A 115,343-nucleotide genomic window follows, 5' to 3' on the forward strand; every position below is an offset into this window, starting at 1 on the left:
CATCCGTAGCTCAGCTGGATAGAGTACTCGGCTACGAACCGAGCGGTCGGAGGTTCGAATCCTCCCGGATGCACCATCTTCTTTGCCGTATCAGTAGTAATCAGTAATTCCCGATGCATCCGTAGCTCAGCTGGATAGAGTACTCGGCTACGAACCGAGCGGTCGGAGGTTCGAATCCTCCCGGATGCACCATCTTCTTTGTAGTATAAGTAGTAATCAGCAATTCCCGATGCATCCGTAGCTCAGCTGGATAGAGTACTCGGCTACGAACCGAGCGGTCGGAGGTTCGAATCCTCCCGGATGCACCATCTTCTCCGAGATAACACCTAAATTGTTGTTTCACGGTCGGCGAGATAATCGCCAGCACCAGGGAGGATAACGTTGCTTCAGCAACGGCCCGCAGGGCGAACACTAGTGAGTAATCCTCCCGGATGCACCATCTTCTCCTAAATAACAGCGAAACTGTTGTTTCATGGTCTGCGAGATAATCGCCAGCACTTTTCCCCCTTGAATCATTTCCACATACTCTCTGAACATCCCTCAATTCGCTGTCAGCGACAAAATCAATCAATTACGATAAAATAACGTCTGGTCATTCGGCTTGTGAGAAGACGATGTACGAACGTTATGCGGGTTTGATTTTTGATATGGATGGCACCATCCTGGATACCGAACCTACGCACCGTAAGGCGTGGCATGAGGTATTAGGCCATTATGGGCTACGGTTTGATGAACAAGCCATGGTCGCCCTCAACGGTTCCCCTACGTGGCGTATTGCCCAGTCGGTGATTGAATTGAATCATGCCGATCTTGACCCCCATGCTTTGGCACGAGAAAAAACGGACAAGGTAAAAAGCATGCTGCTGGATAGCGTCCAGCCTTTACCGTTAGTTGAAGTGGTGAAAGCCTGGCATGGTCGTCGTCCTATGTCGGTAGGGACGGGGAGTGAAAGCGCAATTGCAGAGGCTCTGCTCGCTCACCTTGGTCTGCGTCGTTATTTTGATGCTGTGGTTGCTGCCGATCACGTACAACGCCATAAGCCTGCTCCTGATACGTTTTTGCTGTGCGCTGAGCGAATGGGGGTTGTTCCGGCGCGCTGCGTCGTGTTTGAAGATGCCGATTTTGGACTGCAGGCGGCACACGCCGCAGGAATGGACGCCGTGGATGTTCGGTTATTGTGAGTGATGGACTATCGCTCCTGTCACTGTTTGCCAGCAGTTTTCTCAGCGCCACGCTATTACCCGGCAATTCTGAAGTTGTTCTGGTTGCCTTGCTGGTTTCTGGGGTAAGTCATCCCTGGGTCTTAGTCTTAACAGCAACAATGGGTAATAGCCTTGGAGGGTTAACTAACGTTATCCTTGGGCGTTTCTTTCCATTGCGTAAAACATCGCGCTGGCAAGAAAAAGCCACTGGCTGGCTGCGGCGTTATGGCGCTGTCACACTATTATTAAGCTGGATGCCGGTTGTGGGTGATTTACTGTGCCTGTTAGCTGGATGGATGCGCATCTCGTGGGGTCCAGTTCTCTTTTTCTTATGCCTTGGCAAGGCGTTGCGCTATGTTGTTGTCGCAGCGGTTACGACGCAAGGCATTATGTGGTGGCACTAATTGTGTTGTGAGATAGCCTTCAGGGTAACCAATACCATTATGCTAATTAAAACGATTTTGACAGGCGGGAGGTCAATTTGATCCCGGACGTATCACAGGCGCTGGCCTGGCTGGAAAACCATCCTCAGGCGTTAAAGGGGATTCAACGTGGTCTGGAGCGCGAAACGCTGCGCGTTAATGCTGATGGGTCATTGGCAACGACAGGCCATCCTGAGGTGTTAGGCTCAGCGCTAACACATAAGTGGATAACCACGGACTTTGCCGAAGCGCTGCTGGAGTTTATTACTCCACCTGGCGACGATATTCATAAAATGCTGACGTTCATGCGCGACCTGCATCGTTATACCGCCAGAAACCTGGGCGACGAGCGTATGTGGCCGTTGAGCATGCCTTGCTATATTGCCGAAGGGCAGGATATTGAGCTGGCTCAGTACGGTACGTCGAATACCGGTCGTTTGAAAACGCTTTATCGTGAAGGCCTCAAAAATCGTTACGGCGCGTTGATGCAGACCATCTCCGGCGTACACTACAACTTTTCGCTGCCGATGGCCTTCTGGCAGGCGAAATGCGGCGTAACGGACGACGAAGATGCTAAAGAGAAGATCTCTGCGGGCTACTTCCGTCTGATCCGCAACTACTATCGTTTTGGCTGGGTGATCCCGTATCTGTTTGGTGCCTCTCCGGCTATTTGTTCTTCCTTCCTGCAAGGAAAACCGACCACCCTGCCGTTTGAAAAAACCGACTGTGGGATGTATTACCTACCGTACGCGACGTCGCTACGTTTGAGCGATTTGGGCTATACCAATAAGTCGCAAAGCAATCTCGGAATTACGTTTAACGATTTGCATGAGTATGTGGCAGGATTAAAGCGCGCGATTAAAACCCCTTCCGAGGAGTACGCGGCGATCGGTCTGGAGAAGGACGGTAAGCGTCTGCAAATTAACAGCAACGTTTTGCAGATTGAAAATGAACTGTATGCGCCTATTCGTCCGAAACGCGTCACTCGTCGTGGTGAAACGCCTTCTGACGCGCTTCTGCGTGGCGGTATTGAATACATCGAAGTTCGTTCGCTGGATATTAACCCGTTCTCACCGATCGGCGTAGACGAGCAACAGGTGCGCTTCCTCGATCTGTTTATGGTGTGGTGTGCATTGGCCGATGCGCCGGAAATGAGTAGCGATGAGCTGTTATGTACGCGTACTAACTGGAATCGCGTTATTCTGGAAGGGCGTAAGCCGGGCCTGACGTTAGGCATAGGTTGTGAAACCGCGCAGTTCCCATTGCCTAAAGTGGGTAAAGATTTGTTCCGCGACCTGAAACGCGTGGCACAAACGCTGGACAGCATCCACGGGGGAGAGGAGTATCAAAAGGTGTGCGACGAGTTGGTCGCCTGCTTTGATAATCCTGAACTGACATTCTCCGCCCGGATCCTACGGTCTATGATTGATGAAGGTATTGGCGGCACGGGTAAAGCATTGGGTGAGGCTTACCGAAACCTGCTGCGCGAAGAGCCGTTGGAAATATTGCAGGAAGAAGAGTTTATTGCTGAAACCGAAGCGTCAAAGCGTCGTCAGCAGGAGATTGAAGCGGCTGACACCGAGCCGTTTAGCGTGTGGTTGGAAAAGCACGCTTGATACAAAAGAAAAAGGCCACTCGGGAGTGGCCAAAATTTCATCTCTGAAAACAGGGATGATGATAACAAATGCGCGTCTTTCATATACTCAGACTCGCCCCGGAACAAAGAGTTCAGATTATTTTTAAAAAATTTATCGGAGGTGGCTAAATGCCGTTGTTAGATAGTTTTACTGTCGATCACACCCGGATGGAAGCTCCCGCGGTCCGGGTTGCAAAAACGATGAACACCCCGCATGGCGACGCAATCACCGTGTTTGATCTGCGTTTCTGCATTCCGAACAAAGAAGTGATGCCTGAGAAAGGTATCCATACGCTGGAACACCTGTTTGCAGGTTTTATGCGTAACCACCTCAACGGTAACGGCGTTGAGATTATCGATATCTCTCCGATGGGATGCCGCACCGGCTTTTACATGAGCCTGATTGGTACTCCGGACGAGCAGCGTGTTGCCGACGCGTGGAAAGCGGCGATGGCGGACGTACTGAAAGTGCAGGATCAAAACCAGATCCCAGAGCTGAACGTTTACCAGTGCGGTACGTATCAGATGCACTCGCTCAGTGAAGCGCAGGACATTGCCCGTCATATCCTTGAGCACGATGTTCGTGTGAATAGCAATGAAGAGCTGGCGCTGCCGAAAGAGAAGCTGCAGGAACTGCATATTTAGCAGCGTCACCCGGCATAAAAAAAGCCAGTTCATTTGAACTGGCTTTTTTGATCAATGCGCGCCACCGCCGCCGCCGCCCGCACCAAACGGTGGTTTAGCGAACCAGACAAGACCAAGCAGTACCAGGAAGATCCCCGCCGACATCCAGAAGATTTCGTTGGCGGAAATGATCAGCCCTTGATTGGTTATCTGCTGGGCCAGCCAGCCAGAGGCTTGTTCCTTGCTCATTCCCAATCCCTGCAGTTGGTCATACATAGCCTGCGCATTGGGGTTGTAGGGGTTAACGGACTCCGTTAGCTGTGCATGGTGTAGCGACTCACGGTTAGTCCACATTGTCGTGGTAATGGAGGTTCCGATAGAACCTGCCAACGTTCGCGTAAAGTTAGACAAGCTGGACGCCGCCGCCAGACGCTCAGGCGGTAAACCGGACAGCGTAATGGTTGTCAGCGGCATAAAGAAGCAGGCTACCGCGAACCCTTGAATAAACTGCGGCCAGGCCGATGCGCCAAAGTCCATACCCGGTTCGAACGTCCACGCACGCCAGTAGAAACAGACGGCGTACATAATAAAACTGAACGTGACCAGCCGACGCATATCCAGCTTGTGCGCGAAGCGACCGATTATCGGCGACAGGATCACCGGAATTATCCCTACCGGCGCGGATGCCAGACCAGCCCAGGTTGCCGTGTATCCGTAAACTTCCTGCAATAGCTGCGGCAGCAGGACGATTGCGCCGAAGTAGAGCATATAGGCCAGACTGATACACAGGCAGCCGATGGTAAAGTTTCGCGACTTAAACAGCGAGAGATCGACAATCGGGTGCTCGTCGGTAAGCTCCCAGACGATCAGGAAGCTGATTGCGACTACAGCGACCACCGTCAGGATGATAATCTCCTGTGAGGCGAACCAGTCCAGCTCTTTGCCGCGGTCGAGCATAATCTGCAAACTGCCGATACCAATCACCAGCAGAGCCAGACCAATGGCGTCAATGCGCCGCTGCTCGGTTTTGGTCTCTCGCCCGCGTAGGGTTTGCAGCGTCATCAATACCACCGCGGCGCCGATTGGCACGTTAATGAAAAATATCCAGCCCCAGTGATAGTTGTCGCTGATGTAGCCCCCAAGAATCGGGCCACATATTGGGGCAACAATCACCGTCATCGACCACAGCGCCAGGGCGATGGAACGCTTGGCGGGAGGATAGTTATTCAGTAACAGGCTTTGCGAAAGCGGAATTAACGGACCGGCGACAATCCCTTGCACCACGCGGAAGAAAATCAGCATGTTCAGGCTGGTGGACATCCCGCATGCCCATGATGCAATGACGAAGGCAGTCGTTGACCACATGAATAGCCTTACTTCGCCAAAGCGCTTTGCCAGCCAACCGGTGATTGGAATTGAGATAGCGTTCGCCACCCCAAAAGAGGTGATCACCCAGGTCCCCTGGCTCAGCGAAGAGCCGAGGTTCCCGGCGATAGTAGGGATCGCCACGTTAGCAATGGTGGAGTCCAGCACCTGCATGAATGTCGCCAGAGACAACGCGATCGTCATAATGACGAGCTGCGCACCTTCCAGCGGTTTTTGCTGTTGCATCACACGCACCTTTGAATTAGCCCGCGTTGGCCCGCACGATCTCTTCGATCATCTTATTGACCGGAGCAAGGTTGATTTCACGTGCATTACTTTCTGATACCGGCGTGGTGCGGACCTGGCTTGCCAGAATTTGTCCGTCACGATTGGAGGTATCTACCGTAACCAGCGTAGACAAACCGATCCGCAGCGGATGCTGTGCCAGCTGCTGCGCATCCAGTTCGATACGTACCGGCAGACGCTGGACGACTTTGATCCAGTTACCGGTCGCGTTTTGTGCTGGCAGCAGGGAAAAGGCGCTGCCCGTCCCCATATCCAGGCCGACAACTTTACCGGTATATTTCACGTCATCGCCATAAATATCGGTAACGACCGTCGCGGGTTGACCAATACGAATATGGGCCAGCTGTGTTTCTTTGAAGTTGGCATCGACCCACAGATTCGTGGCCGGAACAACCGCCATCAACGGCGTGGTCGGGCTAATCTGCGCCCCTGGCTGGACGGCACGACGCGAGACATAACCGGTCATTGGGCTGACGATTCTGGTACGTTCCAGCGCCAGCCAGGCATCGCGCACTTCGGTGGCGGCTTGTTGGACGGCGGGTTGATCTTCCAGCTTGCTACCGAGAATCATCGCCTGGTTAGCATTATATTGTTGGATTGCGACATCAAGCTGCGCCTGAGCGCTGGCAACGGCATCACGCGCATGCTGCAGCTCTTCGCGGCCAATCAGGTTGGCGTTGCCCAGCGGGACGCGGCGATTAAAGTCGCTTTGTGCCTGCGCCAGCGCGGTTTTCTGCACTTCAATGCTTGCCTGTAACTGCTTGCTGTTAATCATCAACTGGTGCGTTTGACGCACGCTGGAGGCCAACGCAGTTTTGGCTTTTTCAAATGCCTGTTTGGCGTCTGTCTGGTCGAGGGTGACCAGCACATCGCCTTGTTTAACAAAGTCAGTGTTATCAGCCCAGACTTTCGTCACGCTGCCTGATACCTGCGCCATGATCTGAACCTGGTTCCCTGCCACGTACGCATCGTCAGTATCTTCGTAATGACGTAGTACTAAAAACCAATAAATCCCATATGCCACGGCAATGATAATAAAGAGCAAGGTCAGAAGTAGCAGCATACTTTTACGTTTGCCATTCTTCTTAATCGGTTGCTGCGGGGTTTGAGTCTCCGCATTTGCGCTCATGTTGTTCTCCACGATCTTATTTTTTTCACATCGGCTGAGCCGACCTGTTCATCAGAAAGGCCAGCAGTATGCGTGCTGGCCTGTCGGTTTTCATTTATTAATCTGGATTTCTGAGCGAGTCGGCGCGTTAGCGCAGCGCTTCTAATACCGCGCCATCCTGCTCCATCTGATCAAGACGGGTCAGAAGTTTACGGGTGATCTGCTCAAGCTGATCTTTTTCGGTGGTGCTGAGAGATGACCAGAGTTGATGCAGGCAGTTGTGCTGAGGCGGTAATACCTCTTGCAAAAAAGCATGGCCTTTTTCGGTCAATTGCAGATGCAGACAGCGGCGATCGTTATCGCTTTCGCGACGTTCAATCCAGCCACGTTTTTCTAACTCATCCGCAATGCGGGTAGCGTTAGTCCGTGACGAGCCAAGCGCGCAACTCAGTTCAGAAGGCTGAATACTGTGGTTTTCCTGAGACTCCAGCGTAATCAACGCCATAAACAATGTCTCGTTAATCCCTTGAGCTTTCAGCATCTTATTGCGATTTTCCAGCAGCTTGCCCTGCATGTGCATGCAAAGACGAGTCAGAAGCACTTCCTGATAAGGGAACTCTTCGTAGCGGCTGGCGCGAAATTTTAGCATTTGTTCAATGGGCGTAAACGAACTATCCATTTGGGTATAACCTCATTAATTTCAGCCGATATAGTAACGACAGTGACAAATAAAGTAAATGTATTATTTATTTAAAATGATTGTTTTTATCTATAAGCCAACCAGCATTTTCCAGGCTAATCCGTAGCCCAGAGCACTCAGTAAGGTCGGAATGATGATGCTGCGGGTCTTATAGAAGCTTGCGCCCAGTATGACAAACCCCACCAGCGTAGGCACGAACCGACGAGCATCGTGCATCACTTCTGGCGCGGTAGACACCACCAACAGGGCGCAAATTGATGCAATGCCAATGGTGTCGAGTAATATGCCCGTCGCGCCGCGTCTTGTCGGGCGAACATTCCCCACCCCAAGACGGAGCGGTAAATAGCGAAAGCAGTAATTCACGCAGCCGACCAGCAGGCCGAGCAGTAAAACGTCATAGCTCATCCGGTCCTCCCTGCCAAAATGACTGGAGCAGCGCGGTCAGGCATCCGCAGACGATGCCCATAAGGATGGCGGCAGGGATAGAAAAGAGTATTACCCCGGCCAGCGCGCCAGCCAGTGCGGCAGTCACGCAGAGCGCCTGTTGACGCTGGAAAGAGGCGAGCAGGAAACTCATAAATAGCGCCGGAAGCATGAAGCCCAGTGCCGCTTCAACCGCGGGATAATCTTTGAGTAAACCACTACCGGAAAACGCGCCGATCACCGTGCCGAATACCCAGGAAGCCCAGGAACATAGCGCAATGCCAATCATCCAATTTTCACTCCAGCGCCGATTATCCCGTACCAGTTTAGCCGTTGCGGCGGCAAAGACTTCATCGGTGAGGCCAAAGGCCCACAGCGCGCTTTTGGGTTTGTTCAGTCGCTGTGTGATACGGCTGCGCAGGGAGGGACCGTATAAAACATGGCGGACATCCATAGCCATAACGGTCAGTGCGGCGACCCACAGAGAACTGCCTGCGGCAAGCATGGTGGTAATGACAAACTGGCTGGCCCCCGCATAAATAATGCAGGAGAAAAAGACGCTTTCGACCGGCGTAAAGCCAAGACGAGTAGCATTGAGACCAAATGCAAAAGCGACCGGAATATAGCTGATAACTATCGGCAGACTGTCTTTGAATCCTTCCGTTAACGTCGCCGAACGGGATGCGGACTGGGGTATAGGGCTTTCCATAGGGTTATAGGTTTCATTACCGAAATTAATATAACTTGGTTCAATGAGTTATAACCTTAGCAGACTGATGGGCTCCTTAACACCCTGTGGAGCCCAATCAGCGGTAAACAAGCGCTATACGCTTAATTTACGGCTTCCTGACGGTGAAAACCTCGCCACCAGACCAACAGGTTGAGTACGGCAACGGTCGTACCCGCCAGACAAACGCCAGCCCAACCGGCATGCTGCCAGGCGGAAGCGGAAATCAACGAACCTGCGGCCCCGCCAATAAAATAACTGGTCATGTAGCCTGCGGTCAGACGGTTACGTGCATCCGGATGAATGCGATAAATAACCGTCTGGTTAGTGATATGCACCCCCTGAACGGTGAGATCCAGAATCAGGATGCCGATAATCAGCATTGGCACCGAAGTATGCCCGAGCCAGATAGCCAGCCACGAGAGCAACAGTAACAACAGGCCGACGGTTGTGGTGAGATGTGATTTTCCTTTATCGGCAAAGCCACCCGCCGGGCGCGCGCCTAACGCACCAGCCGCCCCCGCCAGACCGAACAGACCGATCATCCCCTCTGAATAGTTAAACGGCGGCGCGGCGAGCAAAAATGCCATTGAGGTCCACAGAATGCTGAAGTTGGCAAAAGTCAGGCAACCCAGCATTGCGCGGGTACGCAGCAATTTATCATGGATAAACAAGCTGAATACGGAACCTAACAGTTGCGGATAGTTAAGCTGGGTATCTGATTTCATCTTCGGCAGACCGCGCCACAGCGCAATCGCCATCAACGCCATCAGTATCGATGCCACCCAAAATACGGTGCGCCAACCGCCAAGGTTCGCTAGTAATCCCGCTACGGTCCGCGCCAGCAGAATCCCCAGCAACAGACCGCTCATAATTGTCCCGACGACTTTTCCGCGCTTGTCCGGGGTGGCAAGCGTTGCCGCCAGGGGAACCAGGATCTGCGCCACTACCGAGAACAGTCCGGTCAGAGCGGTGCCGAGGATCAGCATGCCCAACGACTGGCTACTGGCGGTAATCAGCATGCCGCCAGCCGCCAGTAGCGTCATGGAGACAATCAGCATCCGGCGTTCAAACATGTCGCCAAGCGGTACCAGGAATAGCAGACCTGCGGCATAGCCGAGCTGGGCCGCGGTGACGATAAATCCCGCGGTACTGGCTGACAGTGAGAAGTTGCGGGCGATGGTGTCGAGCAGTGGTTGCGCGTAATAGTTACTGGCGACGGCAAGGCCGGTGGCGATAGACATTAACAGGATCAGCGAAGGGCTAAGTCCCTGAGTGGTTTTCGTCATGGTTTTCAACTGAATAATGGGTTGCAGAAAACAATCATAACGGAAGTGATTAACTGTTGCTGATTTGTTGGGTGATGGATTGTGCGGTTTAGGTGGGATAGAGGGAAGCAGGCCGGATAAGCGTTAGCGTATCCGGCATTCAGTCGAGGTTATTTCTGCGCAGCCAGCGCTTCGTTCACCCAACCGTCGAACTGCTGCTGGTGGGCTTTGATCCAGCCGTCTACGTGCCCCTGAACATCGGCTTCAGACGCTTTACCATCATGCATCATCGCGTTCTGTGCGTTGATATCCGCCAACGGTAATTTCATGATAGCGAACAGCTTCGCTGCCGCCGGGTTTTTCTCCGCCCAGGCTTTGTTGGCGACGATGTGCATGGTGTTCACCGGGAAGCCGTAGTTTGCACCGTTTGGCAGTTTGGTATCGATATCCTTCTGCTCACCCGGCAGGGAAGAGAACGGTACCTGCAACCAGACCACATCTTTGCCCGGCTTCATCACGTCACTGACCCAGTACGGAGTCCAGGTGTAGTAGAGGATCGGTTTGCCTTCTTTAAAGCGGGTGATGGTGTCTGCCATCATCGCCGCATAATTACCGTGGCTGACCTCGACCGTTTTTTCCAGATCGAAGGCTTTGTTCTGGTGGTTGATCACCGCTTCACAACCCCAGCCTGGTGAACAGCCCATCATATCGGCTTTTCCGTCACCGTTGGTGTCAAAAATTTTGGCGATCTTGGGATCTTTTAACTGGGCAATGTTGGTGATTTTGTACTGCTCAGCGGTTTTTTTGTCGATCAGATAACCCTGTGCGGCACCCGTAACGAATACCCCCTCGCGATAAAACTTTTTGTCTCCGCCCGCCGCGGCGTACATATCATCATGCAGCGGCTGCCAGTTCACGGCGGTAAAAGTTGCATCGCCAGAGGCAATGGAGGTATAGCCGACGTTATAGTCAACTTCGCTGGTTTTGTTAACGGTGTAACCCAGTTTCTCCAGCGCGCGGGCGACCAGCTGCGTCTGGAAGGATTCTTCAGAAATTGTGCTCTGGATTGGCTGTACGGTAATGCCTTTGCCCGGCAGGTCGGCAGCGAAAGTGCTGGTGGAGACAAGGGTGGCAAACGCTGTGGCAATGATAACTTTCTGTCGCATCGTTGTTCCTTAATTATTGGAGGGACGTATAGGCCCGGTAAGCGCAGCGCCACCGGGCAACGGGTGTATTACTTCGTGAAAGGGCGAGTGATAAGCCCAACGGGACCGGTGGTGTACCAGCGACGGTTACCGCGGCTACGCGAATCGCGACCAACGGCCTGCGTCAGGCGGTCCAGGATGATGGCGAGGATCACAATCCCTACGCCACCAACCGTGGCTAATCCCATATCCAGACGACCAATTCCGCGCAGAACCATCTGACCCAATCCGCCAACGGCAATCATCGAGGCGATGACCACCATCGAGAGCGCCAGCATCAGCGTTTGGTTAACCCCGGCCATAATGGTCGGCATCGCCAACGGGAGCTGAACTTTAAACAACATCTGACGCGGGCTGGCGCCAAACGAGCGCGAGGCTTCAATCAGGTCGGCCGGCACTTGGTTAATCCCCAGAATGGTCAGACGGACGATTGGCGGCAGGGCGAAGATAATCGTCACCACTACGCCCGGGACGTTACCAATACCGAACAGCATGACAATCGGCACCAGATACACGAAGGCGGGGGTGGTTTGCATCGCATCCAGCAGCGGACGAACAATCTTTGCCGCCCGAGGGCTGCGCGCCAACCAGATGCCCATCGGCAGACCGATCACCACACAGAACAGTAATGCGGTCAGCACCAGTGCCAGCGTGATCATCGCTTGCGACCACGCGCCAATGGCGCCGATAGCGATCAATGAAATCAGCGTCGCGACGCCCATTCCAGCTCCGGAAATCTGCCAGGCGATCAAGGCGAACAGGATAATCGCCACGGGGGCAGGCATACCCAATAGCATCTGCTGGAAGCCGTTGAGAATGTAATCCACCGGCACACGAATGCCCTGGAAGACCGGACGGAAATGGGTAACCACCCAGTCGATCCCCTCGGTGACCCAACTGTCCAACGGGATCAGCGTCTTATGGAACGGATCCATAATGTTGAAATGCTCTGGTGCCGGCGCGGGCGCGCTGGTCAGCCAGTCTGCGCTACCGCCGTCAGTAGGTGCGCCAGAGGGCGTGCTCCAGGCATCGGCGGTTTGTGCGGCGCTATCGGCCGCTGGTGTGGTATCCCACGGATTAGTTTGATCAGCCATTGTTTGCCCCCTCACGATCTAAAGCCTGTAACAGCATGCGTTTTGAAATGACGCCCACATACTGCTGTTCCTCGTCAACTACCGGTACCGCGCACGGTGCCTGGCCGACATGAGAAAGCAACTCGCTGAGAGGAGTTTGTGCATCGACAGCCAGCGGTTCATTGATCAACGCCGCTTCAATACCTTGCGCCTGGCTTAGCGCGGTTTTTAGTGAGTCGATAGAGACGACGCCGACGAATTTATTGCCACGTTCGATCACGTAACCATATTCGCGATCTTTGTCCTGCAATAATTGCAGCGCCGAACGAGGGCCTACGCCGGGGGTTTTACGAATTAAACCTTCGGGGCTACGGCGGGAAATATCTTTCGCGCTGAACACCTGGCTAATATCAACGCCGCGGAAGAAGGTGCGTACATAATCATTAGCCGGATTATTCAGGATTTCATCCGGTGTACCGACCTGTACCACTTCACCGTTTTGCATAATGGCAATTCTGTCGCCAATACGCATAGCTTCGTCGAGATCATGGGAAATAAAGACCACGGTACGTTGATGCTTCGCCTGGAGTTTTACCAGTTCATCCTGCATCTCGGTGCGAATTAATGGGTCGAGGGCTGAGAAGGCCTCATCCATTAATAAGATGTCAGGGTTAATGGCTAATGCGCGGGCGAGACCGACACGCTGACGCATCCCCCCGGAAAGTTCATCCGGGTAACCGTGCGCGTAATTCTCCAGACCAACCTGACGTAGCGCATCCAGCGCCTTTTCGCGGCGTTCATCCGCGGCGACGCCGGCTAATTCCATGCCGAATGCCGTATTGTCCAGCACCGTCATATGCGGCATCAGGGCAAAGGACTGAAAGACCATCGCAATCTTTTTTCTGCGCACCTCGCGGAGTTCGGCATCGGAGATCCGGGCGATATCTACGCCGTCGATCAGTACCTGTCCGCGGGTGGGTTCAATCAGGCGATTGAGAAGGCGTACCATTGTGGATTTACCCGAGCCGGATAATCCCATGATGACAAATATCTCGCCTTCTTCAATGGCCAGACTGGCGTCTTTAACGCCAAGCGATAGCCCTGTTTTATCCAGAATTTGCTCTTTGGTAAGTCCTTTTTCAATATATTTGAACGCTCTCTGAGGATGCTCGCCAAATATCTTATAGAGGTTCTTCACTTCTAATTTAATTGCCATGCAATAGAATGGTTCCTGTTATTTGTTTATATCGATATATTACCTGATGGAAATAGTGACCTTTTTCTACCCTAACATACTGAGAATCTGAGACAACCCTGAATTTAGTTGTGGCATGAATATTGCCGAAGCTGAGATGGCGGGACTTCCCGTGATATAAGGGCTGAGCGCGAATACGAGTTAACTGATATTTTTTGTAAATCCCAATGAAAAGGCGCCTGAATTGATGGAATGCAGGCGAATAATGCGGCTGATATTGAGTGTAGATCACACAATTATATTTGCACGATAAAAGTGTGATCCTGTTAAAATATTTCCGCGAAAAATGTACGGTATTTCCCGTGAAAATGAGAGTTAAAAATTCCAGTCGTCATCTTCAGTTTCGACCGCTTTGCCCATCACATAAGATGAGCCAGAACCCGAGAAGAAATCGTGGTTTTCGTCTGCGTTGGGCGACAGCGCGGCAAGGATTGCCGGATTAACCTCCGCCATTTCTGGCGGGAATAGCGCCTCATAACCCAAATTCATTAATGCCTTATTGGCGTTGTAACAAAGGAAGGCTTTGACGTCATCCACCCAACCGGTTTCTGCATACAATTCTTCCGTGTAACACGCTTCGTTATCATACAGCTCCATGAGCAGGTCGAGGGCAAAATTCTTTAACTCCTCGCGTGCGGATGCGGAAATATGCTCCAGGCCTTTTTGAAATTTATAACCGATGTAATACCCATGGACCGCTTCATCACGAATGATCAGACGAATGAGATCGGCGGTATTAGTCAGTTTGCCGCGGCTGGAGAAATACATCGGCAACCAGAAGCCGGAATAGAACAGGAAGGATTCCAGAAACACGCTGGCAATCTTCTTCTTCAATGGATTATCGCTGGCGTAATGAGCCAGAATAATCTGTGCCTTACGTTGGAGTGGGTTATTTTCCTCACTCCAGGCGTAGGCTGCATCTACATCTTTGGTCTGGCAAAGCGTGGAGAAAATAGAACTGTAAGAGCGGGCGTGCACCGCTTCCATAAAGCTGATATTCGACAGCACCGCTTCTTCGTGGGGTGTTAATGAATCCGCCATTAGCGCTGGCGCACCAGCAACATTCTGAATGGTGTCGAGTAGCGTTAGCCCGGTAAAAACGCGGATAGTTAACTGTTGCTCGGCAGCGTTCAATGTTTGCCAGGACGGGACGTCGTTAGAAAGCGGGACTTTTTCCGGTAGCCAGAAGTTACTGGTCAGGCGATTCCATACCTCAAGGTCTTTATCATCTTCAATCTTGTTCCAGTTGATGGCGCTCACGCGGGATAATGTCATGATCTCCTCCTTACAGCGCGCATGACACGCAACCTTCGATTTCGGTCCCTTCCAGCGCCAGCTGACGCAGTCGGATGTAGTACAGCGATTTGATGCCCTTACGCCAGGCGTAGATCTGCGCTTTGTTGATATCGCGGGTTGTGGCGGTATCGGGGAAAAAGAGCGTCAGCGACAGTCCCTGATCGACATGTCGCGTCGCTTCTGCATAGGTATCAATGATCTTTTGCGGACCAATCTCGTAGGCATCCTGATACAAGGCCAGATTGTCATTGGTCATAAATGGAGCAGGGTAGTAAACGCGCCCGGTTTTGCCCTCTTTGCGAATTTCCACTTTTGACACGATCGGGTGAATGCTTGACGTAGCATGGTTGATGTAGGAAATAGAGCCGGTTGGCGGGACTGCCTGTAAATTCTGGTTATAAATGCCGTAGCGCATGACATCTTCACGCAGTTGCAACCACATCGCGCGCGTGGGTAGCGTAATGCCGCTGGCGGCAAACAGCGCGCGAACTTTGTCGGTTTTTGGCTGCCAGTCGCCCTGCAGATACTGGCTAAAATACTCGCCGCTGGCGTAGCGGGACTGCCTGAATCCGGCAAAGGCTTTACCACGCTCGCGGGCGAGCTTCATCGATGTATTCAGCGCATGCCAGGTGATGGTGTAAAAGTAGATATTGGTGAAATCCAGCCCTTCCGGTGAGCCGTAGGCGATGCCTTCCCGCGCCAGATATCCGTGCAGGTTCATCTGACCCAGACCAATCGCGTGCGATGCGCTGTTTCCGGCGGCAATCGAGGGCACGCTGCGAATATGACTCATGTCCGAAACGGCGGTTAAGCCGCGAACCGCCGTTTCCACGGTACGACCAAAATCCGGGGAATCCATGGTATGGGCGATGTTCAGCGAGCCGAGGTTGCAGGAGATATCGTGCCCGGTCTGCGCGTAGTTGAGATTTTCATCGTAGGTGGAGGCGCTGTTAACCTGCAAAATTTCGGAGCACAGGTTGCTCATGTTAATACGACCGGCAATCGGATTGGCGCGATTCACCGTATCTTCAAACATGATGTAAGGGTAGCCGGACTCAAACTGGATCTCAGCCAGCCGCTGGAAGAAATCGCGCGCGTTAATGTATTTTTTGCGCACGCGCTTATCGGCAAGCAGTTCGTCATAGCGTTCACTGACGGCGATATCGCCAAACGCTTTGCCGTAGAGTCGTTCAATGTCATACGGCGAGAACAGCGCCATGTCGGCATTCTCTTTTGCCAGTTTAAAAGTGATGTCCGGGATCACCACGCCAAGCGAGAGCGTTTTGATACGGATTTTCTCGTCGGCGTTTTCACGTTTGGTATCGAGAAAACGTAAAATATCCGGGTGGTGCGCGTGCAGATACACCGCCCCCGCGCCCTGACGCGCGCCGAGTTGATTGGCATACGAAAACGCATCTTCCAGCATTTTCATTACCGGGATCACGCCGGAGGACTGGTTCTCAATGCGTTTAATCGGCGCACCTGCCTCGCGCAGGTTAGAGAGCAAAAACGCCACGCCGCCACCGCGCTTGGAAAGTTGCAGCGCAGAGTTAACTGCCCGGCCAATGGACTCCATGTTGTCTTCTATACGTAGCAGGAAGCAGGAGACCAGTTCGCCGCGCTGCTGTTTGCCGCAGTTTAAGAAGGTTGGTGTGGCGGGTTGAAAGCGCCCGGTGAGCATTTCATCGGTAAGCTGCATGGCGAGCGTTTCATCGCCTTGCGCCAGCGTGAGCGCCACCATCGTTACCCGATCCGCAAAATCTTCGAGATAATGCTTACCATCGTACGTTTTCAGCGTATAGCTGGTGTAGAACTTCCATGCGCCGAGGAACGTCTGGAACCGGAATCCGCTGGCGTGGGCGTGGGCAAAGAGCTTTATCACAAATGCGCGATCGTAACGGTTCAATACGCTTTCATCGTAGTAGCCTTCACCAACCAGCGTTTCCAGGCGCTCCTGTTGGCTGGCAAATGTCACCGAGTTGGGGCGGACATGCGTGGCCAAAAAAACCTCTACCGCCTGGTGGTCTTTGTCGAATTGAATACGCCCGGCTTGATCGTACAGATTTAGCATGGCGTTCAGGGCGTGATAATCCAGCGTTGGCTGGGTTATGCGTTCTGCGGTTGTCGTTGCCAAAATTCACTCACTCCTTGTCGAACGTTGTCGATATCGCTTTGGGTGCCCATCAGCTCAAAGCGATAGAGCCACGGCACGCCGCATTTTTGTGAGATGACCTCACCCGCGCGACCATAGGCTTCACCGAAATTGCGATTGCCGGAAGCAATCACCCCACGGATTAACGCCCGGTTGTGCGTATCGTTTAAAAAGCGGATCACCTGTCTCGGGACCGCGCCAGCCGTTCCGCCGCCACCGTAGGACGGCACGATTAAGATGTAAGGTTCGTCTACCCGGATCCGCTCGCGTTCGTTAAGCGGAATGCGGATGGCAGGCAGCCCCAGACGCTGGATAAAGCGATGCGTATTTTCGGAGCTGCTGGAGAAGTAGACGAGCTGACTCATACGCTGGCCATAGGGGGTTGTGGGCGCAGACGGTTGATCATGTCCGGGCGAAAACCGGACCAACGGGTTTCCCCGGCGATGACGACCGGTAACTGACGAAAGCCCTGATCGCGCAGGCTGTCAGCCATATCGGGCTGCAAATCAATATTTACCATCTCAAAGTCAAACCCACGACTTTCCATTGCCCGCTTAGTGGCGTGGCACTGAACACAGTTATTACGAGTGTAAATAATAATACTCATGATTCGTATTTCCATTTATAGATAAAGGTACGACGCGATTGATAGCGTCGGATTGTAGGTGTCTTAATAGGAGTGATACTAGATGTAGTTTTAAAAAGATTCAACCATACAAGATATGGGAATTTTAGATTGATGAAGGGCAGGGTGATGAGCGTGACGGAGGAAGGGATATGTAGCATGACGGGTTGCCGGATGGCGACGCGTCGGGCCTTATCCGGCCTACATGAGAACACATCCCAGGCCGGATAAGGTATTTATACCGCCATCCGGCCGTGCAGAATTACATGCGCATCCCAACCGCCAGACGGTTGAAGCAATTCATCAGGCTGATGGCAAACGTCAGATCGCTGATCTCTTTCGCGCTAAAATGGTCAAGCAACGGCAGATAAACATTATCTTCCGCGTGGGTGCTGGCGATATGAGTGACGGATTCGGCCCACGCCAGCGCCGCACGTTCCTGCTCGCTGAAATGGTGGCTCACTCGCCAACCTGCCAGCGCGTCAAGTTTGGCCTGCGCAACGCCTGCTTTGCGCAGCGCCTTACTGTGCATTTCCAGGCAAAATGCGCAGCCGTTGATTTGCGAGACCCGCAGGTAAACCAGTTCCGTCAGCATAGGTTCCAGCGCGCAATTTTCCAGCGCTTTGCTGGCCTGAACCAGAGCGTTATAGATTTCAGGACTGAGTTCATAATAGGGCTGGCGTAACATTGTCATGGTATTTCTCCTCGTTTGGATAACCCGCAATGTAGCACTATAATGGACTGCTACAGAGAGCCATATTGTTGCAAAAAAAGCAGACCATACATGCCGCGCTATCAACAAATCGCCCGCCAGTTAAAAAATGCCATTGAGACAGGTGAACTAAAACCTGGCGCAAGATTGCCCTCCAGCCGGACGTGGTCCCAGGAACTGGGGGTTTCGCGTTCGACGGTGGAACATGCCTATGCCGAGCTGGTGGCGCAGGGCTGGCTGGCTCGACGCGGGCAGGCGGGAACTTTTGTCAGTGAGCAATTGCGACCAGAGACCGCGCCTGCAGCTCCCGCAATCTTCGCAGGAGAAAATCCCAGACCACAACCTTTTCAGATGGGGCTACCCGCACTCGATCTCTTCCCGCGTGAAGTTTGGGCGCGGGTGATGGGCCGACGTTTACGCACCCAAACGCGTTTTGATCTGGCGGTGGGAGATGTTTGCGGCGAAAGGGGGCTGCGTCAGGCGATTGTTGATTACCTGCGCGTTTCGCGCAGCATTGAGTGCCAGCCGGAGCAGGTTTTTATCACCTCTGGCTATGCGGCATCGATGACGTTAATCCTGCGCGCGCTGTCTCAACCTGGTGAAGGGATGTGGGTCGAAGATCCTGGGTTTCCGTTGATCCGACCGGTGGTGGCTCAGGAACGAATTGCGCTGCTGCCGGTTCCTGTTGATGCCAATGGTCTGGATGTTTGCGCTGGGATCCGCGATTACCCGCAGGCGCGCTTTGTTTTGCTGACACCCGCACATCAAAGCCCGCTGGGTGTGGCCCTTTCATTGGAGCGTCGTCATCAGTTGCTGGAGTGGGCGGCCCGCACCCAGGCATGGATTATTGAAGATGACTATGACAGTGAATTTCGCTACCACGGTAAACCGTTGCCGCCGTTAAAAAGTCTGGATGCGCCGCAGCGGGTGATTTATGCCGGAACGTTCAGCAAATCAATGTTTCCTGCCCTGCGCACGGCATGGCTGGTGGTGCCTATGACTCAGGTCGAGCATTTTCGCCAGCAGGTGGCGGTAGCGGCCTGTAGCGTTCCGGTTTTATGGCAACAAACGCTGGCGGACTTTATGCGCGATGGGCACTTCTGGCGGCACTTAAAACGCATGCGGCAACATTATGCCCAGCGACGTCAGTGGATGGAAAATGCCCTGACCGAACACGGTTTTAGCGTGCTCCCGCAAGAGGGGGGGATCCAACTGGTGATGAGTGTAGACGGAGACGATGTTGCGTTAGTGCGTAAAGCGAATCGGGCAGGCCTGGCCGTACAGGCCTTGAGCCAGTGGCGTATAACGCCGAACGGACAAGGGGGAATATTATTGTCATTTACCAATATTAGCTCAGCGGAAATGGCGCAGCAGGCGGCATATCAATTGCGGCAGGCGCTGACATAAATTTGCCCGGTTCTTAAGATATTCGTCCCACCGTCTTCACTCGTTTATGGACTTTTCTGAAAGCGTTGCTAATGCTGAATCAGGTAAGGTAAGCCCGCAGTAAAAGATAACGAGGAAAATAATATGTATTTACGACCTGATGAGGTGGCGCGCGTACTTGAAAAAGTGGGCTTTACCGTTGATGTAGTGACGCAGAAAACGTATGGCTATCGACGTGGTGAAAATTATGTGTACGTTAACCGGGAAGCACGTATGGGGCGTACCGCATTAGTCATTCATCCCACGCTTAAAGAGCGCAGCTCTTCGCTGGCAGAACCTGCGACGGACATTAAAACTTGCGATCACTACCAGCAATTCCCGCTGTATTTAGCCGGAGAGACCCATGAGCATTATGGAATTCCGCACGGCTTCAGTTCGCGTATTGCACTTGAGCGTTATCTGAGTGGGTTATTTGGCGACGTTAATGCTAACTAATAACGCGACTGGCAGGGCCAGTCGCGAGGAGGCGTGTCAGGCTTTAGCCTGGTGGTAGCTGCTGACCTTAAACAGGCGGCGGCAATAATCAAGGAAGTAGCCGTATACTGCGCCCATCAGCATCGATACCACGATGTTTGAACTTACCGCAGCCGTAATCTGGTGCCAGTCCGCGCCAACCGTCAACAGAATAATCACGTAAACCGGCGACTGGAAGGTGACATAAGCCAGCACGTCAGCCAGGTTTTTTGCCCATCCTGCCTGCGTGGCTTTACGCGCCGCGCGCATAAATAAATCACGGTACATGCCGTATGGCCACGCGATCAGTATATTGACAGGAATGGCCACCAGTCTGGAGTACAGCGATTGTTCAAAGCTCATTCCAGAAAGGAATATCTCGATCAACATGTTCACGACAGAACAATAAACAACCATCGCGAACGTGTCTGCTACAGCATGACGCAAGCGTGACTGCGGAGAGAACATGTTAATGCTCCTTGTAAAAAGGGGAAAAAAGGTTTTGAATGCCTTTGTTGCTAGTGATTTGTCTTGCTGCTTTCGCATTTCAATAGGATATCTGCCTGGATAATAACTAGCAACTAGCTTAAAATTTTTATTTATTGCCTTTTTGTCGATAAAATGCTCTGTATTGGTTTGATTTTTGTTCGTTTTGGTATTTTCGTTGTCTTGTTAATTAAAAGTATTTTATATCAATAGGTTATGGTGACTTGTTTTTCTGAATTTTTTGCGCTCCTTTTCTGAAAGTTGACTGATGTTCAGAATGTGCGCGTGCCGGCCCCGGGCAGTAAAGTGATGTGTTTATCAGACGATGCGCTGAGACCTCATGAGAGTATATTTACATTGGCTATACTGGGAATATAAAATATTTGATGTCAGGTTTCAGAATAGCCATTTAAATAACGGAATCGGCTATTTGTTTAATAGCCTGGAGAAAAATTAGACTGGAAAAATAATAATCAGTTGCATACAATATTTGGCGTAATACCATTTTTACGTTAAAGAGGTTTTGTTAATATGAGTTCAATGTTAAAAAACTTAAATAATATCCGCTCGCTGCGTGCAATGGCGCGTGAATTTTCCGTTGATGTGCTGGAAGATATGCTCGAAAAATTCAGAGTAGTGACCAAAGAACGCCGCGATGAAGAAGAACAGATTCAGCGCCAACGTGCAGAACAGCAGGAAAAAATTAATAATTTGCTGGCGCTGATGCAGGCTGACGGGATCAATCCGGAAGAACTACTGAGTATGACGCCTGCAACGTCGCGGGCAGTCAAAAAACGTCAACCACGTCCGGCGAAATATCGTTTTACCGATTTCAACGGTGAAACAAAAACATGGACCGGCCAAGGTCGTACACCAAAGCCAATTGCCCAGGCGCTGGCTGCCGGTAAATCTCTTGATGACTTTTTAATCTAATTATAAATGCGGTGAGGGTGTCCTCACCGCCTGGTTTCAGCAGACGCCGAAATCACCGTCTTCGGTATATCGCGTCACGTCAGCTGCTTTCAGTGTGAATTTTTCACCGCTTTCATTACTGGCTTGTACCGCCACAATTTGATCTTCATTGACTTCGACAACTTTCAGTTTAGGTCCACCCATGCGCGGCTGAACCAGATCGCCAGGTTTAAACATATTGCGCTCCTTTATTTATCGCACAACTCACCATAGATCACGTCACTCGACGGGTACAGCGCTGTTTCAGCTATTACCGCTTAATGAGTACGACGATTCCAGGGCATTTTATCCAGCAATCGCGCCATGCCGCAAAAGCCGGTCACGCCAGCGAGTATCAACCCGGCTCCCACAAAACCGCTCAGCAGGAAGAAGGCGCTGCTGACGGTGTAACCGAGAATGACGCCGAGTAAGGCCAGACTACCTGCGGCTATCTGCACCTGACGCATCAGCGGCAGTGGTTGTGAACTGTCTTTTGCCACCGGCAAACCTGCGGCTTTCCAGCCATCAATTCCACCTTCAAGCAACCAGACTTGTGCGGGCGCGGCAATGGCGCTGAGCTTGTTCGCTGCATTTTGTGTACGTTTGCCTGACTGGCAGTGAAAAATGACCTGCTCGGCGCGTAAATTCGCAGGCAACGACCCTTGCTCAAGCGTGGGTAACGGTGCCAGATGCGCCTCAGGAATATGCTCGTGCAGATACTCGTCGGCATCGCGGATATCAATCAGTTTTGCGCCTTGTGCGACCAGCGTCTGCGCCTCGCGCGGGGAAATCGTCCCAATGGTCATGATGGCTCCTTATGGGCAATACAGTGTTTTTAATGTGGCGATCAGCGAATTCACGGCCGCATTTTTAATGGAATAAAGGATGCGCTGGGCATCGCGCTGGCTGTCTATCAGACCTTCTTCGCGCATACGCGCCAGATGCTGGGAGGTGGCGGAAGGACTCAGTCCGGTAGCGCGTGCTAACTCGCCCGCGCTGGTGCCGGGCGAACCGCAGAGCATGCACAAAATCAGCAACCGCTTCGGGTTACTCATCGCTTTGAGCAGAGCGGCAGCCTGTTCAGCGCTGGCCTGGAGTTGTTCAAGTTCTGTCATATGTATTTAAGCATAATCTAAATTAAGTAAATTCTAAAATAAAAAACCAACGTACGCCAGCGTAAAGAGCGTAAAAGAGGGTAAAACAGCAGGGCGAGACGGACGGAGTTAGCTACACTGATTAATCTTAGAGATAAAATCTCTTTTTAAACAATGATTAACTTTTTGCTTGTAGGGAGTTTGTATGGGTTTCTGGAGAATCGTTTTTACTATTATTCTGCCCCCGCTTGGTGTACTGCTGGGAAAGGGATTCGGCTGGGCGTTTATCCTTAATATCGTTCTGACGCTGCTGGGCTACATTCCTGGTTTGATCCACGCCTTCTGGGTACAGACGCGTAATTAAGATTTCCTTTCATAAACGGCGCATTTGCGCCGTTTTCTTTGCCGGCCTCTCTCCTCTGCTACACTTCCTGGTGTTGCTTGTTAATAACCGAGGTGGATATGGGACTCTTCAATTTTGTGAAAGATGCAGGTGAAAAACTTTGGGATGCGGTCACCGGAAATCATGACACGGCCGATCTGGCGAAGAAGGTGCAGGATCACCTGAATAAAACCGGCATCCCCGATGCAGATAAGGTGAACGTCCAAATTAACGAAGGCAAGGCCACCGTTTCTGGCGATGGATTAAGCCAGGAAGCGAAAGAGAAAATCCTGATTGCGATTGGTAATATTTCCGGTATCGCCAGCGTGGACGATCAGGTCAAAACCTCTGCGCCCGCGAGCGAAAGCCAGTTTTATACCGTGAAATCAGGCGATACCCTGAGCGCTATTGCCAAACAGGTTTACGGTAACGCTAACCTGTACAATAAAATCTTCGAAGCGAATAAACCGATGCTGAAAAGCCCGGATAAAATTTATCCCGGGCAGGTGTTACGTATTCCGGAAGAATAATGATTTGCGGGCTTATTCCGTCAGCAGCTTGCCGGACATCGCCTGTTGAATAATTGGAATCGGCGTCAGCAGGTGCTGGCGCATTAATTCGCTGGCGCGCACGGCATCGCGTGCCAGAATCGCTTCGGTCAGCGTTTGATGCTGATCGTGTTTATCTTCCAGCATCTCAACTGACAGCACCGTTTTACGTAGCCAGATAAACCGGTAACGTGCCGCTAAATCAAACAATCGTTCGCGCATTTGCAGCAAATATTGGGAACCGCAGCCGGCGACAATCGCCGAGTGAAACGCCTGATGGCGCTGATCCCATTCATCAAGCATCTGTTCACTGGCGTCTACGGCTTCAAGCTTACTGAGCATATGCGCCCGAGCCAAAATCTCCGCTTCCCAGGCGTCATCGCCGCGTTCGATGGCCAGCGCGACCAGCATGGCCTCCATATTGGCGCGGGCATCGAAAATATCGAGCAATTCTTGCTCGGACATCGGGGCGACACGATATCCTTTCTGATTGACCACCGTGACCAGTCGCTCCGCCACCAGTTGCGAAAGCGCCTCGCGCAGTGGCCCAACGCCGAGCTCATAGCGTGAGGTCAGCAGGCTCATACGCAGTTTCTCATCAGGCTGATAAATACCGCGGATGATGTCGTTCTTTAGCCAGCGGTATCCATCAATGGCCGTCGGTTGGGGAATGGCGGTCATGGTCTTACTCCTGAATAAATGTCCCGGCATGCGCCGGGAACAGATTTAATGCGTATTTTGCAAGGGCGCTTTTTGCCACGATAGCAGTTTTTTCCAGCGTGCCATAATGGGCACCGTGCAAATAATTCCTATGGCTAACAATCCGGTAGAGATAACCTCCAGCTGTTGCGCCGGGCGAAAGAGCATGACCACCAGCACAAAGATAATAAAGGCGATGACCAGCCAGGTAAGCCACGGATAAAGCCACATTTTCAGTTTAATTTCACCGCCTCGCGCCAGCAGAATTTTGCGCATCCGCAGTTGGGAAATCGCAATCACCAGATAAACCAACAGGGCGATCGCGCCAGAGCTGTCGATCAGGAATTTAAACACTTTGGCCGGGGCGTAATAGTTGACCACCACGGTGAGGAACGCCGCCCCCGTAGACAGCAACACCGCCACATAAGGCGTTTTACTGCGGTTTGTTTTCCCCATAAAGGCGGGAGCATCGCCACGACGGCTCAGGGAGTAGAGCATACGGGATGAGGTATACAGCGCGGAGTTCAGGCAACTGGTCACCGACAACAAAATTACGCAGTCCATGATCAGCTTCGCGTGTGGGATATGCAGTAACTCCAGTACCGAGCGGTAAGAACCCACTTCTTTCAGCCCCGGCATGTTCCATGGGATCAGCGCCACCACCACGAAAATAGAGCACAGATAGAAGATCGAGATACGCCAGATAACCGAGTTGGTGGCGCGGACGATGTGTTTATCCGGGGTGTCGGACTCGGCGGCGGCGATGGTGACAATCTCTGCGCCCATAAAGGAAAACATGGTGATCAGCATCGCGCTGAGTACGGCGCCAAAACCGTTTGGCATAAAGCCGCCCTGATCCCACAGGCGTGAAACTCCGCTAACTTCAGCATAAGGATAGAAACCGCTAATCGCCACCGCGCCGAGGATAATGAACGCCAAAATGGCAATCACTTTGCATAGCGCCAGCCAGAATTCGAATTCACCGTAATTTTTGACGCTCAGCAAATTACTGCCGGTTAATGCCAGCGTGATAACCAGAGAAAATAACCAGACAGGAATGCCAGGGACCCAGGAATGCAGAATGATGGCGGCAATATTGGCCTCCAGTGGGATAACCAACACCCAGAACCACCAGTACAACCAGCCGATGGTATAACCAGCCCACGGGCCGATGGCCTTATCGGCGTAGGTGGAGAAGGAACCGGTATCCGGGGTGGCGACGGCCATTTCGGCCAGCATGCGCATAATCATCACCACCAAAAGTCCGGCAAACAGATAAGCTAATAATACTGCGGGACCGGCTTCTGCAATCGCCACGCTTGAACCTACGAATAAACTCGCGCCGATAACCCCGGCAATAGACAGCATGGTGACGTGGCGTGATTTCAGCCCGCCCCCTAAATCATGTGATTGTGACACTTGCCCCATCTTTTAAACCTCTCGAAAGTATTTCACTTGGGAGAGCACCCCGGCATTCCCGCGCCGGGGCACGCGTATTATTGTTATTGACCCTATGTGCCGGATGGCGGCTCCGCCTTATCCGGCCTACAGATTGCGTTTTTTGTCGGGTTAGCTCTGCTTCGCCTCGGCAAAACACTGGGCGATAATGTCCAGCCCCTGGCGGATTTGCGCATCTTCAATAGTCAGTGGCACAAGGATGCGCAGCACGTTGTAGTAAGGTCCACAAGAGAGCAGGATCAGCCCTTTATCACGCGCACGGGCCACCACTTCCGCGGTCAGTTTGGCATCTGGCTTCGTGTGGTCGCCGTCTTCAAACAGTTCGATCGCGATCATCGCTCCCAGCCCACGCACGTCGCCAATCTCGCGATGCGTTTCGGCGATGGCCAGCAGGCCTTCGCGTAAGGTTTGCCCCAGTTCGTTGGCCTTTTGCAGCAGATTTTCCTGCTCGAAAATGTTCAGCACCGCCAGCGCGGCGGCACAGGCAATCGGGTTACCGGCATAGGTACCGCCCAGGCCACCCGGCGGGATAGCGTCCATGACTTCGGCGCGACCGGTCACCCCTGCCAGCGGGAAACCGCCAGCGATAGATTTGGCGAAGGTGGTAAGATCGGGCGCAACGCCCATCTGCTCCATGGCGAACAGCGTACCGGTGCGGCCCGCGCCGCTCTGTACTTCATCGGCAATCAGCATGATCCCGTGTTCGTCACAAATGGCGCGCAGACGCTGCATAAAGGCAGGGGAGGCCGCGTAGAAACCGCCTTCACCCTGGACGGGTTCAATTACGATGGCGGCAACGTCTTCCGGCGCGGCATCATTTTTGAAGATGCGGTGAATACTGGCGATAGCATCATCTTCACTGATGCCGTGCAGTGGGCAAGGAAAAAGTGCGCGATAAACATGGCCCGGCATCAGTCCCATTCCGGCGGAGTACGGGTTTACTTTCCCGGTCAGCGACAGGGTGTAGTGAGTACGGCCATGATAAGCGCCGCTGAAGGCGATCGTACCTGTACGTTTGGTGGCGGCGCGGGCAATTTTCACCGCGTTTTCCACGGCTTCAGAACCGGTGGTCACCAGCAAAGTTTTTTTGGCGAAATCGCCCGGCACTTTCTTGTTCATAATTTCGCACAGCTCCAGGTATGGCTCATAGGCCAGCACCTGGAAGCAGGTATGCGACAGTTTTTTCAACTGCGCTTCTACCGCAGAGACAATCTGCGGGTGCAGGTGGCCGGTATTCAGCACCGCAATACCGCCAGCAAAATCGAGGAATTCGCGGCCTTCAACGTCCCAGACCCGGCAGTTTTCTGCCCGCTCGGCAAAAATAGGGTGGATCTGTCCTACGCCACGGGGAACGGCGTTGCTGCGACGTTGCATAAGTTCTTTGTTGGTGCTCATCAGGTGTTCTCCAGTATTTATTTTATTAAAGGCCGATGCACATATATTTGATTTCTAAGTAGTCTTCGATGCCGTATTTCGATCCTTCACGGCCAAGACCGGAGGCTTTGATTCCCCCAAATGGGGCGACTTCGTTGGAGATGATGCCGGTGTTAATCCCGACGATGCCGTACTCCAGCGCTTCGCCAACGCGGAAGACGCGGCTTAAATCACGGGCGTAGAAATAGGCTGCCAGGCCAAACTCGGTATCATTGGCCTGTGCGATGACGTCAGCTTCGTCTTTAAAGCGAAACAGCGGCGCCAGCGGGCCGAATGTCTCTTCTTTGGCGACCTTCGCGTTGTCAGGCACATCGACCAGAATGGTGGGCTGGAAGAAGTTCCCGCCCAGCGCATGAGGTTTACCGCCAGCGATAATGCGTGCGCCTTTATCCAGGGCATCGGCGATGTGCTCCTGCACTTTGGCGACCGCTTTCTCGTCGATCAGCGGCCCGGTGGTGACGTCAGGCTGCAGACCATCACCGAGGCGCAGCTTGCTTACCGCCTGCTCGAGTTTTTCAGCAAACTGGTCATATACTCCGTCCTGCACGTACAGACGGTTGGCGCAGACGCAGGTTTGCCCGGCGTTACGGAACTTCGACGCCAGCGCGCCTTCCACCGCTTTGTCGAGATCGGCATCGTCAAAGACAATAAACGGCGCATTGCCGCCCAGCTCCAGCGACACCTTCTTGATGTCTTTGGCACACTGTTCCATCAGCTGACGGCCAATTTCGGTGGAGCCGGTAAATGACAGTTTGCGCACCAGCGGGTTGCCGGTCAGTTCGTTACCGACCGCGCTTGCTGAACCGGTCACCACGCTGAATACGCCAGCCGGGATCCCGGCGCGATTGGCCAGCTCTGCCAGCGCCAGTGCGGAATAGGGGGTTTGGCTGGCCGGTTTAAGCACCATGGTGCAACCCGCCGCCAGTGCCGGACCGGCTTTGCGGGTGATCATCGCCGCCGGGAAGTTCCAGGGCGTAATCGCGGCGGTAACGCCGATTGGCTGCTTGATGACGAGCAGACGCTTATCTGCCTGATGGCCGGGGATAGTGTCGCCATAAATACGTTTACCCTCTTCGGCAAACCACTCAATAAATGAGGCGGCATAGGTGATTTCGCCTTTGGCTTCCGCCAGCGGCTTACCCTGTTCCAGGGTCATCAGACGAGCAAGATCGTCCTGATGTTCAATCATCAGGTTGAACCAGCGACGCAGGATATTGGCCCGCTCTTTGGCGGTCAGCGCACGCCAGGCGGGTAGAGCACGATTCGCGGCGTTAATGGCTTCACGGGTTTCATCCGCCCCCATTTTCGGTACGCTACCCAACTGCTCACCGTTGGCGGGATTCGTTACTGCGATGGTCTCGCCGTTGTTGGCGTCACGCCAGTTGCCGTCAATCAACGCCTGTTGGCGAAATAAGGTTGGATCGTTCAGTTGCATAATTGCTTCCTGTCTTAATCATGTTAACGGGTGAATGCGGCGTGTAATGTCTCCACGCTGCGTGCCGCACGCAGCGTGCGTCCTGGATTACTCTGGCTCTCCAGCAGCGCATGAACTTTGCCGACAATATGCGCGCCGATAGGGAGCGCCGACGTTGCCGCCGGAGAAGGGGCGTTGCAGGTATGAATGGAGCGTGGCGTAGTGACAAACAAGAAATCGTCGATCAGCTTGCCGTCTGGTGACACCGCCTGCGCCCGCACGCCTGCAGGCCACGGTTGCAGATCTTTCTGTGTCAGACTCGGACAGTACTTTTGCACCAGCCGTAGATAGCCGCTTTTGCACAGCGAATTTTTCATTTCGCCAAGCCCGGAGCGCAGGTTGTTTTGCAGCACGCGGCGGATGCCGGAAGAGCCGAAGATCTCCAGCGTATCGCTGAGTGAGAAATCGCGTTTACGGTAACCTTCGCGTTTAAATGCCAGTACCGCGTTGGGACCTACCGTGACGCTGCCATCAATCATGCGGGTGAGATGTACACCGAGAAACGGCATCGCTGGATCGGGGATTGGGTAGATCAGATGATTGACTATCTGGTTATGTTCTGACGCCAGACGGAAGTATTCGCCACGGAACGGACAGATGATAAAGCCGGGATCAACGCCGAGCATTTTCACCAGTCGGTCCGCCATCAGACCGGAACAGCTTATCAGCGTTGACCCTTCATACTCCTGACCCTGACGGGTATGAACGATCACGCCCGCGGCATGCTCTTTCAGCGCGCTAACCTCGGCGTTGTAAATAATCTCACCGCCTTTGGCCTGGAAAATCTTTGCCATCGCGGCGGTGACTTCGCGGTAGCTGACGATCCCGCTCGACGGGACGAAAATGCCGCCCAGCCCGGTGATGTTGGGTTCACGCTCCCGTAGCTCCTGCGCATTCAGCCATTCGCGCTCCAGGCCGTTAGCGGCGGTGCGATCCCAAAGCGCGCGCATGCGTTCCATTTCCAGAGCGGATGTGGCAACCAGCATTTTCCCGCAGACGTCGTAGCGGATGCCGTTTTGGTCGCAAAAGGCTTTGGTGGCGCGATTTCCGGCCAGGCAAAACTGCGCCTTCAGGCTGCCGGGCGTGTAATAAACCCCGGCATGAATCACGCCGCTGTTATGGCCCGTCTGGTGACAGGCCGGGCCGGACTCTTTTTCCAGCAGCGCGATTCTGGCGTCCGGATAGACATCAATCAGTTGCATGGCGGTCGACATGCCGATAATGCCGCCGCCAATAATCACAAAATCATACATCCGCTTTTTTCCTTCGCGCTTACTGATGGGTCTGGTAGTGGTTGGTCGCGTAAGCGAAATAACCACGCTGGCGCATCAGTTCGCGGCGCAGATCAGGGTGTGAGGTGAAGCGATCGCGACCGTGCAGCCAGAACAGGTTGTTAATCAGCAGGAATTTACCCACGGGAACCGGAACAGAAATAATGTTCTTGCTGGTTTCCAGCGCATCGGACAAGTCGCTCAACCAGACGCCTTCTTCATAGTCTTTCGGTTGGACGAACTGGTCGATGTAGCGCATTACCGGGCGGCCCTGTTGGTCAACGTCAAACACCGGATGGAATACATCCTGGCTGACGTTTTTGCTTGGCGGGGCGGCAAAGCGCATCGCGCGACGCGCCAGCGGATGGGTGAAGTACTGATCCAGATGTTCCCAGTCGTCGAGATGCAGCAGCAGCGAGTTACCGCCGGTCATGTTCTGCTCGTCAATCTTCATCATCAGCACGTAATCGGTGATTTCTTCGAGGTATGTTCCGTCGTTATGTAACTCCATCACACGGTGCGGCTGGCGCAGGTAGCTGTCTGAGTTATCAACGTTTTTCACCACAAAACGGGCATAGTATTGACCGCTCATCGCATCAAAATTGGAGCGTCCGATCAGATGTGCGACCGCCGTTGCCAGTTTGACCATTTCTTCAGCCTGCGCCACATCATCCACGCCGACGGCGTTGATCAGCAGCGCGCCTTCGGCACGATCGAGCAGCGTTTTCAGCAGCAGGGGCTGTAACTGGTTGCCGCACAAATCATCGAGGATCTTGCCCACTTTGAAACGCAAGAAAGATTTGTATTCCAGGGCCTGCACCGGCCACTGCGCGACGGCCTGCAGAAATTGCTCAGTAGTTTCGGCAGAAAAAGTCAGCTCCAGCAGGCGTGGAGACTGGACTGATGGTTTCAGTGTGAAACCGCTGTAGTGCTGGGCTGGATCTTCAGCGTTCGGTTGTACGGCAGTCAGTGCGTTCATCAAATCGATCCTCTCAGTAGATTGTCAGGGAGATATGGCGCAGCTCGTTTCGTAGCCATAAATTAAAAATATCTACATTTTTAAAAAACGCGCACAGAATGAGCTTGTTTGTTTCTTATTTGTGATCGAAAGCAACAATTACTTAACATTGCAGAAGGTGAGGATTTAGAGGCTGGATGGATACTGAGTAGCTATTTCAGGGGCGAAAACCCCTGATTTTAAAGAGGAAGATAAAGGGTATTAATGTTCCAGGGCGATGGCGCAGACGTGTTCCACATGGGTCAGATCGTGGTATAAGTCGGGCAAGGTCATCTTTTGACGAATTACGATTTTGAGATTAACCTCAATTTTGCCCTTCTTGATATCCCTAATTGTGATGTTTTCGATAATGTTTTTCTGTTGATGAATGCGAGTTATCAGACTTTCCAGAGCATCTCGTTCATCAAGAATAACCCGCACTTTTACTTTTCCCGGAAACTGGTTTCTGGTCTGTAAGAAAATAATGAATGGGCTTAGTTTGATCGCTAATAAAAATAAAGCCGTGGCAAAAACAGCATGAAAATAAAAGCCAGCTCCGCAGGTGATTCCCACCCCTGCAGATGCCCAGACAATTGCCGCTGTAGTGAGACCAGAGATAGCATCGTCGTGTCGGTGCAGAATGACTCCCGCACCGAGAAAACCAACGCCGCTGATAATCTGAGCCGCCAGGCGCATAGGATCGCTACGGATATTCATCGAAATTTCAGCATAGTATTCAGCAGATTGTATTGATACGACAGTTAACACACAGCTGGCTACGGATAAAATAACGCAGGTTTTGAAGCCGACCGGTTTCCCTTTCGATTCTCTTTCCAGGCCAATAATGCCACCCAGAATAAATGCAATACTGATTTTGATGATCGTAGTTAAAGGCAACAATCCTTGCTCATTGATGATGGCGGCCAGATTATTCATGCAATTACCTTAATGAGAGAGTCTTTAACGATCAGGAGTTTGCTTTTTTCAATGTGAGGTCCGTTTTGCGTTTCGAAATATCGTCCCGGAAGAAAATCAGGAAGAATACGCTGACCACTGCGGCAACGCCTGCTGAAACTAGCCAGAATGTTTCCCATTGTGGCAACGCCTCTGGACCTTGTTCCGTCACGGTGTTGTTAAAGATTTGCCCGCATACGGTGGAGGCAAATAGCAGACCAACGCCGTTGGAGACGATAAATCGCAAGCTTTGGGCTTGTGCTTTAATCTCTGGCGCTGCTTTACGGTCAACATAAATGTCGCCCACGGTAAAGAAAAAGTCCCAGCAGAATCCTTGTAACATCAGGCCGATCAGCACAAACATCATGTTGGCATCCAGCGAGGCATTAGCAAATAATAGTGTACGGATGATCCAGCAGACGGCGCCTAACATCAGCGTGATTTTGAAGCCAGCTTTCAGTAAAAAGAACGACAGCAGGAACATGAAAATGACTTCACAGGCGATGCCAACCTGCATCATTGAGGCGGCGTTATCGAATCCAAGCGCTTTTAAAAAGACCGGGATATAGGCGGAATAAGCCGTTTTGGGGATCATCAGGACAAAAATACTGAGCATCAAAACCGAGAAACTGCGGTCTTTGAAGAGCGCCAGAGCATCCAGACATAACAGATCGCGAAGCGTAAACACGCTTCCTTTTGCTTTCGGTGGAGTATTTGGCAACGTAAAGCAGTACAGGCCGAGAACAACACCGGAGGCCGAGGCAATATACCAGGTGATGGTATTTCCAGAATAACCCATTTCACCAATGATAAAGCCGATGACCATAAAGCCAAATGTGCCGAATACACGAATAAATGGGAAGTATTTTACCCCGTTAATGTGGCTGAAACTGATACTGTTCGCCAGCGCAGTTGTTGGATAAAACAGCAGACCAACCAGGAAAATCATAGTTAACGTCATACCTGTGTTTTGTGCCTCAATAAATTGCGGAACAAACAACAGTACACCAGCATTAATTAAATGCAGGATCGCCATGACTTTTTGTGACGAAAAGAAGCGGTCGGCGACCATGCCAATAAATAGCGGGGAAAGAATAGTCGCCAGGCCAAGCAAAGCATAGGATGAGCCAATAATTGTCGCCATACCATAGGTGCTCAATACCAGCCCCATGGTCATATTCCAGGCACCCTGCATGAAATATTGTATGAACATCATAATCAACAGGCGTGGCGTTTTATTAAGGTCCATATTGCATATCCTTATTGGTTGATGCTCAGGTTAAGCCCGTCCCAGGCGACAAGAATGTTCTCTTTGTCGCATGCCGCAACGAGATCGTCGTGCAGCAGACCTCCGCTGTGTGAAATATGCGAGACGATAAGTTGGCTATTTTTTTCAAGGCAACCGAATTCCGCAAGCCTGTCTCTGGCGGCGAAGACGGTCTCCAGGCTCATGTGGTTATTCGTACGGTTATCACCATTAAAACCGTAGGTGCACTCCAGGACAGTCAGATCGATTTTTTTCCCTTTCAGCCACTGCCATGTGAGCTCAGGAAACCAGCCTGAATCATGTCCGTAGAAAATTGACTGGCCTTCTTTTTCGATAAACCAGGTATAGCAAAGCTCCCACTTGGCATGGTTAGCCAGCAGCGGAGTGATACGGTATCCACGAGTTTCAACGGTCACGAAGGGAGCCAGGCAATGAAAAGCAAATCTTTCAGCGCTGTAGCCCGGTAACACTTCCGCGGCACCGTTAATTGCACGGTCATTACCAAAAATGTGCAACGGATGAGTAATTTCAAATCCATACCCTTCCATCCGGCTAAAAAGATCGCCGACGTTGAAATGATCAGGATGAGTATGTGTGAACAATAGCGATCTGATCTCTGTTGCGTCCAGGCCATCTCGCAGCAGTTGTTGGCTGAATTCAGGCGCAACATCAATTAGCAGTTCATCGTCGATAATCGCTGAAGAGTGTGTGCGTAAGTCTTTGCCTTTACGAATGCGGGCTTGCTGGCAGTGCTCGCAACGGCAAAAAGGATTGGGGATCCCTTCAGATGCAGCGGTTCCCAGAAAATGAATCTTCATGTTTCCCTCTTAATGACAAATGTGATTGTTGTTTTTTTAGACGTTAATGTAATGAAACGTAATTGGAACGTGTCAATTATGATTCCGGCGTTTTATATGAACAACGATCTTTTGCTTCAGAAGTGATCCTCTTCAAATATTATAAAATTAATGCATATATTTCATTGTGTTAATTGTAAAGTGCTATGAGGTGTACCTATCGATAGCGCCAGGCTTTTATTGTGAGATGTTTATAAAATGCACTTTTTAATATTGTAACGTTCAAATTTAAGTGCTGAAGATAGTTTCCTGATGAGCGCCGTGCTAGCATCAAAGCATCAGGGGAAGGATGTAAAAATGCCAACTATCAAAGACATAGCAAGAATTGCCGGTGTGTCGCATGGGACTGTCTCGAATGTGCTCAATGGCAGAGGGAATGTAAGCGTCGAGAAGATTGAAGCGGTTCAACGTGCAGCCCGAGAAGTTGGCTATCAGTTGAATGCTCAGGCGCAATCGTTGAGGGCCAGCAAAAGTCAGGGGGTGGCATTGATTCTGCCCGACATCAATGCCGAACAGTACTTTCAACTCTATCGGGGATTACATCAGGTTTGGCAGCCTTCATTAAGCGAACCGATTGACCTTTACCTGACCAACGATCTGCCCAATCTTGAGCTGGAAATTCTGCAAACGCTGGCGGCAAAGTCTTATCAGGCAGTTGTCTCGGTCAGTTGCCTGAATGACAGCCAGCCCTATTACGACTTGCTAAGGCTTTCCCCAGAAAATGTTCTGTTTGCATATCGCCAGCCTGTCGGCGCAGTTAGTTATTTTAGCCTTGACTATGTGACTGCAGGCGAAGAAATAGCGAGGAGGGCGCTGGCGCAGCAGCCGGGCCATATTGGCGTTTTCTGCGAACGTCTGGAATTTTCCCATAGCGCGAGCTTTACTCAGGCTATACAGGAAACCTGCCGGGAATTAAGTCCGCATACGAAGCTAACGATTTTACCTGCACATGCCAGTGAAGCTAACACTGTCGCTTTTGACTTTTTTCGCGGGGCAATTCCCGATCTGTTTATTGCCCAGGACTCTGAGAAAACGCGAGCACTGACGCAAGCAGCCTGGTTTGGTAGCTCTCGGTCCTGCCCGCCGATATTGCAACTGAGTGATAATCTCCCTGCATCCTTCGACGGGATCACAAGCTACCAGATGGATTATGGTCGCTTGGGGACAACTATTGCCTCCAGTATTCGCTTGCCCAAAAGTAAAGAAAAGCATCGTATTCTGACAAATTGCGGTTTTTCCTTGAATGGACAGTACGTGTCGTCGCCTGAAACAGAGGCGACGCTGAATATGTTAATTTTACCGAGTCCTTCGACTGATGCGTTGAAGAAACTGTTACCCCACTTTTATCGCCAGACGGGTATTAAGGTTAATCTTGCGGTTTATCCCTATGATGAAGTTTTTGAAATCCTCTCCCACCTTCATCTACATCCTTATTACGATTTACTGCGAATCGATATGGCGTGTTTTCCCTGGTTTGCTGAGAAAGCACTTTTGCCGCTGGAATCCGTCTCTTCTAAGCTTCCGTTGCTGTTGGACAATTTCTCTGCGCAAATTCAACAGCACTTCAGCGTGGTGAATGGGACCGCATGGGCAATACCCTTTGATGCCAGTATGCAGCTTTTATTTTATCGACGAGATCTGTTTGAAGACGCGACGATTAAACGGATGTTTTATGAAGCAACGGGAAAAGAGTTAACGTTGCCAAAGAGCTTTGCGCAATTTGATGAGATCGCGGCTTTCTTTAGTCAATTACATCAGCCAGAAAACAGACAGCGCCCGATGGGAACCGCGGTGACGCTGGGAAGCTCGGGGCTTATTGCTACCGAATATCTGCTTCGTTACTACGCGCTCGGTGGGCGTTTGGTGCGCGAAGGCGAGCCGGTACAACTCGAGCCTTCACTTGCCGCAACTGCACTCGAACAATATCTACAACAGCTTTCTATCGCCGTGAATCTGCCCGGTGAGTGGTGGAGTGATGCGGTAAAACAGTTTGAGCGTGGAAATCTTGCCATGCTGATCATGTATCTCAATTTATTTAACGATGTGGCGCATACGGCTATAGCGCCCACTATTGGCTATGCTCCCGTTCCGGGGCAACTTCCACAATTGGGGGGCGGTTCCATTGGAATGTCCCGCTACAGTAAAAAGAAAAAACAGGTTGAGCAGTTCTTTCATTGGCTTTATTCCGATGAAATTGCGCGCCATCTGGTTTTGCTGGGAGGAAATAGCGCCTGGTCTGGAATATGTCACGATCAAAACGTTCTCAATCTCTACCCGTGGTTTAATTTATTGAATGAAAAAGGCATGACGGGAATAAGGGAGTCTGAGGGAAGTAAAGGTGAACCTTTCAACCTGCGCCAGGCAGAGATTATTATCGGGCAAGGCGTGACGAATGCAATTAACGGCATTATGGATGTCACTCAGGCCGTGGAATATATTAATACGCGAATAAAAAACGAAACGGGTGCCTGAAAATAGGCAGCGGCTTGCCTCTTACTGATGACGTAAGAGGCGAGGTAATGCTTTTATCAGTAACCGACTTGATAAATGCGACCCGTTTGGATGCCTTCCACGCTGCGGAGATAGGCGTTGGCAACGGTGACTGCGGGCACACTTGCAAAACCCGGGAAGAAATCGTCGTAGGCTGCGGCGGATTCGCTGAGCACGGTTGGGCTGATCAGGTTGATGCGCAGTCCACGACCCAATTCACAGGCGGCTGCACGAACAAACCCTTCCAGACCGGCATTGATTGTTGCCGCATTTGTGCCTTGGGCGATGGGTTCGTGAGCGATAATGCCGCTAATCAGCGTAATCGAGCCACCATCATTGAGGTAATGCTGCCCGGTTAAGGCCAGCCGTATCTGCCCTAACAGCTTATCCTGTAAACCCTGATTAAAATCCCGATCGGTCATGGTGGATAACGGTCCAAAGAACAAATTGCCGGTGGCGGAAACAATCGCATCTACCCGACCGACTTTTTCAAACAATGCCCCGACACTCTCCTGGGAGGTGATATCGACTTGGTAATCACCCTGGCTGCGACCCACACGGATCACTTCATGTTTACGGCTTAATGTTTCTGTAACTGCACGACCCACCGTACCGCTGGCACCAACAATAACGATTTTCATAACCACCTCCGCAATAGTGTGAGCCGCTATTCTTTAATGAAAATGAAATCGGATAAACTGGCTAAAAGTTAGATGATTACTAACCAGAGGTTTGCAATATGGATAAGCTGCGCGGCATGGAAACGTTTATCGCGGTGGTGGAGAGCGGGAGCTTTACTACCGCGGCAACGCGTCTGGGGATGTCAGCGGTCATGGTCGGGAAATATATCTCTCACCTTGAAGCGCAACTCGGTACGCGCCTGCTGGAGCGCAACACACGCCGCCAGAGTCTGACCGATGCCGGACGTGTCTATTTTGAAGAAGCCCGGCGTGTGCTGGAACAGGTGACGATAGCCGAACGTTCAGTGGAGCGTCTGCGGCTGGCGCCTGCGGGGACGCTGCGCATCAGCGCGCCGACATCCTTTGGCGCCTGCGTGATCTCGCCGTTGGCCGCCTCGTTTTTACAGGCCTGGCCGGAAGTGCGAATTGAACTGGATCTGACCAATCGAATGGTCGATCTGGTGAATGAAGGGGTTGACCTGGCGATCCGCATTGGCGATATCCATCAGACTGATGTGGTGGCGAAATATCTGTGTCCGTACCGTATGGCGATTTGCGCTTCACCGGATTATCTCGCTCGTCATGGCACCCCCTTTACGCCCGCGGATCTGGTGGATCATTTGTGCCTGTCCCACACCGTGTGGACGGCCCGCAACGAATGGATGCTACCGGGCGCGGGGGGCGAAGTCAGATGGAAACGCGATGCGATCCTGCGCTGTAACGACGGTCATGGCCTGCGTATGGCGGCATTGGCGGGGGCGGGGCTGCTGCTACAACCGGAGGTGCTGTTGGCGGAAGAGTTAGCTACTGGCAGGCTGGTGCGGGTGCTGGAGGCGTTTACGCCGCAGCCGCGACCCATTCATCTGCTGTGGCGGCAAGATTTGCGCGCGTTGCCAAAGCTGACGCGGTTTGTCGAGCACGTTCTTAGTGCAGTTCAGGAATCAAGATGAAAATGCCGGATGGTGTTGCGCCATCCGGCATATCACTAGCCGATATCCACCTGCGGTTTGCTGTTACGCTTACGGATCAGGCGCAGTACTGGTGGGATCACGATAACCAGTACCGCCATCACCAGCAGCACTTTTGCTACGCCGCTGGCCCACAGAATATCCATGCTGCCGTTACTGATAGACAGCGCCCGACGCAGGTTTTGCTCCAGCATTTCGCCCAGAACAAAGCCTAAAATCAGTGGTGACATCGGGAAGTGCATTTTACGCAGAATGTAGCCCAGTACGCCAAGGGCGACCATCAACACCAGATCAAAGGTCGTGCTGTGAACGGCGTACACGCCTACCGCTGAGACTGCGGCGATAGCGGGCACCAAAAACCACAGTGGGATAGTCAGCATACGGGTAAACAGACCGATCAGCGGGATGTTCATCACCAGCAGCATTACGTTGGCAATCAGCAGCGCCGCAATCAGTCCCCAAACGATATCCGGCTGTTCGGTGAACATCGCCGGACCGGGGGTGATGTTGTACAGGGTCAGCGCCCCCATCATCACCGCCGTGGTGCCGGAGCCAGGGACGCCGAGCGTTAGCATAGGAATAAAAGAGCCACAGGCCGAGGCATTGTTCGCGGCCTCAGGTGCCGCCACACCGCGAATATCACCCTTGCCGAAGCTGTCGCTGTTGCCGCTGAGCTTTTTCTCGGTCATGTAAGTGATAGCGCTGGCAATGGTTGCGCCCGCGCCAGGCAAGACGCCGACGAAAAAGCCAATCACCGATGAACGCAGGGTGGCGCCCACGCACTGTGCGCCTTCTTTGGCATTGAACAACATGCGGCCCGTTTTACGCACCAGCGTCTGGCCACTGCTGGTATGTTCCAGCATTAACAGTATTTCTGAGACAGAGAACAACCCAATCACTACCACGATAAACTGCACGCCGTCGGAGAGATGAACACTGTCAAAGGTAAAGCGATAAACCCCGGTGTTGGCGTCCACGCCGACGGTCGCAAGGCCGAGACCGATAAGCGCTGCCAGAAATGATTTCAGCGGATTTTGCGCCATCATGCTGCCGAGGCAGGCAATGGCGAAAACCATTAAGGCAAAGTATTCCGCCGGACCGAAGGCCAGCGACCATTGGGCTAACGCTGGGGCAAACAGAATGATGCCGCCGATAGCGATAAGCGAACCAAAGAATGAGCTGACCGCCGAGATAGAGAGCGCGACGCCGCCGCGCCCTTGCTGCGCCATTGGGTAGCCATCCAGCGCGGTCATAATCGCTGCCGCATCGCCGGGCACGTTCAGCAGGATGGAGGAGATACGCCCGCCGTATTCACAGCCAATGTAGACCGTCGCCAGCAGGATCAGCGCAGATTCAGCCGGCAGGTGCAACGCGAAAGCCAGCGGCAGCAGGATCGCTACGCCGTTAATCGGCCCGAGGCCGGGCAGCAGCCCGACGATGGTGCCGACAAAGCAGCCAATCAAGGCGATAACCAGGTTTTCCGGCGTCATCGCCACCGCGAAACCCTGAGAAAGATAAATCCAGGTATCCATCGTTTCTCCGTTAACCCAGCCAGGCGCCGAGTGGTAAGGTGACGTCAAGCAGCCGGTCGAAGGCATACCACAACAGAATGCCGAGCACCGCGCCGGAAATACCCGCAGCCGGAATGGTTGCGCCGAACAGCATGCCAATCACCACGGTAAGAATGGCGGTAGCGATGGGAAAACCGAGCCATTCAAAACCCCAGGCGTACATCAACAGAACAATCACCATCGTCAGCAGCTTTTGCAGCACATGGCGGCGAGGCCAACTGATGGTGTCCGGGTGGCGCAACAGCAGCGCCACGGCGCATAACAGCATCAGGCTGATAATGCCTAGCGGAAAGGGACGCGGTCCAACCGGCTCATAGCTGTATTCGCTGGTGATTTGCCAGGCTACGAACAGCCCGGCTATACAGAGCAACAGCCAGATACCTGCAAAAATACGATCGCTCATCATCTTTGCCTCTGCGCTTATTTCGCCAGACCGAACGCTTTCGCCTGCTCACGATAATCCGTGACCTGCTTCTTCACGTACTCGTCGAGCTGCTTACCGCTCATGTTGAACTCGAACAGGCCGCGGAGATCGCGCTGCTTTTTAAATTCCTCGGTCTGCTGGAGTTTGTTAAAGGCATCGACCCACCACTGGTATTCGGCATCGCTGACTTTTGGTCCAACGTAGAAGCCACGAATGATCGGCCACACCAGGTCGTAACCCTGCTCTTTGGCGGTTGGCACATTGGCTAACTGACCCGGCAGACGTTCTTCAGAGAACACCGCCAGCACGCGGATTTTGTCGCCGCTGAGATAAGGCACCATCTCGCTGAGATCGCCGGAAACCACCTGCACGTGATTGCCCATCAGCGCTGTCACAGGCTCACCGCCGCCCTCAAAGGCCACATAGCGCATCTTGTGCGGATCGACGTTGGCTTTTTGCGCCAGCAGCGCCGACTTCATCCAGTCCTGACTACCGATTGAAGCGCCCGCGCCAATAACTACGCTGTTAGGATCTTTTTCCATTGCCGTCAGCAGATCTTTCAGCGTCTTCCATGGTGAGTCCTGGCGTACGGCTATCATGCCGTAATCCGTGCCCACGCTTGCCAACCAGCGCACGTCATCCACGCCATAACGACCAAATTTACCTTGTGACAGGTTTAACAGGGAGCCGCCGGAGAAAGCCACCACGGTGCCCGCTTCAGCCGGGCGTTGAGCGACGATGGCGTTATAGGCCACCGCGCCAACGCCGCCGGGCATATAGGTTACGCGCATCGGTTTTTCGATCGCGCCGGTTTCCATCATGCTCACCTGAATCAGCTTGCAGGTGAGATCGAAGCCACCGCCGGGTTTCGCCGGAGCGATACATTCGGTGCGCGATGGCGCTTGTTCTGCCAGAACAGAGGTATTCATCAGTAAAATGCTTGCAGTAAGGGTACGAAGTAATTGTTTTTTCATTGTTTATCCTCACGCCGGAAAACCGGATTTTCAGGTACGGAAGAAGATTTTTGTGATTATGTGAGCCGATGTGTAGCAGTTCGGTTGCGTGATTGTTAAAACATTAACCTTTCAATTCCCTTTCAATGCGGCAGAAACTTTACAGGATGTGATATGCGTCTCTTATTAGCGGAAGATAACCGTGAGTTAGCTCACTGGCTGGAGAAAGCGCTGGTGCAAAACGGTTTTGCCGTCGACTGCGTTTTTGATGGCCAGGCGGCCGACCATCTTTTACATAGTGAAACGTACGTGCTGGCGGTGCTGGACATCAATATGCCGGGGCTGGATGGTCTTGAAGTCGTCCAGCGGCTGCGCAAGCGCGGCCAGACGCTCCCCGTTCTGCTGTTGACGGCACGCAGCGCGGTCGCCGACAGGGTGAAGGGGCTGAATGTCGGTGCCGATGACTATCTGGCAAAACCGTTTGAAATCGAAGAACTTGATGCCCGACTACGCGCCTTGCTCCGTCGCAGCGCGGGGCAGGTACAAGGCATACAGCAACTGGGCGAACTGGCATTTCATGATGAAGGCTACTTTCTGTTGCAGGGGCAACCGTTGGCGCTCACGCCGCGCGAACAGGCTCTGCTGACGGTGCTGATGTACCGTCGGTTGCGCCCGGTTTCGCGACAGCAGTTATTTGAGCAGGTCTTTAGTTTGAGCGACGAGGTCAGCCCCGAAAGTATCGAATTGTACATCCATCGTCTGCGTAAAAAACTTCAGGGAAGCGATGTGCGCATCGCCACGCTACGGGGTCTGGGCTATGTGCTGGAGCGTAGCGATGAGGTGGGTTAAGCCTCAGTCGTTGTATCTGCAACTGCTGACGTTTCTGGGATTACCGCTGCTGTTGCTGTGGGGGCTGTCGGCGTTTAACAGCTATGTCAGCGCGTTACAGGCAGCGACGCAGGCGTATGATCGGACGCTGCTCTCGTCCGCCAGAACCGTCTCTGAGCGGTTAGTGGTACGTAATAAACGGCTGGAAGTGAATGTGCCGTGGGTGGTATTGGACAGCTTTGAGCTGAATATGAACGACAGGCTGTATTACAAAGTGGTCGACCCGGCGGGAAAGGTGATATCAGGTTATGACGATTTACCTGCAATGCCGCCTTCAACCTCGCGCACCCGGCTTTATCCGGCGCTGGCGTGGTTTTATCACACTGAATATCGCGGTGAGGCAATCCGCGTGGCGCGTTTGCTACAGCCCGTCAACGAGGGGGGTATTATCGGCATGGCGGAGATTTATGTCGCTGAAACGCTGCAATCACGGCGTTATCTGGCGCGACAGCTGATGTTCTCCTCGTGGGTTTCGCAAGGGCTGCTGGTAATGCTCACGCTGGTGCTGGTTGGCTGGCTGCTGCGCCGGGTGCTGCGTCCGATGCGCCAGTTGTCATCGCTGATGGTGCGTCGCGAGCCTGGGCTGCTGACGCCGTTGCCGGAGCTGTTGCCGTGGTCGGAAACCCGTCTGCTGATTGTGGCATTTAACCGCTATCTGGACCGACTGCGCGGCCTTATCTCTCGTCAGGAACGCTTCAGCGCTGACGCGTCCCATCAGCTTAAAACGCCATTAGCGGTCCTGAAAACTCAGGCGGCGGTCGCCCTCGCCAGCCCGCAGCCTCAGCAGTGGTACGAGAGTTTACAGGCCATGAGCGTGACTCTGGATAACACTATTCAGCTGACGGAAAGGCTGCTTCAGCTGTCGGCTGTGAAGCGCAAAGAGCAGGGAGAAAAGCACTTCTCACCGGTTAATTTGTATGAGGTAGTGCAAAGCAGTTGTTTTACCCGGCTGGCGCAGGCGCGCAGTAAAGCTATCGATCTGGGTTATGAAGGGGAACAGGGCGCGGTGTGGATTGAGGGCGATGAAGTCCTGCTCGGCGAACTGTGTGGGAATCTACTGGATAACGCCCTGAAATACACGCCGCCGCATGGGGTGGTGACAGCCCGACTGCAGCGTGAAGGCGAAGCCGTGGTGCTAGTGATTGAGGATAGCGGGCCAGGTATAGAGGATCAGATGGTTCATCAGGCGATGCTACCGTTTCATCGACTCGATAACGTTGGCAATGTCCCAGGCGCAGGAATTGGTCTGGCGCTGGTTAACGACATTGCGCGTTTACACCGTACGCATCCGCAGCTGACACGTAGCGAAACATTAGGTGGGTTAAACGTACGGGTGCGTTTTTTAAGCGTTGCTGGCTGACATATTTTTATTACAGTGTTTAGCCGAAATGGAAGGGGATTTAAAATAAAACCGTGGTGAAATTTGTCATACATAAAACGTTTTGTGTAGACCATGGTCTGTTAACTGTCAATGATAATTTTGTTGTAAAAGATGGACTTTTTTGCTTTGGTGGTGAAAACTTTCATTGCATTAATTTTCTTTAGAATCATATAGATAAATTGGTATGAGAGGTTCATGTCACAGTAATGAACATTATTTTTTACATTTACTGACAATGGGTCATTGCGTTTTTTAGACTTGTGATATAATTAGCAACATGAAATGAGAAAAAAATAATTAAATATCAATAGATAATGGGCTGAGATATGCTAAAAAAATCGCTAAAGATTAGCAGTCAAGGATATCCAGTCTTTTTAAAACTGGTTGATTTTATCGTTATTAATGTGACGTTAATTTTTAGTGCCCATCTGCTGGGGTTGATGCCGTTTAATACCATTGCTATTCTGAGTATTCTGTTCTCTGTCTTTTTTTTGTTGTTCGCTGAATATATCAAAATTTATCAGCAGAAAATTAAAACGATTGGTTTACGTAATCAAAAAAGGTTACTTTTTTGTACGCTGTTGGCTATATTCTTTAACGAACTGGTGAGTATGACGGTGGCAGAACCGGAGTCCCTCGGTTACTTAGACAGGCTACCGTCTCCTTTTTATTCTGCCATTATTTACTGGTACTTCATTCCATTACCTTTTCTTTATTACATTCGCTTTTTTATTTTTAAATATTCAACGAAAAAGAGTATGCGCGTGGCGATTATTGGTTTGACCGACAATGGTCTGGCCGCGGAAAGCGCGTTACTGTATGAGTACGCCGATATCAAATTGGATCTGGCTTTTTATGATGAGCGTGCGTTATCGCGCTGTGGCGACATTGTAGATAAGGTCAAAAGCCCCTTTCGTGGCCCGGTGATTAATCTGGTTGAGGAAGCTCGACTGGGAAATATAGACGAAATCTATATCGCTTTACCGATGGTGGCGCTGCATCGCATCCGCCATTTCTTGACCATGATGTCAGACACCACCGTAGATACCTATATTGTTCCTGACTTTTATACCTACAGCAACAATATGTCCAAGCTACGTTCTATCCACAACCTGCAAACCATCGGTATCTTTAGCTCGCCGTTTGAAGGGGCGGGTTCGTTTATTAAGCGGGCGGAAGATTTGGTTCTTGGCAGTATCATTATGCTGATGATTTCGTCGCTGATGTTGGTTATTGCTATTGGTATCAAACTCACTTCTCGTGGGCCGGTGTTTTTCAAACAAGACAGGTATGGTCTGAGTGGGCAAAAAATTAAGGTCTGGAAATTTCGCACTATGCGCGTTATGGAGAATTCCGAGACGGTAATTCAGGCCACGAAAAACGATCCGCGGGTGACGAAATTCGGTAGCTTCTTACGCCGTACATCTCTGGATGAACTTCCGCAATTTATTAACGTATTGCAGGGAAGTATGTCGATTGTGGGTCCCAGACCCCATGCGGTTACGCATAATGAGCAGTACCGCAAACAAGTCGAAAATTACATGATCCGTCATAAGGTAAAGCCTGGCATCACCGGACTTGCGCAGATTAACGGTTTTCGTGGGGAAATCGATGCGCTTTATAAGATGGAAAAACGGGTTCAGTACGATATTGAGTACATTCAAAACTGGTCATTGTGGCTGGATATAAAAATTATCATTAAAACTATTTTCAAAGGATTTGTCGGTAAGAATGCATACTAAATTAATCGTTATTACCGGAATTGTGATAGCGCAGTCCGCATGGGCTGATTTAACACCGAAATCACACATCGGCTTTGCGGGGATCGACTTCCAGGGCAAGGTTGCTGTGGACTATGGTTATAATGATAACGTAACTTTTCAGCCACATAACAGCGATGCTGTCGGTTCCTCGTTTCAGAGCGCAGCGCCAGTGCTGAGTATGATCGGCGAGCGAGGCCAGGATAAGTACTTACTGATGTACTCTGGGGATTACCGTAACTACTCAAGCGATTCTGCTGATAACTACACCGATCATTTTTTCCGTTTTAATGGGGCCTGGCGTTATGGACTCATGCATGGCTTAACCCTCAATCTGGAGGATTCGCTTGGGCATGAATCCCGTGGTCGCGGTATTACCGAGGGTTTTTTACCCGGCCAGTTTCAGCAATATGGGATTAAATCGCCACTGACGACGAATTTTATCAACAGTGAAATGCGCTACAGCTACGGTGCGCCAGATGGGCGTGGCAAAGCGGAACTGGCGTTGTTATACAAAAAACTGACTTTCGGTAATACTTCTGATGTACAGGATACCAGTGAGGATTTTTACCATTACATTCAGGAACAAGAATGGCATGAAAATAGCCTGGTAGCAGAAATTTTTGACCAATACACATCCAGAACACGCTTTCGCTATAGCTTTATTACTAACCAGCGTCGCTATGATAACAACTCAGAAAAAGATACTAATGAGTACTACTTGCTGTACGGCCTGAAATCGCAGTTGACGGGCAAAACCAATGTCGACATGAATATTTCATGGTTGTACAAAACATTTGAAAACAGTACCAATTCACATGATTTTAATGGCCTGAACTGGGACATAAAAGCAGAGTGGAAGCCGCTGCAACAGTCGGTTTTTACGGCCCATTCGGCGCAAAGCATTAAAGACCCCTCGGAAGTTGGGGGATATATTTTAGTGACCCAGTATGGCATTTCTTACCAGCATTTCTGGTTAGGTAATCGTTTTTCTACGTTGCTGGATTATTCATACACTGCGGAAGACTATAAAAAACAGAACAAGGATCGGCATGATAAAGATGGGGTATTTAGCGTCACCATGAGCTACGACTATACGCCATCGGTTAATTTTGAGATTAAATATCAACTAGATACATTGAATTCGAATAAGGATACTGATTCGTTTTATATCGGTCCCAACGACAACCAGGAAGTTATTAGAACGTTGGGTTATGATAATTCTATGATTATGCTTAAAGCTAAGGTTCAGATCTAAAATGAAAATTATAGAACTGTGCGCGTTTTTGCTATTCAGTATCCTGGTGGTCGGGTGCTCAACGTCCAGCCCGAGATTAATGGATGATCCTGCTACAGTTCAGCAGGATTACCGGCTTGGGGCGGGGGATACTGTCAATATTGCTGTTCATGGTCAACCCGATATGACGATGCGGTTTATTTTGGATAAGAGCGGGGAGATTAATTTTCCGTTTGTGGGCGCTCTTAAATTAAAAGATAAAACTGTCGATCAAGTGACCAACGAATTAACTCAACGGTTGACGGGAGATTATTTTACCACGCCGATGGTGACGGTGAGTATTGCCGAGTTCCGGAAATACTATGTTTCTGGTGAGGTGAAAAGTCCGAACGGATTTGCCTGGGAGCCAGGTCTTACCGTGGAGAAATCTATTGCGCAGGCGGGGGGATTTACAGATCGTGCTGACCGACAAGATATCAACATTCGCCTGTCTGGCAGCAATCAGCTGCTTGAGAATGTCGATTTAACGCACTCTGTTCATCCTGGGGATGTCGTGATTATTGGCATGGGGTTCTTCTGACGATGAAACTATCTCTAGTGGAAAACGGCAAAAAACGAGAAAGCACGGTTGAATTCTCCCGCTTTGCCAAAGAGCTGAAAAAGAACGCCTGGAAAATCGCGCTGGCCGGTATCGTTGCCGGGGTCGTGGCATATCCAATAATCAGCATGATGTCCTCAAAGTATGTCTCAACGGCGACGGTACTGATTAAAGCACAGGCCGATAACGTTTCTCCGTTCCCACAGGTTGATGGTTTCGATTCAACGCGCAGTGGTTACTACGAAACGCAATATGCGTTGATGCATTCACGAATTGTGCTTGAGCAGGCCGTCCGCGATATGAAGCTGGATGAAAATCCGGAATTTACCGGGGAAAAACAGGGAGCGGAAAGCAGTGAAAGCCGACAGTTGAGGATGGAGCAAGCGCTGAAAACGTTGTCGAAAAACCTGAATGTCATCGGGATTCGTACAACGAACCTGGCGTCTATCACCTATGAATCCCCCTCGCCGCTGGTGGCTGCTGACGTTGCCAACGGCGTCGCGCAGGCTTTCATCAACTATACGGTTGAGCAAAAGCGTCTGAAAGTAGAGAAAGCCCGCGAACTGAATTTTGAAAAAATGGAAGAGATTCAGAAGTCGATAGCGAAACAAAAAGAGGAAATGGACAGCTATCTGAAAAACGCCGGGCTGCTGACTTTTCGCGGTATCGATGGCTTTGAAACCGAGCAGTTAAGTATCGTCACCAATCGCCTGGCTGATGCGACCCAACGTCGTGTTGCCGCTGAATCTGTCTATAACGAGGTGAATAGCGGAGGGCGGTCGGTGGAGAGCGTTATCTCACTACCTTCGGTCTCTAACCACGCCCAGATTCAGGATTTACGTATTGCGTTAATTCAGGCGCAGCGTACGTTGTCCGAATTGCACAAAGTATACGGGCCGAAAAATCCCGCTATTTTAAAAGCAGAAGCTGATGTCCAGTCGATCCAAAGCCAAACCGGACGGGTACTGGGTGAGCTGAAAGTGGGGTTACGTCAGCAATATCTGGCGGCGCTGGCGGATGAAAAGAACTATCAACAGCAGCTGGCGCAGCAGAAAGAGATCTTCCAGAAAATGGCCTCAAAACGGGATGTCTGGAACAGCCAAAAGCTGTCGTTAGATAAAATGGAAGATCTGTATAAATCGCTGTATCAACGTACTCAGGAACTGTCGCTGTCCGGCGTGAATGCCGATGCGGTGTTATATGATCCTGCCGTTCCCCCACTAAAACCCGCGAAGCCGAATAAATCCCTCTTACTGGTGATGGTGGTACTGCTGGTGGTGGTGTTCAGTGTCATGTATTTCATTGTCAAAGCGGCGATGGACAACTCAATGCGCACGTTAAGTCGTATGAAAAAGCGCCTGAACATTGCGCCGCTGGGCGAAATCCGTCGTTTTAGTGGGACCTCTGGGCGCGCGCAGGTGCGGGACATGATCCTCAAGAACCCGCTGAATGCCGATATTGTGCACGGTATCCGTACCCGGATTATGTTGGATAATCGACCGTTACAAACGCTTGCCGTGGCATCGACGGAGCACCGTGAAGGGCGCTCTTTGCTGGCGAGTCTGTTAGCAAATTCCTTTAGTTTCGACCAGAAAACGCTGCTTATCGATGCGGATTTCTTTAATACTGACGGACTCTCATCCGAACTGGCATCGGCAACGTCCGCAGGCGTAGCGGAACTGCTGCGTGGGGAGACCCTGCTTGAACAGGCGCGAATCAAGCTCAGTGATAATCTCGATTTTATCCCGCACGGGAAGGCCACCATCTCTTCTCTACTGATGTTGTCGTCCGGGCACCTTGAGCCCTTAATGTACGAGCTGAAATCCCACTATCAACGCATCATTATCGATGTGGCTGCCGTAAATCAGAGTCAGGATGTGCAATTGATCAAACGCGCCGTTGATGGGGTCATTTTCATTGTGAAAGCCGGGGCGGGTTCGGCGGGACATATTGCCAACGCGCTGGACAAGATCGAGGAAAATAACGGCGTTGTGATTGGCGCCGTGCTGAATGCGGTGGAAGAAAAGGACCTTGAAACGCAAGAAGGTCTACGCTCACTGAACTTCAGTACCGATCAACTGATGACGACGCCAGGCCGCGTATGAGTCTACTGAAGAGCGCCTCCACGATAGCCGGTTCATCAGTCATTTCTCAATTGATTGGTGCGCTGTCTATCTGGTTGATCTCACACAAGTACGATATGGCTGAAGTAGGGCTTTATGCGCTCAACTACAGTATTGCCGTGGTGGGCGCTCAGGTCTGTACCTTTGCATCACAGCTTTTAATTCCTAAACAGCAGGATGAGGAACTGGTACAGAATGTCGTGTTTTGCCTGATACAAAGCACGATTATTGCCTTCCCCTACGCCGTATTGACCGCGTGGTTGTTCCACCAGAGTATACTGTTCCTCTATTTGCTGACGCTTGCTACGGCGTGGGTTCTCATCTCGGAAAACCTGTCGCTGCGCACAGCTAACTTTCGTTTTCTGATCTTCCAGCGCATTTCTGTCTCTGTGGTGGTATTACTTTCGGTACTGGTTACGCATCAGGTGCAGTTGTTTTATTGGTCGTGGGCCTGTGCGACGATGGTGCTGACGGTAAGCTGTATATTGCATTCGTTTGATATTCGTTCGGTGGCGGCCCGACATTTACTACCCGCCAGTAATTGGCATTTCTTTAAACAGAATATTCATCACATTACTAAAGTTGGCAGTGCTGAGGTGCTGGCGATGGCCAGCAGCAATCTACCGGTTATGCTGATTAACTTTTGGTTTTCGGCGCTGACCGCTGGTTATTTTTCCGTGGTCAGCCGCTTCTGCCTGGCGCCGGTGGTGATCATCGGGAACGCGGTGCGTAATACTATTTTTTCCAAGTGGTCTATCGATTTCAGAAACAACACCTTTAATTATCAGGAGTATACCCGGGTACGGATGCTGCTGTTGGTGCTGGGGGTTATCTGTACTCTTGGCGTGTTTATTTTCTATCCGATTGTGATGCGCCTCGGTTTTAGCGAAGACTGGATTAACTCCATTGAAACGTCTCGCTACATGCTACCCTACCTGTTCCCGGCGCTGGCGATAAGCCCTCTGACGGTAATAGAGCTTATTTTTGGCTCCCACCGCTATTTTCTGCGCATCCAGTTGGAGCAACTGGCGATTGTGTTATTCGCTTTTGTCGTGACGCCCTATTTTTATAAAGACTATGCAACGTCGGTGATTTTGTTTTCTGCACTGACATTTATTCGCTACGCCTTTATTTATTTGAAAATGAACAAGCGGGCTAATCTGCTGAAAGACAGGCCGGTGATACTATGACGCTGAATACCGGATATTATTTACAGGGTTATACCTTCGTTACACTGATCCTCTGTGGCCTGGTGCAATACTTTACCGGCATGCAGTCAGTGCTGTGGATTCCTTTTTTCCTGACCTTATTGATGGTGGGATTACTGGTGATGCAGACGCGGGATGGCTCGCTGCGTCTGGATGCGCAGGAGACGATTGTACTGGCGCTGTATTTCTCGTTCCTGATACTGGCCGGGGCTTCAACTCTGATTCAGGGCGGGATCACCGTCGCGATTGTGGCCTTTAAAAATGAAATCGCACTGTCGCTGGTGATGATCTGCTTGCTGCTGGGATTTTGCCGGGAGTCGCAGATTTATCGCGTGACTCGCTATTTGTACTGGGTGTTTTACGCGCAGATTCCGGTCATGATTTATCAGGTTTTACTGGTCGTTCCCCAGCGTGTCGCGGTGCGTGGTGAAGATGAAAAATGGGACTCCGTGGTGGGCACGTTTGGTGGCGACCCAATGGGGGGCGGTAACACTGCCGCGATGGGCCTGTTTTGCCTGCTGATTATGTTGTTAAAGGTCTCTGAGTATAAGCACGGACTGACCACGTTTAAATCCATGGCGTTGCACATTGTGCTCGGGATCGGGCTGTGTATTATTGGTGAAGTGAAGTTCGTTATCCTGCTATCGCCTCTATTCCTGGCGTGGGTATGGATCTCACCGAGCTACGTTAAAGACGTTAGCAAGATTAATCTGAAGACGTTGTTGGTTATTGTGGCGGGGATGTTGCTGCTGATTAGCCTGTCGATAGTGATCCTTGCGTATTATTATTCTACTGCGTTTGGCGGCGATCCGTCGAAAAGCGCGTTGAGTATTTTCATTGATTCATTGAGCTATATCTTTGATCCGAACTACATCATGTCTACCGGGGAGTTAGGGCGCTTTACGACCTTCCTGTTCTGGCTGAAAAATAACGATCTGTGGGGACTGTCAGGAACGTTATTTGGCTATGGACTCAACGCCACTAACAGCGGGAGTACGGTATCGCCGGGCTTTCTGAATATTATTTATAACTTAATCCTCGATTCGACTTCTCTGAGTATGTTGCTGTGGGAAGTGGGGGTGATCGGCACGTTACTCTTCATTAGCTTATTCATTTATATTCTGAAAGTATGTCAGCCCAAACCATTACTAACGCTGGAACAACTGGACCCGCAGGATCTTCAGTTGTTGAGCTTTGCTCCGGCATTTAATGCTTTTGCGATTGCTTGCTTAATTAGCTTACCTTACAGCCAGATACTGATGATTACACCGATGTTACAATTCCTGTTCTATTTATCACTAGGATCAAGTTTAGTGATTCGTCGAACCGTCCTTCGCTGCGTAGGGTAATTGTATGGACAATAAACCGTTTATTTCAGTGAGTATCAAAACGCTCAATGAATCTGAATGTATTGAGAAAACAATTGATAGTATCCGTAAACAGCTTGTTGATTATCCACATAAAATTATTGTGGCAGATAGTCTGTCAACGGATAACACCCAGCAGTTGGCGATCGATAAAGGGGTGACTGTGGTGTCATTAACCGATCCAGGCGATCGTTGCTGTGGCGTCGGACATCAGTTGGGCTACCTTTATAGTGAAGGGGAATATTTGTTGCTGATGGACGGCGACATGGAGCTGGAAGAAGGATTTGTGGATCAGGCTGTCGCGTTTTTGCAGGCGGAACCGGAATACGCAGGCGTAGCGGGAACCGTCGAAATGGACGATGCCGTTAACTATGAATTTAAATCGCGCAAGCAGCGTATTAATAAAATCTATCCCGTAGGAGATAGCGACCATTTAGGTGGTGGGGGGCTATATCGCCGCTCCGCCATTGAGAAAATTGGTTATCTCACTAACCGTAATCTGCACGCTTATGAAGAAGCTGAACTGGGCCTGCGTTTACTTGACGCGGGTTATAAGCTACGTCGTCTGAATATTCCGTATTTTATTCATACTTCGCATACCATGCCGACCTTTCAGATGCTAAAGCACCGCTGGAATAGCGGATACTATCAGGCTCCGGGCGAATTTTTACGCTGCGCCTGGGGAAAGCCTTATTTCATTAAAGCGTTAAAAATGGTTAAAAACGAGGCGATTTTTGCTGTTTACCTGGTGGCCTTGTTCCTTGCGGCGGTGACCTTTAATCTCGAAATTTTCGATATCGCATTTCTGCCATTGCTTGCCTTTGTGATACTGAAAACCGTGCAGAATCGGTCGTTATTGAATGGCTTACAAAGCGTGATGAACTTAGCTGTGCTTTCTGCGGGACTTGTTAAAGGGCTGACACATCCGCTACGCGACCCGTTGACGCCGCCTGACAGTAAAATCATTCATGAATAACTAAGGCAGACGCCATGAAAGTTTTATTAGTAAATAAGTTTTTTTTCATCAAAGGCGGCGCAGAAACGGTTTATTTTCAAGAGCGCGATATGCTGAAACAGGCCGGCGTGCAGGTGATTGATTTCTCGATGCAGCATGAGAAAAATTTCCCTTCAGACTATGCGGATTATTTTGTCAGCAATGTGGACTACCACCAGGAAAGTAATTTGTTGGGCGGGCTCAAAACGGCGGTTAACTTTATTCATAATTCGCAGGCCTGCAAAAAGATGCTGGCGTTACTACAAAAAGAGCGCCCGGATATCGTCCATTTTCATAATATCTATCACCAGTTAACGCCGGCGCTGATAAAAGTTGCACGCAATTTTGGCTGCAAAACGGTACTGACTGCGCATGACTATAAGATTGTCTGCCCTACGTATTCCATGTTGCGCGACGGCAAAGTGTGTGACTCCTGTATCACCGGCACGGTCTTTAATGCCTTCAGGTATCGTTGCCAGGAAGGTTCCGCCTCAAAAAGCCTGCTGCTCTCTCTGGAAGCGACCTGGCAATACATTGCGCAAAATTACCAGGCGCTGGATGTGATCGTTTCGCCGAGCGTTTTTTTACGCGGCGTGCTGCTGCGTACGCTGCCGAAGTCGCGCATTGATGTGATCGTTAATGGGGTCGATGACAGCCGTCCTCTGGATGATGCAGGCGATGAAGGCTATATGCTGTTCTTTGGTCGCCTGAGCCGTGAAAAAGGGGTGGCAACGCTGTTGGCGGCACATGAGAAAATGCGGAACAAAGCGCCGTTGAAAATTGTGGGCCACGGCCCGCTACATGACGAGTTAGTCGCCAACTATCCGGATGTTGAGTTTTTAGGTTATGTGCAGCAAGGGGAAGCCCTCGATAAGCTTATTAAGCATGCGCGGGCGGTGATCCTTCCTTCTGAATGTTATGAAAACTGTTCTATGGCGATATTAGAGGCGATGTCCCTGGGCAAGCCGGTGATTGGATCGCGCATTGGCGGGATCCCGGAACAAATTCGTGACGGTATTGAAGGGATTTTATTCGAGCCGGGCAACGTACAAGCGTTGGCGAATGCGATGGAGACGCTGGCCGACTCGCCAGAGAAAGCGCGGGTTATGGGGTTACAGGGTCGGGCACGGTTAAGTGAAAAATATGCGCTAAGCAAACATATGGATACCTTACTGGCGCTGTATAAAGAACTGCTGAGCAGGCCATAGTATGAAAAAAATAACGGTTTTTGGCACACGAGGTATTCCGGATGTGTTGGGCGGCGTAGAGACGCACTGCCAGAATCTATATCCTGCGATTAAGCAGCAGCTCGATGTTGATATTTGTGTTATCGCTCGCTCACCCTATGTGAATTACAAACGGTCAACGTATAAGAAAGTCGAAACCTATGCGCTGTGGGCACCCAAAAAACGCTCGCTGGAAGCGATTGTGCATTCCGTTTTAGCGGCATTGAGGACAGTTTTCGACCATTCGGATATTGTGCATGTTCACGCGATCGGACCGGGGCTTGTGATTCCATTATTACGCGTCTTGGGTAAAAAGGTCGTTTTTACTCACCATGGGCCTGACTACGATCGTCAGAAATGGGGATTCGTTGCCAAAAAGATATTGCTGCTGGGCGAGCGCTGGGCGGTGAGATACGCCAATGAGGTAATTGTGATTTCTGAGGTGATTAATCAACTGATCCAGAAAAAACATGATCGCTATGACGCGCATTTAATTCACAACGGCGTGAACGAGCCACGGTTGTTATCGGAGCTGACTATCGAAAATACGCTCTCCCGCTTTAGGCTACAGTCGAAAAATTATCTTGTGGTGGTTGGACGATTTGTAGAAGAAAAGGGGATGCATGACGCCATCGCCGCTTATCAACAAAGCGGTTTGACCCTGCCGCTGGTGTTAATTGGTGATGCGGATCATCCGACCGAATACAGCATTCGCCTGAAAAAGCTGGCCGCCGACACGCCAGGCGTCGTGATGACCGGATTTTTACGCGGTGATGAGCTGCAGGCGGTATTTTCACAGGCGAAACTGTTTGTGATGCCTTCATATCACGAAGGTCTGCCTATTGCGCTGCTGGAAGCGATGTCCTTTTCTCTTCCCGCCGTAGTCAGTGATATTCCGGCTAACCTTGAAGTTCAGCTACCTGCCGCAGCCTATTTTAAGGTTGGGGATGTGAACAGTCTGGCCGAGAAATTAACCCAGTGGGTGACCGCCAATCGCGTAGACTATCGTGTATATTTGCAAAACTATAATTGGCATGAAATCGCCAAAAAGACAGTCAACGTCTATCACACAATTGATAAAGATATAGGTTAATTTTGACCAGTCCTCAAAATCGTCCCCCTGTCATCGAACGATTCTATGCTCACCTTGATGAGCAAATAGCGGAGGGATTGACCCCGGAACAAAAAGCAGGGGTAGAAAACGCGATCCTGGCCTCGACATTGGCTTCACGGCATCAGATTGATATTCGCCGGAGTTTTCCTTTTTTCAGTAAACGTTTTTATCTGGTTTTTTTGTTTGGCAGAGATTTACGCCGACAGCATCGCCAGGAATCGACCCTGTCGCGGATCTTGCTCACTTTTTTGCTGTTGATCGCCGTGCTGTTCGTCACCTGCTGCGTATTGCTGACGCTGTATATGATCAAATCAGCGCTAGGTATTGATGTATTCCAAAATTTTCACGTCGGCATTTGGGACTGGTGGTTGAACCTGAAAAAACACTAGCGTTATTAAACCTGTGGGGGGCGTTACTGCGATGAAGTGTAAATGGGTTTCTGCGCTGTTGGGTATGTTCCTCCCGCTGTCGGTCATGGCCGCATTAACGACCGTAACCCCCAAAGTATTGACGGGGCCGTTGACCAACCCAGGGATTGGCGTTGCCAGTTTTCATCAGGGATACGGTGAAACGCTGAGTCTGGCGGATTATCCCAATACCGGGTTCGAATATGAGCGATTTTATTGGCGAGATCTGGAACCTGTTGAAGGTCAGTACAATTTTACGCTGGTGGATGAGGCATTTAAATACGCTGCGGCGCATCGGCCCGCGATGAATGTCGGGCTACGATTCATGGCCCTTGCCGACCCGGCTGATGGCACTAAAATTCCCGACTGGCTGATTAAAAAAGGCGTAAAAGGGACCTGGACGTCTGATAATAAGACGTTTGTGCCGGATTTAGATGATCCGCTGTTTATCGAATACAGCCAGCGTCTGCTCAACGCATTGGGTCAGCGCTACGATGGCAATGAGAATCTCGCTTTTGTTGATATCGGCATGGTGGGGGCGTGGGGAGAGTGGCATAACAGCAACTTCCCCGAGCTGAAGCCTCTCCTGGAGCGATACACCACCGGACAGTTGGATCGCTACGTTGCGATGCACTTTTCTGCGTTTCCCATAACGCCCAAAATTATGCTGATAAGCGGCGGGCAAAGCCTGGCAAATGCGGCGGCGCGTGGGGCTGGGTGGCGTGCGGACTGTTGGGGCGACCTGCGCGTGTTTTCAGACGCCTGGAATCATATGCAAGATGACTACTCTCAGCGATTATTGGCAGCGCAGCAGGGTTATGCAGGGTTTAACGATGCCTGGAAACGTGCGCCGGTGAGTCTGGAAATCTGTTCGTATATGCAGGAGTGGAAGAATTCTTTTCATTATACGCGCGCCGAAGTGCAGGGGATTTTTGACTGGGCGATCAAGCAGCATGCCAGTACCATCAACCTGAAATCGAGAGCGATACCCAGCGATTATCGACCGATTGTCGACGATGCGCTGACCAAACTGGGCTATCGATTTCGCTTAGCGTCCCTGAGCCATGAGTCAGTGTGGAACAGTGGTCAAACGCTGACGTTGAACAGTACCTGGTATAACGATGGTGTAGCACCGATCTACCTGCCCTATACGCTGGCATTTCGTGTGGTAGACAGTGGCAATAAGGTAGTGGCGCAGGGTAATGCGGCGGATGATATACGACGTTGGCTCCCGGGAATTCATCAGGTCAGTTATGCGCTACCTATGCCGGGTCGACTGGCGAAAGGACAATATGCGATTGAGGTTGCGATGCTGGATAAATCCGGTACCGTGAGAATTAACTTTGCCAATGAAGGGAAGCAGAGCAGCGGCTGGTATCGCGTATCAACCATAACGTCGCGCTAGCCCGCTAAAGCAACGAGCCAGACGACCAGGCTCGTTGCTGAGAACATTACAGGTTATAACCATTCGGGTTATTTTTTTGCCAGTTCCACGTGTCGCGCATCATTTCATCAAGGCTATAGATAGCCTGCCAGCCTAACTCTTCTCGCGCCAGAGAAGGGTCTGACCAACACTCGGCAATGTCTCCGGGCCTTCTGGCGACAAACTGATAATTAATTTTTGTCTGCGCCGCTTTTTCAAACGCCTCAATGAGGTTAAGCACGGAATACCCGACTCCGGTACCAAGATTAATCACTTTGTAAGCAGTGCCTTTGTTCTGGCAATCCAACGCGGCTAAGTGGCCGGTCGCCAGGTCCATGACGTGTATGTAATCACGCACGCCGGTCCCGTCGGAGGTTGGGTAGTCATTACCATACACGGACACGGTTTTAAGTTTACCAATCGCGACCTGGGAGATATACGGGACCAGATTATTGGGAATACCGTTAGGATCTTCGCCGATTCGACCCGATGGATGGGCTCCGACCGGGTTAAAATAGCGCAGGCAGGTGATGCGAAAATCGGGCTGCGCGCGTGAAAAATCGGCCAGAATCTGTTCAACCATTAATTTAGACGTGCCGTACGGATTGGTCGTACCGCCCGTGCGTGATTGCTCGCTTAGCGGCACGCTTTCCGGATTACCGTATACCGTGGCCGATGAGCTAAAAATAAAACGATTAACGCCCGCGGCCAGCATCTCATCAAGTAATACCAGCGTACCAGTGACGTTGTTTTCATAGTAGGCGAGGGGGGTTTTTATCGACTCTGAAACCGATTTGAGTCCTGCAAAATGAATGACATCAGTGATGTTATGGCGGGTGAAAATGTCTTTTAAGGCCTGCCGATCCCGAACGTCGGCGATATAGACAGTCGGTTCCCTTCCGGCAAGTTCCGCGACTCTGCACAGCGAGACTCGAGAAGAGTTCGACAGATTATCAACGACAACGACATCATCGCCTCTTTCCAGTAGTGTTAAAACAGTATGTGAACCAATATAACCGGCGCCACCAGTGACAAAAATTGCCATACAGACTCCAGATTTATGCTATCAAAACGGGCATTGATTCACGCCATTACCATATAAAACTTGCTATTGGTGAAGTCTGGTAAGGTTGTAGTTACGATATCTCACCATACATTTGTAAGATATTTTTTTAAGTATAGATAAAAAACTGAACTTGTTTATTTTAGTGTCATAAACAATATAGTTATTTGAGAAGTTTAGTGTATGGACACCATCGCTGTGGTTGATCGAGGAATTGATTTTCTCGATCAGGCTTTCATCAAATACAGTATTACTTAATGTGACTAATTCTTTGATGTAGATGGATTTTCCGTAGGTTTCAGGTGTGCACTCTTGGGTGAGGAAGTACATTTTGTTATCGACAACGTAAGGCGCACCCGCTCCCCGATGGTGAGGGTTGCTCACCTTCAGTGAAGGGGCAATCCGCTGCCACTGCCCATAGATATTCTCAGCAGAGTGAATAATAATTTCATTATCCATTGTGGTGGATAAAAGATAACAGGTTTCATTAATGGTGAGAAACACATTATCTGTTACTTCAGTATCCGATATTAAGACTTTGACTTTCTTCCAGCGTACCGGGAACTCTACCGACTGAAACAGTATGACTTCTTTTCTTTCTGAAGACTCAGGGATCATGAATAGCTGATCGTCGATATGGACCAGGAAAGGGAATGATAAATGACACTTTAAGTCGTCAAAGCCCTCAAGTTTAACATCATCGATTTCGGTCAGTTCACGATCCAGGACACGGCATCTTAGCGTACCTTTTGAGTTTCGAAAGCTAAAAGCTTCATAAAAAACATACAGTTTATCGTCTTTTTCAATAATAAAAGGGTCGGCCTGAAACGTATATTTCTTTTTTAACTGCTGAGCAGCAGTTTTACTCAGTATTTCCAGAGTATTAGCGGGGAATAAGTGTGAGCCATGATCCTTTAGAATCATGATGTCCCATGACTCATGATAGAAAAACATTTTTATCATTCGTTTTATTTTCGCTAGCATTTGCGCATGCTCCTTGTTATCGCCTGCAACTTGAAAAAATGCCTCTATGGACAGCCGTTTTGCAGGTCACTACATGTCATCTGTCGTAATGTTGAATGAATGCGTGATGACTGATGTAGAAATATCTACGCCTATCTTAAAAACTAGTTGCAGATGTTTTTTTGTCGGTAGCACAAAAGTAGGAAAAAATGTCCAGAGCATCCTTGCTCCAGTGGAGGGGTTACTCGAAATGCACCTGCGGGTTGTCAGCAAGGGAAACGTAGGTTTTGCTGTTTTTATCCAGGGTACGAATTTCACCGCTTTCGATGTCATACACCCAGCCGTGCAGACGCAGCGCATTATTTCGCAGTCCAACAGCGACTGAAGGATGCGTTTTAATGTTGTTTAATTGCGCAATAACGTTCTCTTCCACCATGGCGTTAACTTTATCGATGGGATTATCCCAGGTTTTTTTCTCAACCACGGCTTTGGCGGCATCGGCATAGTGCAGCCAGTGAGCCACGGCGGGCATCGGATCCAGAGGCTGGCTATCAGCAATGGCTTTCATCGCGCCACAGTTGGAATGACCACAGATGACGATATCCGTCACGCCAAGGGCGACTACCGCATATTCGATAGTGGCGGAGACACCACCGGGTTCGGGACCGAAAGACGGTACGATATTGCCGGCGTTGCGAATAACGAAAAGCTGCCCCGGTTCTTGCTGGGTCACCAGTTCCGGCACCAGACGACTATCGGAACAGGAGATGAAAAGCGCTTTTGGATTCTGGCTGGATGCCAGGCTGCGGAAGAGTTCCTTACGTTGAGGGAATATCTCTTTTTGGAAGTTGAGGAAGCCCTCAATGATATGTTGCATAGCAGTGTCTCTTTTTTCTGTTTGAACAGGTTATGATGAAGATCACACTTTCCAGTTTAACACCAGCCGACAGAAGGGAAAGACTTTATAGCAGTTCTGCAACATTTTTGGCTAATTTTGCCCCACCATGGCAGGGCAAGTATTGTGATGTGCGCTACGCGTTTTGCCGTGTCTGGTAGGCCGCTTTTAGGCGACTCATGGCTTCTACCAGGACAGAACGCGGACAGCCCACGTTGAGTCTCATGTGACCCTCTCCGCCAGGACCATATTGTGCGCCTGGCGACAGGCCAAGCTTCGCTTCATGCACAAAAAAATCGCTTAGCTGTGCATCGTTGAGGCCCATTTTTACCGCATTCAAAAACAGAAGATAAGATGCGCCGCCATACACGACAGATATCAAGGGACAGTGCTTTTCAATTTCGCGTTTAATATACGCGACATTGTCAGCCAGATAGGCCAGTAGTTTCTGGTGCCAGTCGCCACAATGGGTAAACGCGCTGTAAATGGCCGCCTGCTGTAATGAATGCGTCTCGGCAAGGTAGCAGTTATCCAGAAAGTGATAGAACTGATGGCGTAACTCATCGTTCTTAATAATGGCTATTCCGCCCTGAATTGCTGCCGTATTGAAGGTTTTACTGATTGAGGTCAGCACAATTGACTGACTGCCTGACGCTTCATTGAGCGTAAAAAACGGCAAATGCCGCTTCCCTGGCAGGGTTAAATCGCTATGCACTTCATCAGACAGAATGATGACGCCAGCCTGCTGGCAATAATGGCTAACTTGTTCCAGCGTTTCTCGCGACCACACCATTCCTCCCGGATTATGTGGTGACGGGAAAAGAAACATTTTGCACTGCTTGAGCTTCTCGCTGAAATCATGCCAGTCAAATTCATAATATCCGTCTTTCTCAATAAGGCGCGTTTGGATTAAATTCCTGCCGCTGGTTTTCACCAGGTTAGGGTAGGGGTCATATATTGGTGTACAGGTCAATATATTATCCCCCGGTCGGGTAAGCGCCATTAAAGAAAGAACGATGGTTTTTATAACCCCAGGAATAAAATGCAACCAATGCGGCCTGACGTCGGCATCATACTGTTGCGCATACCAATGGATCACGGATTCTTTCCATTGCGGATAATCCAGGTTATATCCTTGTACTGGCTGTGCAACCACTGAACGCAGCGTGTTCATTACAGGTTCCGGCGTCACAAAATCCATATCTGCAATCCATAATGGCAATACATCGGTGGTGCCGTACATCTGTTGTAATTGACCGTATTTGCGGCAATTAGCATCCCTTATGACAATTTCATCAAACAAAGACATTGCTGACTCCTGGAAAGTCTCTAAAAAATACGTTAAGCAACGCAAAGAGCGAAGAATCTCTACTTATTGATATATTAGATTTACCCTGGTGATGGCTGTTATTAGCCTATGATTTTTGCTCAACCCTATTTTCAGCAGCTTCATTTGGCTCATATTTCGCAATGCCAATACCTGTTGCCGCCCATAGCAGGGCAAAGATGACGCCGCTATAACACAGGATTGCCCACGGTAAATAATCGAGCGTTGCCACGCCCAGCATTGTGGCGCAATAAACGCCTGAAGCAGACCAGGGGATAATCGGTTCAACTACGGTTCCGGCATCTTCGGTAGTTCGTGAAAGGTTCTTTGCGGCCAGCCCTCGTTTTTTATACTCATCTTTAAAGGCGTCGCCACACAGTAACAATGGCAAGGTCCCGTTTGCCGTACAGGCACAGATGGTGAAGGTCGTAACAATCGTGGTGGCCACCAGGCGGAATGTGGATTGAACCCCTTTGGTCAGCGCGTTAATTACGGTGTATAAAGAGCCTGTCGCGCTCATTGCACCGGCAAAACTGAAGGCGCTGAAGACGGTGACAAAACTGCTGAACATAGATATTGCGCCGCCTCTTTCCAGCAAGCGGGAGACATCGGAGGACAGTGCGGGCAGGTTATCCCCGGTCAGCATCGCGAGCTTAAAACCGCTGACTACGGATTCGCCAACGGACGAAGCGGTGAATTGCTGGAAGACTAATGCCAGAATCATCGACACTATCGTTGACAAAAAGAGCATCGGAATAGGTGGTCTTTTTGACAGTGAGCCATATAAAACGATGATCGGCGGTAACAACAACAGAATATTAAAATGATAAATCTGGCCGATAGCGTTCATTAAGCTGGTGATATTTTCAGGGGCGCTGGATGAGGCATCAATGCCCATACCCATATAGCTATAAATAACGCAGCAAATTATAAACCCCGGGCCGGTGGTCCACAGTAGATGACCAATATGCGAGTACAGGTTTACACCGGCAGCCAGCGCCGCCATGTTGGTTGAATCAGAAACCGGTGAGAGTTTATCACCGAACCAGCAGCCGGAGACAATGGCACCTGCGGCAATAGGCAGCGAAACATTAAGACCAATTGCCACGCCAATCATGGCTATCCCCACGGTCCCGATGGAGCCCCAGGAAGTACCGGTACAAACTGAGATCAACGCACCCAGCATAAATGCTGAAATATAGAAATACTGCGGGTTAATCCATTTTAAACCATAATAAATCATCATCGGGATAGTGCCTGACACCATCCATGCGCCAATTAAGAAACCGATACTGGCGACAATTAATATGACTGGCAGTGCTTCAGATATTTTATTGCAAATAGCTTGTAGAATATCATCCCACGTGTAGCCATGAGCGATGGCGATAAATGAGGCGGTTGCTGTGCCCATCAGGATCATGGGTTCGGCACGAATATTGAATATAAAATATCCGATGCTAATCCCGCCCAGCATGACTATCATGGGTAAAACTGACCAACAGAAAGACAATTTCTTTCTGTTGTTGGAGGTGCAGCTATTTAATTGCATAATTCCATCCCAATCATTAATGGTTGAACACGTCAAATAACTACCCGCTACAGGTTACTCAGCCTTGAGCAACATAGTTGCCAGAGTTCTGCGGAACTCTATTTTATTAACTGTGTCAGGTTATCTATTTTGACCTGCTGTTCTGGTGTTTCTTTTTTGTAGTAGGATAAGAGAAAATTTGGCGAATGAATTACCCCTCGGCATAAGGTGAATGATTTCGGCGTTGCTGGCTCAGTTTGCGATACTGCTGCGGTGGCATGCCGACATATTTATGGAATGAGCTATAAAAGCGGCTACTGGAGCGAAAACCAGCAATCGTGGCGATATCCAAAATTGTTTTATCCGTATCGCTGAGTAACGCTCGCACATGGTTGATACGCATCGCCGTAATGTACTGTTTCATCGTCAGTTGCATCACCCGGTGAAAAATACCCATCGCATAATTTGGATTGAGCTTAACGTGCTCGGCAATGGCATCGACCGTGATCTGTTTATCGCAGTTAGCGGCGATAAATTCCAACATTTGGCTGACGTAAAACTGTGAATGCCGTGAAATACTGTTTTTCTGCGTCCGTGGTGTTTTATTACCCAGCAATGGCCGCCAGCCTGAGAGGCTAAAACGCTTGAGCATCAAGGCGATTTCATCGATGGCTAACTGGCGAATCTGCTCGTTGTCGCTGCTAAGTTCACTTTGCCAGCGCTGTACTTCAAAAGCGCTCAGTTGCTGCGAGGCAAGCGAAGTAACCACCATCCCGTGCGTCACGTGGTTGATCAAATCCCTGTCCAGCGGCCAGGATAAAAACAAATGCATCGGCAAATTGAAGATAGCCATTTGTTTACAGTGCCCGGCATCAGTGAGCTGATGGGGAGTACAGGCCCAGAACAAGGTGATAAAACCCTGTTTGCTTTTCACCACTTCGTCGTTAAAAAGGTACTCCACATCGCCATCGAACGGCACATTCACCTCAACCTGACCATGCCAGTGGCTGTAGGTCATGGCTAGCGGCGCCCGCAGTTCGACATCCATACGCTGATACTCTGAATAGAGCGCCAGCGGACTTCGTGTCTTTTTTTCATAGCTGCGACACATATGTGGGTCGAGCGGCAGCTGCGGGGTACTTTTTGCCATTATGGAGGGTTCCTGGATAGTGAATCTGACCATGGTGTAGCGTCAAAGCATGAACATAGCTTAACCGAAAAAAAGCGCCGTTTTCTCTCCATTTCCGCCAAATTATTCCCAAAAACTCAGATCCTGTGCTTCTCGCTTGCCAATCTGAGTTATCGGGAGTGGTGATCTTTAATCGCAAAAATGCGTATTCAGAGGTGTTCGCTTTGCAAAAAGCCATCGCTTTTTTTGTCAATAAATCGGAGTTATAGCGATAGCCAGTCATCATGGAATATCTTACATTTTTATATGTATCCACATCTCAAGGAATCATCATGTCCAGACTCCGTACTTTAGCAACGGCTTTAGTCGCCGTTGCCGCGATGACGATGTGTGCCACCCCTGCATTCGCTAACCCCGGTAACGGCAACGGAAATGGTAACAGTGGCAACCATGGTAATAGCGGAAACAAGGGGAATAGCGGTAATAGCCAGAAAGGAAACGCCGGTCAAAAAAATAATTCACATGCAGAACAGCGTAAAAATTATGGCAAGCCGGATCATGTGGATAGCGACATCAGCTATAACGTGGCCAGGCAGTACGCTGTTAAATACGGTTTGACGGGGTATAAATCACTGCCGCCAGGTATTGCCAAAAATCTTGCGCGAGGAAAACCGCTTCCTCCGGGGATCGCTAAAAAGAGCGTCCCAGCCTCAATGTTGAATCAACTGCCGTATTACCCTGGCTATGAATGGCAGGTCGTTGGCGATAATCTGGTGTTGATTGCACTGAGCACGGCGATTGTTACTGCTGTTATTAATGGTGTGTTTGATTAAGTCGCCAGGGAATTGATTTGCTCTGTTGTACCTGCCGGACGCCCGCATTACGCGGGCTTTTTCGTTAAGTAAGATCAGGTTCATAACCCGTACAGCTTTATTTTCCGATAAAGCGTGGCAATGCTGATTCCCAGTTCATCCGCTGCCTGTTTTTTCCCCTCCACGCTTGCGCCAAATCGCTGGATGACATCTTCTATGGCTTCCCTTTCCGCTTGTTTTCCCTTATTCGCAAGCTGCTGAGGCTGGGCTGTCATCGACGTTTTTCTGCCGTCAGCTGCGCTGAGCAGGTAAGGAGGCAGATGGCTGGCGTTGATCCCAGCGGCTTCCCCGCGCATCACGAAAATATATTCGATGACGTTACGTAATTCACGAATGTTGCCAGGCCAGTGCCAGGCATAGAGGCGGTTGATGACGTCATCGGGAAGCTTTTGTGATGGTCGCTGATAACTGACCGAAAACTCATCGGCAAAATATTGCGCAAGCACGGCAATATCTGCCCGTCGTTCGCGCAGAGAGGGAAGAACCAAAGGGACCACGTTCAGGCGATAGAAAAGATCTTCGCGAAACTGATTATTCTCCACCATCGCGTTAATATTTTTGTTGGTCGCGGCAATAATCCGTACATCAATATTGATGGTGTTGTTAGACCCGACGCGGGTGATCGCCTTTTCCTGCAGAACTCTGAGCAGCTTAGCCTGCAGATGAAGCGGCATATCGCCGATCTCATCCAGAAACAGACTGCCGCCGTTGGCCAGTTCAAATTTTCCCACACGGCCTTTGGGATCGGCCCCGCTGAATGCGCCGCGCACATAACCAAACAGTTCGCTTTCCAACAACTGTTCGGGAATGGCAGCACAGTTGATTGTCACGAAGGGGGCGGCTTTACGGGGGCTGCTCTGGTGAATGGCAAATGCCACGACCTCTTTTCCTGAACCACTTTCGCCGGTAATGAGCACACTGGCATAGCTGTTGGCGATTTTACCGATGGTGCTTCTGAGCTGTTCCATCAGGGGGGAGTGACCAATCAACCGCACCTGAGTGTCGGCCTCATAAGGCGATGGAAGAAGGGTACTCAGGTAGTCGTGCGCGTCACGAAAGATAACCATGGTCAAGCGATCGTTATCCAATGAGGAGAGCGAAATTTGCTTGCACAGCACATGGTATTTCTGACCTTCAAGCGTCAGCCAGGCCTCCTCATCGCCATACAAACTGTCGCCGGTTGTTTCAATGGTCAACGGTAATCCCTGAACCTCGCGATTGAGAATGCGATCGGCTGAATGGTTGGCGTGCCAGACAAGACCATGACCATCTATTGCTACGACGCCGCGATCCATGGCATCGATTAGACGCCGAAATGCGCCCAGCCTTTCCTGTGCGCGTAAACGTTCCAGACATTCAAAAACCTTACTGGAGATCATCACGGCTATTTGCTCAATGAAAGTAACAAATTTCTCAATCTGGCTCAGGAGGGTGTCGCGCTGCGCCTGGGTTGAGCAAATAATCCCGATCACCCCAATGACGCGATTGTTGAGAAATATTGGCGCGTTCAAATCCAGCATTTCAGAGCAATAGTGGTGTTTTTCACATAACTGACACAGCGGATGTTCGCCAGGGTTTTTGATCAGCACCGTTTCCCGGACCTGCAAAACGTGGCGGTAGATGTAGCCATTTTTTGCCACGTTTTCATTGAGCATATGCCGGTATTTACCAGTGCCAGCGATGCGCATTAAGGATTCATCAATGATCTCAACATCAGTTCCGGTGATGCCAGAAATAGCGTCGGCATAATTGCATATATCATCCTGAATATTGCTGAGTACTGAAATCATACTACTTCTCCGGCGCGTATCGCATTTATCATGAAAAATGATAAATAGGCGAACTAATCCCAAAATGATTTGCGAAAAATCAATCTACAGCTCTGTTTTAGTATGTTTTTTTTATTTTATCTTCCGCGATCACACTATTTATCAATTGTGAGAATTTATCAAAATGAAACGATAAACTAACGCGGTGATATTTTTGGGTGCAAACCTTTTTTGCTATTTAATTCATTGAAATTCAAGTGGTTGTTAAGTTTTTTATAATATTTTACTCAATTCATAAAAAGCTGGTAAGCATTTTGCTCTATTGGCATTACCGATAGCGGAAATATCTCTGTATGACATCACTTGCAGGGAATGGATTACCAGCACAATGAGGTTTTATGATGCAGGAAAACTTATCATTTTTTATCAACCAGACATCTTTTACCGAACATCCGAATGCGCCGTTGGCGCCGTTTAGCCGCCAGGAGTTGGTAAAAGCGTTGAATTTTCATCGGTCTATTCCGGGATATTCCCCAACGCCGTTGTATACGCTGCCGGCACTGTCACAAAAACTGGGCGTAAAAAATATCTATCTCAAAGATGAGTCTCAGCGTTTTGGCCTGAAAGCCTTTAAAGCGCTGGGCGGTTCCTATGCGATGGCGTGCCATATCGCTGAATTAGTCGGTAAAGATATCAGCGAATTACCGTTTGATGTGATGACCAGCGAAGAGGTGCGCCGCGATCTGCAAACCGTCACGTTTGCTACCACCACCGATGGCAATCATGGTCGCGGCGTTGCCTGGATGGCGCGACAACTGAAGCAAAATGCCGTGGTTTACATGCCAAAAGGTTCTTCGCAGCAACGTCTGGCGTCTATCCGTAACGAAGGCGCTACCGCTGAAATCGTCGATATGAACTATGACGATGCGGTTCGCATGACCGCGGAACAGGCGGAAAAGCATGGCTGGATAGTGGTGCAGGATACCGCCTGGGAAGGGTATGAAAAGATCCCGCAGTGGATTATGCAGGGCTACGGCACGCTGATGCTGGAGGCGATCGATCAACTGCATCAGGTTGCGCCGACGCATATTTTTGTTCAGGCCGGCGTTGGCTCGTTTGCTGGCATGGTTCAGGGAATGGTGACAGCGGCATGGGGAGAAAATCGCCCGAAAGTGATCGTCGCCGAGGCATTAATTGCCGATTGTCTCTACCGCTCAGCCTGCTCGAAAGAGGGGGATGCAATAGCGGTGGGCGGAGATTTGCAAACCGTGATGGCTGGTCTCGCCTGCGGTGAGGCAAATAGCATCGGCTGGAAGCTGTTGCGTGATTATGCCACCGCATTTGCCTCCTGCCCTGATGAGGTTGCGGCGCTTGGCATGCGCATGTTGGGTAATCCGCTGGCAGGCGATCCGCAGATCGTTTCCGGTGAGTCCGGGGCGGTGACGACCGGCCTGCTGTCACTGCTGATGACTTTGCCTGAACTGGCGCAAACGCGTGCACAACTGGGCCTGGATGAGCATTCCCGCGTGTTGTTGATAAGTACTGAGGGTGACACTGACCCACAACAGTATCTGGATATTGTCTGGGGCGGTCAGTACCCGGGCATCAACAAATAATTTCCTGATTGAGAATAAGAACGGAGAAACCCATGTTATCTGCAAACCGTATTGAAGAAGTGATTAAAAACTGTCAGGCGCTGATCCAACAAAAAAGTTATTCCGGTCAGGAAGGGGAAGTGGTCAATGCCATAAAAACAATGATGCAGCATTACCAGTTCGATGACATCCACGTTGATAAGTACGGCAACATTGTTGGCGGTATCGTGGGTAATCAGCCAGGGAAAACGCTGGTCCTCGATGGACATATTGATACCGTGCCGGTGAACGAAGAGAAGTGGACCCGCAACCCGTACGGCGGTGATATCGAAGATGGCAAAATTTATGGTCGCGGTACGACCGACATGAAAGGTGCCGTGGCGGCAATGATCTCCGCCGTGGGTTTTTTCGGTCAGGACAATCAGCGCAATTTCGCCGGGAAAATCTACGTTGCCTGCATCGTGCATGAAGAGTGCTTTGAAGGTATTGCCGCTCGCCTGGTCAGCGAGCGCTATAAGCCAGACTACGTAATCATCGGTGAAGCTTCCGAGCTAAACCTGAAAATTGGCCAGCGTGGCCGTGCTGAAATTGTGGTTGAAACGTTTGGTAAACCTGCGCACTCCGCCAACCCGCAGGCAGGGATTAACGCGGTGTATAAAATGGCGCAATTGATCGACAAAATTCGCACCATTACCCCGCCAACGCACCCGGTACTTGGGCCTGGCATTCTCGAACTGACCGACATTAAATCTTCGCCGTATCCGGGTGCCTCGGTCGTGCCGGATTACTGCCGCGCAACCTACGATCGCCGTTTGCTGGTGGGCGAAACCAAAGAAAGCGTGATTGCCCCGCTGGAAAATGCGCTTGCAGAGCTCATCGCACAGGATCCGCAGTTTAAGGCTCGTGTCTCCTACGCGGTGGGTCAGGAGTCTTGTTATACCGGTGCCATTATTGAGGGGGAGCGCTTCTTCCCGGGCTGGGTGTATGACGAGTCGGACGAATTCGTGCAGGCCGCTCTGGCTGGGGTTCGTGAGGCCGGGTTTAATCCGACCATCACGCAATACTCATTTTGCACCAACGGCAGCCACTATGCGGGCGAAGCGGGAATTAAAACTATCGGCTTCGGACCTTCGCGTGAAAATCTGGCGCACACCATTGATGAATATATCGAAATCGATCAGTTAACCGGTTCGGCCAGCGGCTATTACAGCATCATCCAGACACTCTATCGCCAATAAAAAGAAAGATAAAAACCTCTTACCTTACAGGCGGTGCCGCGCAGCGCCGCCGCACTGGAGAATAACGATGAAAACCATTTTTAAAAACGGAAATGTGATCGATGGGACGGGCAGTGAAGGCAGAATTGCCGATGTGGTCGTTGATGAAGGACGTATTGTCGCAATCGGTCAAATAGAGGTTGGCGTCAATGAACAGGTCATTGATGCCACAGGAAAAATTATTTGTCCTGGCTTTATTGATACCCATACACACTCTGACCTGTCGGCCATTATTAACCCCGCACTGTCGGCAAAAATTCGCCAGGGAATTACCACTGAATTACTGGGGCAGGATGGCGTCGCGTTAGCGCCGTTGCCGGAAGAATATATCCCGGCGTGGCGTAAAAATATTGCCGGACTGGATGGCGATACCGACAAAATAGACTGGAAATATAAAAATACGGACGGTTATCTCAATCTGCTGGCATCACGACATCCGGCGACAAACCTTGCCTATTTAGTTCCGCATGGCAACGTGCGCATGGAGGCGATGGGGCTGGATGGGCGTCCTTCCACCCGTGAAGATGTGGCGAAGATGTGCGAGGTCCTTGAGCGAGAATTAAAAGCGGGAGCGTTTGGTCTTTCTACCGGGCTTATCTATATGCCTTGCGCCTTTGGCGATACTGCCGAAATGATTGAACTGTGCAAGGTCACGGCAAAATATAACGGGATCTTTGTGGTACATCAGCGCAGTGAAGCTGACGATATTATCAACTCAACGCAGGAACTGATCGATATCGCTAAAGCCACTGGCGTCTGGCTACATATTTCACATATGAAAGTATGCGGAAAGAAAAACTGGGGGCTGATCGACCAGATGCTGGGGATGCTGGAGCAGGCGCAGGACGAGGGGATCCGCATCTCTTTCGACCAGTATCCGTATGTGGCGGGCAGCACGATGCTCGGCGTGATCCTGCCGCCATGGGTTCATTCCGGTGGAACAGACAAATTACTGGAACGCCTGGCTTCGCCTGAACTGCGCGCCAAAATGATCGAGGATATCCAGCAGGGTATTCCCGGCTGGGATAACTTTATCGATTTTGCCGGTCTGGACCAGATTTTTGTCACCAGCGTGAAAACGGCCAAAAATCAGGATGCCGTTGGTCTGAACCTCGTCCAGTTGGGTGAATTGCGCGGGAAAGATCCCTACAACGCTACTTTTGACCTGCTTTTTGAAGAAGAAAACGCCGTCGGAATGGTCGACTTCTACGGCACTGAAGAGCACGTGATTAAGTTTCTCTGTCGACCAGAGCAAAACGTTTGTACCGACGGTTTAATGGGGGCCGGAAAACCGCACCCTCGCGTGTTCGGCGCATTCCCCCGCGTGCTCGGTAAATATGTCCGTGAAGAGGGATGTCTGAGCTGGGAAGCGGCAATTCGCAAAATGACAGGTAAACCTGCTGAGGTATTGGGCCTGCAGGATCGCGGGCTGCTGAAGGTGGGTTACGCGGCGGATATCGTGATGTTCGATCCGAACACTATTGCTGATAAGGGCACGTTTGTTGAACCTAATCAGTATCCGCAAGGGATTGAAGTTGTCATGGTTAATGGGCGCATTGCCTTAATTAATGGCACGGAAAGTTATGCCTGTAGCGGTACGGTTATAAGAAAACAATATTAATAAATAACGCTAAACACGCATTGATCTATCGCGACTATTTATAGCCGCGGTAGATCACTACACCCTAAGGACATCACAATGAACCTACAAACATCTTTACCTTCAGGTAAACCAAAGACCTGGAAAGCAAGATATACCGTCCTGACATTGATCTGGCTGGCGTGGCTCCTCTCTTTTCTCGACAGAATGGTCATGAGCGTTTCGCTCCCTTATATCGGCAAAGATTTAAATCTGGATACGACCCAACAAGGTTTAATTATTAGCGCCTTTTTTATTGGTTATGCGGCGTTTCAAATTCCCGGTGGCTTACTGGCGGATAAGTTTGGCTCACGTAAAATCATGGCCATTGGTATTGCCTGGTGGTCTGTTTTCACCAGCTTAACCGGGGCTGTGCTGACGCTGCCGCTGATGCTTGCCGTACGCTTCTTCTTTGGTATCGGCGAAGGGTGCTTCCCGTCGGCCTCCTGGAAAATGATTTCGACCTATTTCCCGTCGAAAGAACGCGGTCGCGCGACGGCGATTCAATCAACGGTGAACACCTTAGGCCCGGCGCTGGCGGTCGTGGTCGCAGCGAGCATTATCGGGGCTTTTGGCTGGCATATGGTTTTTATCGTGCTGGGTATTCCTGGCCTGTTTATCGCCGCAGGGATCTACTTATTTACGCGTGACAACCCGAAAGATCACCCCGCCATTACGCAGCAGGATCTGGCAGAATTGGCCGTTGACGATCAGGGTGGGCTGCAAAACACCAGCGCTATCGCGTTTAAAGACGTACTCAAAATGCCGGTGCTCTGGCAAATGGCAAGTATCTGGTTTTTGTTTGATATCACCTTCTGGGGTTTTTCGACCTGGTTGCCCAGTTACCTGATCACCGTACGTGAGTTTTCTCTGGCCAAGACCGGTGTAATGGCGGCAATTCCCTTCCTGTTTGGTGCAGGAGGCACATTGTTAGGCGGATACTGTTCGGACAAATTCAAACCGATGCGTAAAACGTTGTACGTCGTGACCTCAGTCATTGCCGCAGGCTTTCTGTACCTGACCTTCAGCGTGAGTAGCGCAGATATGGCGGTGGTTTATCAGTGTATTTCAGCCCTGTTCATGTTCTTCGCGATGGCGACGTTCTGGGGAATTTTGATGGATACCATCCCCAGTAACATTATGGGACGGGCGTCGGGGATCGTTAACTTTGGCGGTCAGATGGCGGGCGTTGTTTCTGCACCTATTATTGGCTGGTTGATTCAAAGCAGCGCAGGAAGCTATAACAGCGCCTTTATCTTTATGATTGCCGCACTGTTATGTTCTGCCGTCGTGACGCTGACCGTAAAAAGCTCGCACGCGGTTGGGGCATTACCCAGTCAGGTTTGATTAATATCTGTCTCCTGTGGTTCTGCTGTTTCAGGGCCACAGGGATTGACGGGCATCAATGTTTAATGACTCGCGACAACTGAATTTCCCGCCAGATGTACAGTTACCACTGCAATTCTATTCCTCACCTTATTAAGAATTAAGCATAATAAATGAAAGACCAGTCCTACATGTGTAGGAATATTCCCTCTATAATGTGTTAATGATTTGATCTAGAGAAAGGCTCAAGGTTTAATTCTTGTAAATCTAAATGTTATTTTTATGATTTATTCATCTTGATTATGAAAAAATCATAAAATATACACGTGACTATGTTAGAATTTGCGTCCTGGGTCTGACGCTTATAAATCAATAATATTGAAGACTCACCTGCACTATAGCCATCGCCTCTCTTTATTTATCGGGATTCTTATACGCAATGAACGCGATAATCGTTGATGATCACCCATTGGCCCGCATTGCCATTCGCAACTTACTCGATACTAATGGTATCACTGTGACCACTGAACTCGACAGTGGCGAGCAAGTCGTGCAGGTGGTTGAAAAAAACAAACCTGAACTGCTAATTATCGATGTAGACATTCCTGGTATCAGTGGCATCGAGGTGCTGGAACAATTACGCAAGCGTCACTATGCTGGCGTGATCATTATCATATCAGCAAAAAATGAATATTTTTATGGTAAACGCAGTGCTGAATACGGTGCTAACGGATTTGTGAGTAAAAAAGAAGGCATGAATAATATTCTTGCCGCCATCGAAGCCGCCAAAAATGGTTATAGTTATTTCCCCTTCTCCCTTGAGCACTTTACTGGCTCATCGGTCAGCGAACAGGATAAACTTGATACGTTATCGACACAAGAAATGAGAGTGCTGCGTTATATCCTTAATGGCATGGATTACAGTACGATTGCCAGTAAAATGAATATCAGTAATAAAACGGTCAGTACCTATAAAAGTCGTTTAATGGAAAAATTAGATTGTTCTTCATTAATGGAAATTTATGAATACGCGCAAAGAAATAAAATAGGGTAGAGTAATGCTGAAACGCTTATTTATATTTTTGATGGTCATATTTACCATCGGATTGTCTACGGGTGTGAGTTCAGCGCGCCAGGTTGAGCTAAAAAGTAACTATAATACTGCAGTTCAAAATATCAGCTTCAACAGGGAAGAAACAAACTGGTTGGCGCATAAAAAAACATTAGTGGTTGGTACATGGCTACCGGAAGTTTCCCCTATTGTCTATCAAAACAGCGGGGAAAACTATCGCGGCGTTAACGCGGACTACCTTGCGCTAATGCAAAAAAGTCTCAATGTAAAAATTGTTATAAAGCAATATGATAACGAGCAACTGGCGCTTGCCGCACTCGCCAGTAATGATGTTGATACGTTGATAACCCAGCTTTCCCGACGGCAGGATGTCGGCGGGCATTTACTGCGTACATCGGCATTACTCACAACGTGGCCGACGCTTGTGACGTCATTAAAAAACACCATGCTACCGCTGACGACGAACCATAAGGTCAGCGTCGCGTGTGTGCGGGATTGTCCTTTTCTTAACGTTATCCAGAACGCTTTTCCTGATGCTAAAGTCTCATTTTATGACGACGAGTATCAGGCAATGGCGTCGGTAGTGAACGATGATAACCAATATTATATTGGTAACAATATTACCAGCAGTCATTGTATCTCGCGGTATTTTTCGCAATCCCTGGTTATTACGCATTATTTTGATAAGCAAGAACAATATAATTATTTTGTGGTTAATGAAAACCAACCCCTATTAAGAAATATCCTTGATGGTTTTATTACGTCAATAAGTAATGAAATCCATATGCAGGTGATGCAGAACTGGCTAAATCGCGGCAATCTTGCTTATCTGAATGCGCCCATTCCTTTCAGCCACCAGGAAAAAGAGTGGCTAAAGAATAAGCATACCATCCGCATTTTGATCAACCCGGATTACCCGCCCTACACGCTGGTAGATAGTAGCGGCGAGTTGCGCGGTATTCTTGGCGATTTGCTTAATATTATTCATCTGCAAACGGGTCTTGATTTTGAACCTGTGTTGGCTACGTCCAGAAGTGAACAGACTAAACTCATTAGTGGTGGGCAGTGGGATATGTATCCGACGATCGCCCCGACTAACCAAAACCAGGACGACTCGGCATTTAGCGATCCGCTGATGAATGTTGCATTCGTGGTTATCACATCGCGCCAGGAAACAGCCGATTCGCTGCTGGAAAAACCGATACGCGTTGCTCTGCCTGCCGGACATATTCTGGAGCGTGGCCTCAAACAACGTTATCCACAGGTGACATGGGTGAATGCGGATACCGGTAGCGCTGCCATGGCTATGGTCAAGGAGGGCGACGTTGATGCGGCAATAGCGACTGAATTGTCGGCAAAGTTCATTACCGATCATTACTACCAGAATAATATGCACTTCTTCCGGCTTCCTGACATGCCAGGCGCATCGGTAAGTTTTGCTATTTCTTCTGATGAACCCATGTTGAAGTCTGTCATTGATAAGGCCCTGCAAGCCATACCTCCGCGTGAAATTTTACAGACGACGGAGAAGTGGTCGAAGATTTCCAATACGCAGGTTGATATCTGGAGCCGATATAGCAAACAGTTCTATCAACTGGTGGTATTTGCGCTGGTACTTATTGCGATTAGCCTGATCTGGGGGATATCACTCTCCCGTGAAGTCCGTAAAAGAAAGCAATCGCAGCGGTTACTGGAAGAACAGTTGCATCTCAAAGAGGTCTTATCTCAAGAGCTGGAGAGCGAAAAGAATAAAGCGATTGCCGCCACAAAAGCCAAAAGCCGTTTTCTGGCGAGCATGAGTCATGAGTTACGTACCCCGGTAAGCTCGATTGTGGGCTTTGTGGAATTACTCTCAAGCTCAGAACTCAGCCCGGCACAACGAAAAGAGGCCATTGCTTTGACCGGTGCGACGGCCCAATCATTGCTGGGACTGATTGGTAAGATTCTGGACGTTGATAAGATTGAATCCGGAAAATATGAGGTTGTTCCCCAGTGGACCGATCTCTCGCAGCTTATTGAATTGCAGTGCCACTCTTTCGATGCCCTGGCCAGGCAGAAAGGTATATCGCTTGCCTGCGTCAGTCAGTTGCCAATAAACGAGCGGGTATTTGTCGATCAGCAAGCGTTGCGGCAAATTCTCACCAATCTGGTCGGCAATGCGCTGAAGTTTACGGCGCAGGGCAGTATCCATGTTACGGCCCGTCTGACTCCGGACACAGATAATCACGGCACCCTGACAATCGCCATCAGTGATACCGGTTGTGGCATTAGCGAAGAAGAGCAGGCTGGACTGTTCCATCGTTATGCTCAGGGGCGTTGCGGGCGTCAACAAACGGGGTCAGGCCTGGGGTTATTTATCTGCAAAGAACTGGTAACGCTGATGGGCGGTACGCTGGAGCTGAGGAGTGTTCCGTCGCAGGGAACCACGTTTACGATTACGCTACCGGTTGAAACTGCCCGACAGTCGATAGTAGCGGATGGGGATACCCCTGGCGCAGTGTTGCCGTTACCGTGTCTGTCCATTCTGATCGCAGACGATAACCCTACTAATCGCCTGCTGCTTAAACGCCAGTTGAATACCATTGGCTACAGCGTGGATGAGGCCTGTGATGGCGAGGAAGCCGAAGCCAAACTGGCAAAAAAATCATACGACCTGTTGATAACCGATGTGAATATGCCGAAGAAAGACGGATTTGATCTCGCGGCTTCACTACGTTGTCAACAACCTCACTTGCAAATATGGGGGCTGACGGCCAGTGCGCTCCCGCAGTCACGCGATCGATGTCTGCAAAACGGTATGAATTTGTGTCTGTTTAAGCCGGTGTCAATCCAGACGCTGACGCATGAATTGAGCAAAATCGACACGGGCTATGCGTCTCCTTGTGCAATCCGGCATTTAAAATTCAATGTACTGACTGAAAATACCGGTGGCGATCGCGCACTCATGAACGAGATACTCGAAACATTCCGCGAGGCAACGCTGAGTGATTTACAAGCGGCTGAGAAAGCCGTTGCGCAAGATGAGCCGCAGCTGTTTTTACGGGCGCTTCATCGGTTGCATGGTTCGGCGCAAATTCTGGGTATCACTGCGCTTCAGACGCTGTGCGAACCTTTTGAGTCTATGCGACATGACGATCTTCCGCTGGCTGTACGGCAACAGGCATTACAGAACATTGTTGCTGTCATGCGAGAAATTGAAATTGAGATCGACAGTCTGATGAGCCATTAATCCCCCCGGATCGGGTAGCCGTAGCTGCCCGATCCGGAGAGAAATGTCTTGATTCATCACTCGTTAGTGCAGTGTATTACTGGCCTGCACCCACCATTTCGCTATCAATAACAATGCCTTCTTCAGCACCTTTTAGCACAAGGTTAGCCTCATAAAATTTACCTGTGGACAGCAGTTTTTGAGCGCTGGCAACGGCTTTACGCGTCTGATTCAGCGGCATCAGGTATTGGGTCTGAAGCACGCTGATCCCTGCCAGTTGCAAGGTATCCACTGCACCTTTCCAGTCACCTTTGGCCATTTTGCCATTTGCGGTTTTGATAGCAGATTCTTTTTCCGGCGTCGCAATATAGTCTTCTGATAATGCGATCGTAGCGTTAATAATTACGTACTGATCGTCAATCATCTTCGCCTTAGGCGCTGCTTTGACAAATTTCGCCCAGTCGCTGCTGTCGCCTGCCAACAGGGAAGCGGCGTCATTGGTTAATTTTTTTGCGCTGTCAGGTTGTCCGTGAAACAGAGCCAGACGAGCAAGTTGAATATCACGCATCGCATTGGCGCCTTTTACTGCGACCTGCATAATATCGGCTGCTTCTTTTTGTACATTTGCTGTGGCTGTTTCTGCCGCAGTGGTGGTAGTGGCAGAAGCCATTACTGGGGCTGAACCCATCATAGTTGCAAGCAGACCTGCAAGAATAATCTTTTTCATTACGTTCTCCTGAATAAAGTTGGTATTGTTCACCAAACGCAATAATCATATTAAATAAGTTTAAAGAGCGGAATCAGAGCCAGGATATAATAATGAGCGTTTAATCCTACAGGTGTCAGACGTCTGACATGTGTAGGATTAAACGGATAACGACATTCCTTTCTTCTTATATACGCATCCTCAGCAGAAGACTTATCATTTGATTGTAAGTGATATGTATTGTGTGAGTATTAACTCTTTTATTAGCAGGTTACATTACGTTTACATGTAACGGAGGATGTATGTTTATTTTTAATCAGCAAGCCCTGAGAACGTTTAATGAAAAAACACTTTCTCATTATAAAAGACACGCAACAATTATGGCGGTGCTGTTGTTGGTATGTGGCATTTGCTGCTTAATCTATCCTATCGCTGCCGGCGTTTATTTAAGCTATGCGACAGGTTTTATGTTCCTGGTGTGCGGCTTTTATTCTATCTATAGCCTGTTTAGCGCTGGGAAGAAGCAGTTGAAAGCCAAATTTACCTATGCATTTTTTGCTATCGCATGGTTACTGCTGGGGTACTGTTTCCTTGTTAACCCTGTGATCGGCATGAATTCGTTGGCCATGGTTTTTTGCTGCTTGTTTATTCTTGGTGGTATTTTTCGTGTGGCTTCCGGAGTTCAAATGTTCCGCAGTCCGGGCTATGTCTGGAACATTTTTATCGGCATTTTAGATCTGCTTATTGCTGGCGTATGGCTGAATATGGATCCCGACAAGTCTTACGTGTTTACCTCTATTTTTATTGGGGTCGAGATGATCTTCAGCTCGTTAGCTTTTATCAGTCTGCGCAGAAATACGAAGCTGGTAGCAACAGACAAACTAGCCAATAACAACTAATCCTGTCTCTGGAGTGTATCGTGAATATTAAAATGATGGTTTCAGCTGTTGTTATGTTGACCTCTGTTTTGGCACCAGTGAGCTGTGCGTTTGCTACTCAGGCAACCGAAGCTGCGCCACAAGATATGACCTGTAAAGAGTTTGCTGATATGAGTCGGCAATACATGACGGCAATTGCCTTTGTGATTGTTAATAAAAATTCTGACTTTAAAGGCGATGATTATGTACCGCTGCATGAGGTGGAAACTGTCGCTGTTCCGAAAATGATTAACATGTGTCATCAACACCCGGATACGAAGTTGGGGGAATTGGCCGTAAATCTGCACACGATTGATTAACCGTTTTGATAGCCTGGCTTTAGTTAGAATTGACCATCTCTGTCCCTACATCCACATTTCCCCTCACAATAAAATAACTCGCCCTGCTATCCACGAGGAAACTCGCAGGATAGCTGTGTCCGCTAACAACTGTAAGTCTGATAAGCGAAGCGCCATTCCTGGGATCTTATGACCCGATCCCAGGAATGGCGCTTACAAGGGCAGGGAATCAATGCCGGGTTTTAAATCGCGCCAGCATGTTTTCAACCAGGACAAAGAAGACCGGAACAAAGTAGATCGCCAGCACGGTCGCGGCCAGCATCCCACCGATAACGCCCGTACCAACGGCGTTTTGCGCGCCAGAGCCTGCGCCGTTACTTATTGCCAGTGGGATAACCCCCAGAATGAAGGCCAGTGATGTCATCAAAATAGGACGTAAGCGCATTTGCGCTGCTTCCACCGCGGCTTCAAGCGGCGTTTTTCCTTCTTTTTGCATAATCTCGACGGCAAACTCGACGATCAGAATGGCGTTTTTAGCTGAGAGTCCCATGGTGGTGAGCAGGCCAACCTGGAAGTAAACATCATTGCTCAGGCCACGCAGATCGGTTGCCAGCAAAGCCCCGACCACCCCGATTGGTACAACCAGCATCACGGAAAACGGTATTGACCAGCTTTCATACAGCGCCGCCAGCGCCAGAAATACGACGATCAAAGAAATACCGTACAGCATTGGCGCCTGGTGGGTGGACAGTGCCTCCTGATACGACAGCCCCGTCCAGGCATAACCGACGCCTGCGGGCAGTTTATTAATCAGTGATGCCATAAATTTCATCGCATCGCCGCTGCTTTTCCCTGCGACCGGTTGGCCGAGAATTTCCATTGCAGGCTGTCCATTGTAGCGTTCAAGACGGGGAGAGCCGTAGGTCCATTCGGTTGATGAGTAGGCCGAAAGCGGCGTCATCGCGCCGGAGGCGTTACGTACGTACCAGTGATTGATATTGTCCGGCAGCATACGGAACGGCGTATCGGCCTGAACATACACTTTTTTAACGCGTCCCTGGTTAAGGAAATCATTGATGTAGCGGCTACCAAACGCCGTAGAGATGGTCTGATTGATATCTGACAATGCCACACCCATCGCCTCTGCTTTTGTCGCGTTGACGTGAATGCGAAACATCGGTGTATCTTCCAGTCCATTTGGGCGCACTCCGTTAACTTCATCGGGTGACTGGCTGGCCAAAGCCAGGAGCTGGTTGCGGGTCTGCATCATTTTCTCATGCCCAAGGTTACCGTTATCCAGCAACTCCATATCAAAACCTGAAGCGGTACCCAATTCGGCGACTGCGGGTAAATTGAACGGATAAACGACGGCATTATTAATGGTACTTAAGGCCATCATTGCCCGTCGAATAATAGCGGTAACCGAGTTTTCTTCGCCAACGCGTTCTGACCACGGTTTCAGGCTGATAAACGCCAGACCGTTATTTTGCCCCTGTCCGCTGAAGCCAAATCCGCCAACGGTAAAAACAGACGCGACATTCTTCTGTTCTTTTGTCAGATAGTAATCCGTTATTTCCCCAAGCACTTTGCTGGTATTTACCATCGTTGAACCGGAAGGTAATTGGGCCGTAGTCATGAAAACGCCCTGATCTTCTTCAGGCAAAAAGGAGGTGGGAGTACGGAGAAACAACACCATCATGCCAGCGCCAATCACTAAATAGACCACCATATAGCGGCCGGTGCAACGTAACAGCCTACGGGTGCTGTCTGTGTAGTGATGGGTGCATTTCTCCATGAAGTGATTGAAACGGGTAAACAGAAAATGGGTGTTTTCTTTTTCTCCTTCGTGGGATTTCAACAGCATAGCGCAGAGTGCGGGCGTCAGGCTCATCGCCACAAACACCGACAGCAGCATGGAGGAAATTAAGGTGATGGAGAACTGACGGAAAATCTCACCCGTTGCCCCGCTCATAAATGCCATTGGCATAAACACGGCGGATAAAACGACGGCAATACCAACCAGCGCTCTCTGGAGCTGCCCCATCGCTTTATGGGTCGCCGCTTTTGGTGACAAGTGCTCTTCGGCAATAATACGTTCTACGTTCTCAACCACCACGATGGCATCATCAACTAACAACCCTATTGCCAGCACCATGCCAAACATCGTGAGCGTATTGATCGAAAAACCGGCGACGTCGAGTATCGCAAAGGTTCCGAGGATAACCACCGGAACCGCGATAGTGGGGATAAGCGTCGCGCGGAAACTTTGCAAAAACAGGTACATGACGAGGAATACCAGGATGATTGCCTCGATCAATGTATGAAAAACACCTTGAATTGAAATCTCGATAAATGGGGTGGTGTCATAGGGATAAACGGTTTTCATGCTGGCCGGAAACCAGGCTGATAATCTGTTCAACTCTTGTTTAACGGCCTGGGAGGTTTCAAGGGCATTGGCGCCTGCGGCAAGTTTAATCGCAATCCCGGCGGCGGGTTTTCCGTTGTAACGGGCAACCGTGGCATAATTTTCCGCACCCAGCTCAATGCGTGCGACGTCGCGCAGCAGAACCTGGGAGCCATCTTGCTGAACTTTCAGGAAGATCTTGCCGAATTCATCGGTAGTTTGCAGGCGTGTCTGAACAATGATCGACGCATTTAACTGCTGGTCGGCTGATTGAGGCATTCCTCCCAACTGTCCGCCCGATATCTGGTTATTCTGTACTTTGAGCTGGGTAATAACGTCCTGCGGCGTAAGGTTATATTTGTCGAGTTTTTGCGGATCCAGCCAGATTCGCATGGCGTATTGCGAACCGAATAACTGTACGCTCCCGACCCCAGGGGTGCGGCTGAGTGGATCTTTAATATTCGACGCCACATAGTCAGCAATATCATATTGGCTCAGACTGTTATTATCAGAGATAAAGCCAGCGACCATTAAGATATTGCTGCTGGATTTATCAACGCTGATCCCTTGCTGCTGGACTTCCTGTGGCAAGGAAGGCATCGCCAGCTGTAGCTTATTCTGTACCTGAACCTGCGCTATATCAGGTGAAGTCCCCGTTTTAAAGGTCAGGATAATCGACGCATTACCGGCCGCATCGCTGGTGGATGACATATACATCAGGCCATCAAGCCCGTTCATATTCTGTTCAATTACCTGAGTCACCGAGTCTTCAACGGTCTTAGCGTCTGCTCCGGGGTAGGCTGCGCTGATGGTAATGGTTGGGGGAGCAATTTGCGGATATTGCGCGATGGGCAAGTTCATTATCGCGATACCGCCGGTAAACATCATAATAATAGCGAGCACCCAGGCGAAAACCGGGCGCTCAATAAAAAAGTTAGCCATGAAGAAGGTGTCCTTAATACCTGAAATATTACTGTTCAGTTACCGTGTCAGGTGTATTTGGTTTTGCTGCGAGGATTCTGGCTTTCATTCCCGGACGGATTCTTTGTAATCCGGACACAATGACCCGATCGCCAGGATGTAATCCCGTAGTCACCAACCATTGATTGCCTACAGCCTTCACCGCATTTATTTCGCGTAGTTGCACTACGTTTTCTTGATCGAGGATTAACGCAGTGGCCTTTCCCTGCGCGTTATGCGTAATCCCTTGCTGTGGGACCATTAAAACATTCTGTTGGCTGCCCTCATCCAGCAATGCAGTGACATACATACCGGGTAAAATTTCACCCTCCGGATTGGGAAATACGGCGCGTAAGGTCACGGAGCCGGTAGTCTCATCGACGGCAGGATCGGAAAACTCAAGCGTGCCGGTATAGCGATAGGGCTTGCCATTTTCCAGCATCAGCTCAACCGGAATTTTGCCCTTTTGCTGGGCAATTTTCCCACTGGCTTTTTCTTCTTTCAGGCGTAAGAAGTCTTGTACTGACTGCGTTAAATCAACATAAATCGGATCCAGTCTTTGCACGGTAACCAGCGCGTTTCCCTGATTCGCGGTGACCAGAGCGCCCACGGTTACGGTGGATTTACCGCTGATGCCCTCGATTGGCGAGGTGACATTGGCGTAACGAAGGTTGATGGTGGCCTGCTCAAGATCCGCTTTGGCGACGGCGACATTGGCTTGTGCTTCATTAAGCTGTGAGCGCGTCGTGTCGTAGTCCTGGCGGCTGACGTAATTGGATTTTATTAATGCTGACTGCCGATTTAAGGTCAGTTGCACATTATTGGCCGTCGCCTGCGCCTTTGCCAGTGCGCCTCTGGCTGCATCCAGCCTGGCCTGCAGCGGGGCGGGGTCAATTTGATACAGTGACTCTCCTTTGCTGACTTTGTCACCTTCAATAAAATTACGTTTGATGATGATCCCCCCAACCTGAGGGCGAATTTCGGCGATCTCATAGGAAACCGCGCGGCCCGGAAGCTCACTTTTAATATTCACTGAGGAAGGCGCTAAGGTAACAACGCCGACCTCGGGTTCCATGGTAGTGGTTTTTACTGTAGGTTTATTATCGCAGGCGGTAATAATGACGCTGCTAAAAAAGAGTGGTATCAACAGTAAGCATTTTCTGTTCATAGTAATCCCTGAAGAATTCGTAAGCACAAATGATTTTTTATTGCATGCAGGGTGGGGGAGTTATCGGTAAATAACAGAAGATGGTCAGGCATGAGAAAAGTAACGCCCATTTTTGCGCTAAAAGTTAGCGGTTAAATTATATGTAACAGAAAGAGTGAATATTTAGCGAAGGATCGCATGGAGCACGATGACGCAATAAGCGAAACGCGGAGTGATTAGAAAACGTGTTGGCAAACACTCGGCTCCGGAGTCTATTCGCGTCATCGTACTACCGGGATTATTTCACTAGCTCTGGCGTAACCTCGGTTACGGCATTTGCGGAGTAGGGCATTCCCCACATCGGTCCGGGCCAGAACGTACCATAACCGTAATCCCACATATTATAGGTGGTGTTTACGGACTCAGTTAAATGCCAAACTTGAATGCCTTGTAAATCAACTTTAACAAAGTTGTACGGGATTTTGTTGATGAATCCTTGTTCATCCCCTTGAATTGTCCCTAAAATAGTCACAAAGCGGTTTCTGTAATTTACCGGATCCAGAAAACCTTTCTGTTGGGCAATAATACGTCCCTGATAGCTGGCGTCTATTTGTGGTTTAGCATCGTTGTTCAGCGGCAGAACGGCGATTTCCAGTAATGTATCCGTTTTGGTATTAATTACATTGATGACTTTACCCCCAAATCGGGCCTGCTGGCCGGTATATAACCCCGGTTGGTTATGCACGGAGATAAAGTTTTTTTGTATATCTGGTTGATTTTTACCTTTGATATTCTCAGGAATTGAAGCACATGATGCCAGAGTGAAAGCAAGGGCAATAATCAGCAACCCTTTTGTTTTTTTCATTTTACTTTCCTGCTAAAAAAAGACAGGCCTATAGTAAACCTTTACTCGTTATTGTCAGCAAGCGCGAGGCTGATTATCTAAAATTAATATAATTGTAGCTTATGGTAACAACAGACAGGATTTTAGCGGGGCGCGGGATGAGTGTATGACGGCCTACAACCGTGATATGGTGATGGTGCCACAAGGTTATCACCCGGTGGCGATCATGGCATCATGTTGGTGCGTTTGAACTCTGTCATCATCACGTTCTGCGGATTTAAGTCTGGAACGTGTCAACGCTTTTCAGGACGGATCATGCTAATAATAAAAAGCCGCGAAAGCGGCTTTTTATTATTGAATGGCTGGAGGGTTATTCGCTGACTTTTTGCTCAACGGAGGCTGCACCTTCTTTGGTCTTATTCCAGCCTTTCTCTGCACCTTCTTTTGTTGCATTCCAACCTTTTTCTGTACCTTCTTTGGTATTATTCCAGGCTTTTTGTGAACCTTCACTCACCTTGCTGCTCAGGTCATCTTGCTTACCTTCAGCTGCATGTTTTGCTTTTAACTGTTGCTCTTCGCCCTGATTCTGCGCCTGATGCAATTTTTCTTTTGCAGTATTCGCGTTTTCGTGCGCAGCAGCTACATCATTATCAGTTGCGTGTGTTGTTGCGGCAATAACAGGAGAAGCCAGCAGAATTGCAGATAATGCGATAATTGTCTTTTTCATAATATCCTCGCTTAGCGTTATAAGTTATTAGCGTGATGAAGCATGGCATACAAACGAAGCGCTGGCTTTAGGAAAAAACTGTAAGTGCTGATAACGTTATTTATCCATTTAGTCAGTTGTGAGCAATTAATACGGTTATTTTTTGTTGGGGATTTTGTTTTTTGCGCGAAGGGAAGACGCAAAAAGAGTCGTGATGGTGTTGATATGGATGTGTTTTTATCTGGTTGATTTTTATATTGTTATTGTGGACGACAATTTGCGTAGCTTGCGTGACCCAACGGTTTGCCCGAACTGCGGGGGGAGCTGGGCGACGTCCAATACGTCCCGAAGCATTCCTCCTGCCACATCTTGCATCCAGTCAGCGTCATTATAAACAGTAGATATGAAAACTATATACGCTCGTTGTTAATGGCATGATGTATAAGCCCATGGATAGCCGAACATCTATATTCCTGTTAATCCATACTGAGAATATTGTTATCACTAGCCCTACAACGGAAGCGTTAATGTTATATTCTAACGCTCCCATTGAGCCTACCACTTTGGTGAAGCAATTCTTACAGTTCAAAGGGACCTGATGGGTATTTTATTCGGCCAAATAACCACCATCGATCGGATAAACCCCTCCAGTACAGAACGCTGACTTGTCTGACAGCAAAAACAATATGAAATCTGCTATTTCTTGCATTTTTGCCATCCTTTTCATAGGATGACTGTTTGCAAAACTACGTACGATATTTTCAGGAAATTCACTCATTCGTGGGGTTTGAACGTAGCCCGGAGCGACTGCATTAATCCGAATACCTTGACTTGCAAACTCTAGCGCTGCGGTTTGGGTTAAGCCGATTATACCATGCTTAGCCACGGTGTAAGGCGCTAATCCAGGAATGCCAACCAGACCATTTACTGCAGATAAATTAACTATAGAGCCACCAAATTTCATCATCTCAGGTATTTCATATTTTAGGCAGTAAAAAACGCCGCTCAATGAGGTAGCAATAACCTTATCCCAGTTTTCAACTGTCTGCTCTGTTATGTTTTTACCATGTTCACCCGTTAAGCCTGCATTATTTACGGCATAATCAAGTCTGCCGAAATGTTTGATAACCTCATCTATCATTTGCCGTACTTGTCCTGGCTGTGACACATCACATCCGATCCCCAGCGCTTGTTGTCCCTGTGAAGATAATCGTTTCGCTTTTTGTTTAGCCTGCTCTGACGAGCGGGATACAATAACGACCTTAGCGCCATGTTTGTGTAATTGTTCGGCGACTGCCTCACCTATACCTGTAGTACTTCCTGTTATGACAGCGACTTTATTCTGGAAATTCATAACTCCCCCTATGAAGTAGAATTGAGCCTTTCATCTGGGTTAGTATACAAATGAGCTGTGACAGTTTTTGTCAGTACTCTTTCCCCTCGCTGATCCCTTCTTTTATTCTCCATTTTTTCAGTAATACGGTCCTGCTTTCACTATATATGGAATCCAGTTGTACCATCTCTTCAATTTTGTCAGTTCTAAAATGACGAAAATCATTTCTCATCTCACACCATGCAACCAAAAGCCAGCACGACTCCATATATACCAATCCGATAGGCCATATGACACGAGAAGAGTAAGTGTCCTTCTTGTCACAATACTTTATTTTGATTCTCTTTCGCTTTTTAATAGCATTGCGGATGCCTTCAAAAAACATCTCATTATTTTCTGAAGGACCAATCAGATAGGACTGGCTCTCAATAAGATTTTTTAATTCACCAGGGATGACGGCATGTATTTTGGCCAGTGCATTCCTTGCGGTGTTTTTGAAATCATAATCCGTATTATGAGAGACCCAATTTAACCCCAGTGTAATAGCATTAATTTCTTCATGAGAAAGGTTTAAGGGGGGTAAATGAAAATCAGACTTAACGATATAACCAATTCCAGCACCACCTTCAATGCACACACCTTGATGCTGTAGCGTTTTTATATCTCTGTAAAGAGAGCGCACACTTATTCCTAATCTTTCAGAGAGAGTGGATGCCGTGATCGGATATCTTTGCGCCCTTAATATCTGAAGTAATTCCAGAAGCCTTTCTGTTCTAGTCATGTTGATAAATCCATCTTGAGCCTGAGACGATATCTTAAAGCATCTGTTGGATAGGCATCTTAGTACAAAGTTAGCGTACACGCTTAAGTTAAACAGCCCATTGATTAATACAGAATACGCCCATCTGCGGATGATGATAGTGTAATCGTCCGCTCCTTGCTGTGAGTTCAATCGGTGGATGCAACGCTATCCTTAATCAAGGGGGACGTTGCCAATGCAGATGACCAAACAATTCCGCCAACTAAACGCTACACTTCGCTCTCTGGTCTTACCCACCAAAAGTGGACATGCCGCTAAGTGAGTAAACTTTCTAAGGATATTACTGTTCCTGCAAAAAATATCTGGCCTGAATATAAACTACTCGATATTCTGAAATGCTTTGTGTTTTTTGTGAACAGGAAAAAGTATGCTTAGTACATTACCCGATTTACACAGAAGTTTTGCAGAGCAACTCAAGCTTAAATTTCAGTCTGATTCGCGAATCCATTCCCTTCTTGCTGGTGGTTCGATTGTTCATGGCGGGTTTGATAAATACTCCGATCTCGATTTTGTCGTTGTGGTAGATCCTCTCCACTATGACGAAATCATGGCGCAGCGTAGGGAGTTCGCCGGAACATTAGGCCATCTGTTGCATGCTTTCACTGGGGAACATGTTGGAGAGCCTCGCCTGCTTATATGCCTGTATGGCCCTGAGCTTCTCCATGTCGATCTGAAATTTGTCACCCTGGAAATGCTTACTCAACGCGTTGAGGAGCCAGCAGTGTTATTTACCCGTGATAGCACTGCTCTGGAGCGACAACTGGCAAAATTTAGCGCTCACTGGCCCAACATGACGCCGGAGTGGTTTGAGTCCCGAGCCTGGATTTGGCTTCATTACGCTGTGGTTAAACTGGGAAGGGGCGAACTCTTTGAAGCGATTGGTATGCTGGCATTCTTCCGTGAGCAGGTGCTGGGACCTATGCTATACCGTCGCGCAAATCTACCGCAACGTGGGGTTCGCCGCATTGAATTCCTCGGCATTGATCCTGATGGCCTGCTGACTTCTACGCTGGCAACTCACGATCGTGACTCCGTCAGTGTTGCCATCAAAATGGCTGTGGACGCTTATATCAATCTGCGGGCTGATGCTTTGCCTGAAAATATCGCAGACGATGTGGCTCGTTGGGCGGTTCTTGCCATGCTGAAAGCGTATTCTGCCAGGGGTTAAATCCATACTCAGGTCGCTTATCAGAGCAGGGAAAAGTTTAAATGTCAGCTGAGAGCCAGCTCCAAACCTTGAAAGGTTTCGGTTTGGCCTGCCACCGAGTGCAGACTATGTTTGCTAAAAATGGTCGTCTGAATTTCGGTTGTGACGTTCTTACTGGATGCTTAGATTCATTTTCAATCTATTGAGAGGGTATGAATATGAACTTTGCAGAACTTCACAACCAACATGAGCCCCTTCTTATCGCTAACGTCTGGGATACCGCCAGCGCAGCAATAGCGTCCACACTGGGATATGAAGACGGGCAGGGAATGCCGTTTGATGAGTTATTTTATATGGTCACCCGCATCCGGGCTGTGAGCAACCTGCCATTCAGAGTTGACATGGAAGCAGGGTATGGTGATTCAGCCGAAGAACAACGCTTAATGGCCTGATGTTCTAATGCAGCCGGAAAACTTCTGTTTTGTATTAGTGCCTTGAGTTTGTAATCTATGACGTTTTTCGCAAGTAAAGGTCAGTATATCGTTCAAGACTGACCATGATTTATTTTTCTCGGGACTTAGCTTTAAGGATCTCGTTGTTAGTTAGGGGGGCGTGTAATGCGCGTCATATGTGGATTCCTTCCATAGTTAGTATACGTTTAATGGACCACAATATAGCGTGTACATAAACGTGTACCAATTTTCTCTGAATTTAGCTGGATGCCCTCGGGCAATAACAGACACAAAAAAGCCCGCAGGGCTTGCGACGTGCGGACTCTTAGGACTTCATCGGATGACTCTGGTAATCACCGATGGAGAATTTTGGGCTGGCGGAGTCTGAATTGGCTTTATAACTATTTGTTTTATATTTGCTAATAATCAATTCAATTTTCATTTTGGTCCCATTGTTGGTCCTAAAAGAAATGTCAGGTTTTTTGCAGGGGAAGGGGAGGTTACAGCAGGAGTCTCTTTGTCTACGAGATTAGCATTTTGCTTTCCTTTAGTCTGCTCTATATTTAAGCGTTTATTTCACGTCAGTTTTTAGCAAGCCGGTAGAGCGTCTTGCTCGCAAAATATCCACTACGGAAAGATACGGGCTCTGTTCTTGCCATGAAAATCCCTTTCGGTCGATATGGACAAGCCCGTATTTTTCGACAAGAAAGTTCACCGCATCGCCATCAACGCATCCGATTGAGCGGACGGCGGTACAAACATGTCGGCTTGTTGTTGCTTTGCTAATGATCCACCATTTCCAGCGATTTTACTAACTTACAAGGTATCTATCGAAAATGGGTTAGATCATCGTGCTGCTCGAACGACAGGCGAGAATTTGAGTTGACAGTTCGCACTTGTGAATTGGGAGCAGTCTAGTCCCCGCTAATTTTGCATAGTCATTTATGGGTTGATTCGGTAGACTATTAATGACTTTAAACGACTCTAGTCTTTTTTGAAGAGTGCCACTGTTATGACCGCCGAACCCTGGGTTACCGCCCTCGACGTTGCCCAACACTTGGGCGTTGTCAAAGATACTGTATACCGCTGGCGCGAACGCAAGGGACTACCCGCCCATAAAATTGGCCGGCTGTGGAAGTTTCAGCTGTCTGAAGTGGACGAATGGGTGCGAGCTGGTGGGGCGGATGAGTCTGCTGAGGGAGGTAGCATAGAATGACTTCAAGCCATGACGAAGCACATACTCGTACCGAGATCATTGATTCGCAGCTCTCTCATTCTGGCTGGTCACGAAGTCGGCGTACACTTATAGAGGAATTTCTGCTCAAAACGACGGAACCCGAGAATACCCATAACGCCCCGCAATTTGCGGATTACATTTTGCTCGGATCAGATGGGAAGCCAATTGCTGTAGTCGAGGCTAAACGATCATCTCGCGATGAACTCGCAGGAAAGCGCCAGGCTGCAGGTTACGCGGATACGATTAAAACCAAATTTGGCAGCGATCCATTTATCTTCCTCACCAATGGCAAAGAAATTCAATTTTGGGATCGGGTTCGTTACGTCCCTCGCAAGGTCTCCGGTTTTTATACCCGAGATGATTTGGAGCGACTACGACATCAGCATCAGTTCGCCGAGCCCGTGGGCAATGTAACTATCAATGCTGATATAGCTGGACGCGACTATCAAAACGAGGCTATTCGTCGCGTCACTGAAGGCGTAGATGCAGCCAAGCGCAAGTTCCTATTGGTGATGGCCACTGGCACGGGCAAAACGCGAACTACCATTGCCCTAGTTGATACTTTGCTGCGCTCCAAGCGCGTGCAGCGAGTGTTGTTCCTGGCAGACCGACGGGAATTGGTGCGCCAGGCGATGTCGGAGTTCAAAGCTCATCTGCCCAACGAAAGTCTGGCTCGCATCGAATCTGGCGAAACCTCTGGAGCACGTATCCAGTTTTCTACTTATCCAAGCATGATGCAGGTCTATTCGCGCCTGTCAGTCGGTTATTACGATCTGATCGTAGCCGATGAAAGTCACCGCTCCATCTATCAGCGCTACAAGTCCATTTTTGATCATTTCGATGCGATACAGCTCGGGCTGACCGCAACCCCAACCGATTACATCGACCATAACACATTTGAACTATTCGATTGTGACGACGGCGTTCCCAGTTTTTACTACAGTTACGAACAGGCCATCGCTGATCAGAACCTAGTGAATTACCGCGTGCTTAACGCACAAACCAACTTTCAGCTTCAAGGCATACAGGGGGACGCACTAGCCGAGCCCTTGAAACAGATGGCACGTGATCAAGGCATAGATCTTGATGAGCTCAATTTTGATGGTAGCGACATCGAAAAGGGAATCATCAATCAAGGAACCAACGATGTCATGGTGAAAGAGTTTATGGACAAAAGCCGCAAAGATGTTCGCGGTCTGCCACACAAGTCGATCATCTTCGCCGTCAGTCACGCTCACGCCAAAAGGCTCTATGAAGGCTTTAATCGCCTGTATCCAGAACTGCAACGCCAAGGCATGGCCGAAATTATCGACAGTCACATGGAGTGCGCTGACGCCATGTTGGATGATTTCAAATACCGCACCATGCCGCGTGTTGCCATCTCGGTGGATATGCTTGATACCGGTGTGGACGTTCCAGCTATTCAAAATTTGGTCTTTGCCAAGCCTATATTCAGCAAGGTTAAGTTCTGGCAGATGATCGGGCGTGGCGCACGGCGACATATCGACAAGGCAACTGGTGAAATCAAGAAGGATTTTCTAATCATTGATCACTGGGAAAACTTTGCCTATTTCAAGCTCAAACCCGATGGCGAAGTGGAGCACCCGAGTGAACCGCTGCCAGTACGCCTGTTCCGCCTACGGTTGGAAAAGTGGCAGCTTCTACACACCCAGCAGCAAGACACACAAACGGTTATCGCCGATTTGCTGACCATGCTGGATACTCTACCTCGGCACAGCATCAACGTGCGGCCACATTGGGATGAGCTCGACACGCTGGCGCGGCAATGGCCAGAACTAAGTCAAAGCGTATTGGAACATCTCTCCAAGACCATCGCGCCATTGATGCGCTTTGCACCGTTTGCGTGCTTGGAAGAATTGCAGTTCCGCATCTGGTGTGAGCGCCTTACTGTGGCCTGGCTTAAGGGCGATGTTAACGAACAAACCAAAGTGCAAGAGCGCATACAAGAGGCTATGAGTAGCTTGGCCAACAACACCCCTAAAGTGCAGCGAGTGGCTGAACAACGAGTTTGGGCACAATCTGCTGGTTTTTGGCAGCACCTAGATACAGCACGTCTGGACACGCTGCAATCCGTGTTCTCGCCTTTGATGCGCTATCGCACCGCCACACCAAGCCGCACGGTCGAAATCAATCTACCGGATAGCATTACGCAACGTAGCTGGATTATTTATGGCCCCACCGGAGAAGGTGCTTTTGCGGAAAGCTATCGTAGGCAGGTGGAAGCGTTGGTGCGCCGACTGGCTGGCCAGTTACCAGAATTAGCCAAACTTAAGCAAGGCGAGCATCTGGATGATAAGGAATTGGACCGAATCAGCAAAACGTTGTACCAGACTGATCTGTTCGTTACCGAAGACACCTTGCGCAAAGCCTTTGAAGCCCCAGCCGCATCGCTGGCTGACTTTTTACGCCACATACTTTGTGAAGATGCGCATCTGCCTAACCGCGAGCAGCGCATTAATGTCGCTTTTGATGCATTCATTGCCGCTCACGGCTATTTGCGAGCCAATCAACTTAACTTCCTGCGCGCTGTAAAGGCCGCTGTGCTGCGCCACGGGCGCATTACCCATGCCGCACTCGGCGAACCACCGCTCGCGCGCGTGGGCCGAGTGGAAAAGCTATTTCCACCGCAGGACATCTACGAGCTCATTAACCTCGCCAACCACCTGTTGGACGAGGTAGCTTGATCTATCAAGGAAATTCCTGAATGCTTGCACCTCATATCAAGAAAAAAGTTGACGAACTTTGGAACCGCTTTTGGGCGGCTGGCCTCACTAACCCCTTGGTGGCGGTTGAGCAAATCACCTATCTGCTTTTCCTTAAACGCTTGGAAGACATCGATCTCAAGCGCCAGCAACGTGGCTTTCCCTCCATTTATGCGGGTTACGAGTCCTGTAAGTGGAGTTACATCCGTCAAGAAAAGACCAACCCCGGCCATTTGATTGACGTGGTTTTTCCGTGGCTACGGGAGCTCGATAAACATTTCAGCAGCGTCAGCACCGACGGTACAGAACTAGTCAGCCTCAACAACCGCATGGCTGATGCCTATTTCCAGCTCGACCCCAACAAAGGCAAGGTGTTGAGTGACGCGATCGATGCCATCGATCAGCTCTTCGCCAGAGCGGGTGAAGGCTCAGCCGCTCAAGATATCATGGGTGATACCTTTGAGTACCTGCTCAGCGAAGTCGCCACGGCAGGTAAGAACGGCCAGTTCCGTACTCCGCGACATTTGATCCGTTTCATGGTCGAGCTACTAGATCCTGAGCCAGGACAACGCGTCATAGATCCCGCCGCTGGCACCGGTGGTTTTCTGTTCAGCACTCAGCAGTACCTAATGCGCAAATTTTCCGCACAAGAAAACCTTGTGTTGGAATGGGACGGGACCCCGCATCGCACTGACGGAGCCGCCGCTACACCAGAGCAATATACCGCCATCCACAATGGTGTCAATTTCGTCGGCCTCGATAACGACCGCACTATGGCACGCATCGGCTGGATGAATCTAGTGCTGCATGACGTGACCGACCCGCACTTGCTGCAGGGCGACTCCCTCAGCAAACGTGAAGGAAAAGTCAGGCTTAAAGAACTGCTTGAGCCCGGTAGCTACCAATTCGTGCTGGCTAACCCACCTTTTACAGGAACAGTCGACAGCGGAGATCTGGAGCCCGACACCTTACTATTCCCGCGTGTGGGCGGTGGCGGCAAGAAAAAGGACGATTCGATCACCAATAAAAGCGAGCTACTCTTTCTTTGGTTGATGCTCGACTTACTCGATATTGGCGGGCGCTGTGCGGTGATTATCCCCGAGGGCGTTTTATTCGGCAATACCGATGCCCACGTTCGGTTACGCCGCGAACTGCTAACAGAGCATGTGGTGGAAGGGGTAATTTCCCTTCCAGGCGGTGTCTTTCAACCCTACACCGGCGTCAAGACCTCGATTCTGATCTTCAGAAAAGTCACCCGACGCGATAATAAGCAAAGCCTGCCCAGTAATGCTGCGCCAATGACGGAAAACGTTTGGTTCTATGAAGTGGAGGAGGATGGCTACTCAAAAGATGCTAAGCGCAATCCACGCCCAGGCCAACAAAACGATCTATGGGATGCGCTCATCAAGTTTAAAGCCTGGATCGAGCACGGTCCCAGTGGCGCAGAAAGTCATGAAAAGACCTTGCTGCAACCCAGTTTTCACACAGAACGCTGGCGTCAGGCCCTACTACGTGACACTGCCGACAAACTCACATCTGCAGGTGAAGCTTTCTCGAACTTGTCCGATACAAGTATGTGGGACGGTCAGGTATGGGGCATACACGAGCTGTTCCCCGAGCTTCCTGCTGACCCTAAAGAAGCAGAAAATCAGGTGTGCAACGAAGCCAGCCGGAAACTCTACGACTTGGTTATCCAGTTCTTCGCAGCCCCCACCCAGCATGTGTGGACCAAATGGAAAGATAAGGCCACTGCTGCTAAACCAATGGACAGCGACAAGGCGCTGGTGGAATGGCAAAAAGCCATCAAAGTACCTCAGCAAGAATTCAACCGCGCCACACGCGATGTGCAACGCTTTTTTGAAGCGGAAGATGGGCCAGCACTGCTGATGTGGAAAGGCTTGGTTAAGGATGCGTTAAATGCCGGCTTGACCTATCACCAGAAGGCGGTTACGCAAGCTCCCACGGTGCCGTTCAGCACTCATGAGCCGGTGGCCGACCTGAACGCAGCACTGGAAGGTATCGCTCGCGAAGTGGCCAAGCTTGATGGTTTCGACGTCACCCTGCGCAGCTTAGCTATTGATCAACAAACAGAGCTAAAAGAGGTCAAGCATTGGGTCGTGCCTGTTCGAGCCTGGGCGCGCAACGACGAATGGCAAAGTACCGATGGCCAGTTCGTTGGCTCGCACGATGCTGATGAGTTAGTGCGGCCGGCTTATGTGGAGGCGATGCTGGCCGAGGGACTATATGACGATAAGGGTGTACTCAAAGGTGACCTGCTCGACCCGGACTGCATAGAGGCACGGGAGTGGAACCTCTCCGCTGGCCAGTACAAGCCATTTGACTTCACCCAGCTCAAGAGCGACAAGAGCGTGGCCGAATTGATCGACACGCTTAAAACTACCGAGCAAGAGATTATCAAGGGCCTGGACAAATTGCTGGCGATGGTGGAGGGGAGGGAATGAAGTTGCCAGAAACTTGGGCGCAAGCTCGGCTAATCGATGTTTGCGAATTGAATCCTCGACTCCTTGCAGATCAGAGACCAGAGGATGATACAACCGTAACTTTTGTACCGATGTCAGCGGTTGATGAACATCGCGGCGTGATAGATAAAGCAGAAACTCGCATGTTCGCAGAGGTGGCAAAAGGCTACACAAGTTTTCGTGACCATGATGTGCTTTTCGCAAAAGTCACGCCTTGCATGGAAAACGGAAAAGCAGCCATAGCTCGGAACCTGAATAATGGCCTTGGTTTTGGTTCCACAGAATTCCATGTGTTGCGTTCGAACAATGTTGTTCTTCCGGAATACCTTTTCAGCTTTATTCGACAGAAGGCTTTTCGAGAGCGGGCAGCATCCGCGTTTGTGGGCACAGGAGGCTTGCAACGGGTTCCAACTGATTTTCTTTCACGAGTAAAAATCCCACTTCCCACACTCCCCGAACAACAGCGCATCGTCGATGTACTGCAACAGGCGGAGGCAGCGTACGATTATCAATCGCGAAGTCGGCACCTTGATTTGATGATCAAGTCTGCTCTTGACCGCTTGGTGCTTGCTCGTGACAAGTCGGAGTGGGTACAACTTGGACGTTTCGTTGAAACCCGATATGGTACGTCGATTTCAGCTGACGCCACGGCTGACTCAGGAGTGGCAGTTCTTCGAATCCCGAATGTCGTGGGAGGCGAAGTTGATACCGGCGACTTGAAGTATGCCAATCTGACGCAAGCTGAGCTAAAGCGTCTGAGCTTAACGTCCTCTGATGTGTTAATTGTTCGCTCTAACGGCAATCCTGACTATGTTGGGAGATCGGCTCCCATCACCGCAGATATTGCCAAATCTGATATGGTCTATGCGTCGTACTTGATTCGCTTGCGAACAGACATAACGCGTTTATTGCCGGAATATCTAAGTGCATTTTTAAACAGCGCTTATGGCCGTGCAGCGATGCGAAATGCTATCCGTACAACCGCTGGTCAGAGTAACCTTAACGGCGAGAATTTGACAAAGATCCAGCTGCCGATACCTTCTATTGAAGAGCAGACCCGTTTCCGTGATATCTGGTTACAGGTTCGGGAGCTTCGTAGACTCATTGCCAAATCGGAAAACATAGCAGCCGAAATGCGTGATGTATTGAGCATTGCAGCAATGTCTGGCGAGTTGACCACAGATTGGAGAGGGAATCATGCCGATGAAATCGCTGAGGCCTCCCACGTGCGCGATACCGTGCTTCGCGAGCGAGGCACTAAGATCACGTTAAGTACCAATGTAGTCGTTACTTCCTCAGTGCAAACCGATTCCACCACCCACATCGAGCGCCATTGGTTGCTCAGCGAGCTCAGTGAGTTTCAGCGGCAGGTGTTGGCGGCATTCACAGATTATTGCCAAGAGAGTGGCCAATCCTTGTTGGTAGAAGATCCGGAGGTCTTATCTCGATTTTGCGATGACGCGATGGTGACGGAACGTTTACAAGCCTTTGGCCAGTCGCACGGCAATCGTATCCGCCGCTCCTTGAGCCAGTTGGCTTCACTGGGCTTGATCGCTAAAATCACCTTGCCCAAGCAAGACCTGGAAAGCGGCGATGTGGATTACCTTAAAGCCTTCCGCCCTTTGCGCCAAGAAGAGTTCACACGCATGGCCGATGTGCAGACTCTGCGTAAAACGTTGTCGTCAGGTGTTGACCAGCAGCACTACCTTTTTGAAGTCCAACTGGACTATGAGAACTCTGCACACGCTGGAGCAAGTGGAATGTTCCAGGTTATTGCTATTGAAGATGAAGACGGACAAGACTTCACGTACCTGGTGGATCTAGGTAAGCATTACGCCTCGCTCAATGAGCTGAAAGAAGACATCGCCAGCGCACTCAAGGTAGAGGCGCGGCAAGTTGATTTGGAGTCTGTTTAATGCGCCTTCGTTACTTACGTCTTCAAAACTACCCGCCCATCTCTGATATCAAGGTGTGTTTCGCTAGCGGCTCGCCGCTGGCGCGCGATTGTGCGATTCGTTTCGTCGTCGGCGTAAATGGCAGTGGTAAGTCCAACCTACTGCGGGCTGTCGCCGAGGTTTTTCTAGCATTAGCAGATGGACAGCGAACCCTTTTCCCTGTGCAATTGGTATATGAGCTTGGGAATCGAGATACATCAAACGCGCGAACATTGATCGTGGATTGGCTCGGAGACCGTCAGTCCGCGAGCCTGTGGATTGCCGACAAATTTTCCTTCCCAGACAGCCTGACGGCTGAACAATTCGAGCAGATGCTTGCGCGTTTTTCAGCCGAATCCAGCGATATTCCTTCGGAATTTCGACCTCTTGTGCGTAAAGGTGAATGGCCCACAGGATCGGTGACACCGCACAGCATTGCCTTACCTTCCGCAGTTCTGGCCTACACCACCGGAGACTTGCGCCCTTGGCGTTCTGTGTGGAATCGCAATCAGCGCGCAGAGGGTTTACAGGATAGCAATTATGATACCCAAAGTGACGAACGCCCCGCAGGCTGGACCGTTGCCCAGGAAAATGCCTTTCAAGCAGGGCAACAGGCGGGCGGGAATACCCAACGGCAGTCCCAGAATGCAAACCCTGGCGAGATGGACAGTTTCCGCCGCCCGGTTTTGCTGGACGCCACATTGTTAAAATGTGCGCTGCTGGCTGTGGCTTTGCCACAGGCTTTAGTTGAAGCAAAAGACCAAACAGGGCGAGCCGATAACAAAAATTCATTGCAAAAGCTGCTGGAGCGAGGTGGTTGGCATCACTTGGTCTCTGTCGCATTCCGTTCGCGTTTACAAGCGGCTCAATGGGAGCAGAAACTGTGTGAAACAGCCCACGATTGGTGGTTGTGTGCCAGTGAAGTTGTCGCTGAGCCGCATCCGGCGGAACCGCGTCGTACCCTGTGGTTCGATTTCAAAGGCCGCTTCAACGCGCAAGGCATCTCGTTTTTGTCACCCGCCCGCGATGAGTTGCAAACCTGCACCAGCCAGGGCGAAGCGCTGTGGACGTTACTCGGCGGCGCCAAGGACGTGAGCCGCTTTGAGATTTTCACCCGTTTATTGGAACTGAATCAAGCAGGTATGTTTGATGATGTGCTGTTGCGCTTGCGCCGCACACCCGCACCTGACGAAGGTACCGACTCCAACTCGGTTGACATTGGCATATTGCGCTACGAGGAGCTTTCAGACGGTGAGCAAATGGTGTTGGGTCGCATGGCGTTGTTCCACTTGTTGGAAGGCCAGCAGGACGCCTTACTATTACTGGATGAGCCCGAGACCCATTTCAACGACAAATGGAAGCGCGAGATTGTTGACATCATAGACGATGCGATTGGTAATACCAGTAACGATGTATTAATTTCTACCCATTCCGCCATCGTGCTTTCTGATGTGTTCAACAACGAGATCGTAATGGTAAAAAAAACGGCGGATGGCTCCACCGTGCGCAACGTGGACGAACCGACATTCGCCACAGACCCCAGTGCGTTAATGATGACAGTGTTCGGTGCAGATGACAGTATTGGCAAACGCGCCCAGGAATTCATTGAAAAAAAGCTGCGCCAAGCGACTGGCACACCAGCAGAAATCGCCGATCTGGAAAGCTTGATCGCCCGAATGGGTTCGGGTTTTTATCGCAGTGAATTGCGCACTTTGCTGAATATATGGCGAGGTAGCAATGCTTAAACCTATCCATCGAGTTGCCTGTTCGCCAGCGCTAGTTGCCTGCCAGCAGTTGATGCAGCGTTTTGCGCTATGGTTGTGTGATCCTGCGATCACAGATGCCCACATTAACCAGCAAGGTTTGCAGCCACCTGTGTTGGCCAGCAGTATTGAGGCTAATTGGTTGTGGAACTTTCTTCAGCGCATTGAAGCAGGTCAAACACTTTTGAGCCGTGCCCAAACGGTTGCTGCAATGCCCGCTGTACAGAAGACGGCGTTGATGGCTTGGATACAGACAGTCTCTGCGCTTGCAACCCAATTTCAACCAACACCAACCCTGTGGCCAATTAATTGTCCTGTTACTAGCGCTTCGGATTGGAAGGCATTCAAAACATTGATGGAAGCCTTTTATGAAAAAGGATTTCGTAGTGGTTTGCCGTACCGGCCCAATGGCACTCCCACCGCTGCTGATGGCGTGAAATACGCTGACTTTTTGAAAGCATTTCGCGATGCCCACCGTTTGAATCCTGACTTAGATGCTCAAGAAGTATGTGTACTTTGTGGTGGTCCGCTAGGCCAAACACCTGAAGTCGATCATTGGATTGCAAAGAGTGCGTTTCCCTTGCTCAGCGTCTGTGCCGACAACTTGCTTCCCATTTGTGGCGAATGCAATTCAACGGCAAACAAAGGTGAGAAAGATGTGCACACTGCCGGCAGTTTCTCCGATTGGTTCCATCCTTATTTGAGGCCTGGGAATGGCGGGGTACGAATCAATTATGTGTTGTCGGAGCTGACCGTGCATTGCGTTGCCATTGTAGCGAGTGATAAACCCAAAGCAGACCATCTTGATCAACTACTAAACCTTTCGGATCGCTGGACTAGGAAATTTAAAGCAGAATATTTGGCCAAGCAAAAGGAGCTTTTCAATCTCAAACGACGCGGGCGAGGCCCGAGCGACTTTGCGTCACTGCAGAATTACTTAATCGATTACCAGGTCGCTATGGATGAGTCTGGTCCCGACTACGAAGTCGGACAAGCGTTGGCCGCAGCAATACTAGATCCTGCTTGCCTAGCGGTATGGCACAGCGAGTTGGGGCTGGCGACATAGCCTCAAGCAAACTCATAGAGCCCCCGCTTTAGGCTGATATGGCCCCTTGCGTTGGATAGCCAGTTTATTGTCCTGCGCGCAAAAATGACCCAGTTCCCGGGGGCAGAGTTTACGTGCTTCGGAAAGCCAGACGGCAGGATAGGAACTGAAGCTCTGCTTGGTTATCAGCTTAGCCAGAGGCGATAGTAAGAGAAATGCGAGAGTTTGCTTTCATTGGATTTGATTAAGAGCGTCAACCATCACCATCATACAGCTGGTAATCGACATCTTTAGGTTTGGCGGCTTTGATTTCCGTATCGGTTAACGGCTTGGTTTTTCTTGCCATGGGGGAGTCTCCCTGCGTTTAGGCCCAACGAAAACAATAGAGCTTTTCGTTGGGCCTATCAATGGGCCTAAAAGGTTCGGATTTAATAAGTTCTCTTCGGACTTCGCAGGACAAATTGAGGGCACAAAAAAGCCCGCAGGGCTTGCGCCGTGCGGGCTCTTAGGACTTCATCGGATGACTCTGGTAATCACCGATGGAGAATTTTGGTGGAGCTGGCGGGAGTTGAACCCGCGTCCGAAATTCCTACATCCTCGGTACTACATGCTTAGTTCGTCTTTACATTCGCCTGGCACCTGCGGACGGACACGCCACTACCAGACTAGCCTGATTAGTTTTAACGCTTCAACCCCAGGCAGGGCATCCACGCGATCTCTTTTGGGTTTGACCTCTCTTTGATCCCCGTCTTAAGAGCGGAAGCTAGGGAGAGAGGGCTCAGAGCAGGTTATTAAGCTGCTAAAGCGTAGTTTTCGTCGTTTGCGACTATTTTTTTGCGGCTTTTTACGAGGCCAACCGCCCCTCGGCATGCACCTTGGGTTTCGCGAATCCCGTCGAATCCAGAATCAGCCCCAATGTGTTAGAGCAAGTATAACAGACTTGTGACACGCGTGACCAGCCCCCGCAACCCCTTGTCCTCAAGGATTTACCGCTCGCGCAGCGCTTCTTTGGCCCGATTAAACGGTTTGATTAAATAGTCGGCGATGGTTTTTTCACCTGTTTTTATATCCACTGTAGCAATCATGCCCGGTACGATGGAGAAATGACGTCCCAGTTTGTTCTCCAGGTAGTCCTGATGGGTACGGATAAACACGCGGTAGTAGAAGATCTCCGGTTTCGCTTTATCCTGGATGGTGTCCGGAGAGATGGTTTCAACTACGCCTTCCAGACCGCCATAAATGGCGTAGTCATAAGCGGTTATCTTGACCAGCGCTCGCTGGCCGGGGTGAATAAATGCGATATCACGCGGCGACAGACGGGTTTCAATGAGTAGATGATCGTCTATTGGCACTATTTCCATCATTTCGCCATTGGGTGGGATAACCCCGCCAATGGTGGTGACCTGGATATTTTTTACGATACCGCGCATGGGCGCGCGCACGGTCAACCGGGTGACAGAATCCTCACGTCCTTTCAAAATGGCCGCCAGCATATCCACTTCGGCGTTGGCTTTAGACAACGCTTCACGCGCCTGCACGAAGTATTGGGAACGCAGGTCAGTGATTTTTAATCCCAGATCGCTTTTTTGTCGTTGCAGGCGCAGCACTTCCACATGGCTGGCGGCGCCGCTTTTCTCCAGACGTTGGGTAATGGCCAGCTCTTTGTTAACCGAGACCAGAGCGTCCTGCAGTTCCGCCATAGAATCAGCAAGCTGCGCGCGGCGGCTTTTATACAGACGCGTTTCGGAGGCGATGAGATCCGGCCAGGCGCGCAGTGAATCGGGAAAGGTCAGCGGCAGATCGTTAACTTCAGCATTAAGCCGCGCGCTGGAAGCCAGCGAGGCGCGATAGCGGGCGGCGCTTTCCCCAACGTTGGACTCAGACCGGGTAGGATCGAGGCGCGCCACGATTTGATTGGCCTGCACCTTATCGCCCTCGCGAACCGTCAGCTCGGCGAGGATCCCGCCATCCAGTGACTGCAATACCTGCTCACGTGAGCTGGGGATCACTTTCCCGCTGCCGGTCGAGACTTCATCCAGTTTACCGAAATACGCCCAGATACCCAGCACAGCAAACAACAGCGTGCTGAGCAGAATAATGCGGCTGGCCCCGGAAAAACGGTGTTCGCGGCGGATATCGAGATCGTCCATGGCGGCGTCATGCGGATTGGTTTTCATTTTTCCACTCCCGACCGTGAGTTGGTACAGGTGCCCGACTCGCATTCAACGCCTGCGCTTTCGGGGCATCCATCACCAGTTGACCTTCTTTCAACACCACCACGCGTTCGACCAGCTCCAGAACCGGCACGCGATGGGTGGCGACAATCAGTGTGCGGTTGCCCAGCCACTGGTTGAGCCGCTGAATAAACTCCCGCTCGGTATGTTCATCCAGTGAAGCGCTGGGTTCGTCGAGTAGTACGATATTGGGCGAGCGCAGCAGCATTCTTGCCAGCAATATTGACTGCCGTTGTCCACCGGACAGACCGTTGCCGCCCTCCATAATCGGATGCGCCAGCCCTTTGGCGAGCTGTTTAACGAAAGCCGCTGCGCCGCTGACCTCCAGCGCTTCGAATATCTGCGCGTCGCTGGCATGCGGCGCGCCGAGAGTCAGGTTCTCACGCAGGGTGCCGAAAAACAGCCGCGCATTCTGGCTGAGAAAACCGATGTTGCGGCGTAAGTCGGCCATATCGATCTGCGCCAGGCTCAGGTTATCGAGTCGAACCTCGCCCTGAATAATCTCCACGCCGCCCGCCATGGCCTGCAGCAGCGTTGATTTCCCCGCACCGTTACGACCGAGGATCGCTATTCGTTCCCCGGGCATGATCTCCAGACGTGAGATACGCAGCGGCACGCGCTGATCGTCGCTGTGGTAGCGAAAGTGCGCATTTTCAAAGAGATAATGACCGTGAAGAATCTCCTGATGTACCCGGTCTTCATCGTATTGCGTTTCGGTAGGGAGTTGCATGATGCTATCCAACCCCATCTTTGCTGCTTTGACCTGCTGCCAGCGGGCCAGCACGCCACACAGGTTAGCCATTGGAGCAATCATTCTCGAACCGAGCATGGAGGCGGCCACCACGGCCCCGGTGGTCATCGTGCCTTCAATGACCATCGGCGCGCCGAACATAATAATGGCGGCGTAGACCAGACTTTGCACCGACATGCCCCAGCCAATCAGCCCCTGAGTCAGCTTGCGCGTGCGCAGTCCGGACTCTCCGGTAATGCGGATGTAGCTGTTCCACTGCTGTAAAAAGCGGTTTTCCGCCTGCATCAGTTTGATGTCCTCCAGCCCCTGAACGCTTTCAACCAGTACCGCGTTACGCAGGGTGGATTCATGTGCTGCCTGGTTGGCGAGCACCGCCAGTTTCTTCTGTAACAGTAAACCAGGCAGGATCATCAGCAGGGCGGCGACGGGCGCTATCCATGCCAGCGGCGGGGCAATGCAGGCCAGTACTACGATAAACAGAAAGAAAAATGGCAGATCGACAATAGTCGACATGGTTGAGGAGGTGATCATCTCACGAACCTGCTCCAGCTCGCGGAGTTGAGAAATAAAGCTCCCCGTCGATCGCGGTACGGCGCTATTACGCAGCCGCAGGGCATGGCTGAATACCCGATCGGAAATGCGCATATCGGCGCGTTTACCCAGCAGATCCATAATGTGGGTACGTGCTTCGCGCAGCAGAAAGCCAAACAGTACCGCCACCAGAACGCCGGTCGAGAGAACATACAGCGTCGGGTACGACTGCGCCGGAATTACCCGATCGTAGACCTGCATCGAAAAGATAATCCCGGCGAGCGACAGAATGTTAATCAGAAAAGCGGCAATCATCACCGGCAGGTAAGGACGGATGTCCTGTAAAACCAGTTCGCGCATCCAGTCGGGTTTAAAGCGAGAAATATAGCGGTCTACCCGACTGTCTTTTAGCGCCGAAAGCGGGCGCAGCGCGGTAATGCTTACGATCTCCGGCACAAGCTCTGCGACCGTCACCCGGTTACGCTGCTCCTCTTCGGCGATGATAAAAACATCCAGCGCATCGTCACCATTGAAATGTTCTATCACCATGATTTGGCCGTCGCGCAGTTCCGCCACTACCGGTAAACGCCACTGGCTGAACGCCTGCTTTGTGGTGTCCAGCGCGTGAAATGACAGGCCCGCCTGGCGCGCCAGTTGCGCCAGCGCGAGGGTGCGGTTTTTCCCTGCAAACCACGGGGCATTGGCCTGGATTGCGCCGGGCGAGCAGGCAACACGATAGTGGCTGGCAATATGCGTCATCGCCTGCGCCCACTGGCTCAGGGCCTGTTCGCCAATGGCCTCTTCAGCATGTGAATCGACATCGCTCATAGCTGTATCTCCACCGATTGAATGCTGCGGTTATTTAAGGCGAACGCCTGACGTAGCGATCCGGTGTTGTAGAGGCAGTTTAGCTGTAACTGGCGCAGCTGGTTTTGGGTCTGGAGTTCAGCAAAGCGCGCCTGATACACCTCCTGCTCGGCGTTAAGCACATCAAGCAGCGGGCGTGAGCCCAGATCCAGGTACTGCTGTTGATACAGCTCGCGCGTTTGTTCACTCAGTCGCTGCTGGCGTCGCAGAATTTGCAGGGCGGTGGCCAGACTCATCGCCTGGCTGCGGGATTCCAGTAATTTCTGCCGTACCTCAAGTCGGGTTCGTTGAATGGAATACTGGGCTGACTCAACCGCATGACTGGCGGCGTTGCGTCTGGCGGTAAGTCCGCCTCCCTGATACAGCGGCATTTCAACTTTTACCCATGCGGAGTACTGGGTTTTGTCGAGCACCTCATGGCTGGGGTATTTGTCGTTGAGATAGTGCTGAACCGACGGCTCCAGAGAGATAGTCGGCGTCATTTGCGCGTTGGCGTAGTCGAGATTGGCTTGCGCCACATTTGCCTGCGCCCACGCCGCCAGCACGGCAGGAACCAGCTTATCGTCTGGTTTAACGACATCACAACTGCTGTCCAGTTTGCCGGGAAATTCATTGCTGATGCCGTTGAGCGAGCTCCAGCCGAGATAGCTCATCAGAGTTGCCTTGCTGCTGTCGAGATTGGCCTGGTACTGCGCCAACTGCGAACGAGCGGACTCTATACGCGCATCGGTTTGCACCACGTCTGATAGTGAGGTTGCGCCTTCATCATTGCGTTGGCGGGTCAATCGGCCAATGCCGTTGAGGGCGGCGAGCTGCTCCTCGGCGGCGTCTACCATTTGCTGCCACGTCTGCACCTGAACTATCGCGTTGGCGGTCGCGTGGGCGATGGTATCAATACTGAGTAACACATTAGCCTGCTGTTGCGCGGACCCTGCGGTTTCAGCGCGAACCTGGCTGGCCACTTTGCCGAAGTCATACAGCATTTGTGACACCGAAATAACCAGGGCCGGGCTAAAGCCGTGGTCGGTGTAAGTATTGCTGTAGCCGTTGTTCATTCCGGCAGTTACCTGCGGGTAATATTTCGATTTCGCCAGGTCTATCTGCTCATTCTGTGAAAGCAGTTTGCCAATAGACTCACGAATGGAAGGGTGCCAGCTCACGGCGCGACTCACGGCATCGTTCAGCGTCAGAGTACCGGGGGCGGCGGAGCTTAGCGGCAGATCGGCAACGGAGCCGTCAAGACTTGGAAGCATCTGGCTGTTTGCCAACCCTTCCGGTGTAATAATTTGCGGTTCATCTTCGGCATTCACCCGCATGGAACACAGCGTTAATGCCAGCAGTAATGCCACGGGCATGACTTTTCCCATATCTCATCCCTTTCAAAATACAACCGTTACGGCAGTTGCTCCGGGCGTCGTGGCGCCCGGAGCTTTATGTATTAACCACCCGTGATGAGATGGTTGTTCTGTAGCAGTTCATTCAGCGTGGTGTTGACATTCTCCAGGGTGATGAGGTTGGTGGATTGATAAGTTCCACCCGTGCCATCGCGGTCGATGGCGATCACGGTGTTGGATCCGTTGGAGGTGACCTGCACGTAGTTCCCAAGCGTTGAGGCCTGATGGTTCCATCCGCTCAGCAATTCGTGGATATCGATCTTGTCGCCCTGAGCCAGAGAGAAGTTGGACCAGCTGTCGCTGTTGTTACCTCCGGTTGCGTTGTTGGTATTAAGCAGGTGATAGATAAGCGTATCGCCGTAGACCGATCCGGTGATCACATCATGCTGTGAGGAGCTTGCCAGCTGCGGATTCATATTGATGGTCAGCGTGGCGGTGTCCGTATGTCCATTTTGGTCATTAAGCGTATAGGTGAAGGTCTCTTTGGTGGTCATTGATGCCACGGTCGTACCCGGCTTCAGCGTGTAGGTGTATGAGCCATCCAGATTCATGGTCAGTGAACCATAATGGCCCTGAACGGTGGCGCTACTGGTACTGCTGGTCGGATTGAGCGTGGCGGTACTGCCGTTATAGCCATTGACGGTAAGCAGGGTATGGACGGTTGACAACTGATCGTGGGCGCCTGCCGCATCACTACCATCAAAAATATTGCCATTTACCGTGGCGGTGTTGACGTCAAAGGTATTAAGGTGCCAGGTGGTGCCGGTGACGTTCGGCGTAATGCTGACGTTGCCCACGGCCAGCCCTCCCATCGTTCCTGTGAAGCTGACGCTGTAATGACCTGCGGTCAGTTCGGCATTCCCCAGCGAGACCGCGATTGAACTGCCTAACAGACTGATGGCGCTGGCAGGAACCGAACCTGAAAGTGTGTATCCGCCAGGGCCGGTTATCGTCCAGCTCACACCGAGCGTACCGACGGTGATTAGCGTGTTGATATCGAAGTTAAGCGTGGCGTTTTTCAGGACGTCATTTGTCGCGATGTCAAACGAACCTGTGGCGGTTGCCTTGCTCCCCAGCGTCGGAATTGTCGCTGTTCCCAGCGCGCCGCTGCCATATGCAGCAGAATCCTGAACGGTATTTACCGTCATGATGCTGCTGACGTCATCGACGGCATTCAGCGCCTGTGGGGTTGGCGTGATATTCAGTGAGGCGGTATCCGTATCACCGTTCTGCGCGCGAACGGTATAGACGAAGCTGTCCGGGGACTTGATGCTGTCTGCACCAACACCGTTTTTCAGGGTGTAGGTGTAATTCCCTTTTGCATCAATGGATAACGTACCGTAGAGACCGTTTATGGTGATGCTTCCCGTTGCCGGGACAGCCACGCCGTTGACTTCAGTGATCACCGCATCCGGCGGCGCAATATCGTTAGTTAGTACATTGCCAGTGGTATTGGCGGTAGTGCTATCTACGACATAGGTATGATCCTGCGAGATATTAAGCGTGTAGCCGGTGAGGGCGCTGATCCCGCTGGCGGTATTCAGTACAAACAGGTATTCACCGCCTGGCAGCGTTACCGTCAAAGGCTGGGAATTGCCATTCAGCAGCAGGGTGTTGATCCAACCTTTTTGCACCCGATATTGTTCAAACTGCTGGATCGCATCATTGAAGCGGTAGATATAAAGATCGAACGTTGAGGCCAGCGTTACGCCGCCAACGGCCCCTTGAATGGTCATCGTACGGGTTGAGCCATCCTCTACATCAAAGATAATCGGATTGCTCATGTCATCGAGCAGATTAGCGTTAAGCACGGTGCCAACTCCGACGCTCAATACCGTCAGGCCGCTTTGTACTGATGGCCCATTGTTGACATAGCTGACGCTGGTATCAAAGACCATGGCAGCATTGTTGTCGGCCGCAATAACGGTGGTGGCCGCTGGGGCTGGCCCCAGGTTGATCACCAGATGTGCCGAGCTGCTGTTGCTGCCTTGCGTAATGGTGTAGGTGAAGCTCTCTTTCTGACCATATACCGCGGCGCTGGTGTTAGTTAATGTGTAGGTATAGCTGCCGTCCTGGTTGATGTGCAGGGTGCCGTACTGACCTGTGATATCGACCCCACCCGCGCCAACGACGGTTGTTTTCCCGCTGGCATCAGTGACTGATGTTAGTGTTGTCCCGGTTGGCGTAACGTCGTCGGCCATCACGTTGCCAGTATTGACGGTCGGCCCGCTGACAACGCCTGCGCTGGTCTGATGTACGTCTACGTCCAGGCTGGTATATGAACCTGTCGCCAGCAGGCTGGTGTTATACGTCAGTACGCGATACTGCCCGCCGGTCAGGCCGGTCAGATTCAGGGTGACGCCGCTACCAGTTAACGTCAGTAGGTTAGCTAAGTCGCCATTTGCAGTGTTGATGAAAGTGCTCCAGGTGCCGAGAGTGGCATCAAAGCGCTGCACCACAATCTCCTGGGTACTGAGCAATGACAGAACAATGCCTGTCGCTGCCGCATCGATCGTAACATTGCCAGAACCACCGGCGGCAATGGTGAACTGTACCTGTGCGGTATCATTACCCAGAACGGAGGCGACGTTCCCCAAAGCACCTACCAACAGCAGACCGTAGTCAGAGTAGCTTTGTGAGCTGGTGGTTGCGGTGGTCGTCAACGCGAGACTGGTGACGTTATCGTTAGCCGAGAGCGGGAGGATTGGGGCGGTAATGGAGAGCGACCCCGACGTATTGCCTGCCGCATCAGTTGCGGTTATGCCCAGCTTCTGCCCTTCAATTTGTTTGGTCGGCAAGGTCAATGACCAGACGCCGTTGCTTCCGGCCGTCGTGGTGTAGGTACCCGCGCCAGGGATTGTCACCGTCACCGTGCTGTTTGCTTCCGCCTGACCTGTTAGCGAACCGCCATCCGCACTCAGTATGCCGGTTGGCGTATTGGGAGCCAGTGTGTCGACCACCACCGTGGCGGGACCTGATGCGGCGCCGGTGCCATTAGCGTTGGTTGCCGTTGCGGTAAAGGCGTGCGAGCCCTCGGTCAAATTGCTGCCAGGCGTGAAGGACCAGACGCCGCTGGCGTTCGCCGTTGTGGAGCCAAGTAGCGCCCCGTTGTTGTAAATATTGATGACGGCATTGGCCTGTGCCGTTCCGTTTAGCGTAGGTAAGGCATCGTTGGTTACCTGACCATTGGCGATAATCCCGGTATAAATGCCGAAATCATCTACAACACTGACGATAGTTGGGGCATCGGGTACGCGGGTATCCGGGGCAGTGAACCCGGCAGAAACACCGGTATTACCCGCTTTATCCTGAGCAAATGCCAGCAGCGCCTGGCCGCTGGTTTGTGCCGGGGAAAGCGTCACCACAAAGCTGCCAGCACCATCCGCAGTGGCGGTTCCCAGTACGGTTCCTGTACTGGATGTAATGGTCACGGTGCTCCCTGCTTCAGCTGTACCGGTGACACGGTTGCCGGTTGCATTGATAGTAAGGCCTGTCGGCGCGCCGGGCGCGAGGGTATCCACCACAATCGACGAACCAGGGGAGGTGAGGCTCACGTTACCCGCTGTATCACTGGCATTAACCGTATAAGCATGCGTGCCCTGGCCCAATGCCGAGGTGGGAGTCCAGGTCCAGTTTCCGCTGGCGTTCGCCGTTACGGAGGCCACCAGCGCGCCGTTGTCAAAGATATTGACCGTGCTGTTGGCTTCCGCCGTGCCGTTGAGCGTGGGGAGAGTATCATTGGTGGACTGACCATTACCCACTGCACCAGTGATGTTAGGCACATCATCAATAATGCTGACAATAACTGGCACGCCTGGCGCGGTGGTATCAACGACTATCACAAAACTGTTGGTCGCCGGGCTGTTATTACCCGCCGCATCGGTGGCTGTGACGGTTAGCGTGTGCGAGCCTTCGCTGAGCGGGGTTCCCGGCGTGAAGCTCCAGACGCCACCTACGCCAGCCGTGGTTGTTCCCAACAAGGTGTTGCCGTCATAAATACTTACCGTACTCCCCACCTCAGCGGTCCCGTTCAGCGTCGGTCGGCTGTCATTACTGATCTGACCGTTATTCAGGTTGCCGAATACGCCGCCAGCAACATCATCCACGACGGTAGTCAGGATTGGCGTAGCTGGGGCCGATGTGTCGACTGTCAGCGTAAAACCGCCGCTTGGCTGGCTGGCGTTGCCTGCGGCATCCGTAGCAACAGCGGTAATGGTATGTGTACCGCTTCCCAGCGTGGAGGTGGTGACGCTCCAGGTACCGTTGGCTAACACTGTGGTGGTTCCCAGTACTGTATTATTCTCATACAGGGTGATTGTGGCTCCGGCCTCCGCTGTTCCGCTAAACGTCGGCGTTGGGTCGTTGGTGCTTTGTCCGTTAGTAATCGCCCCGGTGCCAGGGGGCATATCATCGGTCACCAGGGTAATAACCGGTAGCAATGGCGCGGTGGTATCCACCACGAACGTGAAGCTGTCCGATGCCGGACTCGCATTACCCGCCGCATCAATGGCCGTTACGGTGATGACATGGTTTCCCGTGGTCATTGCAGGCGCTGTTGGTTGCGTAGGCGTATAGCTCCAGTTACCGCTGCTGTTAGCGGTTATCTCCGTTAACAAAGAGCCGTTGTCAAAGATGCGGATTATGGCGTTGGGTTCGCTGGTACCGCTGAATGTCGGGCGGGCATCATCAGTAATTTGTCCATTGCTGAGATTGCCGGTGAGTGGGCCTTGATCGTCAAAGACGGTGGTTATGACAGGTGCAACGGGGGCGGTGGTATCAATAGTGAATGAGCGAACATCCGATGCCGGCCCGGTATTTCCCGCGGTATCTGTTGCCTTCGCGGTCAGATTCCATGTGCCCGCAGCAAGCGCATTTGTTGGTGTAAAGCTCCAGTTGCCGCTGGCCTGGACGAGGGCGGTGCCCACGAGAGAAGCGCCATTATAAATAGAGATCGTCGAGCCTGCTTCACCGGTTCCGGTAATTGTCGGCCTTGTCTCGTTGGTGCTTCCACCATTCGGTACGACGCCTATAACGGGAGCCGTATTATCCGCAATGCTGGTAATGACTGGTGCAACAGGTGGAGTGGCGTCAACAGTCAGCGCAAATCCACCGGACAAGGCGCTGGTGTTGCCGGCTGGGTCAGTCGCGCTGAGGGTAAAGGTATGGTTACCATTAGTGAGTGGCGTTTCAGGCGTGAAGCTCCACGCCCCGGTTCCATCAACAATGGCTGTGCCAATCGGTGTTGTTCCGCCATCCAGCCAGATATTAATTGTAGCCCCGATTTCTCCGCGACCGTTGAGCGTCGGGGTCGCGTCGTTGGTGAGCTGACCACTGACCAGATTGCCGGTTAAACCGGGCTGATCGTCTACCACGGAAGTGAGCGTTGGTACGGCAGGTGGCGTCACATCCACGACGATATTCCACCCAGAGGAGGCTGCGCTGGTGTTACCTGCCGGGTCGGTGGCGCTGACGGTCAGAGTATGGCTGCCTTCCGTTAGCGCGCTGTCAACCGTCCAGGACCAGGTACCTCCTGAACCTACTACGGTCGTACCAAGGAGTACGCCGTTATCAAAGATATTAATTGTCGCACCGGTTTCGCCCGTACCGTTCAGAACGGGCTGGCGATCGTCGGTTACCTGGCCTGGCAAAACGGAAACGTTCGGTAGGTTGTTATCGTCAATCACCGATGTAATTGCCGGGACGTTGGGCGCTTGTGCGTCAATGGTCAGGGTGAAATCGCCCGAAATAGCCCCAGTATTACCCGCACTATCCGTTGCGCGGGCGGTGAACACATGCTGGCTGTTACTGAGATTACTTCCCGGCGTGAAGTTCCAGCTACCGTTTTGAGCTACGGTGGTAGTGCCGATCGCATTGCCATTATCAAAGATGGTGATAGTGGCACCTGCTTCACCGGTACCGTTGAGCGTCGGGCGCGCATCGTTTGTTAGCGCGGCGTTAGCCAGTGAGCCGGTGTAGCCGGGAACGTCATCCGTCGCATTGACAATCACCGGCTGGAGCGGTGCGGTTAAATCTACCGTTATTGCAACGGGGGCGGACAGACCGCCCGTGCCGTTACCGTTGGTGGCCTGAACGGTAAAACTGTAACTCCCTTCGCCCGGTAAGGTGGGAACCGCAAATGTCCAATTGCCGCTGGTATCAACGATGGCCAGGCCGGCGCTGGTGCCGTTAATAAAGACTTCGACCGTCGACCCTACTTCCGTTGTGCCACTAAGCGTGGGGGTGGTGTCGTCTGTTCTACCGCCAGCAGTGAGAATATTTCCCTGCACGCTACCGACATCGTCGTCAATCGCGGTAATGAACGGCACATCAGGCAGGCCGCTGTCAGAGGCGGTAAAGGTCGCGTTGGGGCTTTCGTTGCCTGCGCGATCAATTGCTTTCGCCGTGAGTTCACCGCCGTTGGTCTGGGCCGGGCTTAAGGTGACGGCGAATTCGCCGGTATTATTTGCGGTTGCGGTACCGATTAGCGTGCCGGAGGCATTGCGAATTTCAACCGTGGCGAAGGGATCCGCCAGACCAGCCACCCGGGTGCCATCCTCTGAGATCACCTGAATGACAGGGGCTGGCGGCGGTGTAATATCTACGGTGATATTAATGGCCGGCGTTTGAAGCGTTGTGTTTCCGGCTCCGTCATCTGCAGTGAAGGTCAGCGCGTGAGGATCTTCTGAAAGTGCAGGCGTGGTGAAGGTCCATTTTCCATCAATGACGTTTGCGGTCCCTATAACTGTACCGTTGTCATAAATCGTTATTGTGCTGCCCGTCTCGCCGGTGCCGTTGATGGTTAACGTCTGGTCGTTAGTGAAGGATCCATCAGTCAGCGTTCCGGTGACCGGTGCAAAATCATCAAGGATTTCCGTGACCACTGGATCCTGCAGAGGAATGGTATCAACGGTAAAGGTAAAGCTGTTCGATGTTCCGCTGGGATTACCGGCGGCGTCTTTTGCGCTGGCGGTCAGGGTATAGGTACCATCGAGCAGGGCGCTGGTAATGGGGAATTCCCAGTTGCCAGAACTGTCGACGGTGGCCACGCCCAGAACGGTAGCGCCATTGAATACAGTAATAATGCTGCCGGCTTCACCCCTACCATGAATAGCCGGCGTATTGTCATCGGTGGTTGCGCCGCTGTTAAAGTTGGCATTGGGAGTGTTGTCATTCTCCGTCGCAAATTCAATAGTGGGAGTGGTTGGGGCCGTTGTGTCAATGGTGAGGGTGACGGGATCCGACGGATCGCTGGTATTGCCGGCAATGTCGGTTTCGGTTGTGGTGATGACGTAAGTGGTGTCTGGGTCTAATGGGCTCGGGGTAAAGGTCCAGCTCCCGTTATCACCTACCGTTGTCTGACCAATTTCACTGTCGTTATTGTAGATAGTGATAGTGCTACCCGGCTCTCCCTTACCGCTGAAGGTGGGCGTGGTGTCATTGGTTGTGCCACCACTGGTAACGTTTCCGACCACAGGTATAACGTTATCGGAGATTAGCGGTACGTCAGGTTTCGCAGGTGGAATGGTATCAATTGTGATGGAGTAGACGCCGGATACCGGGCTGACGTTGCCTGCCGCATCGGTAGCCGTCGCGGTAATGACGTTTAACCCTTCAGATAAATTGGCGGTTGGCTGGTAGGTCCATTTCCCTTGCGCATTAACCAGAACCGTATCCACCTCAGTGCCATTATTATAGAGCGTGATCGTCGCGCCTGGCTCGCCGGTACCGCTCAGAAGCGGGGTTTCCTGATTCGTTGTGCTGCCATTAGCCAGGACGATATTTTCGCTACCCACAACAATGGTTGCTGACAGGATTTGTGGTGCATTTGGCGCATTTGTATCGACCTGTAGCATGACGCTGGTGGATTTCGGGCCTTCATTACCCGCCGGATCGCTGGCGGTAGCCGTCAGAACATGTTTACCGTCACCCAGTACCACTGGCGGCGTGAATTGCCAGTTTCCATCCGTGCCAACCTTTGTTTCGCCAATCGGCTTGCCATTGTCATAAATGGTGATGGTGTCACCAGCGGTGCCACTACCGGTTAACTGTGGCTGAGAAGAGTTGGTCGGTTGACTGGTATCGATAGGATTTTTATCAGGATCAAGGATCGCAGAAAATCCCGGGGCGAGAGGTGCCGTGCTGTCAATCGTAATGGTGAACCCTGCGGAGGGAGGTGTCGTGTTACCATTGTTGTCGCTGGCCGTCACCGTGAATTCATACTTATTATCGGGCAACGTTTGCGGCGGGGTGTAACTCCATGTCCCGCTAGCATCGACGGTAATATCTGCAATCAGTTGCCCGTCACGCATCAGATGAACCATGGAGCCGGGTTCGCCGGTTCCGTTGATGGTGGGCGTGTTATCGTTGGTCAGACCGTTATTGGCGATGGAACCGACAATGCCCGGTTTGTCATCCGTTACATGGGTAATGGCAGGCATTTGCGGTGATTGCGTATCAACAATCAGTTCAAACGCGGTCGCTGGGCTGGCGTTGCCTTTGGCATCTGTAGCGACTGCCGTAAGCTGGTGTTTCCCTTCACCAAGGTCGGTCTGAGGGGTGAAGCTCCAGCTACCGTCAGGCTGCATTACGGCTACACCTAGAGATGCCCCGTTATCAAATATCTCTACCGTTGAGCCAGCCTCCGCTGTGCCGCTCAGCGTCGGACGGTTGTCGTTGGTTGTTTGTCCACTGGTGAGTGGCCCGGTATCGTCTGCGACATCATCAAATACCTGCAAAATAATGGGCTTATCGGGGGCGGTAATATCCGGCGCGACTGCGGTTTGCTCCGGGCTTTCATTTTTAGCGCTGTCAGTGGCGGTGACGCTGACGGTTTCGCCATTCGTCTGCGCAGGTGAAAGCGGTACGGTAAAGTTGCCATCGCTTCCTGTTTTTCCAGTACCGATGGTGCTGCCGTCCGGTGCAGTAATGGTTATTGTACTGCCTGGCTCAGCCGTCCCCGTTACGCTGGTACCATCCTGGCTAACCGTTACGTCTTGCGGCGCGAGCGGAGCGGTAGTATCCCCTGCTAGCACGGTAGACGGTAGACTCTCATTTTGTGCAGCGTCTTTGGCTGTGGCCGTTAACGCTTCGCCATTGGTTTGTGGTGAATTCAGTGGGGCGATGAATTGCCCGCTGCCGTTGGCGATACCGGTACCCAGTACGTTACCCGCGACGTCTTTGATGATAACCGTAGAACCGGGTTCCGCCTGACCACTAACGGATTCACCGTCGGCAGCGACAGTTAGTCCGGAAGGGGAGGCTGGCGGCGAAATATCCGGTACTTTCAGGCTTTCTACCGGACCCGTATTTGAGGCTTTATCCGTGACCGAAATGGTCAACGTTTCACCATTGGTTTTGGCGGGATTAATGCCTATTGAGAATGAGCCGTCGTTCCCTGCCTTACCGCTTCCCAAAACATTTCCCTGACTGTCTTTAATCACCACAGTGCTACCGGCTTCGGTGGAGCCTGTCAGCGTGGTTCCCCGATTAATTACTTCCAAATCTTCCAGCACCGGAGGTTGGGTGTCGATATCAACCGCAAAGCTGATGGACTGTCCGCTGGTGCCGAAGTTATTTGTCGCCGTTGCCGTAAAGAGGTGATCGCCATCAGGAAGTGGCTGAGAGGGCGTAAAACTCCACTTACCATCGCTGTCAGCAACCACCGGCGGGATTGTTGGCATTGGCACGCCATTGTCATTAATTGTGATAACACTTCCTGGTTCAGCAGTGCCGCTGATGGTCGGGCGATTGTCATCTGTAGCATCGCCGTTTTTCAGAGCACCGGTCACGCTCCCTATGTCATCTGACACGGTGATGATGATCGGTTGAGAAGGAAATTGAGAGTTTGATGCAGTAAATTGGCCTGCCGGTCCGTTATTACCCACCTCGTCCCGGATACGTGTTTCCAGCGTTTCGCCATGCGTTTTCGCTGGATTCAGCGTAATACTGAATAAGCCATCCTGGCCTACCACAGCTGAACCGAGGAGATTAGTATCGGCATCATAGATGGAGACGGTACTGCCGATTTCCGCATGGCCTGTTACGGTGGTGCCATCCACGGAGACTGAGTCAACCACCGCAGCCGATGGGGGCGTCGTATCAACAATAATCGTTGGGGTTGTCGTTATTCCGCTGACGTTTCCTGCTTTATCCGTCTGTTGAATCGTGAACGTATGTGCGCCATCGCTTAAGGCTGTTGTCGGGGTAAAGCTCCACTGGCCGCTGGCATCAACGACAGTAGTCCCCAGAATGATGTTCCCTTCACGGATGGTGATGGTATTTCCTGCTTCGCCTTTACCGGAGAG

The 115,343-nt window shown here is 50.8% G+C and carries 90 protein-coding genes, 2 tRNA genes, 1 other RNA gene and 3 pseudogenes (1 of these 96 running past the window's edge); 44 read left to right on the forward strand and 52 right to left on the reverse strand.

What is annotated here, in order from left to right:
- Positions 1-115 precede the first annotated feature (115 nt).
- The 6 genes from ACVXHP_RS18550 (at position 116) to luxS (ending at position 3,905) form a co-directional block, all read left to right on the forward strand.
- Positions 116-192 (forward strand) — tRNA-Arg (locus tag ACVXHP_RS18550).
- Between the two features lie 39 nt (positions 193-231).
- A tRNA-Arg gene (locus ACVXHP_RS18555) sits at positions 232-308 on the forward strand.
- Between the two features lie 306 nt (positions 309-614).
- The gene (gene yqaB, locus ACVXHP_RS18560; protein WP_200009226.1) at positions 615-1,181 is read left to right on the forward strand and encodes a fructose-1-phosphate/6-phosphogluconate phosphatase; all 567 of its coding nucleotides are present in this window, start codon (positions 615-617) and stop codon (positions 1,179-1,181) included.
- A complete protein-coding gene (locus ACVXHP_RS18565) occupies positions 1,178-1,606 on the forward strand; it encodes a YqaA family protein (protein WP_003825961.1) in 429 nt (142 codons plus the stop codon). The genes yqaB and ACVXHP_RS18565 overlap by 4 nt, the downstream gene beginning before the upstream one ends.
- A 77-nt stretch (positions 1,607-1,683) precedes the next feature.
- The gene (gene gshA, locus ACVXHP_RS18570) at positions 1,684-3,240 is read left to right on the forward strand and encodes a glutamate--cysteine ligase (RefSeq protein ID WP_200009225.1); all 1,557 of its coding nucleotides are present in this window, start codon (positions 1,684-1,686) and stop codon (positions 3,238-3,240) included.
- A 149-nt stretch (positions 3,241-3,389) separates the two neighbouring features.
- A complete protein-coding gene (gene luxS / locus ACVXHP_RS18575) occupies positions 3,390-3,905 on the forward strand; it encodes an S-ribosylhomocysteine lyase (RefSeq protein ID WP_016154160.1) in 516 nt (171 codons plus the stop codon).
- A gap of 51 nt (positions 3,906-3,956) precedes the next feature.
- Here luxS and emrB read toward each other — a convergent pair whose 3' ends face one another.
- The 14 genes from emrB to ACVXHP_RS18645 all read right to left on the reverse strand — a co-directional run bounded on the left by emrB (position 3,957) and on the right by ACVXHP_RS18645 (position 18,081).
- The gene (gene emrB, locus ACVXHP_RS18580) at positions 3,957-5,495 is read right to left on the reverse strand and encodes a multidrug efflux MFS transporter permease subunit EmrB (RefSeq protein ID WP_200009224.1); all 1,539 of its coding nucleotides are present in this window, start codon (positions 5,493-5,495) and stop codon (positions 3,957-3,959) included.
- A 16-nt stretch (positions 5,496-5,511) separates the two neighbouring features.
- Positions 5,512-6,684 carry a multidrug efflux MFS transporter periplasmic adaptor subunit EmrA gene (gene emrA, locus ACVXHP_RS18585; RefSeq protein WP_447571993.1) on the reverse strand — a complete coding sequence of 391 codons (1,173 nt, stop codon included), beginning with the start codon at positions 6,682-6,684 and terminating at the stop codon, positions 5,512-5,514.
- A gap of 127 nt (positions 6,685-6,811) precedes the next feature.
- On the reverse strand, positions 6,812-7,342 hold the full coding sequence (gene emrR / locus ACVXHP_RS18590) for a multidrug efflux transporter EmrAB transcriptional repressor EmrR (protein WP_003037300.1): 531 nt from the start codon (positions 7,340-7,342) through the stop codon (positions 6,812-6,814).
- 90 nt (positions 7,343-7,432) lie between these two features.
- Positions 7,433-7,768, reverse strand: coding sequence for an L-valine transporter subunit YgaH (gene ygaH / locus ACVXHP_RS18595; RefSeq protein WP_174330146.1), 336 nt, complete (start codon positions 7,766-7,768; stop codon positions 7,433-7,435).
- Positions 7,758-8,495 carry an AzlC family ABC transporter permease gene (locus ACVXHP_RS18600; RefSeq protein ID WP_447571994.1) on the reverse strand — a complete coding sequence of 246 codons (738 nt, stop codon included), beginning with the start codon at positions 8,493-8,495 and terminating at the stop codon, positions 7,758-7,760. Before ACVXHP_RS18600 ends, ygaH begins: the two co-directional genes overlap by 11 nt.
- Positions 8,496-8,617: 122 nt before the next feature.
- On the reverse strand, positions 8,618-9,802 hold the full coding sequence (locus ACVXHP_RS18605; protein ID WP_061382318.1) for an MFS transporter: 1,185 nt from the start codon (positions 9,800-9,802) through the stop codon (positions 8,618-8,620).
- Positions 9,803-9,951: 149 nt separating this feature from the next.
- Positions 9,952-10,947: a glycine betaine/L-proline ABC transporter substrate-binding protein ProX gene (gene proX / locus ACVXHP_RS18610; protein ID WP_003825976.1), complete on the reverse strand. Its 996-nt coding sequence runs from the start codon at positions 10,945-10,947 to the stop codon at positions 9,952-9,954.
- A gap of 68 nt (positions 10,948-11,015) precedes the next feature.
- Complete coding sequence (proW, locus tag ACVXHP_RS18615; RefSeq protein WP_316129665.1) at positions 11,016-12,080, reverse strand: glycine betaine/L-proline ABC transporter permease ProW; 1,065 nt, start codon at positions 12,078-12,080, stop codon at positions 11,016-11,018.
- The gene (gene proV, locus ACVXHP_RS18620) at positions 12,073-13,275 is read right to left on the reverse strand and encodes a glycine betaine/L-proline ABC transporter ATP-binding protein ProV (protein ID WP_165408552.1); all 1,203 of its coding nucleotides are present in this window, start codon (positions 13,273-13,275) and stop codon (positions 12,073-12,075) included. Before proV ends, proW begins: the two co-directional genes overlap by 8 nt.
- Before the next feature lie 354 nt (positions 13,276-13,629).
- The gene (gene nrdF / locus ACVXHP_RS18625; protein WP_316129666.1) at positions 13,630-14,589 is read right to left on the reverse strand and encodes a class 1b ribonucleoside-diphosphate reductase subunit beta; all 960 of its coding nucleotides are present in this window, start codon (positions 14,587-14,589) and stop codon (positions 13,630-13,632) included.
- Between the two features lie 10 nt (positions 14,590-14,599).
- On the reverse strand, positions 14,600-16,744 hold the full coding sequence (nrdE, locus tag ACVXHP_RS18630; RefSeq protein ID WP_447571995.1) for a class 1b ribonucleoside-diphosphate reductase subunit alpha: 2,145 nt from the start codon (positions 16,742-16,744) through the stop codon (positions 14,600-14,602).
- The gene (gene nrdI, locus ACVXHP_RS18635; protein ID WP_447571996.1) at positions 16,717-17,127 is read right to left on the reverse strand and encodes a class Ib ribonucleoside-diphosphate reductase assembly flavoprotein NrdI; all 411 of its coding nucleotides are present in this window, start codon (positions 17,125-17,127) and stop codon (positions 16,717-16,719) included. The genes nrdE and nrdI overlap by 28 nt, the downstream gene beginning before the upstream one ends.
- Positions 17,124-17,369, reverse strand: a complete 246-nt coding sequence (gene nrdH, locus ACVXHP_RS18640) for a glutaredoxin-like protein NrdH (RefSeq protein ID WP_447571997.1) — start codon at positions 17,367-17,369, stop codon at positions 17,124-17,126. Before nrdH ends, nrdI begins: the two co-directional genes overlap by 4 nt.
- A gap of 280 nt (positions 17,370-17,649) precedes the next feature.
- On the reverse strand, positions 17,650-18,081 hold the full coding sequence (locus tag ACVXHP_RS18645; RefSeq protein ID WP_447571998.1) for a carboxymuconolactone decarboxylase family protein: 432 nt from the start codon (positions 18,079-18,081) through the stop codon (positions 17,650-17,652).
- Positions 18,082-18,171: 90 nt separating this feature from the next.
- On the opposite strand from ACVXHP_RS18645, the gene pdxR reads away from it, so the two are divergent.
- Both pdxR and ACVXHP_RS18655 read left to right on the forward strand, forming a co-directional pair.
- On the forward strand, positions 18,172-19,506 hold the full coding sequence (gene pdxR / locus ACVXHP_RS18650; protein ID WP_447571999.1) for a MocR-like pyridoxine biosynthesis transcription factor PdxR: 1,335 nt from the start codon (positions 18,172-18,174) through the stop codon (positions 19,504-19,506).
- 123 nt (positions 19,507-19,629) lie between these two features.
- Positions 19,630-19,980 (forward strand): DUF2002 family protein, encoded by a 351-nt coding sequence (locus tag ACVXHP_RS18655; protein ID WP_200009216.1) that lies wholly within the window; start codon positions 19,630-19,632, stop codon positions 19,978-19,980.
- A gap of 36 nt (positions 19,981-20,016) precedes the next feature.
- On the opposite strand, the gene alaE is transcribed toward ACVXHP_RS18655, so the two are convergent.
- Positions 20,017-20,466: an L-alanine exporter AlaE gene (gene alaE / locus ACVXHP_RS18660; RefSeq protein WP_003037259.1), complete on the reverse strand. Its 450-nt coding sequence runs from the start codon at positions 20,464-20,466 to the stop codon at positions 20,017-20,019.
- A 549-nt stretch (positions 20,467-21,015) separates the two neighbouring features.
- On the opposite strand from alaE, the gene stpA reads away from it, so the two are divergent.
- Positions 21,016-21,417 carry a DNA-binding protein StpA gene (stpA, locus tag ACVXHP_RS18665; RefSeq protein ID WP_316129671.1) on the forward strand — a complete coding sequence of 134 codons (402 nt, stop codon included), beginning with the start codon at positions 21,016-21,018 and terminating at the stop codon, positions 21,415-21,417.
- Positions 21,418-21,453: 36 nt separating this feature from the next.
- Here the strand turns inward: stpA and ACVXHP_RS18670 are convergent, their stop codons facing one another.
- The 3 genes from ACVXHP_RS18670 to ACVXHP_RS18680 all read right to left on the reverse strand — a co-directional run bounded on the left by ACVXHP_RS18670 (position 21,454) and on the right by ACVXHP_RS18680 (position 22,550).
- Positions 21,454-21,633 carry a hypothetical protein gene (locus tag ACVXHP_RS18670; RefSeq protein WP_038632960.1) on the reverse strand — a complete coding sequence of 60 codons (180 nt, stop codon included), beginning with the start codon at positions 21,631-21,633 and terminating at the stop codon, positions 21,454-21,456.
- A gap of 80 nt (positions 21,634-21,713) precedes the next feature.
- The gene (locus ACVXHP_RS18675) at positions 21,714-22,241 is read right to left on the reverse strand and encodes a rhodanese family protein (protein ID WP_304701351.1); all 528 of its coding nucleotides are present in this window, start codon (positions 22,239-22,241) and stop codon (positions 21,714-21,716) included.
- Between the two features lie 9 nt (positions 22,242-22,250).
- A complete protein-coding gene (locus ACVXHP_RS18680) occupies positions 22,251-22,550 on the reverse strand; it encodes an ArsR/SmtB family transcription factor (protein ID WP_006687216.1) in 300 nt (99 codons plus the stop codon).
- A 184-nt stretch (positions 22,551-22,734) separates the two neighbouring features.
- Here ACVXHP_RS18680 and ACVXHP_RS18685 point away from each other — a divergent pair, with 184 nt between their 5' ends.
- Together ACVXHP_RS18685 and lysM are read left to right on the forward strand one after the other, a co-directional pair.
- On the forward strand, positions 22,735-22,893 hold the full coding sequence (locus ACVXHP_RS18685; protein WP_038632951.1) for a YqaE/Pmp3 family membrane protein: 159 nt from the start codon (positions 22,735-22,737) through the stop codon (positions 22,891-22,893).
- Between the two features lie 98 nt (positions 22,894-22,991).
- Entirely contained in the window at positions 22,992-23,441 is a 450-nt protein-coding gene (lysM, locus tag ACVXHP_RS18690; RefSeq protein ID WP_304701347.1) for a peptidoglycan-binding protein LysM, read from the forward strand.
- Between the two features lie 12 nt (positions 23,442-23,453).
- Here the strand turns inward: lysM and csiR are convergent, their stop codons facing one another.
- The 9 genes from csiR to ACVXHP_RS18735 all read right to left on the reverse strand — a co-directional run bounded on the left by csiR (position 23,454) and on the right by ACVXHP_RS18735 (position 33,831).
- The gene (csiR, locus tag ACVXHP_RS18695) at positions 23,454-24,140 is read right to left on the reverse strand and encodes a DNA-binding transcriptional regulator CsiR (protein ID WP_038632944.1); all 687 of its coding nucleotides are present in this window, start codon (positions 24,138-24,140) and stop codon (positions 23,454-23,456) included.
- Between the two features lie 45 nt (positions 24,141-24,185).
- Entirely contained in the window at positions 24,186-25,586 is a 1,401-nt protein-coding gene (gabP, locus tag ACVXHP_RS18700) for a GABA permease (RefSeq protein WP_200009212.1), read from the reverse strand.
- 141 nt (positions 25,587-25,727) lie between these two features.
- Positions 25,728-27,011 (reverse strand): 4-aminobutyrate--2-oxoglutarate transaminase, encoded by a 1,284-nt coding sequence (gabT, locus tag ACVXHP_RS18705; protein WP_316129672.1) that lies wholly within the window; start codon positions 27,009-27,011, stop codon positions 25,728-25,730.
- 25 nt (positions 27,012-27,036) lie between these two features.
- Positions 27,037-28,485 (reverse strand): NADP-dependent succinate-semialdehyde dehydrogenase, encoded by a 1,449-nt coding sequence (gene gabD, locus ACVXHP_RS18710; RefSeq protein WP_304701340.1) that lies wholly within the window; start codon positions 28,483-28,485, stop codon positions 27,037-27,039.
- 23 nt (positions 28,486-28,508) lie between these two features.
- Positions 28,509-29,777, reverse strand: coding sequence for an L-2-hydroxyglutarate oxidase (lhgO, locus tag ACVXHP_RS18715; RefSeq protein WP_316129673.1), 1,269 nt, complete (start codon positions 29,775-29,777; stop codon positions 28,509-28,511).
- A 19-nt stretch (positions 29,778-29,796) separates the two neighbouring features.
- The gene (glaH, locus tag ACVXHP_RS18720) at positions 29,797-30,774 is read right to left on the reverse strand and encodes a glutarate dioxygenase GlaH (protein ID WP_304701336.1); all 978 of its coding nucleotides are present in this window, start codon (positions 30,772-30,774) and stop codon (positions 29,797-29,799) included.
- A gap of 240 nt (positions 30,775-31,014) precedes the next feature.
- Complete coding sequence (locus tag ACVXHP_RS18725; protein WP_447572000.1) at positions 31,015-31,728, reverse strand: MgtC/SapB family protein; 714 nt, start codon at positions 31,726-31,728, stop codon at positions 31,015-31,017.
- 31 nt (positions 31,729-31,759) lie between these two features.
- Positions 31,760-32,995 (reverse strand): MFS transporter, encoded by a 1,236-nt coding sequence (locus ACVXHP_RS18730; RefSeq protein WP_043017297.1) that lies wholly within the window; start codon positions 32,993-32,995, stop codon positions 31,760-31,762.
- 11 nt (positions 32,996-33,006) lie between these two features.
- The gene (locus ACVXHP_RS18735; RefSeq protein WP_447572001.1) at positions 33,007-33,831 is read right to left on the reverse strand and encodes an MBL fold metallo-hydrolase; all 825 of its coding nucleotides are present in this window, start codon (positions 33,829-33,831) and stop codon (positions 33,007-33,009) included.
- Positions 33,832-34,167: 336 nt separating this feature from the next.
- Here ACVXHP_RS18735 and ACVXHP_RS18740 point away from each other — a divergent pair, with 336 nt between their 5' ends.
- On the forward strand, positions 34,168-36,342 hold the full coding sequence (locus ACVXHP_RS18740; RefSeq protein WP_447572002.1) for an extracellular solute-binding protein: 2,175 nt from the start codon (positions 34,168-34,170) through the stop codon (positions 36,340-36,342).
- A gap of 56 nt (positions 36,343-36,398) precedes the next feature.
- Here ACVXHP_RS18740 and ACVXHP_RS18745 read toward each other — a convergent pair whose 3' ends face one another.
- Positions 36,399-37,001, reverse strand: a complete 603-nt coding sequence (locus ACVXHP_RS18745) for a short chain dehydrogenase (protein ID WP_369529234.1) — start codon at positions 36,999-37,001, stop codon at positions 36,399-36,401.
- Positions 37,002-37,099: 98 nt separating this feature from the next.
- Here ACVXHP_RS18745 and ACVXHP_RS18750 point away from each other — a divergent pair, with 98 nt between their 5' ends.
- The gene (locus ACVXHP_RS18750) at positions 37,100-37,990 is read left to right on the forward strand and encodes a LysR substrate-binding domain-containing protein (RefSeq protein ID WP_447572003.1); all 891 of its coding nucleotides are present in this window, start codon (positions 37,100-37,102) and stop codon (positions 37,988-37,990) included.
- Positions 37,991-38,025: 35 nt separating this feature from the next.
- Here ACVXHP_RS18750 and ACVXHP_RS18755 read toward each other — a convergent pair whose 3' ends face one another.
- The 3 genes from ACVXHP_RS18755 to ACVXHP_RS18765 are packed head-to-tail and all read right to left on the reverse strand — an operon-like array spanning position 38,026 to position 40,977.
- Complete coding sequence (locus tag ACVXHP_RS18755) at positions 38,026-39,540, reverse strand: tripartite tricarboxylate transporter permease (RefSeq protein ID WP_042313169.1); 1,515 nt, start codon at positions 39,538-39,540, stop codon at positions 38,026-38,028.
- 10 nt (positions 39,541-39,550) lie between these two features.
- The gene (locus ACVXHP_RS18760; protein ID WP_087856208.1) at positions 39,551-39,985 is read right to left on the reverse strand and encodes a tripartite tricarboxylate transporter TctB family protein; all 435 of its coding nucleotides are present in this window, start codon (positions 39,983-39,985) and stop codon (positions 39,551-39,553) included.
- Positions 39,986-39,999: 14 nt separating this feature from the next.
- Positions 40,000-40,977, reverse strand: coding sequence for a Bug family tripartite tricarboxylate transporter substrate binding protein (locus ACVXHP_RS18765; protein WP_447572004.1), 978 nt, complete (start codon positions 40,975-40,977; stop codon positions 40,000-40,002).
- A gap of 153 nt (positions 40,978-41,130) precedes the next feature.
- On the opposite strand from ACVXHP_RS18765, the gene tctD reads away from it, so the two are divergent.
- The 13 genes from tctD to ACVXHP_RS18830 all read left to right on the forward strand — a co-directional run bounded on the left by tctD (position 41,131) and on the right by ACVXHP_RS18830 (position 56,664).
- On the forward strand, positions 41,131-41,805 hold the full coding sequence (gene tctD / locus ACVXHP_RS18770) for a transcriptional regulator TctD (RefSeq protein ID WP_447572005.1): 675 nt from the start codon (positions 41,131-41,133) through the stop codon (positions 41,803-41,805).
- Positions 41,792-43,204, forward strand: coding sequence for a sensor histidine kinase (locus tag ACVXHP_RS18775; RefSeq protein ID WP_447572006.1), 1,413 nt, complete (start codon positions 41,792-41,794; stop codon positions 43,202-43,204). The genes tctD and ACVXHP_RS18775 overlap by 14 nt, the downstream gene beginning before the upstream one ends.
- Positions 43,205-43,551: 347 nt before the next feature.
- Positions 43,552-44,967, forward strand: a complete 1,416-nt coding sequence (locus tag ACVXHP_RS18780; protein WP_200009204.1) for an undecaprenyl-phosphate glucose phosphotransferase — start codon at positions 43,552-43,554, stop codon at positions 44,965-44,967.
- Positions 44,957-46,243 (forward strand): outer membrane beta-barrel protein, encoded by a 1,287-nt coding sequence (locus ACVXHP_RS18785; RefSeq protein ID WP_304703037.1) that lies wholly within the window; start codon positions 44,957-44,959, stop codon positions 46,241-46,243. The genes ACVXHP_RS18780 and ACVXHP_RS18785 overlap by 11 nt, the downstream gene beginning before the upstream one ends.
- Before the next feature lies 1 nt (position 46,244).
- A complete protein-coding gene (locus tag ACVXHP_RS18790) occupies positions 46,245-46,802 on the forward strand; it encodes a polysaccharide biosynthesis/export family protein (RefSeq protein ID WP_316129677.1) in 558 nt (185 codons plus the stop codon).
- Positions 46,803-46,804: 2 nt separating this feature from the next.
- Positions 46,805-48,925 carry a GumC family protein gene (locus ACVXHP_RS18795; protein WP_447572007.1) on the forward strand — a complete coding sequence of 707 codons (2,121 nt, stop codon included), beginning with the start codon at positions 46,805-46,807 and terminating at the stop codon, positions 48,923-48,925.
- Positions 48,922-50,133, forward strand: coding sequence for a lipopolysaccharide biosynthesis protein (locus tag ACVXHP_RS18800; protein ID WP_447572008.1), 1,212 nt, complete (start codon positions 48,922-48,924; stop codon positions 50,131-50,133). The genes ACVXHP_RS18795 and ACVXHP_RS18800 overlap by 4 nt, the downstream gene beginning before the upstream one ends.
- Positions 50,130-51,500, forward strand: coding sequence for a capsular biosynthesis protein (locus ACVXHP_RS18805; RefSeq protein WP_200009199.1), 1,371 nt, complete (start codon positions 50,130-50,132; stop codon positions 51,498-51,500). Before ACVXHP_RS18800 ends, ACVXHP_RS18805 begins: the two co-directional genes overlap by 4 nt.
- 4 nt (positions 51,501-51,504) lie before the next feature.
- Complete coding sequence (locus ACVXHP_RS18810) at positions 51,505-52,494, forward strand: glycosyltransferase (protein ID WP_447572009.1); 990 nt, start codon at positions 51,505-51,507, stop codon at positions 52,492-52,494.
- A 14-nt stretch (positions 52,495-52,508) separates the two neighbouring features.
- On the forward strand, positions 52,509-53,720 hold the full coding sequence (locus ACVXHP_RS18815) for a glycosyltransferase family 4 protein (protein ID WP_447572010.1): 1,212 nt from the start codon (positions 52,509-52,511) through the stop codon (positions 53,718-53,720).
- 1 nt (position 53,721) lies between these two features.
- Entirely contained in the window at positions 53,722-54,831 is a 1,110-nt protein-coding gene (locus tag ACVXHP_RS18820) for a glycosyltransferase family 4 protein (protein ID WP_316129898.1), read from the forward strand.
- A gap of 2 nt (positions 54,832-54,833) precedes the next feature.
- Entirely contained in the window at positions 54,834-55,241 is a 408-nt protein-coding gene (locus ACVXHP_RS18825) for a hypothetical protein (RefSeq protein ID WP_200009195.1), read from the forward strand.
- A 31-nt stretch (positions 55,242-55,272) separates the two neighbouring features.
- Entirely contained in the window at positions 55,273-56,664 is a 1,392-nt protein-coding gene (locus ACVXHP_RS18830) for a DUF4832 domain-containing protein (RefSeq protein WP_447572011.1), read from the forward strand.
- 46 nt (positions 56,665-56,710) lie between these two features.
- Here the strand turns inward: ACVXHP_RS18830 and galE are convergent, their stop codons facing one another.
- From galE to melR, 6 genes are all read right to left on the reverse strand, one after another.
- Positions 56,711-57,727 carry a UDP-glucose 4-epimerase GalE gene (gene galE, locus ACVXHP_RS18835; RefSeq protein ID WP_447572012.1) on the reverse strand — a complete coding sequence of 339 codons (1,017 nt, stop codon included), beginning with the start codon at positions 57,725-57,727 and terminating at the stop codon, positions 56,711-56,713.
- A gap of 63 nt (positions 57,728-57,790) precedes the next feature.
- Positions 57,791-58,729, reverse strand: a complete 939-nt coding sequence (locus ACVXHP_RS18840) for a glucosamine inositolphosphorylceramide transferase family protein (RefSeq protein WP_447572013.1) — start codon at positions 58,727-58,729, stop codon at positions 57,791-57,793.
- Positions 58,730-58,949: 220 nt separating this feature from the next.
- Positions 58,950-59,585, reverse strand: coding sequence for a carbonic anhydrase (locus ACVXHP_RS18845; protein ID WP_038632863.1), 636 nt, complete (start codon positions 59,583-59,585; stop codon positions 58,950-58,952).
- A 154-nt stretch (positions 59,586-59,739) separates the two neighbouring features.
- Positions 59,740-60,912, reverse strand: a complete 1,173-nt coding sequence (locus tag ACVXHP_RS18850) for a MalY/PatB family protein (RefSeq protein ID WP_200009191.1) — start codon at positions 60,910-60,912, stop codon at positions 59,740-59,742.
- 106 nt (positions 60,913-61,018) lie between these two features.
- Entirely contained in the window at positions 61,019-62,479 is a 1,461-nt protein-coding gene (nhaC, locus tag ACVXHP_RS18855; RefSeq protein WP_316129903.1) for a Na+/H+ antiporter NhaC, read from the reverse strand.
- A 190-nt stretch (positions 62,480-62,669) separates the two neighbouring features.
- A complete protein-coding gene (gene melR / locus ACVXHP_RS18860) occupies positions 62,670-63,608 on the reverse strand; it encodes a transcriptional regulator MelR (RefSeq protein ID WP_304703022.1) in 939 nt (312 codons plus the stop codon).
- Positions 63,609-63,919: 311 nt separating this feature from the next.
- Between melR and ACVXHP_RS18865 the strand changes: the two genes are divergently transcribed.
- The gene (locus ACVXHP_RS18865) at positions 63,920-64,420 is read left to right on the forward strand and encodes an anti-virulence regulator CigR family protein (RefSeq protein WP_200009188.1); all 501 of its coding nucleotides are present in this window, start codon (positions 63,920-63,922) and stop codon (positions 64,418-64,420) included.
- Between the two features lie 80 nt (positions 64,421-64,500).
- Here the strand turns inward: ACVXHP_RS18865 and ACVXHP_RS18870 are convergent, their stop codons facing one another.
- Positions 64,501-66,249, reverse strand: coding sequence for a sigma-54 interaction domain-containing protein (locus ACVXHP_RS18870; protein WP_447572014.1), 1,749 nt, complete (start codon positions 66,247-66,249; stop codon positions 64,501-64,503).
- A 380-nt stretch (positions 66,250-66,629) separates the two neighbouring features.
- Between ACVXHP_RS18870 and dpaL the strand changes: the two genes are divergently transcribed.
- The 6 genes from dpaL (at position 66,630) to ACVXHP_RS18900 (ending at position 76,366) form a co-directional block, all read left to right on the forward strand.
- The gene (gene dpaL, locus ACVXHP_RS18875) at positions 66,630-67,844 is read left to right on the forward strand and encodes a diaminopropionate ammonia-lyase (protein WP_447572034.1); all 1,215 of its coding nucleotides are present in this window, start codon (positions 66,630-66,632) and stop codon (positions 67,842-67,844) included.
- A gap of 32 nt (positions 67,845-67,876) precedes the next feature.
- Positions 67,877-69,061 carry a YgeY family selenium metabolism-linked hydrolase gene (locus ACVXHP_RS18880; RefSeq protein ID WP_447572015.1) on the forward strand — a complete coding sequence of 395 codons (1,185 nt, stop codon included), beginning with the start codon at positions 67,877-67,879 and terminating at the stop codon, positions 69,059-69,061.
- A gap of 67 nt (positions 69,062-69,128) precedes the next feature.
- Positions 69,129-70,721 carry an N-acyl-D-amino-acid deacylase family protein gene (locus ACVXHP_RS18885; protein WP_316129905.1) on the forward strand — a complete coding sequence of 531 codons (1,593 nt, stop codon included), beginning with the start codon at positions 69,129-69,131 and terminating at the stop codon, positions 70,719-70,721.
- A 78-nt stretch (positions 70,722-70,799) separates the two neighbouring features.
- Entirely contained in the window at positions 70,800-72,086 is a 1,287-nt protein-coding gene (locus ACVXHP_RS18890) for an MFS transporter (protein WP_200009184.1), read from the forward strand.
- A 418-nt stretch (positions 72,087-72,504) separates the two neighbouring features.
- Positions 72,505-73,119: an acid-sensing system DNA-binding response regulator EvgA gene (gene evgA / locus ACVXHP_RS18895; protein ID WP_200009183.1), complete on the forward strand. Its 615-nt coding sequence runs from the start codon at positions 72,505-72,507 to the stop codon at positions 73,117-73,119.
- 4 nt (positions 73,120-73,123) lie between these two features.
- Complete coding sequence (locus ACVXHP_RS18900; protein WP_447572016.1) at positions 73,124-76,366, forward strand: ATP-binding protein; 3,243 nt, start codon at positions 73,124-73,126, stop codon at positions 76,364-76,366.
- Positions 76,367-76,442: 76 nt separating this feature from the next.
- Here ACVXHP_RS18900 and ACVXHP_RS18905 read toward each other — a convergent pair whose 3' ends face one another.
- A complete protein-coding gene (locus tag ACVXHP_RS18905) occupies positions 76,443-77,072 on the reverse strand; it encodes a YfdX family protein (RefSeq protein WP_200009181.1) in 630 nt (209 codons plus the stop codon).
- 281 nt (positions 77,073-77,353) lie between these two features.
- Between ACVXHP_RS18905 and ACVXHP_RS18910 the strand changes: the two genes are divergently transcribed.
- Positions 77,354-77,950, forward strand: coding sequence for a DUF308 domain-containing protein (locus ACVXHP_RS18910; protein WP_447572017.1), 597 nt, complete (start codon positions 77,354-77,356; stop codon positions 77,948-77,950).
- The gene (locus ACVXHP_RS18915) at positions 77,950-78,288 is read left to right on the forward strand and encodes an HdeA/HdeB family chaperone (RefSeq protein WP_447572035.1); all 339 of its coding nucleotides are present in this window, start codon (positions 77,950-77,952) and stop codon (positions 78,286-78,288) included. Before ACVXHP_RS18910 ends, ACVXHP_RS18915 begins: the two co-directional genes overlap by 1 nt.
- Positions 78,289-78,496: 208 nt before the next feature.
- Here ACVXHP_RS18915 and ACVXHP_RS18920 read toward each other — a convergent pair whose 3' ends face one another.
- From ACVXHP_RS18920 to ACVXHP_RS18930, 3 genes are all read right to left on the reverse strand, one after another.
- The gene (locus ACVXHP_RS18920) at positions 78,497-81,613 is read right to left on the reverse strand and encodes an efflux RND transporter permease subunit (protein WP_447572018.1); all 3,117 of its coding nucleotides are present in this window, start codon (positions 81,611-81,613) and stop codon (positions 78,497-78,499) included.
- 28 nt (positions 81,614-81,641) lie between these two features.
- Complete coding sequence (locus ACVXHP_RS18925) at positions 81,642-82,799, reverse strand: efflux RND transporter periplasmic adaptor subunit (RefSeq protein ID WP_447572019.1); 1,158 nt, start codon at positions 82,797-82,799, stop codon at positions 81,642-81,644.
- A gap of 277 nt (positions 82,800-83,076) precedes the next feature.
- Complete coding sequence (locus tag ACVXHP_RS18930) at positions 83,077-83,643, reverse strand: Slp family lipoprotein (RefSeq protein ID WP_447572020.1); 567 nt, start codon at positions 83,641-83,643, stop codon at positions 83,077-83,079.
- Positions 83,644-83,734: 91 nt separating this feature from the next.
- Between ACVXHP_RS18930 and ACVXHP_RS18935 the strand changes: the two genes are divergently transcribed.
- Positions 83,735-83,872 carry a 5-deoxy-glucuronate isomerase gene (locus ACVXHP_RS18935; protein WP_447572036.1) on the forward strand — a complete coding sequence of 46 codons (138 nt, stop codon included), beginning with the start codon at positions 83,735-83,737 and terminating at the stop codon, positions 83,870-83,872.
- Between the two features lie 120 nt (positions 83,873-83,992).
- Here the strand turns inward: ACVXHP_RS18935 and ACVXHP_RS18940 are convergent, their stop codons facing one another.
- The 3 genes from ACVXHP_RS18940 to ACVXHP_RS18950 form a co-directional block, all read right to left on the reverse strand.
- A complete protein-coding gene (locus tag ACVXHP_RS18940; RefSeq protein WP_200009176.1) occupies positions 83,993-84,349 on the reverse strand; it encodes a hypothetical protein in 357 nt (118 codons plus the stop codon).
- Between the two features lie 586 nt (positions 84,350-84,935).
- Positions 84,936-85,682 (reverse strand): SDR family NAD(P)-dependent oxidoreductase, encoded by a 747-nt coding sequence (locus ACVXHP_RS18945; protein ID WP_304703010.1) that lies wholly within the window; start codon positions 85,680-85,682, stop codon positions 84,936-84,938.
- A gap of 70 nt (positions 85,683-85,752) precedes the next feature.
- A complete protein-coding gene (locus ACVXHP_RS18950) occupies positions 85,753-86,442 on the reverse strand; it encodes a helix-turn-helix transcriptional regulator (protein WP_447572021.1) in 690 nt (229 codons plus the stop codon).
- A 406-nt stretch (positions 86,443-86,848) separates the two neighbouring features.
- Here ACVXHP_RS18950 and ACVXHP_RS18955 point away from each other — a divergent pair, with 406 nt between their 5' ends.
- Complete coding sequence (locus ACVXHP_RS18955; protein ID WP_447572022.1) at positions 86,849-87,649, forward strand: nucleotidyltransferase domain-containing protein; 801 nt, start codon at positions 86,849-86,851, stop codon at positions 87,647-87,649.
- A gap of 197 nt (positions 87,650-87,846) precedes the next feature.
- Positions 87,847-88,062 (forward strand): annotated as a pseudogene (locus ACVXHP_RS18960) (isocitrate lyase/phosphoenolpyruvate mutase family protein); the annotation flags it as partial.
- 589 nt (positions 88,063-88,651) lie between these two features.
- On the opposite strand, the pseudogene ACVXHP_RS18965 reads toward ACVXHP_RS18960, so the two are convergent.
- Positions 88,652-88,816: pseudogene (locus ACVXHP_RS18965) on the reverse strand (TA system toxin CbtA family protein); the annotation flags it as partial.
- A gap of 276 nt (positions 88,817-89,092) precedes the next feature.
- Here ACVXHP_RS18965 and ACVXHP_RS18970 point away from each other — a divergent pair.
- The 6 genes from ACVXHP_RS18970 to ACVXHP_RS18995 are packed head-to-tail and all read left to right on the forward strand — an operon-like array spanning position 89,093 to position 99,283.
- Positions 89,093-89,296, forward strand: coding sequence for a helix-turn-helix domain-containing protein (locus ACVXHP_RS18970; RefSeq protein WP_447572023.1), 204 nt, complete (start codon positions 89,093-89,095; stop codon positions 89,294-89,296).
- Complete coding sequence (locus ACVXHP_RS18975) at positions 89,293-92,022, forward strand: type I restriction endonuclease subunit R (protein ID WP_447572024.1); 2,730 nt, start codon at positions 89,293-89,295, stop codon at positions 92,020-92,022. Before ACVXHP_RS18970 ends, ACVXHP_RS18975 begins: the two co-directional genes overlap by 4 nt.
- A 20-nt stretch (positions 92,023-92,042) precedes the next feature.
- Complete coding sequence (locus ACVXHP_RS18980; protein ID WP_447572025.1) at positions 92,043-94,502, forward strand: type I restriction-modification system subunit M; 2,460 nt, start codon at positions 92,043-92,045, stop codon at positions 94,500-94,502.
- Positions 94,499-96,436: a restriction endonuclease subunit S gene (locus ACVXHP_RS18985; protein ID WP_447572026.1), complete on the forward strand. Its 1,938-nt coding sequence runs from the start codon at positions 94,499-94,501 to the stop codon at positions 96,434-96,436. Before ACVXHP_RS18980 ends, ACVXHP_RS18985 begins: the two co-directional genes overlap by 4 nt.
- Positions 96,436-98,199, forward strand: coding sequence for an AAA family ATPase (locus ACVXHP_RS18990; protein ID WP_447572027.1), 1,764 nt, complete (start codon positions 96,436-96,438; stop codon positions 98,197-98,199). Before ACVXHP_RS18985 ends, ACVXHP_RS18990 begins: the two co-directional genes overlap by 1 nt.
- Positions 98,192-99,283: a hypothetical protein gene (locus ACVXHP_RS18995; protein WP_447572028.1), complete on the forward strand. Its 1,092-nt coding sequence runs from the start codon at positions 98,192-98,194 to the stop codon at positions 99,281-99,283. The genes ACVXHP_RS18990 and ACVXHP_RS18995 overlap by 8 nt, the downstream gene beginning before the upstream one ends.
- 105 nt (positions 99,284-99,388) lie before the next feature.
- Here the strand turns inward: ACVXHP_RS18995 and ACVXHP_RS19000 are convergent.
- The 6 genes and pseudogenes from ACVXHP_RS19000 to ACVXHP_RS19025 form a co-directional block, all read right to left on the reverse strand.
- Positions 99,389-99,608 (reverse strand): annotated as a pseudogene (locus ACVXHP_RS19000) (integrase arm-type DNA-binding domain-containing protein); the annotation flags it as partial.
- Between the two features lie 204 nt (positions 99,609-99,812).
- Positions 99,813-100,176: a transfer-messenger RNA gene (gene ssrA / locus ACVXHP_RS19005) on the reverse strand.
- Between the two features lie 72 nt (positions 100,177-100,248).
- Positions 100,249-101,412, reverse strand: coding sequence for an HlyD family efflux transporter periplasmic adaptor subunit (locus tag ACVXHP_RS19010; RefSeq protein ID WP_137349546.1), 1,164 nt, complete (start codon positions 101,410-101,412; stop codon positions 100,249-100,251).
- A 7-nt stretch (positions 101,413-101,419) separates the two neighbouring features.
- Complete coding sequence (locus ACVXHP_RS19015; protein ID WP_316130342.1) at positions 101,420-103,606, reverse strand: type I secretion system permease/ATPase; 2,187 nt, start codon at positions 103,604-103,606, stop codon at positions 101,420-101,422.
- Positions 103,603-105,012, reverse strand: a complete 1,410-nt coding sequence (locus tag ACVXHP_RS19020) for a TolC family outer membrane protein (protein ID WP_447572029.1) — start codon at positions 105,010-105,012, stop codon at positions 103,603-103,605. The genes ACVXHP_RS19015 and ACVXHP_RS19020 overlap by 4 nt, the downstream gene beginning before the upstream one ends.
- 71 nt (positions 105,013-105,083) lie before the next feature.
- On the reverse strand, positions 105,084-115,343 hold the 3' portion of the coding sequence (locus ACVXHP_RS19025) for a BapA/Bap/LapF family large adhesin (RefSeq protein WP_447572030.1). Its footprint extends 1,212 nt past the window's final position; only the last 10,260 of its 11,472 coding nucleotides appear in the window; its start codon lies off the right edge, out of view; its stop codon occupies positions 105,084-105,086.

Source organism: Citrobacter freundii complex sp. 2025EL-00176, assembly GCF_053309355.1.

Coding starts and splice junctions, on each gene's coding strand:
- ACVXHP_RS18790 (WP_316129677.1), top strand. CDS start 46,245: ATGAAAATTATAGAACTGTGCGCGTTTTTGCTATTCAGTATCCTGGTG.
- ACVXHP_RS18785 (WP_304703037.1), top strand. CDS start 44,957: ATGCATACTAAATTAATCGTTATTACCGGAATTGTGATAGCGCAGTCC.
- nrdI (WP_447571996.1), bottom strand. CDS start 17,127: ATGAGTCAGCTCGTCTACTTCTCCAGCAGCTCCGAAAATACGCATCGC.
- ACVXHP_RS18830 (WP_447572011.1), top strand. CDS start 55,273: ATGAAGTGTAAATGGGTTTCTGCGCTGTTGGGTATGTTCCTCCCGCTG.
- gabD (WP_304701340.1), bottom strand. CDS start 28,485: ATGCAACTGAACGATCCAACCTTATTTCGCCAACAGGCGTTGATTGAC.
- ACVXHP_RS18745 (WP_369529234.1), bottom strand. CDS start 37,001: ATGAAAATCGTTATTGTTGGTGCCAGCGGTACGGTGGGTCGTGCAGTT.
- ACVXHP_RS18910 (WP_447572017.1), top strand. CDS start 77,354: ATGTTTATTTTTAATCAGCAAGCCCTGAGAACGTTTAATGAAAAAACA.
- ACVXHP_RS18990 (WP_447572027.1), top strand. CDS start 96,436: ATGCGCCTTCGTTACTTACGTCTTCAAAACTACCCGCCCATCTCTGAT.
- ACVXHP_RS19015 (WP_316130342.1), bottom strand. CDS start 103,606: ATGAGCGATGTCGATTCACATGCTGAAGAGGCCATTGGCGAACAGGCC.
- ACVXHP_RS18750 (WP_447572003.1), top strand. CDS start 37,100: ATGGATAAGCTGCGCGGCATGGAAACGTTTATCGCGGTGGTGGAGAGC.
- ACVXHP_RS18730 (WP_043017297.1), bottom strand. CDS start 32,995: ATGGACCTTAATAAAACGCCACGCCTGTTGATTATGATGTTCATACAA.
- csiR (WP_038632944.1), bottom strand. CDS start 24,140: ATGACCGCCATTCCCCAACCGACGGCCATTGATGGATACCGCTGGCTA.
- ACVXHP_RS18740 (WP_447572002.1), top strand. CDS start 34,168: ATGCCAACTATCAAAGACATAGCAAGAATTGCCGGTGTGTCGCATGGG.
- ACVXHP_RS18840 (WP_447572013.1), bottom strand. CDS start 58,729: ATGCTAGCGAAAATAAAACGAATGATAAAAATGTTTTTCTATCATGAG.
- pdxR (WP_447571999.1), top strand. CDS start 18,172: ATGCCGCGCTATCAACAAATCGCCCGCCAGTTAAAAAATGCCATTGAG.
- ACVXHP_RS18925 (WP_447572019.1), bottom strand. CDS start 82,799: ATGAACAGAAAATGCTTACTGTTGATACCACTCTTTTTTAGCAGCGTC.
- proV (WP_165408552.1), bottom strand. CDS start 13,275: ATGGCAATTAAATTAGAAGTGAAGAACCTCTATAAGATATTTGGCGAG.
- ACVXHP_RS19010 (WP_137349546.1), bottom strand. CDS start 101,412: ATGGACGATCTCGATATCCGCCGCGAACACCGTTTTTCCGGGGCCAGC.
- ACVXHP_RS18940 (WP_200009176.1), bottom strand. CDS start 84,349: ATGAAAAAGACAATTATCGCATTATCTGCAATTCTGCTGGCTTCTCCT.
- melR (WP_304703022.1), bottom strand. CDS start 63,608: ATGGCAAAAAGTACCCCGCAGCTGCCGCTCGACCCACATATGTGTCGC.
- ACVXHP_RS18920 (WP_447572018.1), bottom strand. CDS start 81,613: ATGGCTAACTTTTTTATTGAGCGCCCGGTTTTCGCCTGGGTGCTCGCT.
- emrA (WP_447571993.1), bottom strand. CDS start 6,684: ATGAGCGCAAATGCGGAGACTCAAACCCCGCAGCAACCGATTAAGAAG.
- ACVXHP_RS18775 (WP_447572006.1), top strand. CDS start 41,792: ATGAGGTGGGTTAAGCCTCAGTCGTTGTATCTGCAACTGCTGACGTTT.
- gabT (WP_316129672.1), bottom strand. CDS start 27,011: ATGAGCACCAACAAAGAACTTATGCAACGTCGCAGCAACGCCGTTCCC.
- ACVXHP_RS18950 (WP_447572021.1), bottom strand. CDS start 86,442: ATGACTAGAACAGAAAGGCTTCTGGAATTACTTCAGATATTAAGGGCG.
- ACVXHP_RS18675 (WP_304701351.1), bottom strand. CDS start 22,241: ATGACCATTGGGACGATTTCCCCGCGCGAGGCGCAGACGCTGGTCGCA.
- nrdH (WP_447571997.1), bottom strand. CDS start 17,369: ATGAGTATTATTATTTACACTCGTAATAACTGTGTTCAGTGCCACGCC.
- ACVXHP_RS18810 (WP_447572009.1), top strand. CDS start 51,505: ATGGACAATAAACCGTTTATTTCAGTGAGTATCAAAACGCTCAATGAA.
- ACVXHP_RS18655 (WP_200009216.1), top strand. CDS start 19,630: ATGTATTTACGACCTGATGAGGTGGCGCGCGTACTTGAAAAAGTGGGC.
- ACVXHP_RS18900 (WP_447572016.1), top strand. CDS start 73,124: ATGCTGAAACGCTTATTTATATTTTTGATGGTCATATTTACCATCGGA.
- nrdF (WP_316129666.1), bottom strand. CDS start 14,589: ATGACATTATCCCGCGTGAGCGCCATCAACTGGAACAAGATTGAAGAT.
- ACVXHP_RS18885 (WP_316129905.1), top strand. CDS start 69,129: ATGAAAACCATTTTTAAAAACGGAAATGTGATCGATGGGACGGGCAGT.
- ACVXHP_RS18845 (WP_038632863.1), bottom strand. CDS start 59,585: ATGCAACATATCATTGAGGGCTTCCTCAACTTCCAAAAAGAGATATTC.
- ACVXHP_RS18605 (WP_061382318.1), bottom strand. CDS start 9,802: ATGACGAAAACCACTCAGGGACTTAGCCCTTCGCTGATCCTGTTAATG.
- dpaL (WP_447572034.1), top strand. CDS start 66,630: ATGCAGGAAAACTTATCATTTTTTATCAACCAGACATCTTTTACCGAA.
- ACVXHP_RS18600 (WP_447571994.1), bottom strand. CDS start 8,495: ATGGAAAGCCCTATACCCCAGTCCGCATCCCGTTCGGCGACGTTAACG.
- stpA (WP_316129671.1), top strand. CDS start 21,016: ATGAGTTCAATGTTAAAAAACTTAAATAATATCCGCTCGCTGCGTGCA.
- ACVXHP_RS18880 (WP_447572015.1), top strand. CDS start 67,877: ATGTTATCTGCAAACCGTATTGAAGAAGTGATTAAAAACTGTCAGGCG.
- ACVXHP_RS18985 (WP_447572026.1), top strand. CDS start 94,499: ATGAAGTTGCCAGAAACTTGGGCGCAAGCTCGGCTAATCGATGTTTGC.
- ACVXHP_RS18930 (WP_447572020.1), bottom strand. CDS start 83,643: ATGAAAAAAACAAAAGGGTTGCTGATTATTGCCCTTGCTTTCACTCTG.
- luxS (WP_016154160.1), top strand. CDS start 3,390: ATGCCGTTGTTAGATAGTTTTACTGTCGATCACACCCGGATGGAAGCT.
- ACVXHP_RS18905 (WP_200009181.1), bottom strand. CDS start 77,072: ATGAAAAAGATTATTCTTGCAGGTCTGCTTGCAACTATGATGGGTTCA.
- ACVXHP_RS18820 (WP_316129898.1), top strand. CDS start 53,722: ATGAAAAAAATAACGGTTTTTGGCACACGAGGTATTCCGGATGTGTTG.
- ygaH (WP_174330146.1), bottom strand. CDS start 7,768: ATGAGCTATGACGTTTTACTGCTCGGCCTGCTGGTCGGCTGCGTGAAT.
- lysM (WP_304701347.1), top strand. CDS start 22,992: ATGGGACTCTTCAATTTTGTGAAAGATGCAGGTGAAAAACTTTGGGAT.
- ACVXHP_RS18970 (WP_447572023.1), top strand. CDS start 89,093: ATGACCGCCGAACCCTGGGTTACCGCCCTCGACGTTGCCCAACACTTG.
- nhaC (WP_316129903.1), bottom strand. CDS start 62,479: ATGCAATTAAATAGCTGCACCTCCAACAACAGAAAGAAATTGTCTTTC.
- ACVXHP_RS18955 (WP_447572022.1), top strand. CDS start 86,849: ATGCTTAGTACATTACCCGATTTACACAGAAGTTTTGCAGAGCAACTC.
- ACVXHP_RS18980 (WP_447572025.1), top strand. CDS start 92,043: ATGCTTGCACCTCATATCAAGAAAAAAGTTGACGAACTTTGGAACCGC.
- ACVXHP_RS18670 (WP_038632960.1), bottom strand. CDS start 21,633: ATGTTTAAACCTGGCGATCTGGTTCAGCCGCGCATGGGTGGACCTAAA.
- emrR (WP_003037300.1), bottom strand. CDS start 7,342: ATGGATAGTTCGTTTACGCCCATTGAACAAATGCTAAAATTTCGCGCC.
- ACVXHP_RS18850 (WP_200009191.1), bottom strand. CDS start 60,912: ATGTCTTTGTTTGATGAAATTGTCATAAGGGATGCTAATTGCCGCAAA.
- ACVXHP_RS18795 (WP_447572007.1), top strand. CDS start 46,805: ATGAAACTATCTCTAGTGGAAAACGGCAAAAAACGAGAAAGCACGGTT.
- proX (WP_003825976.1), bottom strand. CDS start 10,947: ATGCGACAGAAAGTTATCATTGCCACAGCGTTTGCCACCCTTGTCTCC.
- gabP (WP_200009212.1), bottom strand. CDS start 25,586: ATGGGGCAAGTGTCACAATCACATGATTTAGGGGGCGGGCTGAAATCA.
- ACVXHP_RS18870 (WP_447572014.1), bottom strand. CDS start 66,249: ATGATTTCAGTACTCAGCAATATTCAGGATGATATATGCAATTATGCC.
- ACVXHP_RS18645 (WP_447571998.1), bottom strand. CDS start 18,081: ATGACAATGTTACGCCAGCCCTATTATGAACTCAGTCCTGAAATCTAT.
- ACVXHP_RS19020 (WP_447572029.1), bottom strand. CDS start 105,012: ATGGGAAAAGTCATGCCCGTGGCATTACTGCTGGCATTAACGCTGTGT.
- ACVXHP_RS18685 (WP_038632951.1), top strand. CDS start 22,735: ATGGGTTTCTGGAGAATCGTTTTTACTATTATTCTGCCCCCGCTTGGT.
- ACVXHP_RS18725 (WP_447572000.1), bottom strand. CDS start 31,728: ATGAATAATCTGGCCGCCATCATCAATGAGCAAGGATTGTTGCCTTTA.
- proW (WP_316129665.1), bottom strand. CDS start 12,080: ATGGCTGATCAAACTAATCCGTGGGATACCACACCAGCGGCCGATAGC.
- ACVXHP_RS18680 (WP_006687216.1), bottom strand. CDS start 22,550: ATGACAGAACTTGAACAACTCCAGGCCAGCGCTGAACAGGCTGCCGCT.
- ACVXHP_RS18735 (WP_447572001.1), bottom strand. CDS start 33,831: ATGAAGATTCATTTTCTGGGAACCGCTGCATCTGAAGGGATCCCCAAT.
- ACVXHP_RS18800 (WP_447572008.1), top strand. CDS start 48,922: ATGAGTCTACTGAAGAGCGCCTCCACGATAGCCGGTTCATCAGTCATT.
- ACVXHP_RS18975 (WP_447572024.1), top strand. CDS start 89,293: ATGACTTCAAGCCATGACGAAGCACATACTCGTACCGAGATCATTGAT.
- alaE (WP_003037259.1), bottom strand. CDS start 20,466: ATGTTCTCTCCGCAGTCACGCTTGCGTCATGCTGTAGCAGACACGTTC.
- ACVXHP_RS18815 (WP_447572010.1), top strand. CDS start 52,509: ATGAAAGTTTTATTAGTAAATAAGTTTTTTTTCATCAAAGGCGGCGCA.
- ACVXHP_RS18755 (WP_042313169.1), bottom strand. CDS start 39,540: ATGGATACCTGGATTTATCTTTCTCAGGGTTTCGCGGTGGCGATGACG.
- galE (WP_447572012.1), bottom strand. CDS start 57,727: ATGGCAATTTTTGTCACTGGTGGCGCCGGTTATATTGGTTCACATACT.
- ACVXHP_RS18945 (WP_304703010.1), bottom strand. CDS start 85,682: ATGAATTTCCAGAATAAAGTCGCTGTCATAACAGGAAGTACTACAGGT.
- ACVXHP_RS18765 (WP_447572004.1), bottom strand. CDS start 40,977: ATGAAAAAACAATTACTTCGTACCCTTACTGCAAGCATTTTACTGATG.
- ACVXHP_RS18890 (WP_200009184.1), top strand. CDS start 70,800: ATGAACCTACAAACATCTTTACCTTCAGGTAAACCAAAGACCTGGAAA.
- lhgO (WP_316129673.1), bottom strand. CDS start 29,777: ATGTATGATTTTGTGATTATTGGCGGCGGCATTATCGGCATGTCGACC.
- ACVXHP_RS18780 (WP_200009204.1), top strand. CDS start 43,552: ATGCTAAAAAAATCGCTAAAGATTAGCAGTCAAGGATATCCAGTCTTT.
- ACVXHP_RS18805 (WP_200009199.1), top strand. CDS start 50,130: ATGACGCTGAATACCGGATATTATTTACAGGGTTATACCTTCGTTACA.
- ACVXHP_RS18995 (WP_447572028.1), top strand. CDS start 98,192: ATGCTTAAACCTATCCATCGAGTTGCCTGTTCGCCAGCGCTAGTTGCC.
- emrB (WP_200009224.1), bottom strand. CDS start 5,495: ATGCAACAGCAAAAACCGCTGGAAGGTGCGCAGCTCGTCATTATGACG.
- ACVXHP_RS18865 (WP_200009188.1), top strand. CDS start 63,920: ATGTCCAGACTCCGTACTTTAGCAACGGCTTTAGTCGCCGTTGCCGCG.
- tctD (WP_447572005.1), top strand. CDS start 41,131: ATGCGTCTCTTATTAGCGGAAGATAACCGTGAGTTAGCTCACTGGCTG.
- ACVXHP_RS18760 (WP_087856208.1), bottom strand. CDS start 39,985: ATGATGAGCGATCGTATTTTTGCAGGTATCTGGCTGTTGCTCTGTATA.
- yqaB (WP_200009226.1), top strand. CDS start 615: ATGTACGAACGTTATGCGGGTTTGATTTTTGATATGGATGGCACCATC.
- glaH (WP_304701336.1), bottom strand. CDS start 30,774: ATGAACGCACTGACTGCCGTACAACCGAACGCTGAAGATCCAGCCCAG.
- evgA (WP_200009183.1), top strand. CDS start 72,505: ATGAACGCGATAATCGTTGATGATCACCCATTGGCCCGCATTGCCATT.